The following is a 103,383-nucleotide window of genomic DNA, read 5'->3' as shown; positions in this document are numbered from 1 at the left end:
CACCCGCCTTTCAACCCACCCCCAACGGGCGGTGACGGGCCGGAGGGGGTGGTGTTGCAGGACGTAAAGCGCAGCAGTCCTGCAACACCACCCCCTCCGGCCCGTCACCGCACCCAACAGCCCCGCGCAGCGGCACCGCCCGCCGCAGGCGCAACGGCGGAAAACCCCACAACGTGGGACCAGGCCCGCGCCGCAGGCGCAAAAGCGAAACCACCACGGCGGGAAAGCCGACAACGTGGGGCGAGCCCCCGCAACGGCAACGCCCGCCGCAGGCGCAACAGCAACCCGCGGCGGGAAAGCCGCCCACGTACGACGAAGCCCAGCGCAGCGGAACGGCGTCAGCCCAGCCGCTGCACCAGCGCCCGGTACTCGTCCCACAGCTCCTTCGGCGTGTGGTCACCGAAGGTGTTGAGGTGCTCGGGGATCAGCGCCGCCTCCTCGCGCCAGACCTCCTTGTCGACGGTGAGCAGGAACTCCAGGTCCTTCTCGGAGAGTTCCAGGCCCTCGGTGTCCAGCGCGTCCTTGGTGGGCAGCACGCCGATCGGCGTCTCGACGCCCTCGGCCGTGCCCGCCAGCCGCTCGACGATCCACTTGAGCACCCGGCTGTTCTCGCCGAAGCCCGGCCACACGAAGCGGCCCGCGTCGTCCTTGCGGAACCAGTTGACGTAGTAGATCTTCGGCAGCTTCGCCTGGTCCTTGTCGGCCCCGACCTTGATCCAGTGCGCCATGTAGTCGCCCATGTTGTAGCCGCAGAACGGCAGCATGGCGAACGGGTCGCGGCGCAGCTCCCCGACCTTGCCCTCGGCGGCGGCGGTCTTCTCGGACGCCACGTTGGCACCGAGGAACACGCCGTGCTGCCAGCTCAGCGACTCGGTCACCAGCGGCACCGCGCTGGCCCGGCGACCGCCGAACAGGATGGCCGAGATCGGCACGCCCTTGGGGTCCTCCCACTCGGGCGCGATGGTCGGGCACTGGGCGGCGGGCACGGTGAAGCGCGCGTTGGGGTGCGCGGCCGGCACGCCGGAGGCGGGCGTCCAGTCGTTGCCCTTCCAGTCCGTCAGGTGGGCCGGGGTCTCCTCGGTCATGCCCTCCCACCACACGTCACCGTCGTCGGTGAGGGCGACGTTGGTGAAGACGGAGTTGCCCCAGAGGGTCTTCATGGCGTTGGCGTTGGTGTGCTCGCCGGTGCCGGGCGCGACGCCGAAGAAGCCGGCTTCGGGGTTGATCGCGTAGAGCTGGCCGTCCGCGCCGAACCGCATCCAGGCGATGTCGTCGCCGATGGTCTCGACCGTCCAGCCGGGGATCGTCGGCTCCAGCATGGCCAGGTTGGTCTTGCCGCAGGCGCTCGGGAACGCCGCGGCGACGTACTTGGCCTCGCCCTGCGGCGGGGTCAGCTTGAGGACGAGCATGTGCTCGGCCAGCCAGCCCTCGTCGCGGGCCATGACGGAGGCGATCCGCAGCGCGTAGCACTTCTTGCCGAGCAGGGCGTTGCCGCCGTAGCCCGAGCCGTACGACCAGATCTCGCGGGCCTCGGGGAAGTGCGAGATGTACTTGGTGGGGTTGCACGGCCACGGCACGTCCTGCTCGCCCTCGGCGAGCGGGGCGCCGAGGGTGTGCACGGCCTTGACGAAGAAGCCGTCCGTGCCGAGCTCGTCGAGGACCGCCTGGCCCATCCGCGTCATGGTGCGCATCGACACGGCGACGTAGGCGGAGTCGGTGATCTCCACCCCGATGGCGGAGAGCGAGGAGCCGAGCGGGCCCATGCAGAACGGGACGACGTACATCGTCCGGCCCTTCATCGCGCCGCGGAAGACGCCCTTCTCACCTGCGAAGATCTCCCGCATCTCGGCGGGGGCCTTCCAGTGGTTGGTCGGGCCGGCGTCCTCTTCCTTCTCCGAACAGATGAAGGTGCGGTCCTCGACACGCGCGACGTCCGTCGGGTCGGACGCGGCGTAGTACGAGTTGGGGCGCTTGATCGGGTCGAGCTTGCGGAACGTGCCCTTCTCGACGAGCTCCTCGGACAGCCGCTCGTACTCCGCTTCCGAGCCGTCGCACCAGACGACCCGGTCGGGCTGGGTGATCGCCGCTATTTCGTCGACCCAGTCGAGCAGGGCCTGGTGCCGGGTCGGGGTGGGAGCCGCGTTGTCGCGCGCCACGATCGCTCCTAGATGAGGGGTTTTGGCCGGCTTCCTGCTCATAAGGCAAGGAAACCGCTGCTTTTACTTGTCTGCCCCTTGGGGGCTGCGACCCGGATGCTTCGTGACCGCTCATCCGGTGCCGACCGCACTCATTTGATCATCCGACCCTGAATGGGTTCTGTCCAGGGGGCACCGTGGTGACCGTCACCACTTCAGGACGAATCCGTAACTTACGGTTGCGTAGGTAGCATTGCGCCATGACTTCCGCGCCTGACGCCGCCGAAAGCCGCCCCCCTGCCGCGCCGTCCAGGACCGATACCGGCTCCCCGGCCACGACGGCCGACGCCGCGGCCGGGCCGCTCAAGCCGAAGCTGCGGGGCTGGCTGCACGCCGGGATGTTTCCGGCCGTCCTGCTCTCCGGCATCGTGCTGACCGCGCTCGCCGACAGCCCCCGCGGCCGCCTGGCCTGCGCGATCTACACGATCAGCGCGTGCCTGCTGTTCGGCGTCAGCGCCCTTTACCACCGCGGCAATTGGAGCCCCCGGATGGACGGGGTGTTGCGCCGGCTCGACCACGCCAACATCTTCCTGATCATCGCCGGCACCTACACCCCCCTGACGCTGCTCCTGGTGACGGGCACCCGCGGCCAGGTACTGCTCTGGGCGGTCTGGGCGGCCGCACTGGCGGGCATCGCCTTCCGGGTCTTCTGGGTCGGCGCGCCGCGCTGGCTCTACACCCCCTGCTACATCGCCATGGGCTGGGCCGCCGTCTTCTTCCTGCCCGACTTCCTGCGCACCGGCGGCATCGCCGTCCTCGTCCTCGTGGTCGTCGGCGGGCTGCTCTACAGCGCCGGCGGCGTGATCTACGGCATCAAGCGCCCCAACCCGTCACCGCGGTGGTTCGGCTTCCATGAGGTCTTCCACTCCTTCACCCTCGCGGCCTTCGTCGTGCACTACGTGGGCATCTCGCTCGTCGCGTATTCGCACCGCTGAGTCGGAGCGGATCCGGGTGGTCGACCCGTCGCGTCTGCCACCCGGTCTCCTGCCCGGTCTCCCGACCCCCGCAGCGCCCCACCCCGGCCGCGGCCGGGAGGCGGCGGCCACGCGCCACGTCAAGACCGCCAGTCCGGCCAGCACCAGAGCCGTCACCAACAGGCCACCCCCCACCAGGAAGCCGCCCACGCACAGCGCGGCGGCGAGCGCGGCGTACACGTGCATCGCGGGTCGCATCGCGAACCTCCCCGTCCCCTCAGCCGATCGTCACTGACAGTAATCATGCCCGCTTCGCAGCGTGACACACCCCACTGACAATCAGAGCGCCGTCAGGGCACCGTGCATCGGCCACGCAACGGGCGGGGACAATGAGCCGCATGGTCTGCGCACGCGTTTCCGCCGCCGCCCCCGGCACGTCGAAGCCCGGGCTGCGTGAGCGGAAGAAGCTCAAGACCCGGCAGGCGATCCGTCGGGCCGCCTTCCGGCTCTTCGCGGAGCGGGGCTACGACGCGACCCCCGTCGACCGGATCGCCGCGGCCGCGGAGGTCTCCCCCAGCACGGTCCTGCGCTACTTCCCCGCCAAGGAGGACATCGTGCTCACCGACGAGTACGACGCCCTGCTGGCGGCCGGGATCCGCGCCCGCCCGACCGGCGAACCGTTCGTCGAGACCCTGCGGCACGTCACGGTCGGGATCATGCGCGACATCGGCGCGACCGACCGCGGAGAACTCGTCCAGCGCATCCGGCTGATCCGCGACGTGCCGGCCGTGCGGGGCCGCACCGCGGAACTCACCGCCCGACACATCGAGACCGTCAGCGCCGCACTGGCCGAGCGCGCCGGGCGCCCGGCGGACGACCTGGGGATCCGCGTCGTCAGCGCGGCCGGCCTCGCCGCTCTCCAGGAGGCGATGCTGCGCTGGGCCGGGGACCACGAGGCGACGAGCCCGCAGGAGCTCATCCACCGGTCGATGGACGTCCTGGCCCGCGGCCTCACCCTCTGACCGCGCGGCCCTCCGCGCTCGCAGCGCCGTTCCCCGGATCGCCCGGCTCCCCCAGGCGGGCCGCCAGGCGCGAGCGCAACCGGGACAACCGCGCGATGTGGCCGTCCAACTCGGCCAACCGGCGGCGGGCCACCGCCTCGGCGGCCGCGCAGCGCCCGGAGCCCGCGTCCTGCACGAACAGGTCCGGTACGCCCTCCGGCGGCAGGGATTCCAGCAGGTGCGCGAAGGCCCGGACGTCGCCGACGGTCAGCCCCGCCTCGCGCAGTTCGCGGACGGCCCGCAGCCGGCGGACGTCCTCCGCGTCGTACTCCCGGTGCCCCGACGGCATCCGCCGGGCCGTCACCAGCCCCTGTTGCTCGTAGTAGCGCAGCGCCCGCGGCGTCAGCCCCGCTGCCGCCGCCGCGTCCCCGATCCGCATCCGCCTCCCCCTCGTCCCCCGTGGTCGCGCTACGGCCTAGCGCCCGGCCGCCGGTTCCCCGAAGGTCTCGTTCAGGACCCGTTCGACGTCGACCGCCCAGGTGAGCAGGGACTCGTCGGCCCCGGACCGGCCCACCAACTGGAGCCCCAGCGGCAGCCCGTTTGCGGCCCGGCCGGCGGGCAGGCTCAGCGAGGGCAGCCCGGCGTTGCTCCACGGGAGGCACATGATCGCGCTGCCCGTGGTGGTGAGGTCGGCGGCCGCCGGCCCGGTGGCCGCCGGGGCGATCCACAGGTCGATCCCGGCGGCGGCGCCGTCCGCCGCGAGCCGTTCGCGGAAGGCGGTGCGGCGCTCCGCGGCCGCCCGGTAGGCGGCGTCCCCGATCGAGCGCCCCTCCTGGATGGCGGCCGTGGTCTGCTGCCGGTAGAGGTCGGCGTGGCGGGCGAACCGCTCGGTGTGGGCGCGGGCGACCTCGTAGCGGTTCATGGTGAAGAGTTCCGCCACGACCTGCGCGTAGTCGGCCATCACGGGCACCTCGCGGACCTCGTAGCCGGCCGCCGTCAGCAGCTCCCGCTGGGCCGCGAAGGCGGTCAGCGCCTCGGTGTCGGCCCGCTCCAGATAGGGGCCGGCCGGTACGCCCAACACCGGTCGCCGGTCCGGCGCTTCGGCGTCCGCGGTCCGCCAGTCGTCGCAGAGCACCGGCGCCGCCAGCGCGATCCCCGCGAGTTCCGTCGCGTAGCACCCGAGGGTGTCGAAGCTGAGCGCGTTCGGGATCACTCCGTCGAGCGGGATCCGCCCGTAGGTCGGCTTGAACCCGACCACTCCGCAGTAGGCGGCGGGCCGGATCATCGAGCCCACGGTCTGCGTCCCGATGGCCAGCGGGACCATCCCGGCGGCGACCGCCGCGGCCGAGCCGCTGCTCGAACCGCCGGGCGTGTGCGCCGGGTTGTGCGGGTTGCGGGTCGGCCCCGGGGCGGTGACCGCGAACTCCGCGGTCACCGTCTTGCCCGCGATCAGCGCCCCGGCGACCCGCAGCCGGTCCACGACGGCCGCCTGCGGGCCGGTCAGCTCCTCGGGCGGCAGCGCCGAACCCGCCCGGGTGGGCAACCCGTCGACGTGCACGATGTCCTTGACGCCGACCGGGACGCCGTACAGGGCGGGGCGCCCGGCGGGGCCCGGTGGGCCGGCCGAGGCCAGCTCCCGGGCGGCGGTCGACAGCCGGTCGCGGCGCCCTGGTTCGGGCACGAAGGCCCGGATCCGGGGGTCTACGGCGTCGATGCGGTCGCAGGTGCGGCGCGCCGCGTCGAGGGGATCGTCCGCACCGGACCGCAGCGCCGCGGCCTCCTGGACGAGCGAGCGGTACCCGAGCAAGGTCGTCACCCTTGCAGGCTACCTCCGGGACGGGGCGGGCCCCGGTGGGACGACCGCACGGGCCACCTCCGGGGCCGCTTCGCGCAACCGTCCCACCCGGGGACCGCGCCTTACAACTCCACCAGTACGGCGCCCAGATGGCGTCCCGCGATCAGCTCCTGCAGCGCCTGCGGGGCCTGCTCGATGCCGTGGAGGCGGGCGTGCGGGAAGGTGAGGGTGCCCTCGCGCAGCCCCTGCCCGAACAGCCGGTTCCACTCGGGGATCAGGTCCAGGTGGTCGTAGAGCGCGACGCCGCGCAGGGTGATGCTGCGGGCCAGCAGCAACAGGGTGTCGATCGGTGTAAGGACCGCCGCCCCCTCGGCCAGCTGGGTGGAGAGCGCGCCCACCACGGCGATCCGGGCGCCGCGGTTGGCGAGGGCGATCGCGGCCTGGAGCTGCTCGCCGCCCACGTTGTCGAAGACCGCGTCGATGCCCTCCGGGGCGGCCGCCCGCAACTGCTCCTCGATGGGCCCGGCGCCGCGGACGACCACCGCGTCGTAGCCGAACTCCTTGCGCAGCCGGTCGCCCTTCGCCGGCGAGCCGGTGCTGCCGATGACCCGGGCGGCGCCGCGCAGCTTGGCGATCTGCCCGGCCAGCGAACCGACGCCGCCGGCCGCGCCGGTGACGAACACCGTGTCCCCGGGGCGGACTTCGGCACCACGGTCGATGCCCATCAGGGCGGTGGGCCCCTGGGAGAGGTGGCCGGCCGGGTCGGGCAGCAGCCCGGCGTCGAGGCGCTGGACGTCCCCGGCGTCCAACAGGGCGTACTCACGCCAGCCGAGGCGGTGCGTGACCAGGTCACCGGGGTTGAGGTCGGTCCCGGGGGCGGCGACCACCTCGCCGACGGCCGGCCCGTTGAGCGCCTCGCCGACCACGAAGGACGGCATCGGGACGGTGGTGACCTCGTCCATCAGGGTGCGCATCACGGCGGCGACGCTCATCAGGGTGTTGCGTACCAGTACCTGCCCGGCCGTCGGCTCCGGGACGGGGACCTCCACGATCTCGAAGAGGTCGTCGGTGACCGGGCCGGTGGGGCGAGCGACCAGGCGGACTTCGCGGTGCGTGCGGTTCGTCATGCACCGAGGCTAGAACTTGACGCCCGCGTCAAGTTCAATCCGGTCGCTGGTCCTAGGACTTGGGACGGGTACGGGCCCACCGGCCCCCGAGGGAACCGGCGGGGCGGGCCGCCTACGGGCCACCGTCGGCCGACCCGCCGCACCGCCTTAGGGGCGCAGCCGCTCCGCCAGCTCCTCCGGGTCCGTCGTCGGCCGCTCGCAGGTGAAGTGCCGGCACACGTAGGCGGCCGGCTCACCGTCGACCAGGGGGCGCGCCGTCAGCAGCGGCACCTGGGTGGTGTCCTCCCCCGGCGCGCCCAGCGCCACCACCGCCCCGGGGGCAGTACCCAGCAGCGCGGCCCGGTGCAGCGCCCGGGTGGCCGGGGCGTCCGGCGGGCCGACCACCGCGACCTCGCGCGGCCCGTCCAACGCGGCCTCGGCGACCGCCAGCCCCCAGCCGATGAAGCGCGGCGCCCGGCCGCCCAGGGCCGTGACGACGCCCAGGGCGCGCTCGGCGGCCTCCCGGTGCAGCGCGCTGCCGGTCAGCGCCGCGTACGACAGCAGCGCCCCGGCCGCGGCCGTCCACCCGGAGGGCGTGGCGTTGTCGGTCGGGTCCTGGGGGCGGCGGATCAGTCGCTCGGCGTCGGCGGCGGTGTCGTAGAGCGTGCCGTCCGGGGCGGTGAACTGGACCAGCACGGTGTCCAGGAAGAAGCCGGCGAACTCCACCCAGACGCCCTCCCCGGTGACCGACGCCAGCGCGAGGAACCCCTCCGCGACGTCCGCGTAGTCCTCCAGGACACCGGTGTGGGTACCGGCCGTGCCGTCGCGGGAGGTGCGGTGCAGCCGCGCCTGCCAGTCCATGTGGACGCGGACCAACAGGTCGGCGGCGTCGGTGGCGGCCTGCACCAGGTCGGGCCGGTCGAAGAAGGCACCGGTCTCGGCGAGCGCGGCGACGGCCAGCCCGTTCCAGGAGGCGACGACCTTGTCGTCGCGCCCGGGGCGGGGGCGCTCGGCGCGGGCCGCGAGCAGCCGTTCCTTCACCGACGCCACCCGCCCCGCGTCCACCAGGTCACCGGTGTCCGGGAGTTGCAGGACGGAGGCGCCCTCCTCGAAGGTGCCGTCCTCGGTGACGCCGAAGTACGTGGCGGCGAACTCGGCGTCCTTCTCGCCCAGGACGGCGCGCAGCTGCTCCGGCGTCCAGACGTAGTACGCGCCCTCGGTGTGCCGGCCCGTCCCGTCGTCGCTGTCCGCGTCCAGTGCGGAGGCGAAGCCGCCCTGTTCGGTGCGGAGTTCGCGGACCATGAAGTCGGCGGTCTCCAGGGCGATCCGACGGGCCAGGTCGGAGCCGGTGGCGCGCCACAGGTGGGCGTAGGCGCGACACAGCAGGGCGTTGTCGTACAGCATCTTCTCGAAGTGCGGAACGACCCATTCCCGGTCGACGGAGTAGCGGGCGAAGCCGCCGCCGAGCTGGTCGTAGATGCCGCCGCGGGCCATCGCGGCGCAGGTCGCCTCGACCATCTCCAGGGCGCCCGCGGACCCCGTCCGGGCGTGGTGGCGCAGCAGGAACTCCACGACCATGGACGGCGGGAACTTCGGCGCACCGCCGAACCCGCCGTGCACCGCGTCGAATTCACGGGTCAGCCCCATCAGGGCGCCCGCCAGCTCCTCGGGCCGCGGGGGCCGCTGCTCCCCCGCGGGCAGCGACTCGGCCAGCGAACGGCCCGCGAGGTCGGCGACGATCCGGCCGGCCACCTCGCCGACCTCCTCGCGCCTGTCCGTCCACGCCCCGCGGACCCCTTCGACGACCTGCCCGAACGACGGCATGCCGTGGCGCGGCTCGGGCGGGAAGTACGTCCCGAAGTAGAAGGGCTCGGCGTCGGGCGTGAGAAAGACGGTCATCGGCCAACCGCCCTGCCCGGTGGCCGCCTGGACCGCCTCCATGTAGACGGCGTCCACGTCCGGGCGCTCCTCGCGGTCGACCTTGACCGCCACGAAGTGCTCGTTGAGCAGCGCGGCCACGTCCGGGTCCTCGAAGCTCTCGTGCGCCATGACGTGGCACCAGTGGCACGCGGAGTAACCGACCGACAGCAGAACGGGCACATCGCGCCGTTTCGCTTCCTCGAACGCCTCAGGTCCCCACGGCCACCAGTCGACCGGATTGTCGGCATGCTGCAGCAGATAAGGCGAGGTCACACCAGCCAACCGGTTCATATGCCCCAGCCTCTCACAGCGTCTGCCGCGACCGGTGAAACACTGACGAGCCCGCCTCACTTGGCCGAATTGGACTTACGCGCCATGACGTGGTGGGCGGCCCCCTTCCCTTCCGAGCCGGGCAGCCCGGCACCTCGGAACAGTAGGCTGAGCGCAGCAGCGCCGGACCTGCCGAGGCCTCTCGAAGGAGGTACACCATGACCGCCGAGATGGTGGCGCCCGCGTGGATGCATACGCAGATCAGCGCGGAACAGTACGACTCCTGGTCCGAGGAGCAGTGCGCCGGCATCGAGATCGTGGACGGGATGGTCGTCGTGAGCCCGAGCGCCTCCAAGCGCTACAACCGGCCGGCCCGCATCCTGGCCAACGCCCTGGACGCCGCCGCGGGCCCGGACTGGAACGCAGACACGGATTTCGACGTCCGCTTGCAGGACGTTCCCCTCACCAACCGCCGTCCGGACGTCATCGTCTACCGGGCGGAAACCATCGACCTCACTCCCACCCGCCCCGAGCACGTGCTGCTGGTGGTCGAGGTCGTATCGCCCGGTTCGGAGACCACTGACCGGATCGTGAAGGTGGATCAGTACGCCAAGGCCGGTATCCCCTTCTACTGGCGGGTCGAACAGGCCGCCACCGGGGTCCCGCTCGTCTACACCTACGTTCTCGACCCCGCTACCGAGGCGTACAGGGACGGCGAGATGTTCACCGGCTCGATCAAGACTGCTGCACCCTTCTTCGTCGCTGTCGACCTGGGAGCTGTCTGACAGCGCTGGAAGATTCCTCATGACTGAGCACAAGGGAAAGCGCAAATTCCGGGAGCACCTGGAGGCTCTTTTCGCTGCCGCTGGCTCCCCTAAGCCAGCCGCCATCTGCTCTGCGAGCAGGGACCGCCTGGGGCGAAGTTCCCTGTCCGTGCAGCGCATCAGCGATTGGCGAAGCGGGAAGCACACACCGACCAATAAGCTCTTCCGAGAGTTTCTCCGGGCGGTCGACAGCTTGGCTCGGCAGCGAAACATCGCCCTCCCTGTCGCACTGGCCGACCCGGCAGTTTGGGATCGCCTACTGCGCGCGGCGCGAGCAAAGACTCCCAGTCCGGCGCCAGAGGAATCGCGCCAGATCACGGTGGGCGCAGTCCGGATCCCGATCCGCCCTGTGGCTGAGTCTGATCCTCTGGAACTGGGCGTACACCGAACAAGTCGCCTTGAGGGCGCTCCTCCACTACCGACCTATGTGCCACGGGACGCGGACAGCGCAGTCTCGGCTCAGCTGGTGGAAGCCAGGGAGACCGGAGGCCTCGTCTTGTTAGTCGGCGAGTCCACAGCCGGAAAATCTCGGTGCGCCTTCGAGGCTGTACGACGCGAACTGCCCGAACACTGGATCATCGCCCCGCCTGCAGCCAGCGACCTGAGCCCCGTGCTAGCGCATGTATCCCTACCGAGGTCCGGCCGCCGGAGGTGGGTGCTCTGGCTGGACGACCTCGACCGCTTCCTCCTTCCCGGCGGCCTCGATCAAGGCATGTTGTCCGCGATTCTAGAGCAACGGGTTGTGGTCATGGCCACCATGCGTTCTGAGGTGTACGGCAATTACAGTGAGCGCGCATTACGAGGCATGGACGCTGACGTGGCATCCGTGCGCCGCCTTGGATCCCGGGTCCTGAATCTCATCGAGCCCCTCGTACTGGACCGGCAGTGGTCCGAGACGGAAATGGGTAGGCTCCGCGCACACCTGGCAAACCCAAACCCCGACAGCCGTCTGGCTGACGCAGCCCACCACCACGGCGTTCACGGCATCGCGGAATACCTCGCAGCCGGACCGAAGCTGCTCGAGGAATTCCTGACGACTCGACGCCAGCCGAAAGGCCATCCCCGTGGCGCTGCCTTGGTTCAGGCAGCGATTGACCTTGCGCGGGCAGGCATCTCCACCCCTCTGCCCGCCGAGACCCTGCTGGAATTATCCACGTGCTATCTCTGTGCCGGGGATGCCTCACGCCTCCAAGCTGAGAGCCCCGAGCAGGCTCTAGCATGGGCAACCGAGATCCAGTTCGGTGTGGCAGGAATGCTGGTTGCCACGGATACCACCGAGGCTTGGCGGCCATTCGACTACCTCGTGGACGCCGTTGCCAGTGCCGTCGAAGCGACGGCCATCCCCGACGAGGTTTGGGAAGCTGCGGTCACGCACGCGAATGGCGGTAGCGAGCTGCTACCTGTCGGACGGTCTGCCTTCCGCTTCGGTCGACTGGTGCTCTCCGAGCGCTGCTTCTCTCCGCTGGCGGCCCAAGGTAACCACGTCGCTATGCACGACCTTGGGTTCGTACAGCGCGAAAGACGGCCGGAACACACCTGGTCCGCGTGGTACCGGACCGTATCTGAGACAGGAACGCCGTTGCAGGCCCGCGCCCTTGGTGCCCTCCACGAAATTGAAGGGCGATGGGACAAAGCAGCGGCCTGCTACGAGAGGGCCGCCGGTCAAGGAGATGCTCTTGCCATGCGACTCCGGGGCGTGATCGCTCAGCGGCACAGTCAAGACGACGAAGCTCATGAGTGGTACGTCCGCGCCACAGAAGGCGGAGATGCGGTTGCAACCGCATTCTTCAATGAACCAAGAATCTACCGGCCCGAAATGGGACACGAACTGGGTTCGGAAACCTGGGACCCGAATGCCGAATGGGATGAGGAGGACGAAGAGCCGTGGCAGATGACGGCCCGCACATCACGCATCCTCAGCTGCAACCTGGAGATCCTCGCCGATATGGCTCATGAAGAGTTGGACGAACTGGGTGACCAGCCGATCTCCCCGAACAGCTTTGGGATCTTCTTCGCACTCTTGCCGGCCTCCACATGGAACCAGCCACGGCGCTGGCGGCGCAGGGCACTAAGAGCCCTGGATGATCTCAACGAGGACATCACTCTCGGCCACGCTCCCGAACCACGCTGCGCGGCGGAGGAGCTGGCGCTCCACTTTGCTCTAGAGAGCGCTTCGGCAATGACACGCGATCAACCGGATCTCGTGGCTGAGTTCACACAAGGACTCCCCGAACAACAGGGCGACTATGACTGGGGCGTTTGTTCCGATCTGCTTTTCCAAGACCACGATGTACTTTTTCTCTACGACCCGATGATGCAAGGACTGGAGCACCCTGACAACCCGCTCAATCAACATATGGGCATTAGAAATCTGCGGCCAGAAGGATGGTTCGAGGAGTTCGGGAACGTGTCACCTCGCGATCCATCCCGAGGATTCACGCATTGACGTGATTCCGCTAAATCGCGTACAACGTGCCGATCTTTAGTGATGGATCATGATCGGGCGTTACGTCATCATGAGCTAGATGAATCGTTCGATATCAAGTGAGCGTTCTCCCAGCAGCTGCCTCTCGGGGCCTACGGCGCCGGCAACGGTTTGACGACCGGAACGCGCCGAATGGAATCGTCTGAAAGTTCCCACCGGTACGGTTTGGCGGGACGCGCCCAAGCCGTCTGCACACCTGTTTCCGCCAGAAGGCCGAGGACCGCGCCTCCGAGCAGCTGCTTCAGGGGGATCCGGTCCGGCCACATCGACTGACTGGGGTCCGGTGAACTCCACCCTTGTAGACGCTCACCAGCATGCCGCCAGGCATCGAGAGAGGGTCTCCACGGCTTGGCGCTCGGCCGCTTTCCGGAGAATCGACCGCCAGGATGTACCTGGCTTGCGGCGCGCTGGGCCGTTGGCCCTCCTGGGTGTCGCGGGCCGGAACACCAACGACTGCATGCGGTTCACCCGCGGCGATAGAGGCGAGAGGAGCCCTTGGACGCGGCTGGAGCGCCAAGGGCTGCACCCTCCGGAGCCATCTGGACCTGGCTGCGACACCGAGGCATCCCGCGCATGTTCCCGAGCGGGCTGACCAAATCCGCAAGCGGCTCCGGCGCGGCAGCAAAGGCGGCCGTCCGCCCCAGCCTCGACAACGGAACCGACTTTGCGGGCAGCCGCCACTCTCCCTTCGACCCAGATGTGAACACGAGGCGTGACGACAACTCCTGGTAGACGATCCGGACCGGAAGTCCGGACATTGTCGGCCCGACCAGGAACTTTGAGCGCCTTGGCACGCAACGCGCCTCGGAGTTCAGGCACCGCGCAGCCTTGTATGAGGTCAGCGCACCGGGCGGTGCGCCGTCGATCCGAAAGGATTCTCATCGTGACCGTGGCACTGCTGTCTACCGTGATCTGCGCTAGTGCACTCACCCTCCAGCGCGCCATCTACCCCCTGACCCTTCTGGTCGGTTTCTTGTGCGCGCTACGCGGCCTTGGTGCCCCCGAGCGGGTCTTGACCTTCCGTACCTTCGCCCGAGCAGTTGCCGACGTGGGCAGCCACCCCACGCGCAGTTCGACGCGATCACCCCTCCGCTCCCCCACATTGATGAGACGTTGAAGTGACAGGCGCGACGTCAGATGTAGCAGAGCCAAGGAACCTCACCGTCAGGAAAGATCAGTTCACTCGACCGGTCGGCGCCACCACTCTGTGGATTTGAAGCACCCCGTGAACCAGTGCGCTCCCGCGCTGTCTGCTGCCAGAAGATCATGGGTTCGCCGTACTCGTTCTCGAAGGGCTTGACGATGTCGTTCGGAGTGAACATAACGTCCGCCATGTCAGCCCAGCGGCCGACCCCTTGGCGTTCCCAAACCAGCATTCACGGCCATGCGCCCAACGCGCCAACTCTCAGGCATCTTCGGCATCTTGCTCCCACCCCTTTGCTCTGCCGGGGCCAGGCTAGGACAGGCAACAACGCACTAACACTCCCAGGTACGGACAGCGTGTCCAGGCGAGACCACCCCCGGCACGAAGAGGCTTGTGCGGCTGATCTTGGTGAACCTGCGATCACGGTTCCATGCCCACCACTCCATGCTCAGAAAGAAACGGGGTTGACGGGCGGGCAGGTCATCTCATGCCGGCCTGTCACGAGGTGGGGTTACCTCGGTCGCCCGGCTCTAGGATCGCCATAACGCTCGTCCACTTCTCCACGGACCAATCAGGCGAGGCGGCTAACTGCTCCTGCGTCCAGGCGTCGATCTGGGCGTCAAGGTCGTCACTTTCGGCGCTCATGGAATCACTGTATGGCGTCACGCCTGGTAGGCACTTATGGGTTCAGCAAGTGCACTGGCACCAGTGGCACGAGCTGTAGCCGACGCTGAGCAGCACCGGAACGCCGCGCCGTCGGGCCTCCTCGAACGCTTCGGGGGACCACGGCCACCAGTCGACCGGATTGTCGGCGTGTTGGAGCAGGTACGGGGACGTCTCATGGGCCAGGCGGTTCGGCATGGGGCCATCCTCTCCCACGGGGGCCCCGGATTCCGGGAGAGGCAGGAGTTATCCACAGCCCTGCCGGAATCCGCCCGGACACGGAAGACTGTCCGCACGGCGGAGATCACACCGGGCGGGCCGCAGGGGTGCGGGGACGCGCCGGTGGGCAGGGGTGTTCCGTCGACGACCGCTTGACCGCCAGGACACCTGGCGACTGCTGGAGGGGGGACGGGCATGCCGGGCGAACTGGCTGGACTGCGGGACGGCCATCGGAAGGAAGCGGACGGGCTGCTGGCGCGGGCCGTCGAGGAGGAGGTGCGCCGCTCCGGCGGCCGGCTCGACGGGCCGGCGCTGCTCAGCCGGGCGCGGGCGGCGCTGGACGAGCTGGCCGCCCCCGCCGCGGAGGAGTACGCGGCGTACGTCCGCGCGCTGGACGAGGCGGCGGCCGGCCGGCGCCCGCTCGCGGGGCGGCTCTCGCGCAAGGAGCTGGGCACCCCCGTCGTCGCGTCGGCGGTCGCCGCGGTGGCCGCGTTCGGAGTGGACCTGGCGTACGGCACGGGTGGCGGGCCGGCGCTCGGGGCGGGCGCCGCCGCGCTGGTGGCCGGCGCGGCGGCCACGGTCGTGAAGCTGACCGCCGGTCACTTCCCGGCGGCGCACCGCCAGGCCGGGATGCGCGGTCAGCCCGGCGGGCCGGAGCAGCTGCGGCTCCAGTGGTTGACGGCGCTGGAGGTGCGCGGCATCCGCCCGTTCCTGGACCAGCAGCGGATGGTGAGCGCGGCGGCCCGCAGCGGCGGCGGGTCGGCCACCCAGTCGGCGGGGAAGGCGAAGGGCGCGCGGGGGCCGCAGTTGCGCGGCGCGGACCGCAGCGCGGCGGCCCGCCAGCGGTCGGTCCTGGAGCGCTCGTTCGCTCAACTCCCCCGTCCCGACGGCACGTTCGCCGGGCGGCGGGCCGAGCTGGCACAGATCGCCCAGTGGGTGCAGGCCGGCCGGGCGAGCACCGAGACCCGGCCGATCGTGGTGGTACTGCACGGCGATTCCGGGGCGGGGCGGACGGCGCTGGCGGTGCGGGCCGCACACCAGCTGCGCGATCAGTTCCGCGGCGCGTGCCTGGTGGACCTGCGCGGCGACACCCCCGGCGAGGTGCCGCTGCCGACCCGGGACGCGCTGTTGCACCTGCTGAACCGCCTGGGCGCGCCGCGCGAGCAGCTGCTGTTCCGCGAGCGCCCCTCGCAGGAGCAGCACGTCAGGCGGCTCACCGAGCTCTACCACCAGCACCTGTCCGGGCTCCCCACGGTGGTGCTGCTCGACGACGCCTCGGACGCCGAGCAGGTGCGGGCCCTGGTACCGGACCGCTCCGAAAGCCTGGTCCTGGTCACCTCCCGCACGCCGCTGGACCTGCCCGCCGACCTGGCGGCCCGGGTGCACCAACTGCCGGTGGCGGCGCTGGACGCGGCGGGCACCGAGGAGCTGCTGCGCTCGGCGGCCGGTGCACAGCCGACAGACGGCGCGGCCCCGTACGACGCGCGGGCGATCGACCGGATCGCGGAGCTGTGCGCCGGCCTGCCGCTGGCGCTGCGGGTGGTCGGCTCCGCGCTGGGCGACCGCTCCCCCGCCGCGCTGGCCGAGGAGCTGGCGGCGGCCGGCGGGGCGGCACCGGTGGAGCGGGCCCTGGCGCTGCGCTACGCCGACCAGCCGCCGCAGGCCCGGCAGTTGCTGCGTCGGCTGGCCCTGGTGGGCCGGGCGAGCCTGGGGGTGGCCGCCGCGGCGGCGCTGCTGGGCGTCGCGGACGCGGAGGCCAAGCAGCGGCTGACCGCGCTGGCCGGGGCGGGGTTGATCGAGCACGTCCGCGGCGAGCGGTACCGCCTGCACCCCCTGGTGCACCGGTTCGCGCACGCCCGGCTGGCCGAGGAGGAGGAGCCGGCCGAGCGCGCCGCGGCCCAGGAGCGGCTGATCCGCGGCTACGCGGAGCTGGCCGACGCGGTGATCCGCCTCGTCGACGGCAACACCTCCACCCGCGCCGACCGCTTCGGCCCGCACGGGTTCGCGTCCCTGGACGCGGCCCTGCAGTGGTTGGACGACGAGACCAGCTTCATCACCGCCGCCCTGCGCCACGCCGATCAGGAGGTCGACCAGGACACCGTCGCGCACCTGCTGGGTGCGCTGTGCGACTACTGCCTGCTGCGCGGCGACCTCTACCGCCTGGGCGAGCTGAGCGAGCTGACCCGGGCGGCCGGCCAGGGGATGCTGGTCCGCTCGGTGCAGTGGCGCACCGGCGTCGCGGCCCGCCAGCTGGGCGAGCTGGACCGCGCCCGGACGACGCTGTCGTCGGTGGTCGACCTCTACTTCGAGGCGCAGCACCCGGTGGGTGCGGCCCGTGCGCTGCGCGACCTGGGCATCACGCTCCAGCAGCAGGGCAGTCTCACCGAGGCGGCGGCCAAGCTGCGGGAGGCGCTGGACCTCCAGGCCGGCCCCGACGTGCGCGGCGACCGGGCGTGGACGCTGCACGCCCTGGCCGCGGTCGAGCGGGACCGGGCGCGGCTCGCCGAGGCGCTGGAGATGCTGAGCGAGTCGGTGGCGCTCCACGAGGAGAGCGAGAGCCTGCACGGCCAGGCGTGGGCGCACTTCCAGCTCGGCCAGGTCCACCTGCGGCGGGGCGACGTCCCGGCCGCCGAGACCGCCCTGCACGCCGCCCTGGAGCTGTACGGACGCACGCACGACGACCGCGGCACGGCCTGGGCGATGACGCAGCTGGCGCGGGCCCGCCTGGTGGCCGGCGACCCCGGCCCGGCGGTGGACCAGTTGCGCCAGGCACAGCCGCTGCACCGTCAGCACGAGGACGCCCGCGGCGAGGCCTGGACGATGTACTACCTCGGCCAGGCACTGGAGGAGCGCGGCGAGCGCGACGAGGCCCTGCGGCAGCTGGAGCGCTCGCGGAACATGTTCAGTCGGATGCAGGACGGCTACGGCCTGGCCTGCGCCCGGCACCACGCGGGGCGGGTGACCCGGGACCTGCGGGCCGAGCAGACCGGTTCGCTGCGCAACAGCGGCTTCGCCCGGCAGCTGCTCCAGGACGCCCGGAAGGACTTCCAGCGGATCGGGGTGGCGCACGGCGAGGCGTGGTCGGTGCTGGAGCTGGCCGTCATCGATGCCGGCAACGGCCGTACGGCCCAGGCACTGGAGCTGGCCGACGAGGCCGGGCGGCTCTTCGCCGGCTACGGCGACCGCCGCGGGGCGGACTGGGCGCGGTTCCTGCGGTGCACGCTGCTGCCGTTCGCCTCGCCCGGCGGTTCGGTGGTCGGCGCGGCGGTGGCGCAGGAGGAGCTGGCGCAGCTGGTCCGGGAGCGGCACGACGGACGGGACGCCAAGCTGGAGGACTGCGCGCAGACCTTCGGGCTGCTGCTGGAGCGCGGGGTCGAGCCCGAGACGGGGTGGCAGGCGTGGCGACTGGGCATGGTGCCGGACCGGCACGCCCGGGAGATCATGGGCGTGCCGAAGGAGCCGGCCGCCGCCGAGTGACGGTGCCGGCGTGCGCCGCCCGGGGCGGAGCCGGGGCGTCCGGTCGCGGGCACGGCTCGCTGACCTCTTGGATCAGCGAGCCGCCGGGCCGGTCGACCGGCCGCTGCCAGACGGCCGGCGCACGAACCGGCACCGGGTCCACGGACCGGTGGCGCGGTGCGCACGCCCCACGCCGGGCTCGGGGCCCGGCGCCGGGCGGTCAGCTGGTCTTCGGCTTCGCAGCCGCGGCGGTCGCCGGGGCTGCGGGGCCCTGGCCGTCCTCCGCGGGCTCCTCGAAGTCCACCTTGCGCATGTGCTTGTTCATGGACTTCATCAGCAGCCACACGGCGCCGCCGATGACCGCGAAGACGATGAAGCCGAGGACGCCGGGGGTCACCTTGTCCTTGTCGAAACTGTCGGCAAGGGTGACGAAGTGCGTCAGGGCGAGGGTGCTGGTCGCGCTCATCATGGGCTCAATTGTTGCGGATGCCCGCGAAGAGGTCGTCCTCGGGGAGGGAAGTGTCCACGAGCGACTTCGCGAGCTCGTACTCCTCCGTCGGCCAGACCTCGCGCTGGACGTCCATCGGCACCCGGAACCACCCGCCGTCGGGGTCGATCTGGGTGGCGTGGGCGATCAACGCCTTGTCGCGGATCTCGAAGAAGTCGGCGCACGGGATGTAGGTGGTCAGCGTCCGCTCGCGCCGCTCGAACTGCTTCCACCGCTCCAGCCACTCGCCGTAGGGCGACTCCATGCCGCGCTCCAGCAGCGCCTCGTGCAGCGCGATGGTGCGGGGCTTGTTGAAGCCCTGGTTGTAGTAGAGCTTCTGCGGCTGCCAGGGCTCGCCGGCCTCCGGGTACTTCTCCGGGTCGCCGGCCGCCTCGAAGGCCACCATCGTGATCTTGTGGGTCATGATGTGGTCCGGGTGCGGGTAGCCGCCGTTCTCGTCGTAGGTCGTGATGACCTGCGGCTTGAACTCCCGGATCAGCTTGACCAGGCGCCCGGCCGCGACCTCGACGTCCTCGAGGGCGAAGCAGCCCTCGGGCAGCGGCGGCAGCGGGTCGCCCTCGGGGAGCCCGGAGTCGACGTAGCCCAGCCATTCCTGCTTGACGCCCAGGATCTCCCGGGCCTCGTCCATTTCCTTCTTGCGCACCTCGTGGATGTGTTCCTCGATGTACGGGTCGCCCTGGAGTTTGGGGTTGAGGATGGAGCCTCGCTCGCCGCCTGTGCAGGTGGCGACCAGCACGTCCACCCCCTCGGACACGTACTTGGCCATGGTGGCCGCACCCTTGCTCGACTCGTCGTCGGGGTGGGCGTGGACCGCCATCAATCGCAGCTGCTCGGTCAAGACTCGATCCTCAGTGAAAAGCCGGAGAAGATGCCTCCTATAGTGACCGAAGCGAGGGGGCGCTGTATTCCCTGGGGCGGGGACCCCCCGGGGGTCTGTCGGTTCCCGGTCCCCTATCAGGAGGATGGATCATGGCCGCGGTGCGCGAAGGGCTCCCGGACGGACGCTACGGCCGTTCCGCCGACCAGCGCGCGGACCGCAAGCTGAAGGTCATCGGGGCGGTACTCGGCGTGGTACTGCTCGGCGTGGTGGGCTGGCTCGGCGTCTCGTACATCTCCGGGCAGGACCTCAGCGGCCGGATCATCACCTGGGAAGCCGTCTCCGACCACGCGGTCAAGGTCCACCTCGAAGTCGTCAAGGACAAGGACGACACCGGGGTGTGCACGCTGCGTTCGCAGGCCACCGACGGTTCCGAGGTCGGCCGCAAGGACATCACCATCGACCAGCGCGCCGGACAGGTCGACACCGAGGTCACGGTGCGGACGACGAAGCGCGCGACCAACGCCATCCTGGTCGGCTGCACGGGCGCGCCGGCCGGCAACGGCTGACCCCACGACGCCCCGACGGGATCCGTCGGCGCTGACCGACCGCAACGGGCCGGTGACCCGTTCGGCCGACGTCCGCGCGCCGGCCGACCCGCTCTGATCTGCGGCGATGCATTCCTGTGCGACCACTGTGAAATTCCTCTTCCCCCTTTTGTGCCGGAATTGTTAGGCTCGTGGTTTCGCCCACCTGTGAAGGCGCAAACCTTCCTGGTAGGGCGTTTGATTTATCCCCAGTACCGACGAGGAGCACCTGTGACCCAGACCAGCGAGAACGTCACCTGGCTGACCCAGGAGGCGTATGACCAGCTCAAGGCCGAGCTGGAGTACCTGTCTGGTCCCGCACGCGCCGAGATCACCGAGAAGATCCAGGCTGCCCGCGAGGAAGGTGACCTGAAGGAGAACGCCGGGTACCACGCGGCCAAGGAGGAGCAGGGCAAGCAGGAGCTCCGCGTCCGCCAGCTGAAGCAGCTGCTGGAGGCCGCGAAGGTGGGCGAAGCCCCCGCGGCCGACGGCACGGTCGCCCCCGGCATGGTCGTCACCATCGCGTTCGACGGGGACCCGGACGACACGCTGTCGTTCCTCCTGGCCTCGCGGGAGTACGCGAGCAGTGACGTCGAGACCTACTCCCCGCAGTCGCCGCTGGGGTCGGGCGTGAACGGCAAGCGGATCGGCGCCGACGCGGAGTACGAGCTCCCGAACGGCAAGAAGGCGTCGGTGAAGATCCTCGATGCCAAGCCGTACAACGGCTGAGCCGCGCACCACGTCAGACACGACGGAGGCGGCCCGGAGCTGAGTGCTCCGGGCCGCCTTCGCGCGTAGGGTGCGCGCGGCCGGCTCAGGCGGTCGCCGAGCGGTACTTGCGGACCGCCAGGGTGCGGAAGACCACGATGATCAGGACGGACCAGAGCACCGAGGCGAGCACCGGGTGCTCCATCGGCCAGGCCCCGGTCACCGACTGCGGCACGCCCTCGATGCTGTTGCCGAACAGCTGCCGGGCGCCGGCGACGGTGGCGCTGAACGGGTTCCACTCCGCGACGTGTTGGAGGAACGCCGGCATGCCGTTGACCGGGACGAAGGCGTTGGAGATGAACGTCAGCGGGAAGAGCCAGAGCAGTCCGCCGGAGGTGGCCGCCTCGGGGGTGCGGACCGAGAGGCCGATGAGCGCGCCGATCCACGAGAACGCGTAGCCGAGCAGGAGCAGCAGCGCGAAGCCGGCCAGCACGCTCGCCGGGTTCTCGTGGCTGCGCCAACCGATGAGCAGCGCGACCACGGCCAGCACCACCAGGGTCAGCGCGGTCTGCACCAGGTCGGCGAGGGTCCGGCCGGTGAGCACCGCGCCGCGGGACATCGGCAGCGAGCGGAACCGGTCGATCAGCCCCTTGTGCATGTCGTCCGCGATGCCCGCGCCGGCGCCGGCGGTGGCGAAGGTGACGGTCTGGGCGAAGATCCCGGCCATCAGGAACTCGCGGTACGCCTGGGCGTCGCCGGCCCGGGCGCCGGGGACGGCGATGGACCCGCCGAAGACGTAGGTGAACAGCACCACGAACATGATCGGCTGGATCAGCCCGAAGATCACGACCTCGGGGATGCGCAGCATCCGGATCAGGTTGCGTTGGGCCACCACCAGCGCGTCGCGCACGGACCGTACGAGGCCGCCGCGTGGCTGGGGGTGGCGGGTGGCGGCCGTATCGGCCGGCTGGTCGACCGCGCTCATCGCACGCCCTCCTGGGTGGTGGCCGCGCCGGTCCGGTCGCCGTCCGCGGGGGTGTCGCCGCCGTCCTCCGCCGCCTCGGCGGTGTGCCCGGTCAGGGCGATGAAGACGTCGTCGAGGGTCGGGCGGCGCAGTCCGATGTCGTCGATCTCCACGCCGCGGGAGTCCAGTTCGCGGATGACCTCGGCGAGCAGCTTGGCGCCGCCGGTCACCGGGAACGTCAGCCTCCGGGTGTGGGGTTCGACCGCGCCCTCGCCCTTGGCGACCGCGCGCAGGACGCCCTCGGCCACCGGGAGGTGCTCGGGGGCGTGCACCACGACCTCGATCCGTTCGCCGCCGGTGCGCGCCTTGAGTTGGTCGGAGGTGCCGCGGGCGATGACCCGGCCGTGGTCGACGACGCAGATGTCGTGCGCGAGCCGGTCGGCCTCCTCCAGGTACTGGGTGGTGAGCAGCAAGGTGGTGCCGCCGGCGACGAGTTCCTGGATGACGTCCCACAGCGCCTGGCGGTTGCGCGGGTCCAGGCCGGTGGTCGGTTCGTCCATGAACATCACCGGCGGGCTGACGACCAGGGCGGCGGCGAGGTCGAGCCGGCGGCGCATCCCGCCGGAGTAGGTCTTGGCGGTGCGGTCGGCGGCGTCGCCGAGGTTGAAGCGCTCCAGCAGTTCGGCGGCCCGGCGCTTGGCGTCACGTCCGCTCATCTGGTAGAGCCGCCCGACCATCACCAGGTTCTCCCGGCCGGTCAAGTACTCGTCGACGGCGGCGAATTGGCCGGAGAGGCCGATGGCGCGGCGCACCGCGTCGGGGTGTGCGACGACGTCGATGCCGGCCACCCGGGCCGCCCCCCGGTCGGGTCGGAGCAGGGTCGTCAGGACCCTGACGGCGGTGGTCTTGCCGGCTCCGTTCGGGCCGAGCATTCCGAGGACGGTTCCTTCGGGAACGTCGAGGTCGACGCCGTCCAGTGCCCTCACCTCACCGAAGGTCTTCACCAGACCTTCGGCGTAAATGGCGCCTGGCATGTGGGTACCCCCATGGTTTGACTCAGTTCCAGGTCGAATGCGGCAGATAAGCCGAATATTACGTTTTCTGGCGTGCAGCGGCTCTGCTTCCGGCGCCGATGCCCCACGGTTCCGCAGGGGGGCGGGCGCACTACAGGGCGTGCGGGTGACTGACGGGCGCTCGTCCGCGGCGGGCGCCACGACTCGGCGCCCCCGCTCGCGCCGATGGTAGCGTAAACGCGATACATCGCGATACAAGTGCGTAGGGGGTCTGCCGCCGCGGCACGGGGCCGGTCCGCCGGCGGTCCGACGGGGCCGCGGCGGCCGGGCCCGAACGCCGCGGGGCGGTGGCTGCCCGCCACCGCCCCGCCCGTACCCGCGCGCCGCCCCGCGTCAGACCGCGTCAGACCGCGTCAGACCGCGACCACGTCGTACCCGGCCCCGCGCAGCGCCGCGGTGACCTCGGCGCAGTGCTCCGGCCCCTTGGTCTCCAGGTGCAGTTCGACCTCGACCTCGGTGAGCCCGAGCCGGGGGTCGATGCGCACGTGCCCGACGTCGAGGACGTTGGCGTCCACCACCGTCAGGACGCCGAGGAGGTGGGCCAGCGCCCCCGGGCGGTCGGTCAGCCGGACCCGGAAGGACAGGTAGCGGCCGGCGGCGGCCATGCCGTGCCGGAGGATCCGCTGCATCACCAACGGATCGACGTTGCCCCCGGAGAGCACCGCGACCACCGGCCCCTCGAAGGAGTCCGGCGACGACAGCAGCGCCGCCACCGGGCTCGCCCCGGCCGGCTCCACCACCAGCTTCGCCCGCTCCAGGCACAGCAACAGGGCGGCGGACAACTCGTCCTCGGTGACCGTGCGGACCTCGTCCACCAGCTCCCGCACGATGCCGAACGGCACGTCGCCCGGGCGCCCCACCTTGATGCCGTCCGCCATCGTGGCCAGCGGCTCGATCGCCACCGGGCGCCCCACCGCCAGCGACGGCGGGTAGCAGGCCGCGGCCGCCGCCTGCACCCCGACCACCCGCACGTCCGGCCGCAGCGCCTTGACGGCGAGGGCGACGCCCGCGGCGAACCCGCCGCCGCCCACCCCGACGACGACGGTGCGCACCTCCGGGCACTGTTCGAGGATCTCCAGGCCGACCGTGCCCTGGCCCGCGATGATGTCGCGGTGGTCGAAGGGGTGGATGAAGACCGCGCCACTCTGGCGCGCGTACTCCTGGGCGGCGGCGAGCGTCTCGTCCACCACCTGGCCGTGCAGCCGCACCTCGGCGCCGTACTCGCGGGTCGCGGCGACCTTGGGCAGCGGCGCGCCGACCGGCATGAACACCGTCGAGGCCACGCCCAGCAGGGACGCCGCGAGGGCCACCCCCTGGGCGTGGTTGCCGGCACTGGCCGCCACCACGCCGGCGGCCCGCTCCTGCGCCGAGAGGCCGGCGATCCGCACGTACGCGCCGCGGATCTTGAACGAGCCGGTGCGCTGGAGGTTCTCGCACTTGAGGTGGACCGGGGCGCCGACCAGCGCGGACAGGTAGCGGCTGCCCTCCAGCACGGTGGTCCGCGCCACCCCGGACAGCAACTTCTGTGCCGCGCGCACGTCGTCGACCGTGATCCCCGCCGGCTCGACCGGTGCGGTGCTCGCGGGGTCCGCGGACGGCTGCGGCGGATGCGACGTGTCGTCGACCATGCGGCCAGTTTCGCAGTTCGGCCACGAACGGGCCCTTTCCGGCCGGATGGCGGACACCCGCGGATCGGCGGGCCCGCCCGCCAGGGCCGTCAGGGTCGTACGCGGCAGCGCCGGCACGGCTCGCGCCGGCGCCGCGTACGCTGTTTCCCCGTCCGTACCCACCCCGATTAAGCGAGCCCCGGCCATGCCCACCTCTCCGGACATGACGACCCACCCCGACCCCGCTCTCCTCGACGCGCTACAGCACCAAGTGGCCGTCTTCGCCCGGCGCGCCGAACAGAGCCGGCTCGGCGGCGTCGGGCAGGCGCGCAACTCCATGGACCGCGCCGCCTATCTGCTCCTCAACCGCCTGGACCAGGAAGGCCCGATGGGCGTCAAGGCCCTGGCCTGCGGGATGGGGATCGACTCCTCCACGGTCACCCGGCAGGTCGCCCCGCTGGTCGACGCCGGCCTGGTCAGCCGCGCCAGCCACCCGGAGGACGGCCGCGCCGTGGTCCTGGAGCTGTCCGAGCGCGGCCACGCCCGGCTCGACGAGGTCCGGGCGTCGCGGCGGGCCCTGATGGCCATGGTGACCGAGAAGTGGACCGCGGAGGAGCGCGACGCCTTCACCACGCTCCTGACGCGCTTCAACGCCTCGCTCTCCGACATCACCGCCCTCGCACCGGGCGGGCCCACCCCGTCCTGACGGCACCGGTCGGACCACGACCGGCCGCCGGTCCGGGCCGGGGCGCCGTACGGAACGGGGCGCCGTACGGAACGGGGGCTTTGGGCCGGCGCGCGGGCGGTGATGTCGGCGACCCGGCGGGCCGACCGGCCCCGGTGGCCGCGGATTTGCTGCTCGGCGCGCTGGCCAGGACGTACGCCGGCCGGGACGCGCAGCACGGCGCGGACCCCTACGAGCGGGCCCGCCGGGAACCGCCCGCACGCGCCGCCGCCCGCGGTCCTGGCGCTGCCGACTCCGGCCCTGTGGACGGGAGTCGAGCAGCCCTGGCGCCCACCGCCGGCCCGCACCACCCCTGCCGTAGCGGGGCGCAACGGACCGGGGTGGGCCGCGTCGCCTTGGGGCCGGGGCTCAGCCCAGCGCCTGCGTGAGGTCGGCCAGCAGGTCGTCGGCGGACTCGATGCCGACCGAGAGGCGCACGAGGTCGGCGGGGACCTCCAGCGCCGAACCGGCCGTCGAGGCGTGCGTCATCCGCCCCGGGTGCTCGATCAGCGACTCCACGCCGCCCAGCGACTCCCCGAGCGTGAACAGCCGGGCGCGGTTGCAGACCTCCACCGCCGCCTCCTCGCCGCCCGCCACCTGGAACGACACCATGCCGCCGAAGGCCCGCATCTGCTTGGCGGCGACCTCGTGGCCGGGGTGCTCGGCCAGCCCCGGGTAGTAGACCCGGGTCACCTTGTCGTGGGAGACCAGCAGCTCCGCGACGCGCGCCGCGTTGGCGCTGTGCCGGTCCATGCGGACGGCCAGCGTCTTGATGCCGCGCATCACCAGCCAGGCGTCGAACGGCCCGGCGATCGCGCCCATGGCGTTCTGGTGGTAGGCCAGCTCCTCGCCGAGCGCGTCGTCGTTGACGACCAGGGCCCCGCCGACCACGTCCGAGTGGCCGCCCATGTACTTGGTGGTGGAGTAGACCACCACGTCCGCCCCGAGGGCGAGCGGCTGCTGGAGGTAGGGGCTGGCGAAGGTGTTGTCGACCACCAGGCGGGCGCCGGCGTCCCGGGCCACCCCGGCGAGCGCCGCGATGTCGCTGATGCCCAGCATCGGGTTGCTGGGCGTCTCCACCCAGATCACCTTCGTACGGGGGCGCAGCGCGGCCCGTACGGCCTGCGGGTCGGAGGTGTCGGCCACCGACCACTCCACGCCCCACCGCTCGACGACCTTCGCGAACAGGCGGAAGGTGCCGCCGTAGGCGTCGTTGGGGATCACCACGTGGTCGCCCGGGGCGAGCAGGGTGCGCAGCAGGCAGTCCTCGGCGGCGAGGCCGGAGGCGAAGGCGAGGCCGCGCCGGCCGCCGTCGAGGGCGGCGAGGTTCTCCTCCAGGGCGGTGCGGGTCGGATTGGCGCTGCGGCTGTACTCGTAGCCGCCGCGAAGCCCACCGACGCCGTCCTGCTTGTAAGTGGACACCTGGTAGATGGGCGGTACCACCGCGCCGGTCGCCTGGTCGGGCTCCTGACCTGCGTGGATGGCAAGGGTTTCGAAGTGCTGGTGGCGCTCGTCGCGCTGTTCGCTCATGCCTGCCGAGGGTAGTCGGCCACCGGGCCGAACTTTCCGGAACTTTCTGGTTCGCTGGATAGTGGATACATACGAAAGCTCGGGAGATCGCGCGGCGACCGGCGCCGGGGCCGCACAGCGGGTCCGTACGCACGCCGGCGCGCTCCCCCACCACACCGACCGCCACCTTGAGCCCCAGCCCTAGCCCCAGCCCCTCCGACCTGGACACACCACATGGACGTTCTGCTGCTCCTCTTCGCCGCGATCGCGCTCGGCGGTCTGGTCTTCCTGCCCTGGATGCGGCGCCGGAAGGCCGTACAGCACGCCGAGCGGGGCCTGACGGTGGCCGCCGACCCGATGGCCGGCTACGGCTTCGTCCCCCTGGAAGAGCTCGACGTACGGCTGCCCGGCCCCGACGAGGAGCTGGCCGACGCGCTCGCCGAGATGCGCCGCACGCACGACTGGCGGCCGGCCGCCGAACTCCTGCGGTCCACCGGCGACAACTGGGAGCTGCGCTGGCAGCGGGTGCAGACGCTGGCCGGCGCGGCCGCGTTCGAGCTGGCGCAGACGCCGCCGGACCCGGCCGCCCCCGCCGGCGCCCGGGCCGGCGGCATCTGGCTGCGCACCTGGCGCGCCGAGGCCCCCAAGGACCCCGGCGGTGCCCAGACGCACGCCCAGTTCCTGGCCGTCCAGGCGCTGCGCGACCCCGGTTCGCAGGACTTCCGGATGATCCTGGAGGAGGCCCGCACGGTCTGCCGCGAGGCGGCGCTGCTGGCACCGGGCAGCCCGATCCCGTACATCACCGAGCTGGCCGTCGCCCGCGGCCTGGGCGAGCGCGCCGCCGACTACGAAGAGCTCTGGTCCACGGTCCGCCAACGGGCGCCGCACCACATGGGCGCGCACCTGGCGGCGCTCACGTACTGGTCGCAGCAGTGGCAGGGCTCCCGTGAGCAGGCCGAGGCCTTCGCCGGGCGCGCCGCCGCCGGGGCGCCGGCGAAGAGCCTGCTGCCGGCCCTGCCGCTGTTCGCGGTCTACGCGCACCTGCCCGAGGCCAACATGGTCCGCAGCCTCTTCCAGAGCGCCGTCGTCGAACGCGCCATAGAGGGCGCCCACTTCGCCCTCCGGGAGGCCCCCGCCGACCACCCGATGGCGCCGCACGTCCGCCACCTGCTGGTCTGGTTCCTGGTCCGTGCGGAGCGCTACGCCGAAGCGATGGAGCAACTGCGCCTCGTCGACGGCCACGTGGGTGCCGTCCCCTGGTCCTACGGGCGCAGCCCGGCCGCCGAGTACGCCGCGTACCGCGCCCTGGCGATCGCCGGCTGGGAACAGCTCGGCGGCACCTCGGCGGGCTTCCGGGCCCAGGGCTAACCACCCGGCCGTCACGGGCCCCCGGCCCTCCGCTCGCGCCGGGGCAGGGCGGGGGCGCACCGGGCCAGGGGCGCGCCGGGCCAGGAATGCCCGAAGCCCGCGGAACGTTCCCACCGACGGAAGCGACACCCTCCGCGCCACCCGCCCGCCCACGTCCGTGCCCGCCCGTCCCCCGCCGGCCCTCTCCTCTGGAGCACGATCCCGATGCTGTTCTCCCGCTTCAAGAACCATCTCCCCACCGCCGAGGAAGCGCTGAAGGGACGCCCCGAGCCGGACTTCGCCGTCCCCGACCGGCACACCGTCCTGGGCAACCCGCTGCTCGGCCCGTACCCGGAGGGCCTGGAGGTCGCCGACTTCGCGCTGGGCTGCTTCTGGGGCGCCGAGCGCAAGTTCTGGCAGGTCAAGGGCGTGTGGACGACGCTCGCCGGCTACCAGGGCGGTCACACCCCGCACCCCACCTACGAGGAGGCGTGCAGCGGCCACACCGGCCACACCGAGGCCGTCCGCGTCGTCTTCGACCCGGCAGTGGTCCCGTACGCGTCCCTGCTGAAGCTGTTCTGGGAGTCCCACGACCCCACCCAGGGCTTCCGCCAGGGCAACGACGTCGGCACCCAGTACCGCTCCGCGCTCTACACCCACTCCGCCGCCCAACAACAGGCCGCCGAAGCCTCCCGCGACGCCTACCAACAGGTCCTCAACGCCTCCGGCTACGGCGCCATCACCACCGAGATCCTCCCCGCCTCCCCCACCCGCCCCTTCTACCCGGCCGAGGCGTACCACCAGCAGTACCTCGACAAGAACCCCGCCGGGTACTGCGGGATCGGCGGGACGGGGGTGTCGTGCCCGGTGGGGGTGGCCAAGGCGGACGGGTGACGTCGGTGTGTGGGTTTTGGCGGACGTGAGGCCGAGGCCCGTGGAGCGGGTCGCGTCGGGCGCGCCGGTGACGGCACCCCGGCCGGCTCTCAGGCCAAGTAGCCGCCATCGATGTCCAGGACGGCGCCGGTGATGAACGAGGCGGTCGGGCCGGCGAGGAAGGTGATGCCGGCCGCGATTTCTTCGGGGCGGCCGAAGCGGCCCATGGGATTGGCGGCGCGCTGGGCGTCCGCGAAGGCGCCTTGTGGCGGGTTCATGTCGGTGGCCACGCTGCCGGGTTGGACGACGTTGACCGTGATGCCCCGCGGTGCCAGGTCCCGGGCCGCGCCCTTGCTGTAGCCGACGATCGCGGCCTTGGTCGCCGCGTAGTCGGCGACGCCCGGGAAGCCGGCGCGGGCGGCCAGGGTCGAGCCGACGGTGATGATCCGCCCGCCCTCCCCCAGGACGGCGGCGGCGGCCCGGACGGCCGAGGCGACGCCGCCCACGTTGACCGCCAACTGCCGGTCGAACGCCGCGAGGTCGTCCGCGGCGTCGCCATCGTCCACCGCGCCGTTGACCGACACGCCCGCGTTGTTCACCAGGATGTCCAGGCGGCCGAAGTCGGCCGCCACCGAGGCCACCAGATCGGCGACTTGCCGTCGGTCGGCCTGGTCGGCGCGGTAGGCGGCGGCCCGGGCGCCGGCCTTCGTCAGCTCGGCCACGACGGCGTCGGCCCGTGCCGCGGACGCCGTGTAGCTGATCGCCACCGCGGCTCCCTCGGCGGCCAACGCCCGGGCCGCCGCCGCCCCGATCCCCCGCGAACCGCCGGTCACCAGGGCGACCTTGCCCGCCAGCGCCCCGCCCGCCGTCCCGTCCGTGGCCATCTCGACTCCGCTCCTCGGCTTGCGCCGCCCTCGTTTTGGAACGATTGATACAGAACGGTGGAATGGTAGCACAGGTTTTGGATTGGTTGGTTCATAATGGGGGGGTGGGGGTCCGGGGCTGGCCTGTTCGCTTGCGGCGGTGTCAGTCGGGGGTGTCGCCGTCGGGCCGGCCCAGGTAGGCGCGGTCGGCGGCGGCGGTGCCCTGGTGCCAGCCGGCGGCGTCGCGGATGCCGCGGAGGCGGACCGGTGCGGTGTCGGGGAAGAGGGTGCCGGTGGTTTCCTCGACGGCGAGTTCGCGGGCGGCGAGGACCGGGAGGAGCCGGTCCGGGGCGGTGGACTCGGCGGTGGCCGCGGCGGTCGCGGCGGCGGTGGCCGCACTCAGGCGGGTGCGGATGCGGTCCGCGTAGGCCACGAGGAACGTCTGGCGGAAGTCGCGGGTGCGGCGGGAGCGGCCGCGGGCGTGGTGTTCGTCGCCCGCGCGGTTCATCGCCGACGTCGCCTGGAGCAGCAGCGAGGTGTAGAGGAGTTCGGTCGCCTCCAGGTCGGGCGGGAAGCCGACGACGGTGGAGAAGGCCAGTTCGGCGGCCCAGACAGCTTGGCAGCGGTTGGCGGCCGCGACGGCGTCGAGGAGCAGCGCCTTGCCCTGTTCGTAGGGGCCTTCGATGCCGATGCGGAACGCCGCGGGGCCGTCGGCGGGCCCGCTGGCGCCCGGAGCGCGGCCATGGGCGAGGAGCGCCTCGTCGATGCTGTGACGGGCCATCAACTCCTGGGCCTTGGCGGACAGCGCCTCGGCCTCCTCCGGGAAGCCGGTCGCCTCCGCCTTGGCGAGCAGGGCCCGGATCCGGCCGAGGGCGCGGGTGGCGGACGCTCCGCCGGGCCCGCTGCCGCCGGACGACGGCCGGGGCGCGCCGGCCGGGCCGGAAGCGCCGGGCGGGGCCGGCAGCGGGGTGATCCGGGGCAGCCGGGAGAGCAGGCGCAGGGCGGTCAGCACGTCGTACGCGGTCTCGAAGCGGGAGGTGCGGCGCCGGGCCGCGACCGCGTCCAGGTAGCCGGGATCGGCGTCCCACCAGACGCGGGCGTCCAGGTCGGCCAACTGGGCGCGCCAGCGCGGGTCGCGGGCGGCGTCCGACGACCGTGGCCGGCGGGCCTCCGCGGCGGCGACGGCGTCGAGGACCAGGGCCGGCGAGGCGGCGTCGGGAGCCTCCCGCCGGACGATCCGCACCAGGTCGGCGGGGTACCAGCCGCCCGCCCAACAGCGCCGGACGGCCTCCACGGCGGCCGTGACCGCGGCCGCGCTGATCGCTTCCCAGCCGGGCGCCGCGGCGGTCAGCATCGAGGCCCCCGCCTCGACGGCGTCCTCGGCGGCCGCCCCGTCCGCCGCGTAACGGACCCGGCCGAGGACGGTGCCGAGCAGGTCGGCGGCCTGGCGGGCCCGGTCGGCGGAGCGCTGCCGCCCGGCGTCGGCATCGGCCCGGGCGCCCCGGCCCGCCCCGTCACCGCACCCAGGGCGCTGCCCGTCGCGCCTTCCGCCGCCGTTTCTCTCGCGCTCACTCACCCGGCCACTGTACGGACGGTCGGCGGGGCGGCCGCGGGGTGCACGGGGCGCGGACCGGGCGGGCCACCGAGGCGGGCCGCCTGTCCGTCCCCGTCGTGCGCAGATCCGTCCCCTTCGTATGCAGATCCGTCCCCGTCGCGCACAGATCCGTCCCCGTCGCGCGCCGCGGCGGACCGACGCACGGCGCCCGGGACCCCGCGGAGGATGCGGGTTCCCGGGCGCCGGATGTCGGTCACCGCCGTGGGGCGTGGCGTCGGGTCAGCTCGCGCTGCCGGCGACCCACTGGGACCAGGACATGTTCCAGCCGTTGAGGCCGTTGTCCGGCTTGATGGTCTGGTCCGGGGAGTTGACCACCTTGACGACGTCGCCGATCTGCGACTGGTTGAAGAACCACGCGCCGTCGGTGGACGGGTCGCCCGCGCCCTTGACGTCCGGCAGGCCGATGCAGCCGTGGCTGGTGTTGGCCTTGCCGAAGATGCCCTTGCCCCAGTAGTTGCCGTGGATGAAGGTGCCGGAGTTCGACAGCCGCATGGCGTGCGGGACGTCGGGGATGTCGTACTCGCCCTTGCCGTCGTTGTTGGTGAAGCCGACGGTCGAGCCGTCCATGCGGGTCTGCTTGAACTTCTCGGAGATGACCATCTGGCCGTTGTAGGTCGGGTGGTCGTCGCTGCCCGAGGAGATCGGGATGGTCTTGATCGTCCGGCCGTCGCGCACCACGGTCATCAGGTGGGTCTTGGTGTCGACGGTGCTGACCTGGGAGTGGCCGACGGTGAAGTGGACGGTCTTGTTCTGTATGCCCTTCACGCCCGGCGACGCCTCGACGCCGTCCAGGGCGAGCTTCAGGGTGACCTGGGAGTTCGGCTTCCAGTAGTCCTTGGGCCGGAAGTCCAGCCGCTTGTTGCCGAACCAGTGGCCGACGACCTGCTGGTTGCTGCTGGACGCGACCGAGATCGCGGACTGGACGGCCTGGCGGTTCTTGACCGGCTTGTCGAAGTTGATCGACACCGGCATGCCGACGCCGACCGTCGAGCCGTCCTCGGGAGTGAAGTTCCCGAGGAAGCTGTTGGTCGGGGAGACCGTGGTGAAGGTGGAGTTCTCCACGGCGGTGCGGCCCTGGGCGTCCACCCCGTGCGCGGTGATCTTGTAGGTGGTCGCGCGGGACAGCGCCTGCCGAGGCTTCCAGGAGGTGCCGTCGGCGGAGAGGGTGCCCGCGACGGTCTTCTGCTGGGACTGCTGGCCTTGGTGCGCGACGACCGTGGTCAGGGTGACGTCGGTGAGCTTGCCGCCGCTGGCGGTCACCTTGACGCCGTTGAGGCCGGCGTCCGTCGAGCCGTCCCTCGGCGTGATGGTGATCTTCGCCTGCGAGGCGTCCTGCGCTGCCGCCTCGTCCACCTGCTGGGTGCTCTCGTGTTGGGTGTGCCCGGAGCCGTCCTGCCGCCCCGCGTTCGCACCGCCGCCGTGACCGGTGGCGTTGCTGGCACCACACGCAGCGACCGTGAGCACTCCCCCGAGCAGCGCGGCACTGGCTATGAGGCCCTTGCGGCGCTTGCGGTCCGTCATCACACGCTTCTCCATTGCTACCGATGTCGCGAAAAATCCCCGAGCGAGCCGCCGAATGAACGCAGGCATATCTGGACGCAGGCATTCCGGCCGACTCCATTGGAACGCCTTATCCCTTTCATCCGCTTCATTCCTGGCAAAATTGTGGGGAAGGACACGCAATGGCACTAAAACGCCCATCGCCCAAATAATGGCGCAGATCACGCATATGACTGCGCAGTGCCGCCGGCCGTGCGGCGCGCGTGAGGAGGGGTGACGGACGGCGCGCGGGGCGCGACGCGCGGTGCGGTCCACCGGTCGGCGCGGCGCCGGCCCCCGCGGCCCCGCCGGCGCCGCGATCGAGCGGTGGACGCGCCCCCCGTGCGACACGTCGACCCCCGTGCGACGAGGCGTCGCACGGGGGTCGCGGTGGGTGGCCGGCGGGGGCGCGGCGGCGGGGTGGGGCGGCGGATCCGCGGTCAGCCCTCCTCGTCCGTGTCGTCCGCGAGGTCCCACTCGGCGGCGTCCCACTCGGCGTCCGGGTCGTAGTCGGTCATCTCCTCGCTGCTCCAGGACGCCTGGGCGAGTTCGGTGCCGGGGACCTCGTTGACCAGGTCGAAGGGGTCGATGAGGTGGGCCAGCGCCTCCGCTGGATCGTCTCTGACCGTCTCCAGGGACTGCCTGCGCTCGTCGTCGGGGAGCGCGGGATCGGCGTTGATCCGGCCGACGGCGGCGCCGGTCAGCTCGGCGGCGTCGGTGACCTCCATGACCAGTTCGACGTGAAGCCGTACAAAGCGTGATGTCTCGCCATTGCTCATGAACGGAGGGTAAGCACCAGCGGGTCCCGACTACCGCACGACCCGCGGCGGTCACTAACATCTGCGATCAACGGCCAATTCGCCGAACCCACAAGGGGGATTGCTTTCGTGACCGCACGACGACCGCTGCTGACCGCTGCAGCCGCGGGATCGCTGCTGTTCGCCCTGTGGTTCGTGCCGTCCGCGAATGCGATCGTGGGGGACGGCGGAGCCCCGCATTCCGACCTTCGGACGGATTCCGCACCGGCAGTTCCGGGGCGCGCGAAGGTTGCGGACGCGGCGGGCACCGAGCGTCACACCGGCGAGCGGTCCGTGAAGGAGAGCGCCGGCGAGCGGCAGTCCGGCAGTGGTTCCACCACGACCCGGCCGGGCGGCGCGCCGGCCGAGAGTGCCGGCCCGGCCCGCTACCTCGCCGACACCGGCAGCCCGAACACCGCGCCGTACGCGGTCGGCGGTGCGGCCTGCCTGGCGCTCGGCGCCGCCCTGGTCGGCTACTCCGTGCACCGCACCCGCGACGAATCCGCCTGAGCCCGGGGGCGTTCCGTCACCGGCCGGACCGGGGCGGGCGCGGACGGGCGCCGGCAGCCCCGGTGCGGGCCGCCGGCGCGGATTGACGTCGCGTCAGGCCAGTTCGCCGGTGACCGACTCCGCCGCCGTCACCAGCTCGCCGTCCCGGACGAAGGCGTACGCCGCCTCCAGGTCCGGCGCCAGGAAACGGTCCTCGCCCGGGCCCTGGACGCCCGCGGCGCGCAGGGCGTCCAGCACCGCGCGGGTCGCCGGGGCGGGCGTCAGCCCCTCGCGCAGCTCGACGGCGCGGGTCGCGGCGTAGAGCTCGACGGCGATGACCCGGGTGAGGTTGTCCACCGCGGTGCGCAGCTTGCGCGCCGCCGACCACCCCATCGAGACGTGGTCCTCCTGCATGGCGGAGGACGGGATGGAGTCCACCGACGCCGGGGCGGCCAGCCGCTTCAACTCGCTGACCAGCGCGGCCTGGGTGTACTGGGCGATCATCAGGCCCGAGTCGACGCCCGGGTCCCCGGCGAGGAAGGCGGGCAGCCCGTGCGAGCGGTTCTTGTCCAGGAGGCGGTCGGTGCGGCGCTCGGCGATCGAGGCCAGGTCGGCCGCGGCGATGGCCAGGAAGTCCAGGACGTAGGCGACCGGTGCGCCGTGGAAGTTGCCGTTGGACTCCACCCGGCCGTCGGACAGCACGACGGGGTTGTCGACGGCGGCGGCCAGCTCCCGGTCGGCGACCAGGCGGGCGTGCGCGAGGGTGTCCCGGCCGGCGCCGGCGACCTGCGGGGCGCAGCGGATGGAGTAGGCGTCCTGCACGCGCGGGGCGTCGTCCTGGTGGTGGCCGGTGAGGTCGGAACCGTCCAGGAACGCCAGCATGTTGGCGGCCGAGGCGGCCTGGCCCGGGTGCGGCCGGATGGCGTGCAGCTCGGGCGCGAGGACCTTGTCGGTGCCGAGCAGCGCCTCCATGGAGAGCGCGGCGGTGACATCCGCCGAGGTGAACAGCCGGGCCAGGTCGGCGCAGGCCATCACCAGCATGCCGAGCATGCCGTCGGTGCCGTTGAGGAGCGCCAGCCCCTCCTTCTCGCGCAGTTCGACGGGCTCGATGCCGTGCGCGGCCAGCAGCTCGCCGGACGGTCGGACGACGCCGTCCGGGCCCGCCGCCTCGCCCTCGCCCATCAGCGTCAGCGCGCAGTGCGAGAGCGGGGCCAGGTCGCCGGAGCAGCCGAGCGAGCCGTACTCGTGGACGACCGGGGTGATGCCGGCGTTCAGGAGCGCGGCCATGGTCTCGACGACCACCGGGCGGACGCCGGTGTGCCCCGAGGCGAGGGTCTTCAGCCGCAGGAACATCAGGGCGCGGACCACCTCGCGCTCGACGGCCGGCCCCATGCCGGCCGCGTGCGAGCGCACGATGTTGCGCTGGAGCTGGGCGCGCAGCTCGGGGCTGATGTGGCGTACGGCGAGGGCGCCGAAGCCGGTGGAGACGCCGTAGACCGGGTCCGGCTTGGCGGCGAGCTCGTCGATGAAGGCGCGGGAGGTGGCGACGGCGGAGCGGGCCTCCTCGGACAGCTCGATCCGGGCCGCGCCGCGGGCCACCGCGATGACGTCCTGTGCGGTGGTGCCGGACGTCCCCAGCACCACAGTGTGCATATCCATATTCAGGCACCCTAGAGACTGAATCGCCGGATGTCACCACCGGATTTCGGGATCACCCCTTACCGATCATCGCCCGACACCACCGCCGCCTCTCGCCCGGGTCGCCCGCACCCCGCGCCCCGCCTCCCCGCTCACCTGCGGAACCTCCGCCGCTCCGGCCCCGGCGACGGCTCGGGCGCGTCCGCCAGCCGCACGACCGGATCGTCCGCGCCGCCGTGCCGCCCGGCCACCACGGGACCGCCGGACCTGGCCGCCTTGGCGCGGTACTGGGCCGCGTCCGCCAGCCGGAACAGCCGCCGGGCGCTCGGCACCGCGCCGATCGGATCGCCGGTCGAGGCGACCCCCACGGCCACCCCCTCGCCGAGCTCCAACTCCGCGGCCCGGCCGCACAGCTCGCCGGCCACCTTGACCACCTCGTCGGAGTCCGGGCCGACCGCCAACAGGCAGAACTCGTCCCCGCCCAGCCGCGCCGCGAGGGTCCCCGGCACCATCGCGCCGCACAGCGACAGCACCGAGCCGAAGCGCTCCAGCAACCGGTCGCCGACCGCGTGCCCCCGCGAGTCGTTCACCTGCTTCAGCCCGTTCAGATCGCACACCACCAGGCTGACCACCACCCCGTCGGCGCGGTGCTGCTCCAACGCCTCGTCCAGCCGCATGTCCACCGCCCGGCGGTTGGCCAGACCGGTCAACGCATCGGTGAACGCCAGCCGGCGGGCCTCCGCCAGCCGCTCGGTCTGGGCGATCCCCGCGGCCGTGACCGCGGCCAGCACGGTCGCGAAATCGGCGTCCGCCCGCCCGAACACCGGCTCCCCCGGCCGCCGCGCCACGTACAACTCGCCCCAGGCCCGACCGTGCAGCACCAGCGGCGCCACCACGCAGCAGCCCCGGCCCCGCCGGCGCAGCGCGGCCATCCGCCCCGGACTGCCGGGCGGCACCAGCGAACCGTCGTCGGCGTCGCCGCCGCCCGGCTCCCCCGCGGCCACCTCCACCCAGGCGCTCGGCTCCCCGCCGCCGGCCCACTGCTCGTGCAGGAATCCGACGATCTCCGCGAACGCGTGCACCGGATACGTCTCGTCCTCCGGGAACTCCCGCTCCCCCGGGGCGAGTTCGCCGACGTTGACCAGCACCCGCAGCCGTCCCCGCTCGCGCTCCCACTTGCAGATCGCCGCGAAGGAGCCGCCCAGCGCCTGCCGTGCCCGCTGGGCCGCGGCCCGGGCGGAGTCGCGCAGTGCCGGCGCGGCGGCCATCGCCTGCGCCAGCTCCACCACGGCCCGCAGCCTCGCGTCACCCTCGCCCGTCACCGGATCCTCACATTCCGTAGCCGTGCGCACGCTCTGTATTACAGCGTAGGAATGATTGACCCGAACCGCCCCTTCCGCTGGTCAACGACCCTCGGAAGGGGCGGACCAGGCGGTCACTCCCCCGGCCAGTCGGGGTCCCGCTTCTCGTTGAAGGCCGCGACGCCCTCGGCCCGGTCCCCGGAGAACGCCACGCTCCGCCACGCACCGTCCTCCAGGTCCAGTCCGGCCCGCAGGTCCAGTCCCTGCCCGAGCCGCAGGGCGCGCTTGGCCGCGCGCAGTCCGACCGGCGAATTGCGGGCGATCGCGGCGGCCAGCGCCAGCGCCTCCGCCCGGTCCTGCCCGTCCGCCACGACCCGGTCCACCAGGCCCAGCTCGCCCGCCTCCGCCGCCGGCACCCGACGCGCGGTGAACACCAACTCGGCGGCGCGCGCCGCCCCCACCCGGCGCGGCAGCAGCTGCGTCCCGCCCCCGCCGGGGATGACGCCCACCGACACCTCCGGCAGGCCGACCACCGCGGTCCCGTCCGCGACGATCAGATCGCAGGCCAGCGCCAACTCGTAGCCACCGCCGAGCGCGAACCCGTGCACCGCGGCCACGGTCGGCACCGGCAGCTCCAACACCCCGGTGTACGCGGCCCGGGTGCGCGGGCGTTGCCGCATCAGGTCCGCGTCCGTGAAGGAGTTGCGCTCCTTGAGGTCGGCGCCCACGCAGAACGCCCGCTCATGGGTGGAGGTGAGCACCACGGCCCGCACCGACCGGTCGGCGGCGAGCGCGGCGCACGCCTCCGTCAGTGCGTCGGCCATCGCCGTCGACACGGCGTTCATCGCCTTCGGCCGGTCCAGGACCAACTCCGCCACGAAGCCGTGGCGCGCCACGCCCACCCATTCCTGTGCACCGAACCGCTGCATGCCGCCCTCCCGATCACCGGTTAACGCTCGTTGACCTGACGACGAGGATCATGTCAGCTCACGGCCGGTTCCGGCAGGGCCGCCGCCCTTAGGGCGCTTCGGTCACCCGCGCCGGGTCAGCATCCACGGCTCGACGACGCCGAGCCCGCGGACCGGCCGCTGCCACATCGGCTGCAAGGCGAAGCGGTACGGGGGCGGCGGGCTGCCGGTGCCCTCCTGGGCCGCCTTCTCCGCGGCCGCGGCGTCCGCCTCGGAGACCGGGGCGTCGCCGGTGCGCCCCAGCTCCACCGCGAACGCCTCGTCCACCAGCACGGTGTCCTTCGGCGCTATCGAGGTCAGCCGGCTCGCCAGATTGACGGTCGTGCCGAAGACGTCGCCCATCCTGGTCGTGACCGTGCCGAACGCGATGCCCACCCGCAGCTCGGGCATCGTCTCGTCGTGGCCCATGGTCTCGATGAGGCGCAGCCCGATCTCGGCGGCGACGCCCGCGTCGTCCGCCGCGAAGAGCACTTCGTCGCCCAGGGTCTTGATGAGCCGGCCCCCGTGCGCGGCGACCAGATCGGCGGCGGTGGTCTCGAACGCCTCGACCAGCTCGCCCAGTTCCTCCTCCTCCAGCCGCCGCGTCAGTCGGGTGAACCCGACCAGGTCGGCGAAGCCGACGGACAGCCGCCGGTCCACCATCTCCGCGTCGTCCTGCGCCTGGACCACCCGCCCGGTGGCCGCGGCCAGCTGCCGCCGCCACACGTAGACCAGGAACTCCTCCAGCTCCGGGAGCAGCAGCTCGACCAGCGGGTAGGTGATCTCGGTACGGGTCAGGCCGGAGTCCTGGGGCTCGGTCAGCCCCTCCAGGAAGGAGTCGATCTGCCAGTCGGCGAGGCGGGCCGTGGTCTGGCCGGTGGACCGGGCGACCTGCACCGCCATCGCCTCGCTCAGCAGCCCCGCCTCGACGAGGCCGGCGAGCCGCCGCAGGGCCAGCACGTCGGCCTCGGTGAGGGCCTTGACCTGGCCGATGTCCGCGAAGCCCATGGCCCGCCAGAAGCGGGCGGCGAGGTCCATCGAGACGCCGGCGCTGCGGGCCGCCTGGAACGGCGTGTAGCGGCGCTCGGCGCCGAGGATGAGCTGTTCGAGCTTGACGGCGATGTTGTTCTCGCCGTTGTTCCCGCCGTTCTCGCCGTCGTCGCCGTTCTCGCCGTCGTCGCCGTTCCCGCCGTCTTCGCCGTTCTCGTCGCCGTTGCCGACGGGGGCCGCTTCGGGGCCGTCCTCGCTCCGTGCGGGGTCGCCCGCGGGGTCGCCCGCCGACGCCTCACCCACCGCCTCGCCCTCGGCGTCCGCGCCGCGCGGGGTGGCCCCCGACTCGTCGGCGGTCACCGACCGCTCCCTGTCCGTTCCCTGCGCACGGCCCTTCCGATCTCGCTGCTCGCCCATGATCCGCTCCCTGCCGACGGACCGCCCCAACGATACGGCAGGTGTGCTCTGCCTCACGTCGTCGCGGCGTCGGGGTCGTGGACCTGCGTCCGGCCGGTGGGGCCGGGTCGCGGTGCGGGTGGCCTCGCCCGTCGTCCGGCGCGCGGGGGCCGCGGGGGCCGGGCCCGACGGCGCGGCACCGCACCGGCGGGCCCCGTCGGCGGGCCGTCCCCTTGCTACGCGTAGCCGTCCCCCGTCGACGGGCGGAGGTGGACGATGTCGCCGGCGCCCACGGGCTGTTGGACGCCGTCGGCGGTGGCGAGCACCAGGCGGCCGTCGGCGTCGAGCGCGACCGCTTCGCCCTCGACGGACCGCCCGCCCGGGAGTTCCGCCCGTACGTGCCGGCCCAGCGTGGCGCAGCCCGCCACGTACGCGGCCTGGAGGTCGCAGGCGCCCGGGTCGCCGTCGGCCGCCTGCCACTCGCCGTACCAGTGCTCCAGCGAGCGGAGCACCGCCCGCAGCAGGGGGTCCCGGTCGGTGTGGGGGGCGCCGGCGAGGGCGAGGGAGCCGGCGGTGGCGACGGGGAGTTCCTCGGCGGTGAGGGAGACGTTGAGGCCGATGCCGATGACGACGCCGTCGCCGGCGCGTTCGGCGAGGATGCCGCCCGTCTTGCGCTCCGCGCCGTCCACCGTGACCAGCAGGTCGTTGGGCCACTTGAGTGCGGTGTCGACGCCGGCGGTGCGGGCGATCGCGGTGGCCGTGGCCACGCCGGCGAGGAGCGGCAGCCAGCCCCAGCGGGCGGGCGGCACGGTCGGCGTGAGGTAGACGGAGACGAAGAGGCCGGAGCGGGGCGGCGCCGACCAGCGGCGGTCCAGGCGCCCGCGGGCCGCCGACTGCTCCTCGGCGACGAGGACGGTGCCCTCGCGCAGGTCGCCGGCGGCCGCACGCTCGGCGAGGTCGGTGTTGGTGGAGCCGGTGGCGGGAACGACGTCCAGCGCGGACCAGAGCGCGTCGGGTCGGACGAGGGCCCGACCCAGTGCGGTGGCGTTCAGCGGCGGGCGGCTCAGATCACTCCAGCGACCGGCGTCTTTGTCCCGGTTTTCCGGTGGTTGAGGCGTCATGGTCCCAGCCTAGGTGTGGTCAACGACGCAGTGCCGCAGAGCAGTCCCGCCGATACGCTACGAATCGGTAGCCACACCCGTACCTCCCCCCGTACGAGTGCCAGTCCAGGACGAGCAGGAGCCGCATCCCGATGTCCGAACCGGAAGCAAACATCCACACCACCGCGGGCAAATTGGCGGATCTGCAACGGCGGGTCGAGGAAGCCACTCACGCCGGCTCCGCCCGTGCGGTGGAAAAGCAGCACGCCAAAGGGAAGTTGACGGCGCGTGAGCGCATCGATCTCCTTCTGGACGAGGGCTCGTTCGTCGAGCTCGACGAGTTCGCCCGGCACCGGTCGACGAATTTCGGGATCGAGCAGAACCGGCCGTACGGCGATGGCGTCGTCACCGGCTACGGCACGGTCGACGGCCGTCCGGTGTGCGTGTATTCGCAGGACTTCACGATCTTCGGCGGATCGCTCGGCGAGGTCTACGGCGAGAAGATCGTCAAGGTGATGGACTTCGCGCTGAAGAACGGCTGCCCGGTCATCGGGATCAATGACGGCGGCGGTGCCCGCATTCAGGAGGGCGTGGCCGCCCTCGGACTGTTCGCGGAGATTTTCCGCCGCAATGTGCACGCGTCGGGCGTGGTGCCGCAGATTTCCCTGATCGTGGGTCCGTGTGCGGGTGGCGCGGTGTATTCGCCGGCCATCACGGATTTCACGGTGATGGTGGACCAGACCTCGCACATGTTCATCACCGGGCCGGACGTCATCAAGACGGTGACGGGGGAGGACGTCGGCTTCGAGGAGCTGGGCGGGGCCCGTACGCACAACACCACCTCGGGCGTGGCGCACCACATGGCGGGCGACGAGAAGGACGCCATCGAGTACGTCAAGGGGCTGCTGTCGTACCTGCCGTCCAACAACCTCTCGGACCCGCCGGCCTTCCCGGAGGAGGCGGACCTGGCGGTCTCCGAGGCGGACCGCGAGCTGGACACGCTGATCCCGGACTCGGCGAACCAGCCGTACGACATGCACACGGCGATCGAGCACGTGCTGGACGACGGCGAATTCCTGGAGACCCAGGCGCTGTTCGCGCCGAACATCCTCACCGGTTTCGGGCGGGTCGAGGGCCATGCGGTCGGCGTGGTGGCCAACCAGCCGATGCAGTTCGCGGGGTGCCTGGACATCAACGCGAGCGAGAAGGCCGCGCGGTTCGTGCGCACCTGCGACGCGTTCAACGTCCCGGTGCTGACGTTCGTGGACGTCCCGGGCTTCCTGCCGGGGACGGACCAGGAGTACGACGGGATCATCCGGCGCGGCGCCAAGCTGATCTACGCCTATGCGGAGGCGACGGTCCCGCTGATCACGGTGATCACGCGGAAGGCGTTCGGCGGCGCGTACGACGTCATGGGCTCCAAGCACCTGGGCGCGGACCTGAACCTCGCCTGGCCGACCGCGCAGATCGCGGTGATGGGCGCGCAGGGCGCGGTGAACATCCTGCACCGCCGCACGCTGGCCGCGATCGAGGACCCGGCCCGGCAGGACGCCCGGCGCCAGGAGCTGATCCAGGAGTACGAGGACGCCCTGCTGAATCCTTACGTCGCGGCCGAGCGGGGCTACGTCGACGCGGTGATCATGCCCTCCGAGACCCGGCGGCACATCGTCCGCGGGTTGCGCACGCTGCGCAACAAGCGCGAGGCACTGCCGCCGAAGAAGCACGGCAACATCCCGCTGTAGTCCCCGCCCGAGGAGGTCGGTTGACGATGATCAAGGTCGTACGGGGCAATCCCACGCCCGAGGAGTTGGCCGCCGCACTGGCGGTGGTGCAGGCCCGCGCGGCGGCGGTGGCCGCCGGTGGCGCCGCCGAGGAGGGCGGGGCGCGCAGCGAGTGGTCGGATCCGGCGGCGACGGTGCCGGCCCGGTCCCACCTGCCCCATCCGGGACCGCGGGCCTGGCGGACCAGCTTCTGGCCGCGATGACCTGGCCGAACGCGGTCGGTGCAGGCTGCACTGACTAGTCCTTCGCGGTACGGCGCCTGAGTACGCGTACTCAGGCGCCGTCGTCGTGGGGGGCGGGAGGATCGAGGTCATGCTGTGGTCCGATCCGCCCGACGAACCGCCCGAGGAGCTGCGCGAAGTGCAGCAGAAGCTCCGTCGGATGGGCTACGTGCTGGCCACGGCGATCATGGTGGGGACGCTGGTGCTCCTGGTGCGGTGACGGCACCCGTGGACCGCCCCGTTCCGCGGACCGGGCCGCAGGCGGCAAGCGGCAAGCGCACCGAACACCCCACTGGCCACAACAGCCTCATCGCCCCCTGCAACCGCAGAGCTCGAAAATGCATCTTTCTCTCTCGACAGTGCAATTCGGGCATGCGGCCGCGTGGTGACCTGCTGGCCGCCACCCGGGCCGGAGGGGAGACCATGAACAGGCCGCTCAGACACATAGCCGTCTTCTGCGGGGCGTTGGTGCTGGCCCTGCTGGTCCGGGCGACCTGGGTGCAGTTCGTACAGGCCGACCGGCTCGCCAACGACGACAACAACCGGCGGGTCAAGATCGAGGCGTACTCGTACCCGCTCGGCAACATCATCGTGAACGGCAAGCCCATCACCGGGTCGACCCAGACCAGCGGCGACTTCAAGTACAAGCGCACCTACACCGACGGCGCGATGTACGCCCCGGTCACCGGCTACGCCCGGCAGGCCGCGGGCGAGACCATGCTGGAGGGCGTCTACCGCAAGGTGCTCAACGGCAAGGACGACCGGCTGTTCTTCAACCGGGCGCGGGGCATGCTGACCGGCGAGAAGCCGCGCGGCGGCGACGTCCTGACGACCATCAGCGAGAAGGCGCAGAAGGCCGCGTACAAGGGGCTGACCGACCTGCACGCCAACGGCGCGGTGGTCGCCCTCGACCCGCGGTCCGGCAAGATCCTGGCGATGGCCAGCACGCCGTCGTACGACCCGTCGACCTTCGCGGGGCTGTCGGACGCGGAGGGCAAGAAGTACCTCGCGCTCGAAGCCGACAAGGGCAAGCCGATGAACAACCGGGCGCTGCGCGAGATCTACCCGCCGGGGTCCACCTTCAAGGTGCTCACCGCGGCCGCGGCGCTGGAGCACGGCACGGTCGGCGACATCAACGCCTCCTCCGGCGCCCCGGCCCCGTACACGCTCCCGCAGACCCGCACCCAGGTCGGCAACGACGTCGCGGGGGCGCCGTGCGACAAGGCGTCGCTGAAGACCGGCATGCAGTGGTCCTGCAACAACGTCTTCCTGGACGCCGCGCACAAGCTCGGCACGGACAAGATGCGCGAGACCGCGGAGAAATTCGGCTTCAACGCCGAGCAGTTCATTCCGGTGCGTTCCGCGGTGAGCGGTTATCCGAGCAAGCTGGACCAGCCGCAGACCGCACTGACCGGCATGGGGCAGGGCAGCGTGACCAGCACGCCGTTGCAGATGGCGATGGTCGCCGCCGGAATCGCCAACAACGGCAAGGTGATGAAGCCGTACCTGGTCGAGGAGCTGCGCGGTCCGGACCTTTCCACGATCGAGAAGTTCGACCCGGCGCCGCTGAATCCGAAGGAGCCGCAGGCGGTTTCCCAGGACACCGCACAGAAGGTGCAGGAAATGATGGAGTACACCGTTTCGGACGGCACCGCCTCGAAGGCGAAGATCGACGGCGTGACGGTCGGCGGCAAGACCGGCACGGCCCAGCACGGTGCGAATGTGAACGACGAGCGGCCGTACGCCTGGTTCGTCTCCTACGCGAAGCTGCCCGACGGGAGTTCGCCGGTGGCGGTGGCGGTCTTCGTCGACCCGAAGGACATGGACATCCCGCGTTCGGAGATCGCCGGCGGAAAGCTGGGCGGGCCGATCGCGAAGTCGGTGATGCAGGCCGTGCTGAACCAGTAGGCAATTCCGGGACGCGGAATGCGGCGGGCCGGGCGGCCGGGACATAGGGGGAAATGCTCTCCCTTGAGCACCGGGGCCCGGCCCGTTTCCTGTGGGCTTCCTGTGCTGCCGGCTGTGCGTTTCCTGTGACCGTCGGCGATGTTTATGGAGGATTTACCGTAGCCGCCCCTACCGTCGCCTAATGGCCACCATTAAAAAGCTTCCGGGACGGCGGTCGGTGCGCCGGCTCGTCGTCGCGGCCACCGGTCTCGGTGTCCTCGCCACCGGCGCCGTCGGCTGCTCCGCGCGCCCCGCCCCAGACGCCGCGGGCAGCGGGTCGCGCAGCGCCGCCCGGGCCGCCGCCACCGCCCCCGTCCCCCGGTCGATGGGACTGCGGGACGCCCCCAACGCCCGCGACCTGGGCGGCTACCGGACCGCCGACGGCCACGAGGTCCGCCACGGCGTCGTCTACCGCGCCGACGCGCTGAACCACCTCACCCCCGCCGAGCAGCGCACCCTCACCGAGGACGGCGTCACCGAAGACCTCGACTTCCGCTCGCCGGCCGAGGTGGCGACCGCCCGGGACGCGCTGCCGACCGGGGTCCACCGCACCGCCCTGCCCGTCTACGACCCCAAGGCCGACCTGTCCCGCACCATGGCCACGCTCCTCGCGGGCGGCCCGGCGGCGCAGCAGCGGGCGCTCGGCGCCGGCAAGGCGGTGCAGATGATGGACGCGTACTACGCCTGGCTGGTGAGCGACCCGGCGGCCGGCAAGGCGTTCGGGGCGGCGGCCCGGGCGATCGCCGACGGCCGGACGCCGGTGCTCTACCACTGCACCCAGGGCAAGGACCGCACCGGCTGGATGAGCGCCGTCCTGCTGACCGCCGCGGGCGTGCCGCGGACCACCGTCGACCAGGACTACCTGGCGTCCAACCACTACCTCCAGGCCGCCAACGACCGTCAGGTGGCGCAGCTCCAGGCGGCCGGCAAGCTCAAGGACCCGGCGCTGCTGGAGCCGGTGCTGGGGGTGCGGGAGAGCTATCTGGACGCGGCGTTCAACGAGGTCAAGGCCAAGTACGGCTCGTTCGACGGCTATCTGGGCAAGGGGCTCGGACTGGACCGGGCCACCGAACGCAAGCTGCGGCAACGCCTGATCGCCGCCTGAGGAGGGCAAGCGCCGATGTCCCCGAAGCTGCATGCCCTGGTGATGGCCGCGCTGAGCGCGGTGCTGATCCTCGTCGCCCTGCTGGCGTGGCGGCCGCTCGTCCGCCACCGCGGTTGGCCGCGCGTCCCCACCCTGCTGTTCCTCGTGACCTACGGCCTGTGCGTCGGGATCACCCTCCCCGACCAGCTCGCACCGGGCGTCCTGGGGCGGCTGCACGCGTGCGTCGTGGAGGGCGGGGCGGGGGCGCGCACGCTGGGTGCGGGCGCCGGGCACCAACTGGTCAACGTCCTGCTGTGGATCCCGCCGGCGCTCTGCGGGGTGCTGGCGACCCGGCGGGCCCTGCTGGTACCGCTCGGCATCTCCGCCACCTGGGCCGCCGTCGAACTCCTCCAGACCCTCGACCCGGTGCGCGACTGCCAGCCCGCCGACTGGGCGCACAACACCCTGGGGGCCGCACTGGGCGCCCTCGTGGGGTGGCTGGTGCTGCGGGCCGGGCGGCGCCGGGCCCCGGCGCTCTGAGCGCCGCCGGCTCCGTACGATGGCGGGCATGACCGAAGCTGCCCGCCCCCGCCGTCTCGTCCTCGCCTCCCAGTCCCCGGCCCGGCTCGGCCTGCTCCGACAGGCCGGGTTGGCGCCCGAGGTCGTGGTCAGCGGGGTCGACGAGGACGCGCTGACCGCCGCCACCCCCGAGGAGCTGGCCCGGGTGCTGGCCGAGGCGAAGGCCGCCGCGGTCGCGGCCCGGCCGGCGGCCGCCGGTGCGCTGGTCGTCGGCTGCGACTCGGTGCTGGAGCTGGACGGGCGGGCGCTGGGCAAGCCCGCGGACGCCGAGGACGCCACGGCCCGCTGGAAGTCCATGCGCGGCCGGTCCGGGGTCCTGCGCACCGGCCACTGCGTGATCGACACCGCGACCGGCCGGCAGGTCTCGGCCACCGCGTCCACCACGGTCCGCTTCGGCGAGCCCAGCGACGCCGAGGTCGCCGCGTACGTGGCCAGCGGTGAACCGCTGTACGTGGCGGGCGCGTTCACCCTCGACGGCCGCTCGGCGCCGTTCATCGACGGGATCGACGGCGACCCGGGCAACGTCATCGGCCTGTCGCTCCCGCTGTTCCGCCGCCTGCTGGCCGACCTGGGCGTCGCGATCACCGACCTGTGGACCTGAGCGGTCCGGATCCCGTCCACGACGGGCGTTTTCCGGCCAGCCGGTGAGGGGGACGCGTCGCCGGGGAACCGATGGTTCCCGAAGCGACCGACACCGCGAGGAGCGTTCCCCATGCCCAAGATCCTGATCATCGCCGGCGACGCCAGCGAGGACCTGGAGTTCTTCTACCCGTACCAGCGGCTGCTGGAGGAGGGGTACGAGGTCCACGTCGCGGCGCCGTCGCGCAAGAAGCTGCGGTTCGTCACGCACGACTTCGTCGAGGGCTACGACACCTACACCGAGTCGGCCGGCCACTCCTGGCCGGCCGACCTGGCGCTGTCCGAGGTCGACCCGGCCGCCTACGCGGCGCTGGTCCTCCCGGGCGGCCGGGCCCCCGAATACCTGCGGCACGACCCGCACTTCGGGCCGGTGGTGCGGCACTTCTTCGACGCGGACAAGCCGGTCGCGCACCTGTGCCACGCGGCCCTGGCCCTGGCCCCGCTGGGCGTGCTGAAGGGCCGCCGCACCTCGGCCTACCCGGCCTGCTCGCCGGAGGTGGAGCTGGGCGGCGGGGTCTTCGTGGACGGCGCGGCGGTGGTGGACGGCAAGGTCGTCTCGGCCCGCGCCTGGCCGGACCAGCCGGAGTGGATGCGGGCGTTCGTCGGCATCCTGCGCGCGCACGCGCCGGCGGACGGGCCCGCCGGGAGCTGACGGGCGGGCCGGTCCGGGGCGGCGCCCCGGGGGACGCGCCTGCCCCGGCCGGGCGTCAGGCGGGTGCGCCGCCCGCGGCCGGGTCCTCGACCGGTGCCGCCTGCGGGCGCGCCTCGCCGTAGGCCACCAGCGTCAGCACGAGCAGCGCCAGCACCACCATCGCGGCGGCGAACGCCGGCCAGCCGAGCAGTCCGACGGCGAGCGCCCCGAGGACGCCGTGCACCACCGCGCAGCAGATCAGCGCGATGCGCGCCAGGCGCCCGGGGCCGCGGTCCACGAGCGCGCCGCGCAGCAGCACCGCGGCGCAGCCGAGCAGGAAGAGGGCGAAGACCGCGCCGCCGGCCCAGGCGCCGGCGGACATGGCGCCCGGCCGCAGGCCGGCCAGGGACATCTGCTGCCGGTCGACCACGATGCTCAGGATCCAGTTGAGCAGCAGCATCCCGGCCGCTTCGAGGATCAGGACCACTGCCGCCGCCAGGGCCACCGGTCTGCGGGCCGCCACCACCACGCCCACCCCACTTCCACCGTCATGCGCCCTCGCCGCGCTGTCCGCGCCGCCGTGCGCCGTCGTCACGAGCCGTTACCAGGAGTACAGAAGGCATCACGCACGCTACTAATGGGTAACACTCACGGCAAGGGGTCTGCACCACCGCGCACGCCCTCCTTCCGCATGCCCCCACCCGGCGCGCTCACCCGAAAACTTTCACTCGCCCATTCGTAGGGACTCCACAAAGAATTGACGGTTCGCCGGGAGTCCGCAGTTCGAGACCTAGACCACACCGCGCCATGGACCAGCGCCCCGGAATCCGGCTCTACCCTGGGATTCCAACGGACTTTGCTCCCTCACCACCGCCGCGTGCACGCTCCGTGTGGGCAAGCTCACCCCAAAGAACGGGTCGGCACGCGGTGTCGCCAGTCCCTAAACTCGCTGCGTTCAGTGTGTTGCGGCGTAGCGCCCAGGAAGGACCCATCGTGCGCAAGGTGCTCATCGCCAACCGTGGCGAAATCGCTGTCCGCGTTGCCCGTGCATGCCGGGACGCCGGAATCGGGAGCGTAGCCGTCTACGCCGACCCGGACCGGGACGCCCTGCACGTGCGTGCCGCGGACGAGGCATTTGCCTTGGGCGGTGACACCCCTGCCACCAGCTACCTCGACTTCGCCAAGGTCCTCCAGGCCGCCGCCGATTCCGGTGCGGACGCGATCCACCCCGGCTACGGCTTCCTCTCCGAGAACGCCGAGTTCGCGCAGGCGGTGCTCGACGCCGGCCTGACCTGGATCGGCCCGCCGCCGCACGCCATCCGCGACCTCGGTGACAAGGTCGCCGCCCGGCACATCGCCCAGCGCGCCGGCGCCCCGCTGGTCGCCGGCACCTCGGACCCGGTCTCCGGTGCCGACGAGGTCGTCGCCTTCGCCAAGGAGCACGGGCTGCCCATCGCCATCAAGGCGGCGTTCGGCGGCGGCGGCCGCGGCCTGAAGGTCGCCCGCACCCTCGAAGAGATCCCCGAGCTCTACGAATCCGCGGTCCGCGAGGCGGTCGCCGCGTTCGGCCGCGGCGAGTGCTTCGTCGAGCGCTACCTCGACCGCCCGCGGCACGTCGAGACCCAGTGCCTGGCCGACAAGCACGGCAACGTGGTCGTCGTCTCCACCCGCGACTGCTCGCTCCAGCGCCGCCACCAGAAACTCGTCGAGGAGGCCCCCGCGCCGTTCCTGAGCGACGAGCAGAACGCCGAGCTGTACCGCGCCTCCAAGGCCATCCTCAAGGAGGCCGGCTACGAGGGCGCCGGCACCTGCGAGTTCCTCGTCGGCCAGGACGGCACCATCTCCTTCCTGGAGGTCAACACCCGCCTCCAGGTGGAGCACCCGGTCACCGAGGAGGTCACCGGACTGGACCTGGTCCGCGAGATGTTCCGGATCGCCGACGGCGAGGAGCTGGGCTACGACGACCCGGCGCTGCGCGGCCACTCCTTCGAGTTCCGGATCAACGGCGAGGACCCGGGCCGCAACTTCCTGCCCGCGCCCGGCACCGTCACCCGGTTCGACGCGCCGTCGGGCCCGGGCGTCCGCATGGACGCCGGCGTCGAGGCCGGCTCGGTCATCGGCCCCGCCTGGGACTCCCTGCTCGCCAAGCTGATCGTCACCGGCGCCACCCGCGAGCAGGCCCTCCAGCGGGCCGCCCGGGCGCTGAACGAGTTCCACGTGGACGGCATGGCCACCGCCCTCACCTTCCACCGCGTGGTCGTCAAGGACCCGGCGTTCGCCCCCGAACTCACCGGTTCCGCCGGGCCGTTCACGGTCCACACCCGCTGGATCGAGACCGAGTTCGTCAACGAGATCCCGCCGTTCGCCGCGCCCGGTGCGGAGGAGGCCGAGGCCGACACCCGCGAGACGGTGGTGGTCGAGGTCGGCGGCAAGCGGCTGGAGGTCTCGCTGCCGGCGTCGCTCGGCATGCCGCTGGCCCGCGCCGCGGTCGCCGGGGGCGCCAAGCCCAAGCGCAAGGCCACCAAGAAGAGCGGCAGCGCCGCCTCCGGTGACACCCTGGCCTCCCCGATGCAGGGCACCATCGTCAAGGTCGCCGTCGAGGAGGGCCAGCAGGTCGCCGAGGGCGAACTGGTCATCGTCCTGGAGGCGATGAAGATGGAGCAGCCGATCAACGCGCACCGCGCGGGCACCGTCAAGGGCCTGGCCGCCGAGGTGGGCTCGGCCCTCACCTCCGGCGCCGTGATCTGCGAGATCAAGGACTGAGCGGTCCCCGCACCGGCACAGGGGCGGGCTCCCGGTACCTCGGTACCAGGAGCCCGCCCCGCGCCGTTGTCGCCACCGTTGTCGCCGGCGCGGACGACGGCGGCTACGACTTCCCCACGACCTCCTCCGGGAAGACCAGCGTCCGGCTCATCCACTGGAGCGCGGCGGGCAGTTCGCGGCGCCAGGTGGCGAAGTTGTGGCTGCCGTGGTCGAGCACGATCGAGTCCGCCTTCATGGGCGGGCGGACCGCGGCCAGGAACGCCCGCGCCGCCGGGTAGTTCTTCTCCCCGCTGCGGCTGGTGCCGATCAGCACGTTGACGTCGGGCGACGGCAGGTGCGCCAGCCGCCACATCAGGTCGTGCTCCTCGCGGCGCTTGCCGCGGTCCTTGCCGTCGCCGAAGAGGTTGCCGGTGGTGGGGTCGTTGGAGACCTTGTAGTCGGGCGAGAGGGCGGCCGCCGCGGTGTAGGTGCCGGGGTGGCGCATGGCGAGCTGGAGGGCGCAGCTTCCCCCGGAGGAGTAGCCGAGCAGGCCCCAGGCGCCCGGGTCGTGCCCCACCCGGTAGTGCGACTTCAGGGCCTCGGGGACGTCCTGGGCGAAGAACGTCTCGGCCTGCGGGCCACCGGGGACGTCGACGCACTGGGTGTCCCGCGGCGGCGCGATGGTGGGGCGCAGCATCACGATGACGGTCGGCTGGAGCGTGCCGTCGCGGACCAGCTTCGCCGCGGTCTCCGGCATCCGCAGGTGCTGGCCCAGCAGGAATATCCCGCCCGGGTAGCCGCTGAGCGCGACGACGACCGGGAAGCGCTGGCGGGCGTACTGCTTCTGGAAGTACTGCGGCGGCAGGTAGACGTACGCCGGGTCCACCACCCGGGTCCGCTTGCCCACGATCCGGACCGTCTCGACCTTGCCGTTCTTCTCCGGCGGGCCCTTGGGCAGCCCGTGCACCTTGTCCAGCCCCTCGGGGCCGGAGGGCTGCACCAGGCCCTTGGTCGGGTCGCCGGCGGGCCCCGCGGCGCCCTCGTCGCCCCACTTGCCGACCGCGGCGGGGGCCCCGTCGTACAGGCCGAGCAGTTCGTGCCAGGAGGCGTAGAACTGGAAGTTGGTGTTCACCACCAGGCCGAGTGCGGCCACGACCGCCAACTGGGTCGCGGCGATCGCCCCGAGCCGCCCGAGCACCGCCCGCGGCCCGCGCCCGGCGAACCGCGGCCAGAGCCAGACGGTGAGCCCCACACAGGCCACGGAAAGGGCGATCATGGCGTACAACAGTGGCCGGCTGGTCAGTCCCATCGATGTTCCCCAGACTTCCTGGACGGCCCCCGGACGTCCCCGGAAGCCCTCTTTGCGCCTGGTTTGATGGCCCTTGGCAGGGTGACGTTGCCGCCTTCGCGAGGAGTTCGCCGGTCCGACGGACCCGGTACGCCGGAACATCACCGGCCGGCCGCCGGCCGTCCACGTGCGGCGTCGGCATCCGGCCGCGGGTCCTGGCCGACCGGGCCGGCCGGGCCGGCGACGATCCCGCCGGCCCCCGCCCACCGCGCCGGGACACCCGTCCGGCGGGCAATGGCATCCTGGAGCCACCGGCCGCAACCGGCCGGTGTGAGGAAGGACGGCGATGGCGACCGACACGGCAGGGCAGCGGCGGGTGGAGCGGGCCGCGGCGCACGCGGCCGGGGGGACGTCCGCGGTGCGTCCCATGCGGGCCGACGCCCGGCGGAACTACGAGCGGCTGCTGACCGAGGCGCGCACGGCGTTCACCGAGCACGGCACGGACACCTCGTTGGAGGACATCGCGCGCCGGGCCGGCGTCGGCATCGGCACGCTGTACCGGCACTTCCCCAACCGCACCGCCCTGATGGGCGCGGTCTTCCAGGGCGAGGTGCACGCCCTGGTCGGCTACGCGCGGGAGTTGGCCGACGCGCCGCAGCCATGCACCGCGCTGGTCGACTGGCTGCGCGCGCTGATCACGCACGCCAGCACCTACCGGGGCCTGTCCCGGGCGATGATGACCGCGTCGGCGGACGAGAGTTCGGGCATGGCGCGGTGCAGCGTGCCGCTGGGCGAGGCGGGCGCCGCGCTGCTGAGCCGGGCCCAGCAGGCCGGTGCGGTGCGCCGGGACGTCGTCATCGGCGACCTGCTCCAGCTCACCAACGGCATCGCGCTGGCCGCCGAGGAGTCCCCGGACGATCCGGAGCTGGCCGACCGGCTGCTGACGCTGACCCTACGCGGGCTGAAGGCGGGCGGCACGGGCCGGGAGGCCGGGGCGTAGCCCGCCGCCCGGCGGATCCGGGCGGGCCCCGGCGTCCCGGGCCGGACTCTCCGGCCCGCCCGACGCCCGCCGTCCCGCCGCGGCTCAGCGCCGTCGGGGCGCCAGATCCGCCACCCGGCCGTCCCCGAGCGCGCCCGCCGAGCGCAGCTGTGGCGCCCCGGGCGCGCCGCCCGGGTGGCTGCGCCGCTGGCCCGGCAGCGGCACGTCCCGCCGCGGGCCCCGGCGCTCCGGCGGGGCGGGCTCCATGCCCGGCTGGGCGGGTGCCTGGCCGGGGAGCGAGTTGCTGGCGACGGCGATCTGGACGCCCTGGTCGGCCAGTGCCTGCAATTCGGTGGCGGCCCGGTCGTCGTGGGCCGGCGGCTCGTCCGTCACCAGGCGGGTGATGACGTCCGTCGGCACGGTCTGGAACATGGTGTCGGAGCCGAGCTTGGTGTGGTCGGCGAGCACCACCACCTCCCCCGCCGCCTGCACGAGCGCCCGGTCGACGCTGGCGGAGAGCATGTTGGAGGTGGACAGGCCGCGCTCGGCGGTCAGGCCGCTGCCCGACAGGAAGGCGCGGGAGACCCGCAGTCCCTGGAGCGACTGCTCGGCACCGCTGCCGACCAGCGCGTAGTTGGAACCGCGCAGGGTTCCGCCGGTCATCACCACCTCGACGCGGTTGGCGTGGGCCAGTGCCTGGGCGACGAGCAGGGAGTTGGTGACGACGGTCAGGCCGGGGACCCGGGCGAGCCGGCGGGCCAGCTCCTGGGTGGTGGTCCCGGCGCCGACGACGATGGCCTCGCCCTCCTCGACGAAACCGGCGGCGAGGTCGGCGATCGCCGTCTTCTCCGCGGTGGCGAGGTGGGACTTCTGCGGGAAGCCGGACTCGCGGGTGAAACCTCCTGGTAGGACCGCCCCGCCGTGCCGGCGGTCGAGCAGTCCCTCTGCCTCCAGCGCCCGCACGTCGCGCCGTACGGTCACTTCGGAGGTCTGGACGACGCGGGCGAGCTCCCGGAGCGACACCGCTCCGTTAGCACGCACCATTTCTAGGATCAATTGGCGACGTTCTGCAGCGAACACGAAACTGACAGTAACGCCAACGACCGTCTGTTTTCAGCAGGTTGCACCAATTAACGGAAGTTGTTCACACGGCATCACTTCACGTGGTAAGCGGCATGCACATGCCCCGATCGCCGTCACCGTGCGTGCACAAATCCGCCCGCTGCCTGGTCAGTTGCACTCTTCGAGGAGAGGGTGACGCCCCATGGGGAGAGGCGTCCGGTCCCGACCGTGCAGGACCGTTTCACCCCAAGTGCCCATCGTGGGCACAAATATTCCATGGGCCCGCTTGCGGGGCGGGCGGTCAGTCGCCGGCCGCCTTGCGGGTGTGCAGCTGGCGGGCGACCTCGGCGATCGAGCCGGACAGCGACGGGTAGACGGTGAAGGCGCTGGCGATCTGCTCGACCGTCAGGTTGTTGTCGACCGCGATCGAGATCGGGTGGATCAGCTCGCTGGCCCGCGGCGAGACCACCACGCCGCCGACGACGATGCCGGTGCCGGGGCGGCAGAACAGCTTCACGAAGCCGTCGCGGATGCCCTGCATCTTGGCGCGCGGGTTGCGCAGCAGCGGGAGCTTGACCGCCCGGGCGTCGATCACGCCGTTGTCGACGTCGGCCTGGGAGTAGCCGACGGTGGCGATCTCGGGGTCGGTGAAGACGTTCGCGGAGACCGTCTTGAGGTTGAGCGGGGTGACCGCGTCGCCCAGGAAGTGGTACATCGCGATGCGGCCCTGCATGGCGGCGACCGACGCCAGCGCGAACACGCCGGTGCAGTCGCCGGCCGCGTAGACGCCGGGGGCGGTGGTGCGGGAGACCTTGTCGGTCCAGATGTGGCCGGAGTCCTTCAGCCGGACGCCGGCGCCCTCCAGGCCGATCCCCTCGGTGTTGGGGATGGAGCCGACCGCCATCAGGCAGTGCGTGCCGGAGATGGTGCGGCCGTCGGCGAGGGTGACCTCGACCCGGTCGCCCACCCGCTTGGCGGACTGCGCCCGCGAGCGCGCCATGACGTTCATCCCGCGGCGCCGGAAGACGTCCTCCAGCACGGCGGCGGCGTCCGGGTCCTCGCCCGGCAGCACCCGGTCGCGGGAGGAGACGAGGGTGACCCGGGAACCGAGCGCCTGGTAGGCACCGGCGAACTCGGCGCCGGTGACGCCGGAGCCGACCACGATGAGTTCCTCGGGCAGCTCGGTGAGGTCGTAGACCTGCGTCCAGTTCAAGATCCGCTCACCGTCCGGCTCGGCGTCCGGGATCTCGCGCGGGTGGGCGCCGGTGGCGACCAGTACGGCGTCGGCGATCAGGGCCTCGGTCGAGCCGTCGGCGGTGGTCACGGTGACCTTGCGGGAACCGTCCGGCGCCTGGCCCGGCTCCAGCCGGCCGCGGCCGCGCATCACCCGGCCGCCGGCACGGGTGACCGACGCGGTGATGTCGTGGGACTGGGCCAGCGCCAGCCGCTTGACCCGTCGGTTGACCTTGCCGAGGTCGACGCCGACCACCCGGGCGGGGCGCTCGCTGTAAGGGGTGTCGTCCTCGACGATGATGCCGAGTTCCTCGTAGGAGGAGTCGAAGGTCGTCATCACCTCGGCGGTGGCGATGAGGGTCTTCGACGGGACGCAGTCGGTCAACACCGACGCGCCGCCCAGACCGTCGCAATCGACGACGGTCACCTCCGCGCCGAGCGAAGCCCCCACCAGGGCAGCTTCGTATCCGCCGGGTCCACCACCGATGATCACGATCCGAGTCACGTACTCCATTCTCCCGCACGCCCGGCGACGGCTCTCCCCCGGGGGCGCGGATGGGGCCGGGTGGGCGCCGGGCCCGTGCTCTCGCCAGCCTGTTGTACGAATCTCCGGTACCACGAGCCCAACGGGGAACCTCCCGTACCCTCGGAAGCATGTCGCTCTACGCCGCGTACGCCGGCAACCTCGACGCGCGGCTGATGTCCCGCCGCGCACCGCACTCCCCGCTGCGCGGCACCGGCTGGTTGAACGGCTGGCGGCTCACCTTCGGCGGCGAGCAGATGGGATGGGAGGGCGCCCTGGCGACCGTCGTCGAGGACCCGGGCTCCCAGCTCTTCGTCGCGCTCTACGACATCGCCCCCATGGACGAGGAGTCCATGGACCGCTGGGAGGGCGTCGGCCTGGAGATCTACCGGCGGATGCGGGTGCGGGTGCACACCCTCGAAGGCGACGAGACCGCCTGGATCTACGTCCTCAACGGCTACGAGGGCGGTCTGCCCTCGGCCCGCTACCTGGGCGAGATCGCCGACGCGGCCGAATCGGCCGGCGCGCCGCACGACTACGTCATGGAGATCCGCAAGCGCCCCTGCTGACCGGTTCGCTCCCGCCCGGCCCGCCGCCGCGCCCCCGGCAATTCTTTGGCAGAAGCCACAAACCGACGCCCACAGGCCCGTGGGCAGCGACATCTACGCGCGTAGGGGATTACCGGCTACCCTCGTCCGCGTGAACGCATCTGTTACCCCCGACATCGACCCGAAGGGGGCCGCGGACGCCGCGGCCGCCCGCCTGCGCGAACTCACCGGTGCCGAGAGCCACGACGTGGCCCTGGTCATGGGCTCCGGCTGGGCCCCGGCCGCCGAGGCCCTGGGCGCGCCCGAGCACGAGTTCCCCGTCACCGAGCTGCCCGGCTTCCCGGCGCCGGCCGTCGCCGGCCACGGCGGCAAGATCCGCTCGTACCGGATCGGCGCGAAGCGCGCCCTGGTCTTCCTGGGCCGCACCCACTACTACGAGGGCCGCGGCGTCGCCTCGGTCTCGCACGGCGTGCGCACCGCCGTCGCCGCCGGCTGCAAGACCGTGGTCCTCACCAACGGCTGCGGCGGCCTGCGCGACGGCATGCGCCCCGGCCAGCCGGTGCTCATCAGCGACCACCTCAACCTCACCGCCACCTCCCCCATCGCCGGCGCCAACTTCGTCGACCTGACCGACCTGTACTCGCCGCGGCTGCGCGCGCTGTGCAAGGAGGTCGACGCGACCCTGGAGGAGGGCGTCTACGCCCAGCTCCCCGGCCCGCACTACGAGACCCCGGCCGAGATCCGGATGCTCCGCACCATGGGCGCCGACCTGGTCGGCATGTCCACCGTCCTGGAGGCGATCGCCGCCCGCGAGGCCGGCGCCGAGGTGCTGGGCCTCTCGCTGGTGACCAACCTCGCCGCCGGCATGACGGGCGAGCCGCTGAACCACGAGGAGGTGCTCCAGGCGGGCCGCGACTCCGCGATCGCGATGGGCACGCTGCTCGGCCAGGTCCTCAGCAAGATCTAGCCGGTACCGGCGCGCGGGCCGACCCAGGCCCGTCCCGGGCGGCAGGACCCCGCTGCCGGCGCGCACGGCGGACGGGACCGCGGACCCCACCGCGCCCCGCCGCCCGGCCGCCCGGCCGCGCGTCCCGTTAGGCATCCCCCACATCGCATCCACAGGCAGGAGCATCACGTGGCTACCGTTCCCGCGGAGCTGATCGGCCGGGCCCAGGCGTGGCTGGCCGAGGACCCCGACCCGGAGACCCGGGATGAGCTGGCCAAGCTCATCGAGTCGGACCAGCACGAGGAGCTGGCGGCGCGGTTCGCCGGCACCCTCCAGTTCGGCACCGCCGGTCTGCGCGGCGAGCTGGGCGCCGGCCCGATGCGGATGAACCGCGCGGTGGTCATCCGGGCCGCGGCCGGCCTCGCCGCGTACCTGAAGGACAGCGGGCAGGGGGACGGGCTGGTGGTCGTCGGCTACGACGCCCGCTACAAGAGCGCCGACTTCGCGCGGGACACCGCCGCGGTCATGGTCGGTGCCGGCCTGCGCGCCGCGGTCCTGCCCCGCCCGCTGCCGACGCCCGTCCTGGCCTTCGCCATCCGGCACCTGGGCGCGGTGGCCGGCATCGAGGTGACCGCCAGCCACAACCCGCCGCGGGACAACGGCTACAAGGTCTACCTGGGTGACGGCTCGCAGATCGTGCCGCCCGCGGACGGCCGGATCGCCGACCGGATCGCCGCGGTGCCGTCGCTGGCCGACGTGCCCCGCCCCGAGTCGGGCTGGGACGTCCTGGACGACGCGGTCCTGGCCGCCTACCTGGAGCGCACCGACGCGGTGCTGACCCCTGGTTCCGCGCGGGACGTGGGCGTCGTCTACACGCCGATGCACGGCGTCGGCCGGGACACCCTCGTCGCCGCCTTCGCGCGGGCCGGCTTCCCGGCCCCGACGGTCGTCGCCGAACAGGCCGAGCCGGACCCGGACTTCCCGACGGTGGCCTTCCCCAACCCGGAGGAGCCGGGCGCGATGGACCTCGCGTTCGCCACCGCCCGGGCCCAGGCCCCCGGCAGCGTCGACATCGTGATCGCCAACGACCCCGACGCGGACCGCTGCGCCGTCGCCGTCCCCGCCCCCGGCACCCCCGAGGGCTGGCGGATGCTCCGCGGCGACGAGGTCGGCGCGCTGCTCGCCGCGCACCTCGTCCGCAAGGGCGCCGCCGGGACGTTCACCACGACGATCGTCTCCTCGCAGCTGATGTCCCGCATCGCGGCCGGCGCCACGCTCCCCTACGAGGAGACGCTGACCGGCTTCAAGTGGCTGGCCCGGGTCGACGGCCTGCGCTACGCCTACGAGGAGGCGCTGGGCTACTGCGTCGACCCCGAGGGCGTCCGCGACAAGGACGGCGTCACCGCCGCCCTGCTGATCACCGAACTGGCCGCCGAGCTGAAGCGGGCCGGCCGCGGCCTGGCCGACCTCCTCGACGACCTGGCCGTGGACTTCGGCCTGCACGCCACCGACCAGCTCTCGGTGCGGGTCGAGGACCTGTCGCTGATCGCCGACGCGATGCGCCGGCTGCGCGCCGAGCCGCCGACGGCCCTGGCGGGCCTGGCGATCACCCGCGCCGACGACCTGAACGAGGGCAGCGCCGCCCTCCCGCCGACCGACGGCCTGCGCTACTACCTCGCGGGCGCCCCGGCCGACGGCATCGAGGCGGCCCGCGTCGTCGTCCGCCCCAGCGGCACCGAGCCCAAGCTCAAGTGCTACCTGGAGGTCGTGGTGCCGGTGGCCGACCGCAACGGCCTGCCCGACGCCCGGACCAAGGCGACGGCGACCCTGGCATCGATCAAGCGGGACCTGTCGGTGGCGGCGGGGATCTGACGTTCCACCGCACGGACGCACGACGTCAAAGGCCAGGCTCGGGGAGCCTGGCCTTTGACGTCGCGGGACGGGTGCGGCGCCCCAGAGTCTGTTCTTGCGCTCTTCATGAAGCGGTCAGTGCGCCCCCCGCAACAGCCGCCACGAACGCGGACCACGCGGGGCGCGACACTCGCGCTGCGGGGAGGTGGGTGTTCTTGGAGTCGCGTACGGCGATTCCGGTGGCACCGGGGATGTCGGCGACTTCAACGCAGTTGCCGTTGCCCGCCGTGTAGGAACTCTTACGCCATACGGCCCCGGCTAGGTCGATGCCGCATTGGTCGGCGGGGGTACTCATGTCAAACCAGCTCTTCCTCGATACGTTCGACCAACTCGACGCTATCGTCCTCCGAGAGCGAAGCGGCCGACAAGTTGCGGAAGAGCCGGTTCATGCGCCGCAGCGTGAGTGGATCGTCCCTGAAGTTCGTGGTGTTGTCCGCGGACTCGGTGAACGCCACCTCTGCCTCGCCGCCCAGTTGCATGCCGAAGAGCGTGAACGCCCCTGTGATGGCTGCTTTCTCACCCGCCTCGAAGGGCATGACCCGCAGTGTCACGTGGTCGAGCCCGGCCATCTGCACCAGGTGCCGCAGTTGCCCCCGCATGACCGCTGCACCACCGACCCTCAGGCGCAGCGCCGCCTCGGTCACCACCGCTTCGAAGATCACGGGTACGTCCTCGCGGAGCCTCTGCTGGCGACGCATCCGCACCTCCACAAGCCCCTCTACCTGATCCGGGCCGAGCGCCGTGAAACTCACGCCCGTGACGGCATGCGCATATTCGGGAGTCTGCAACGGGCCAGGAATGAGCAGCGGCTGGTACTCACAGCAGCGGGCCGCCTCGGACTCGTACGCCAGGAACTCGGCGTAGTTGGCGGAGATCACATCCGCGTACGCCTGCCACCACGGCGGGATGCGCTGCAAACCCAGGACCATGAGTTCGGCGAGCTCCGCACGCTTCTCCTCGTCGACGTCATAGAGCTCCATAAAGGCTTCGAAGTCCTTGCGACTACAAGCTCTTTGCGCCAGCTCGATGCGGCTGATCTTGGAGTTGTGGCAGTTGCAGTGTGCGCCGACGTCTTTCGCAGTCATGCCAAGCCCATCACGCAACTTCCGTAGCTCGTCACCCAACTTGCGACGTGCGGCCAGCGGACTCCCGCTGCTGACAACGGCCATGACTCCTCCACCTCCGTCGACTCCCCGCCGCGCCGAGAGTATCTCCCCGCAAAACATCACACGTAGCGATTGATTGGCAATTTGCCAATCAATCGCTTGACTCCGCGATCGCGCACCCCACACCATGGATCCGGTCACAGGTTGTTGTGTCTCGACTGCGTAGCGTTCGTCGAGGCGTGACGCCCATCCGCCAGGCAGGAGTGCCCAACGCTCACGGGCAGAGGAGGACGACATGGCACGTGCCGACGACGCCCCGACCCGCCGACGCGGTACGGCCGTTCGGCACGACGAAGGCCGTGCTACTGGGCATCCGGCGGGGGCAGGGCGGGCCCCGTGGTTCCCCACGACCTGCTGGTGCGGGCGACGCCAACTCCGAATCTGAGCCGGCTCCTGCCCCTGCAACTGCCGCGACACCGCTTCCGAAGAACCCCAGGAAGCGCGGCACCCGTAAGCGCCTTGGCGGCCGAGGCACCGGCCGCCAAGGCATTCACCAGCTAGATAGGAGCTGATGACATGCGCGACCTTATCGCGGGCCTGTTGGGCTGGTTAAGCCCCGGATTCCCATATCCCCAGCCTCTCTGCGAACCACTACTGCGGCTACTTCTACCTGCCCATGGGAACCACCGGGCCACCGGCGCCTCGGCCACCACTCCGCGCATGGAGCTGCCCAGGTCTCCGGACCCGAAGAAGACCGCGGACACTCCTCGACTACGGCTGCTGCACGCCACCGACACCCACCTCGTCCGTCCCTACGTCCTCACGCCGGAGGAGCAGCGGGAGCACCGCTCACAACCGGTGCGGCGACGGGCCCTGTGGCTGGCCTCGCACGGCATTGACGCGGGGCCCTGCTGGATCCACGAAGTGATGGTGACGGCATGACGAACCCTGTGCACGGCACCCGGTTACTGCCATGGACCAGCCCGGAAGGGAAGCCGTGCTACCTCCTCGGTGGGACCGGCACCGGATACGTCTCGCGTCTCGCCGACCGGGTCGAGGCGGAGCAGATGACCTCTGCCGCCGACCTCATCGAGGACGCCGGTGACATCCTCACCGCCCGCTCGTGGACGCCGGGCGAAATCCATTTGCTGGCCGTCGAGTTGACCGCCCAGCTGACCAAGGTCCACCGGTTGTCGCTCAGCCGGGGCGCCCGCTTGCTCCAGTTGGAGAGCGCTCTCGACGAGGACGCTGTACTTGATGCAGGCCGTACCGATGGCGACGAGCCGCAGTCCGCCACAAGCGGCACAGCATGAGGGTGCACCACCACTTCGCCGGACGGACGCTGTCGTCCGCGGAGAAAGCGGCAGCGCAGTGCGCCGGTGCGCGTATGGCGAGGTAGCTCAAGGTGGGGCCGCCGGGCTGCGGTTCGGCGGTTCCACCTCACGTTCTCCCGCCCGGGAGCTTTCCCGGGCGCCCAAGGACCCTGCTCCAGGGCGTGCTGTCGCTCGTGTGTCATATCAAGTGTGCGTCCATGCGCCCCTTGACGGGCCACCCAGGCAGGAGGAATGTCGCGCAATCGGGCGCACGTTCATCGAGAGAGGAAGAAGCCATGCGGCTACGTTTCCTGGGAATCATCCCGAACACGCCTGACACCGACTCGCCGACGATCTGGCTGGACGAGGACACCGGTGACGTGCTGATCCAGTCTTACAAGGCCACGGAGGAGGAAGTGAAGGCGTGCCAGGAGATCGGCTCGATTCCCGGCCACTCCACGGACGTGCCGAATCACGAGACGATCGTTCGCCTACCGAAAGTCATGCTTCAGTACATTCCGCACGCGGAGGACAGTGTCAGTGACCAACCCCGTTCTTGACGGTCTGGCTCGTGCCCGGCACACCGCTGTGCATTTGGAGATGCGCGACGCATACCAGCCCGACGACCCCGAGTTCCTTGCATGGCAGCGCGGAAAGCGCCTTGACCCTGCCGCTGACCGGTCGTCGTGGTGGCGCCCATTCTTGGACGTGGTGGCAGAGACGACCGCACGCGGAGTCGTCATGCGACGCGCACGAATCGTGTCGGAGCCGGTGACGGAGTACATCACGTACGAGTACGACGTGACGTTTCCCAACGTGGCGGCCGGGGAGTTGATTCGCTGGCTACCACGGCGGAAGGCAGCCGACATTCCGCTGCCGGGTACTGACCTCTGGATGTTCGACGGGGAAGCGGTGTTGTTCACCTACTTCTCCGGGGTCGGCGAGGTGGTCGACCGGGAGTGGCGAACGGAACCCGACGTCCTGAAGCTGGTCGGTTCGGCCTTCGAAGCGGTGTGGGAACGTGCGACGCCGCACGAGGAGTACGAGCCGGTCTGACGCACGGTGACCACCTCCGGATCGTCGAGCGTTCGACGGGCTCGGCGTATCCTGGCCGACCGCCTGCGGGAACTGGTCAAGGAAGCCGGGATGAACGGCAAAACCCTTGCCTCGGAATGCGGCTGGCATCCGTCCAAAGTCTCGCGGATCTCGACGGCGAAGAGCACTCCGTCAGAAGAGGACATTCGTGCCTGGTGCCGGGCATGCGGCGCGGCGGACCAGACGGAGGACCTGGTTGCTTCGCTCCACGCCGTTGAAGGCATGTGGATCGAGTGGCACCGCATGGAGCGGACGGGTCTCAAACGCGCCCAGGAGGAACGACTGCCGCTTTTCGAGCGCACCCGTTGGTTCCGCTCGTACTCGTCGTGGCTGGTGCCCGGCCTCGTCCAAACGTACGGCTACACGGAAGACGTGCTGCGTGCGGTCCAACGAAGACGGGTGGTGATCGACGACGTTGCCGACGCGGTGGCCGTCCGCATGGAGCGCCAACGGGTCCTGTACGAAGGGAAACGGCGCTTTGCCTTCCTGATCGAGGAATCCGTCTTGAGCAACGGCCTCGGTAACTCCGACACCCATTGCGGGCAGCTGGAACACTTACTGACGGTAGGGGCCCTGCCGAACGTGAGCGTGGGAATCATCCCGGCCCGAATCGGCCGGACGCGCATGCCGGTGGAAGGCTTCTGGATTTTCGACCAGGCTCAGGTCAACGTCGAGTTGGTCTCCGGCTATCTCACGCTCACCCAGCCCAGCGAGGTGGCCATGTATGCCACCACTTTCACGGAATTGGCCGAACTGGCCGTCTACGGCACCACGGCGCGCCGGCTGATCGCATCGGCGATGGATGCGTCGAGGTGATTCCCTGCAATCGCGCGCAATCGACTGGGAGTTGAGCATCCGCCCTGCCTAGCGTTGTCGTCATCGGAGCAACAACGCGAGTCGAACCGCGGAGATGTCCCGGTCCGTCCCGCGGGGAGTGTCCCGGGCGCTCCCCTGAAGGATGCCGTGCGGGTTCCGCCCCCGCGGTGAGGGAAACCGGTCCCGCCCTTTTGTGAGCAGCAGGAGGGCGGGACCTCCACGAGTCAGCCGCCCACAGGCCGTACACCACAGCCCTCTACCTGGGACGTTCACGAGGAGGAGACGCCAGCGATGACAACCACCCCTGCCTCGTGGGGACTTGACCGCATGCAGTCGTTCCCGTCCACCACCGTCATGCCGTGCACCCGCATCGTTCTGGATCCGCGGACACAGACGGCCCGGTGGCTGGCCGAGGACGGCAGCGCGCTCCCGGTCATGGACAAGCACAAGGCCAGTGAGACGTCGAAGGAGACCAGCACCGCGACCAGTCTGGACGGCAACCGGGACGAGGGCCACGACCAGTCAGCCGACAGCGACTGATGCCCAGTTCCAGGGCGACCGCCACGGCCACCCCCGTCCTCGTCGTGACACGGCTCGATGACGCCACGGCCGACCTCGTCATCAACGAGCTGCACCAACGCGAGGTCCCCGTGGTCCGCCTCGATCCCGGGGACTTCCCCGACGGGCTCCGACTGACCGCGTTCCTCGACGGCCACAGCCTGACAGGCGTGGCGCTGACCGCGACGCGAACCGCGGACCTGGCCGGCATCCGCTCGGTCTACTGGCGGCGCCCCACCGCCTACGTCACCGGTCCGGGACAAGTCGAGCAGTGGTGCGCCGACCAGGCGCGGTACGGGCTCGGCGGCGTACTGGCGGCACTGCCCGGGGCGCACTACGTCAACCATCCGTGGCGGAATCGGGACGCCGAGCACAAACCCGTCCAGCTCGCCGTCGCCGCTCGGTGCGGACTGCGCATCCCACCGACCCTGATCACCAACGACCTGGATGAGGCCCGCCGATTCGCCGAGCAGCACCGTCCGGTGCTCTACAAACCGCTGTGGAACAGTCCTTACGTCGGCCCGGACAACCGACCGTTGACGATATGGGTGGACGACGTGCCCCCCGACTCCCTCGACGCCGGTGTCTCGCGGACCGCCCACCTCTTCCAGCAGCGCGTCGACAAGGCCGCCGACGTCCGGCTCACGGTCGTCGGGCAGCGGCTCTTCGCCGTCCGCGTCGACTCACCCGGCCTCGACTGGCGACGCACCTACGACCACAACAGCTACACGCTCATCAACACCCCCGCCGACGTCGCCCATGCCGTACGCGCCTACCTGGACACCTTCGACCTGGTCTACGGCGCCTTCGACTTCGGAATCGACCACACGGGGCAATGGTGGATGTACGAGTGCAACCCCAACGGCCAATGGGCATGGTTCCCCGGCCACATCACCGCCCCGATCACCGACGCCCTCGCCGACCAACTCCAGCATTCGGGAGAGCCTCGTGAACGCTGACACCACCCCCGTCTCTCTGCGCCGAGCCCTCGCCGACACCCTCGCCGCCAAGGGCCTGCTCACCGAACCCGCGTGGCGCACCGCGGTCGAATCCGTTCCGCGCCACCACTTCCTCGGCACCTCGGTGTTCCGTCCGCAGGGGACGGCGTGGGAGCCGGTCCACCGCGCTCGGACCGACGATGCCGCCTGGCTGCGCCTCGCCTACTCCGACGAGACCCTGGTGACCCAGGTCGACGGCATCGCAGCCGCCGACGCAACCAGCCCGGTGACAGGACGGCCCACCTCCTCCTCCACCCTCCCCTCCCTCGTCCTCCGCATGGCCGAGCTGTCCGGCGTCAGCGCGGGGGACCGGGTGCTGTGGGTAGGCACCGGCACCGGTTACTCCACCGCACTCGTCTCCCACGTCGTCGGCGCCGAGAACGTCACTTCGATCGAATACGACCCTCAACTGGCGCAGTCGGCCGCCGATCGCCTGCACCACGCCGGTTACCACCCGCACCTCGTCACCGGCGACGGACTGCAGGGTCACAGTGCCAACGCGGAGTACGACGCGCTGGTGGCCACCTGCGCCGTACGGTCCGTCCCCGTCTCCTGGATGCGGCAGGTCCGCGACGGCGGCACCCTCACCATCACGCTGAGCGGTTGGATGCTCGCATCCGGACTCATCCGCCTCACCCTCGGCGATGACGGCAGCGCCACCGGCCGCTTCGCCGGTGACCGGATCAGCTTCATGCTCGCCCGTCCCCACGAACGGCCGCCCCGCCCGACCTTCTTCCGCCGCTGCGGCACCAAGCGCCGCGCCCGCGTGGACCCGGGACTGCTCGACGACTGGACGGCGCAGTTCGTCGCCCAGCTCGCTGCCCCTTCCGCAGAACTCATGACCATGGACGACGGGGTGATCCTCGTGGACACCGCCACCGGATCGCAGGCATGGACCGAACGGAGGGGAAGCAGCTGGGACGTGCACCAGCACGGGCCGCTCAGCATCTGGAACCAGGTCGAGGAGTCCCTGATCAGGTGGCAGGAGGCCGGCGCGCCCGATCAATCGGCCTTCGGCATGACCGTGGCTCCGGACCTCGTCCAAACCGTCTGGATCAATGATCCCGACGGGCCGTCCTGGCAACTGCCGGCGTGAGAGCGATGCGGCGTCGGTCGGGGCCGGTCTCTGGCGGGCCGCCGCCCCCACTCCCCCTACAGCACCCCCATCACCACCAACCCCACCGCCCCCAGCACGCTCGGCCCGAGGACCGCGTACGACCAGCGGACCTCGGGTTCGCCCTGGGCGGTTTCCCGGTGGGTCGCGCGGTCCTTGATCTCGTGGAGTTCGGCGAGGGTCTGGTCGGCCATCGCCTTCGGGACGGGACCGGCGTCGGCGTTGAGGCCGAAGCGGGGGCGGCCGGTGCCGCGCGCGGCCTGGCGGGCGACCTTCTTGCGCTGGCGGAGGGAGACCGGAACGGCCCACAGCTGGTACTTGGCGCCGGCGCCGGTGAAGACCTCGGCGGAGAACGTCGCGCGCAGGTCCTCGACGGCCGCCCAGGGCAGCGTGATGGTGCGGAACGGGTTGCGCACCAGCAGCCGGTCCTCGTTCGCCCGGACCAGCGGCCGCAGCGAGAAGGCGGCGACCAGCGGCACCCCGAAGAGCAGCGCGAAGAGCGCGGTGAGCTTGGTGGCGGGGGTGCCGCGCAGCAGTGCGTCGGCGCCGAGCCAGAGGCCGAGCGCGATGAGCAGTGCGCCGCCGACCAGGGCCGCCGGCGAGCGGTAGCTGCGTTCCGCGTACTGCTGCGGAGGCGAGGTGGACCGTTCCGGGCTCGTCATGCCGCCGATTCTGCCTGACCGTCCGGATGCCGGACATTGCGTTACGGCATCAATGCGGACGCCGTGCGCATCCGGCCGTTCTGGGGCGGTTCCGGCCGGGGGCTGGCATGTCGCTACGCGCGTAGATATGCTCCCCTCGTGACCATGCCCACTGCCATTTCGGAAGTACCCGCATCCGGCAACGAGGCCGCGGGGCGCCTGGCGTCGATGGCGGACGTGACCGCCTCGAACGGAGCGCTGCGCCGCTTCCTGCACGGACTCCCCGGCGTCGACGCGGTAGGGCTCCAGGCCCGCGCCGCCACGCTCGGCACCCGCTCGATCAAGACCACGGCGAAGGCGTACGCCATCGACCTGGCCATCTCGATGATCGACCTGACGACGCTCGAAGGCGCGGACACTCCCGGCAAGGTCCGGGCACTGTGCGCCAAGGGCGTCCACCCCGACCCCACCGACCGCACCGCCCCCAAGGTCGCCGCGATCTGCGTCTACCCGGACATGGTCGGCGTGGCCAAGGAGGCGCTGGGCGACTCCGGCGTCCACGTCGCCTCCGTCGCCACCGCCTTCCCCGCGGGCCGGGCCGCGCTGCCGGTGAAGCTGGCCGACACCCGGGACGCGGTGGCCGCCGGCGCCGACGAGATCGACATGGTGATCGACCGGGGCGCCTTCCTCTCCGGCCGCTACCTGGAGGTCTTCGAGGAGATCAAGGCCGTGAAGGAGGCGTGCGCCCGGCCCGACGGCTCGGCCGCCCACCTGAAGGTGATCTTCGAGACCGGCGAGCTCCAGACGTACGACAACGTCCGGCGGGTCTCCTGGCTGGCGATGCTGGCCGGCGCGGACTTCATCAAGACCTCGACGGGCAAGGTGGCGGTGAACGCCACGCCGCCGGTCACGCTGTTGATGCTGGAGGCGGTGCGCGACTTCGCCGCGGCGACCGGCGTGCAGGTCGGCGTGAAGCCGGCCGGCGGCATCCGGACGACCAAGGACGCGGTCAAGTACCTGGTGATGGTCAACGAGACGCTGGGCGACGCGTGGCTGAGTGCCGACTGGTTCCGCTTCGGTGCCTCCAGCCTCCTCAACGACCTGCTGATGCAGCGCCAGAAGCTCAGCACCGGCCGCTACTCCGGCCCCGACTACGTCACGGTGGACTGACCATGACCTTTGACTACGCACCGGCGCCCGAGTCGCGCGCCGTGGTGGACCTCGCGTCCTCCTACGGGCTGTTCATCGACGGCGAGTTCACCGAGGGCGCGGGCGGCGGCCTGCGCAAGACCGTCTCGCCCGCCACCGAAGAGGTGCTGGCCGAGTACACCCAGGGCACCGCCGACGACGTCGACCGCGCCGTCAGGGCGGCCCGTGCGGCGTTCGAGAAGTGGTCGGCGCTGCCGGGCGCCGAGCGCGCCAAGTACCTCTTCCGGATCGCCCGGATCATCCAGGAGCGCTCGCGCGAGCTGGCCGTCCTGGAGACGCTGGACAACGGCAAGCCGATCCGCGAGTCCCGGGACGCCGATCTGCCGCTGGTGGCAGCGCACTTCTTCTACTACGCGGGCTGGGCGGACAAGCTCGACCACGCGGGCCTCGGCCCGAACCCGCGCCCGCTGGGCGTGGCCGGCCAGGTCATCCCCTGGAACTTCCCGCTCCTCATGCTGGCCTGGAAGATCGCCCCGGCGCTGGCCTGCGGCAACACCGTCGTCCTGAAGCCCGCCGAGACCACTCCGCTGTCCGCGCTGTTCTTCGCGGACATCTGCCGGCAGGCCGGGCTGCCCAAGGGCGTCGTCAACATCGTCACCGGTGACGGCTCGACCGGCGCGGCGCTGGTGGGCCACCCCGGCATCGACAAGGTCGCGTTCACCGGCTCCACCGAGGTGGGCAAGGCGATCGCCCGCACGGTCGCCGGCACGGACAAGAAGCTCACCCTCGAACTGGGCGGCAAGGCGGCCAACATCGTCTTCGACGACGCTCCGATCGACCAGGCCGTCGAGGGGATCGTCAACGGGATCTTCTTCAACCAGGGGCACGTGTGCTGCGCGGGGTCCCGGCTGCTGGTCCAGGAGTCGATCCAGGACGAGCTGCTGGACGCGCTCAAGCGGCGGATGGCCACCCTCCGGGTCGGCGACCCGCTGGACAAGAACACCGACGTCGGCGCGATCAACTCCGCCGAGCAGCTGGCCCGGATCACCGAGCTGGCCGACGCGGGCGAGGCCGAGGGCGCCGAGCGCTGGTCCCCGGCGTGCGAACTGCCCGGCGCCGGCTACTGGTTCGCGCCGACGCTGTTCACCGGCGTCACCCAGGCCCACCGGATCGCCCGCGAGGAGGTCTTCGGCCCGGTGCTGTCCGTGCTGACCTTCCGCACGCCGGAGGAGGCGGTGGCCAAGGCCAACAACACGCCGTACGGGCTGTCGGCGGGCATCTGGACCGAGAAGGGCTCGCGCATGCTGTGGATGGCGAGCAAGCTGCGGGCCGGCGTCATCTGGTCCAACACGTTCAACAAGTTCGACCCGACCTCGCCGTTCGGCGGCTACAAGGAGTCGGGCTTCGGCCGCGAGGGCGGCCGGCACGGTCTGGAGGCGTACCTCAATGTCTGAGCGGTTGGCTGTCTTCAAGACCTACAAGCTGTACGTCGGGGGCAAGTTCCCCCGGTCCGAGAGCGGGCGGGTGTACGAGGTGACCGACGCAAAGGGCAGCTGGCTGGCCAACGCCCCGCTGGCCTCCCGCAAGGACGCGCGGGACGCGGTGGTCGCCGCCCGCAAGGCGTTCGGCGGCTGGTCGGGCGCGACGGCGTACAACCGGGGCCAGATCCTCTACCGCGTCGCGGAGATGCTGGAGGGCCGCCGGGACCAGTTCGTCGCCGAGGTGGCGGACGCCGAGGGGCTGTCGAAGGCCAAGGCCGCGGCGCAGGTGGACGCGGCGGTCGACCGCTGGGTCTGGTACGCGGGCTGGTCCGACAAGGTCGCCCAGATCGCCGGTTCGACGAACCCGGTGGCGGGCCCGTACTTCAACCTCTCCACCCCGGAGCCGACCGGCGTGGTGGCCGTGGTGGCGCCGCAGGAGTCGTCGTTCCTGGGGCTGGTCTCGGTGCTCGCCCCGGTGATCGTCACGGGCAACACCGCCGTGGTCGTGGCCGCCGAGCGGGCCCCGCTGCCGGCGCTGTCGCTGGCCGAGGTGCTGGCCACCTCCGACCTGCCGGGCGGGGTCGTCAACCTCCTCTCGGGCCGGACCGCGGAACTGTCCGCTCCGCTCGCCGCCCACCAGGACGTCAACGCCCTGGACCTGGCCGGCGCCGACGCCGAACTGGCGGCGGAGCTTGAGACCGCCGCGGCGGACAACCTCAAGCGGGTGCTGCGCCCGCGGGCCGCGGACTGGTCCGCCGACCCGGGCACCGACCGGCTGCTGGCCTTCCTGGAGACCAAGACGGTGTGGCACCCGATGGGCGTCTGATCCACCTCCGTGCCGGCTCCGCCCGGGGCCGGCACGGACGACGACGAACGGCGCGGGACCCGGCCCCCTGGTGGGCCGGGTCCCGCGCCGTCGCGTTGCGGGAGGGGCGGTCGGTCAGCCGGGCAGCAGCCGCATCGCGGTGCCGGTCACCGGCAGGTCCCGCAGCGAACCGCCCTTGGTCACCGGGTCCGTCAGCTGGGTGGTGCTCACCGGCTTGAAGTCCGCGACCTGGGTGCCGAGGCCGTTCGCCAGCGGATCGACGCCGGTGTTGGCCATCGGGTCCAGCTTGAGGTCCTTGACGGGGCCGAGGCCACGGCCGGTGGAGCCCGTCACCGAACGCGTCAGGGCCTGTCCCACCAACCCGTCGTCCGCGGTCCGTTGCGGGGCCGTGTCGCCGGCCGCGGGGGCGGCCGCGCCCGCCACCGCCGCGCCGCCCGTGAGCGCGACGCCGGCCGCGGAGACCACCAGACCGGCGCGCAACAGGCCGCGGGGGACGCGGCTGGGCTTGGGACGTGCGTGGGAGGGCATGTGAGCCACCTGCCTGTGGATCGAAAGCGGAGCGGAATTGCGGTGGTGCCACCGGTCGCGCGGACGACTCGTGAACCCTCCGCGTAATCGGTTGACTGCGAAGCGTAGTTGAGGGGTGCCCGGGCGTTCCACCTCGCGCGCCAGGGGTACCCCCCACGGCGCAATGCCCGACAATGAGTGCCCGTGAACTCCCATTCGCCCGCCCGGCCGCGCGCCCACGTCCTCCTGCTGACCGGCCCCTCCGGCTCCGGGAAGACCTCCCTGGCCGCCCTGTCCGGCCTGCCCGTCCTCAACCTCGACGACTTCTACAAGGAGTGCACCGACCCCTCGCTCCCACAGTTGCCGGACGGCGGCGGCGCGGACTGGGACTCGCCGCTCTCCTGGGACGCCGACGCCGCGGTCGCGGCCATCGAGGAACTGTGCCGCGCGGGCCGGACCGCGGTCCCGGTGTACGACATCGCGTCCAGCTCCCGGACCGGCACCACGGGCCTGGCCCTGGACGGGGCGCCGCTGTTCGTCGCGGAGGGGATCTTCGCCGCCGACGTCATCGACCGGTGCCGGACGGCGGGGCTGCTGGCCGACGCGCTGTGCCTGCGCGGGCGGCCCGCCACCACCTTCCGGCGGCGGCTGGCCCGGGACCTGCGCGAGGGCCGCAAGCCCGCGGTGTACCTGGTGCGGCGGGGGCTGCGGCTGCTGCGCAGCGAGCGGACGATCGTGGCCCGGCACGCCGCGCTGGGCGCCCATCCGTGCGCCAAGCCGGAGGCGCTGACCCGGATAGCGGCGGCGCGGAAGGCCGCGCCGTCCGGTGCGAACGGGGTCGAAGGCGCGGGCGACGATCCGGCGCGGACCACGGCCCGGCGCTGACGCGCGGGCCGCCGTGGGCCGGCCGGAGCCGGCTCCCGGCACGCACGAAGGAGCGGGTTCGGACGCACCCCCCGGCCGCCCGAACCCGCTCGTTTCCCCCGTGTCCCCCGTTGTTCCCCCGTGTCCCCCCTCGGGTTCTCCCCCCGGATCCCCCTCGGGCCCTACCCCCCGTCCTCAGGCGACCAGTGCGCCGAAGGACTCCTGCTCGTCACGGCCGAAGCTGAGGACCTCGTCCTCGCGCAGCCGGCGCAGCGAGCGCCAGATGCTGGACTTCACCGTGCCGACACTGATGTTGAGGATGTCCGCGATCTCCGGGTCCGTGCGGCCCTCGTAGTAGCGCAGCACCAGCATGGTGCGCTGCGTCTCGGGCAGCCGGGCCAGCGCCTGCCACAGGACGGCGCGCAGCTCGGTGCCGCGCATGGCGTCCGCGTCGGCGGCGGTCTCGGGCAGTTCCTCGGTCGGGTACTCGTTGAGCCTGCGTCGGCGCCAGGCGCTGATGTGCAGGTTCGTCATGGTGCGGCGCAGGTAGCCGCCGAGCGCCGCCTTGTCGCTGATCCGGTCCCAGGCCCGGTAGGTCGAGAACAGTGCGCTCTGCAGCAGGTCCTCGGCCTCGAAACGGTCACCGGTCAGGTGGTAGGCGGTGGCGTACAGGGAGGCGCGGCGCTCCTGGACGTAGGCGGTGAAGGCCGCTTCGGCCTCGGCCGCGTCCGCCGCGGTGCGCCGGTCCCCCGTCCCCCCGTACCGCGCTCCCCCGTCGGCGCTTCGCGGGCCGTCGTCGCCCCCGTTGGTCCGCTGCGCCACCACCGTCGCGTCGATGGCCACCATGTACGGCGGCCGTTGACGCCCCGTGCTGCGGGCGCACCCCCGCCCTCCCCCGAGCCCTCGGCTTCGCTCGGGCGCGGTGGTGCCCCCCTCGGCACCGGACTTCTCACGCCCGATGTCGTGGAGGCGCGTGACGACCGCGCCGGACGTCGTGCCGTGCAGGGTGTTCTTCATCGCGCTGCCCCCCGTCGATCGAGCCAGTTGGTTCGGTGTGTCCCGGTCGGGATCCCCCCTCTGCGGAGTTGATCTCTCCCGGCTGACCCAAAGCCTGCCAACCCAGTTTCATCGCGTTGTCCGCCGTCTGTCACAGGCGTGTCACAGGGCCGGTGGGGGTGCGGCGTGGCTCCGTCACGACGGGCGGTCGGGCCCGGTGGGCGGCGCCGGGCCGCCACCGGTCGATCTACCGGCGCCCCATGCGCCAGAATGGCGAGCGTGCCTTTCCTGTTGCTGATCGAGGACGACGACGCCATCCGCACGGCCCTCGAACTCTCGCTGTCCCGCCAGGGTCACCGCGTGATGACCGCGGCGACGGGCGAGGACGGCCTGAAGTTGCTGCGCGAGCAGCGCCCTGACCTGATCGTGCTGGACGTGATGCTGCCGGGCATCGACGGCTTCGAGGTCTGCCGGCGGATCCGGCGGACGGACCAACTGCCGATCATCCTGCTCACCGCGCGCAACGATGACATCGACGTGGTCGTGGGGCTGGAGTCCGGCGCCGACGACTACGTGGTCAAGCCCGTGCAGGGCCGGGTGCTGGACGCCCGGATCCGCGCGGTGCTGCGGCGCGGGGAGCGGGAGTCCAGCGATTCGGCGACGTTCGGCTCGTTGGTGATCGACCGGTCGGCGATGACCGTCACCAAGAACGGCCAGGACCTGCAACTGACCCCGACCGAGCTGCGCTTGCTGCTGGAGCTGAGCCGTCGCCCCGGGCAGGCACTGTCCCGGCAGCAGCTGCTGCGGCTGGTGTGGGAGCACGACTACCTGGGTGACTCCCGGCTGGTGGACGCCTGTGTGCAGCGGCTGCGCGCGAAGGTGGAGGACGTCCCGTCCTCGCCGACGCTGATCCGCACCGTCCGCGGCGTCGGCTACCGGCTGGACGCGCCGCAGTGACGACGGCCACCCCGCACGACGGCGGGGCCGGGGAGGGGGCGCACGAGGCCGGGGACGGCGACGCGCCGGGCGGCCGGCTGGTGCGGCTGCTGCGCCGGGTCGCGGGCCTGCTGCGGCTGACGAGCCTGCGGTTGCGGCTGGTGGTGGTGTTCGCCCTGGTGGCGCTGACCGCGGCGGTGTCGGCGTCCGGCATCGCGTACTGGCTCAACCGCAACACGGTCCTGGACCGGACGCAGAACGCCGCCCTCCAGGACTTCCGCAAGTCGTTGGAGGACAACACCCGCTCGCTGCCGCTGCGCCCGCGCTGCTCCGAACTCCAGGACACCGCGCGCCAGATGGCGGCCGGCCCGCAGAACTACGCGGTGCTGCTGATCGGGGTGGACCGCGAGGGCAAGGCGTGCGCGGCCACCACCGACAAGGACCTGCTGACGCTGGAGAACGTCCCGCAGGCGCTGCGCAACGCCGTCGACCAGGTCCGTCCGGTCGACGAGAACAACCAGGCCCCGCACCACCTGTACTGGCAGCGCAAGGAGGTCGGGGACGTCCCGTACCTGGTCGCCGGGGCGAAGGTGATCGGCGGCGGACCGACCGGCTACATGATGAAGTCGCTGGCCACCGAGCGGCAGGACCTGTCGTCGCTGGGCTGGTCGCTGGGGATCGCCACCGCGCTGGCGCTGGTCGGCTCGGCGCTGCTGGCGCAGGCCGCCGCGACGACCGTGCTGCGGCCGGTGCAGCGGCTCGGCCACGCGGCCCGGCAGCTGGGCGAGGGGCGGTTGGACACCCGGCTGCGGGTGACCGGCACCGACGAGCTGGCCGACCTGTCACGGACCTTCAACCGCACCGCGGAGCGGCTCCAGCAGCGGGTCGAGGAGCTGAGCGGCCGGGAGGCGGCCTCCCGGCGGTTCGTCGCCGACATGTCGCACGAGCTGCGGACGCCGCTGACCGCGATCACCGCGGTCACCGAGGTGCTGGAGGAGGAGGCCGACTCCTTCGACCCGATGATCGCGCCGGCCGTGCAGCTGGTGGTCAGCGAGACCCGGCGGCTGAACGACCTCGTGGAGAACCTCATGGAGGTCACCCGCTTCGACGCGGGGACCGCGCGGCTGGTGCTGGACGCCGTCGACGTCGCCGACCAGGTCACCGCCTGCATCGACGCCCGGGCCTGGCTGGACGCGGTGGAGCTGGACGCGGACCGCGGCACGGTGGCCCGTTTGGACCCGCGGCGGCTGGACGTGATCCTGGCGAACCTGATCGGCAACGCCCTCAAGCACGGCGGTTCGCCGGTGCGGGTGTCGGTCCGCACGGAGCCGGCCGAGCCCGCGGCGGCCGAGTCGGCGGCGGGCGGTGCCCAGCCGGCGGACGGCCCGGCGGCGGAGCCCCGGCCCGCCGCCGACGCCGCCCCGTTCGAGCAGGGCGGGGAGATCCCCGGCGGGCAGTTGGTGATCCGGGTGCGGGACCACGGTCCGGGCATCCCGGAGGAGGTGCTGCCGCACGTCTTCGACCGCTTCTACAAGGCGAGCGCGTCCCGGCCGCGGTCCGAGGGCAGCGGTCTGGGCCTGTCGATCGCCCAGGAGAACGCGCACATCCACGGCGGCGGGATCAGCGCCGCCAACCACCCCGAGGGCGGCGCGGTGTTCACCCTGCGGCTGCCGATGGACGCCTCCCGGCTGGCCGACGACGCGTCGGCGGCCGGCGGCGAGCGGCCGGCCGGCGGGGGCGCGGAGGGCGGCCGGTGATCCGGCGCGGGCGGCGGGCTGCGGTACGGCGCGTCGTGCCGGCGGCGGTGCTGGCGCTGGCCGCCGCGGGCTGCGGGATCCGCGGCACGTCGGTCCCGGTCGACGCGGGCGGCGCCCCGTCCCGGGTGAGCTGCCACGCGCCGGGCACGGGTGCGGTCACGGCGGCGGGCGCGGAGCGGGTCGCGGTGTATTTGGTGTGCGGGTCGGCGCTGGTCCCGGTGGAGCGGCAGGTGGCCCGGCCGCAGGCCGCGCCGGGGGCGGCGGTGCGGCTGCCGGTGGCCCGGGTGCTGCTGGCCGAGTTGCAGAAGCCGCCGGCGCCGGACGAGACCCGGGCCGGGTTCAGCACCGCGATGCCCGGCACGCTGCGGGTGGACGGGCCGCGCGCCGGCGACGCCCCCGAGGCGCTGCGGCTGTCGGCCGAGCCGGACGACCTGCCGTCGTTCGCGTTGGCCCAGTTGGTGTGCACCTACGGCCGCAGCGCCGCGCTGGGGCGTAGCGGCGGCGCGCTGTTGGGCGGCCCGGGGTCGGCGGCGGCGCACCGCTACGACTGCTCGCCGGACGTGCAGGCCAACCCGGACGCCGCGCAGCACGCGGGTTGGGGCGACCCGCAGTCCGAGGAGAGCTGAGCGGTACCGTCCAAGACGGGCACAACGGGGCGGAACCGCGCCCCCCGGTACCGGCGTCCTGGCCTGTGTGCAGCGTCATGGCCCCGGCAACACCGTCGCCCCCCGTTTGCGCGCCACCGGGTTTCTCCTCCTTGTGGCGCATCTGTTGATCGTCGGCTGGCTGATGTTGCGTCCCCGTACGGTGCCGTGGGTGCCGGCGGCGAACCTCCAGCCGCTGGCGTCGATCCACGCCGAGCTGGCGCGGGGTGGCTGGGAGGCGGTGTGGCACCTCGGCGCGCCGGTGCTGCTGCTGGCGCCCCTCGGGGTGCTGCTGCCGTTGGTCGGCGGCCGACTGAACGTTTCGCCTTGGGGCTCGATGGCGCACACGGTCTTCGCCGGCGCCATGATCTCGTTGACGATCGAGCTGCTGCAGACCTCGGTGCCGGGTCAGGTGCCGGACGTGGACACGGTGCTCCTGAACGCGCTCGGGGTGGCGCTGGCGCACCTGGTGGTCGTCCCGGGGGCCCGGTCCCGGCTCCGCCGGCGGGACGAGCGGGGTCGGGGTGCGACCCCGAGAATCTCCAGGGTCGGTCTGGCCCCGCAGGCTGACGTCTTCTCCGGCGGCCGGACCTACTTTTGAGGCATCGGGGCAACCGCCCCGGATCGTCGAGAAGGAGTATCCCGTCATGGCCGCCGCACTGGTCCGACCCGCCAACAACCGCATGATCGCCGGTGTCTGCGCCGGCCTCGCCCGCCGCTTCGGGACGTCCCCGGCGACGATGCGGGTGATCTTCCTGCTCTCCTGCCTGCTGCCCGGTCCGCAGTTCGTGGCGTACCTCGCCCTGTGGGTGCTCCTCCCCTCGGAGGACTCCGCGCGCGACGCCGCGGCCTGGTGACCGCCCGCGCCCCGGACACGACGGCGCCCCGGTCCGCACGGGATACCGCGTACGGACCGGGGCGTCCAGGGGCCGTCCCCTAGGGGACGGCGGAGCCGGTTCAGCCGCCGAGGGGGAGGTTCTTGGTGACCGTGCCGGCGGGGATGCCGCCGAGCAGCTGGTTGCCCTTGGAGGTGACGGGAGCCTTGACGTCGCTGCCGCCGCCCTTGGCCGCTCCGGAGAGCGTGCTGGTGGCGTCCTTCACCGGCAGGCTGTGCAGCACGCGGTTGGTGTCGATCGAGTTGCCCGCCGGGGCGGCGTGGGCCGCGCCTGCGGCGGTGGCGGCGATGGCGGCGCCGAGCGCGACGGCACCGAGAGTCTTGACCGTTCCCTGCTTCATTGCTTTACGTCCTCGTGATGGGGGCTTGACCGGCTAGGAAACCTAGTAAGGCGGCCGGCGCCCCTGCAAACACCTCAGGCGAGCGGAAAAACGGCCGGTGGACAATCCACCGGCCGTTGCGCTAGACGCCTTTTCGGGCGCTCACTCTGCGTCAGAACCGCTGCTGGGGGCGGTGGTTGCGGCCGACTGACGGAAGAGCCATTCCGAGCGCAATTCCGCGTATCCGGGCTTGATGACGTCATTGATCATGGCCAGACGTTCATCGAAAGGAAGGAAAGCAGACTTCATACCATTGACCGTGAACCACTGGAGGTCGTCGAGCGTGTAGCGGAACGTCTTCACCAGGTGCTCGAATTCCCGGGTCATGCTCGTGTCGCTCATGAGCCGGTTGTCGGTGTTGACCGTGCAGCGGAACTGCAGTCGGCGCAGCAGCCCGATGGGGTGCTCCGCGTAGGAACTGGCGGCGCCGGTCTGGAGGTTGGAGGTCGGGCACAGCTCCAGCGGGATGCGCTTGTCGCGGACGTAGGAGGCGAGCCGGCCCAGGGTGACCGAGCCGTCGTCGGCGACCTCGATGTCGTCGATGATGCGGACGCCGTGGCCGAGCCGGTCGGCGCCGCACCACTGGAGCGCCTGCCAGATGGACGGCAGGCCGAACGCCTCGCCGGCGTGGATGGTGAAGTGGTTGTTCTCCCGCTTGAGGTACTCGAAGGCGTCGAGGTGGCGGGTGGGCGGGAAGCCGGCCTCGGCGCCCGCGATGTCGAAGCCGACCACGCCCAGGTCGCGGTGGCGGTTGGCGAGTTCGGCGATCTCCAGCGCCCGGGCCGCGTGCCGCATCGCGGTCAACAGGGCGCCGACCCGGATCCGGTGGCCGCGCTCGCGGGCCCGCCGTTCGCCCTCCCGGAAACCGTCGTTGACGATCCGGACGACCTCTTCGAGGCCGAGCCCGCCCTCCAGGTGCTGTTCGGGCGCGTAGCGGACCTCGGCGTAGACGACGCCGTCCGCCGCCAGGTCCTCGGCGCACTCCGCGGCGACCCGGAACAGCCCCTCCCGGGTCTGCATGACGGCGCAGGTGTGCGCGAAGGTCTCCAGGTAGCGCTCCAACGAGCCGGAGTCGGCGGCCTCGCGGAACCAGGTCCCCAACCGGTCGGGATCGGTCTCGGGGAGTCCGGCGTAGCCGATCTCGCGGGCCAGCTCGACGACGGTGGCGGGGCGCAGTCCGCCGTCGAGGTGGTCGTGGAGCAGCACCTTGGGTGCGCGACGGATCTGTTCGGCGGTCGGGAGGTTGCTGAGCTCGCTCGTCATTTCGGCACTGTAGACCCTACGCGCGTAGATATCGCCGAACGATACGTAACAGTGACCCGTCCGCAGGGTGGACAGGGCTGCTCGTTCTGCCATCGTTCTCGTCATGTCTCAGCAAGCACTGCCGGTGCGCGAGGCCCGGCTGGGAAAACCACTGGGAGCGGGTGGCACGGACCGGACGGTCAACGCCGTCGCCCTCCTGTTGCCCGGGTGCGGGCCGACCGGGCTGCGCCGGCCGTCGCCGGTACCCGCCCTGTCCGTGCGCCCGTTGGCCACCCGGCTGGCCCGGGCCGGCCGGGCCGAGGGACTCACCGCCCACGTGGTGCACTACCGCTGCCGCGGCTGGAACGGTTCCGCCGCGCACCCGGCGCGGGACGCCACCTGGGCGCTGGACGAGGTGGTCCGGCGCTACGGCGACGTCCCCGTAGCCCTGGTCGGCACCGGCATGGGCGCCCGCGCGGCCCTGCACGCCGCCGGCCACCCGGCCGTGCACGCCGTCCTGGGCCTCGCCCCGTGGCTGGCCGACCCGCGCCAGTACGGCACCGACCCCGACCCGGTGAAGCAGTTGATCGGACGCCAGGTGCTGCTGGTGCACGGCACCAACGACGAACGCGTCGACCCCGACCTCTCCTACCGCTACGCCCAGCGCGCCAAGAAGATCAACCGCGACACCTGCCGCTTCGAGGTGCACTCCGACGGCCACTCCCTGCACCAGCACCGCTTCGAGGTGCACGCCCTCGCCACCGACTTCCTCCTCGGCGCCCTCTTCACCCGCGCCTACGCCCGCCCCGTCAAGGACGCCCTGGCCGCTCCCCCGCCCCTGGGCCTCCGCATGCCGCTGGCATCGGGCTTCGGGACGTCCCTGCGGCACTGACCGGACGGTCGACTCCGGTGCGGGGTGGGGGTGTCGGGGCGCCGGTGTCGGGGTGCCGCTCACGGCAACAGCGCGCCCCGGCGGCTCAGGAGGAACTTCTTGAAGGCGGTCACCGGGGGCGTGTCGACGCGGCCGTCGAGCCAGGCGACGCCGATCTCGCGGACCGCGCGGGGGGCGGTGACGGTCAGTTCGGCGACGCCGGGGCGGGGGACGGCGGGGGGCGGGAGGAGGGCGACGCCCAGGCCGGCGGCGACCAGGCCGCGGAGGGTTTCCGCCTCCTCGCCCTCGAAGGCGATGCGCGGGGTGAAGCCGGCCTCGGTGCACAGGGCGTCGGTGATCCGGCGGAGGCCGTAGCCCGGTTCGAGGGTGACGAAGAGTTCGCCGGCCGCCTCGGCGAGGCGGATGCGCTTGCGGCCGGCCAGCCGGTGGTCGTCCGGGACGACCAGGCGGAGCTTCTGCTCGTCGAGGCGGCGCGCCACCAGGTCCGGGTAGTCGGGGACCGGGGAGGTCAGGCAGAGGTCGAGGTCGCCGGCGCGGAGGCGTTCGATCATCGCTTCGCCGTAGTTCTGGACGAGTTGGAAGCGGATGCCGGGGTGGTCGGCGCGGAAGCCGCGGAGCAGGCCGGGGACGGTCTCGGAGCCGAGGGTGTGCAGGAAGCCGAAGGCGACCTTGCCGGCGGCCGGGTCGGCGTCGGCGCGTACCTCGTCGGTGGCCCGTTCCAGGTCGGTCAGGGCGCGTTCGGCGGCGGTGCGGAAGGCGCGGCCGGCCGGGGTGAGGGAGAGCGTGCGGCCGTGCCGGGCGAAGAGGGCGACGCCGAGGTCCTGCTCCAGCCGCACCAGGGCGCGGCTGAGGGTCGGCTGGGGCATGCCGAGTTCGTGGGCGGCGCGGGTGACGTGCTCGTGCCGGGCGACGGCGGCGAACTGGGCGAGCCGCGGGGCGAGGGTCAGCGCCCAGGAGTCGGGGCCCAGCTCGGCGGCCTCGGGGGCGGTCGGCGCGGCCGCCGAGCGGAGGCGTTCCGGAATGTCTTTTCTGTTGCGGCCTTGCAACAGAGGCGGCGGTGAGCTGCGATCATGTTCCACGGCATCGATTATGGCGTTTTGATGCATTGGACGCATGAGGTGGCGTCCTTCTACCTTCGGAGCATGCCTCCCGCTGATACCGGGGCGTCCGTCACCGACCGTGCGGCCGCCTCTCCCCCGTCCTCCACGGACCCCTCTTCCCCTTCCGCCGCGGTGACCGACCCCGAGTCGGACAAGCTGCGGCCGGGCGGCCCCGGCTACCGCCGGATGAGCTTCGCCCTCTTCGCCGCCGGAGTGGCCACCTTCGCCCTCCTGTACTCCACGCAGGCCCTGCTGCCGGCCATCTCCGCGGACCTCCACGTCGCGCCGGACCAGGCGAGTTGGACCGTCTCCGCGGCCACCTTCGGGCTGGCCCTCGGGGTGATCCCGCTCAGCGCGCTCTCCGAGCGGTTCGGGCGCCGCACCCTGATGACGGCCTCCCTCACCGTCGCCGCGGTGCTCGCGCTGCTGGTGCCGTTCGCCCCCTCCCTCGGCACCCTGATCGCGCTGCGCGCCGTGCAGGGCGTCGCGCTGGCCGGGCTGCCCGCGTCGGCGATGGCGTTCCTGGCGGAGGAGGTGCGCGCGAAGGCGCTGGTGGCGGCGATCGGCCTGTTCGTGGCCGGCAACAGCATCGGCGGGATGTCCGGACGGATCGTCACCGGCTGGGTCGCCCAGGCGTGGGGCTGGCGGGCGGCGCTCGGCGCGGTGGGCGTGCTGGCCGTGGTGTGTGCGGTGGCGTTCCGGCTGCTGGTGCCGCGGGCCCGGCACTTCGCGGCGCGTTCGGTGGGCCCGCGGGCGCTGGCCCGTACGCTCGGCGGTCACCTCGCCGATCCGTTGCTGCGCCGCCTCTACGCCATCGGCGGACTGTTCATGACGGTCTTCGGGGCGGTCTACACGGTGATCGGCTACCGCCTGGTCGCCGAGCCGTTCAACCTCCCCCAGGGCATCGTCGGTTCGATCTTCGTGATCTACCTGGTCGGTACGGTCTCGTCGGCCGCGGCCGGCAAGCTGGTCGGCCGGATGGGCCGGCGCGGCGCGCTCTACCTGGCCGTGGGCACCACCACGGCGGGCCTGCTGCTGACCCTGATCACCTCGGTGGGCGCGGTGCTGGCGGGGCTGGTCCTGATCACCGCGGGGTTCTTCGCGGGCCACGCGGTGGCCTCGTCGTCGGTCAGCCGCACCGCCAAGACCGCCCGGGCCCAGGCGTCCGCCCTGTACCAGTGCGCGTACTACATCGGCAGCAGCCTGGGCGGTGCGCTCGGCGCCGCCGCCTTCCACGCCGCCGGCTGGTCGGGCACCGTCCTGCTCGGCCTGGCCGCGATGGTCGGCGCCGCCGGCATCACCCTCTACGCCACCCGGCAGGCGGTGGCCGAACGGCGGCTGCTGAGCCTGGGCAAGGCCGCGTAACACCCCACGGCGCGAAGGGCCCGCCCCACCACCTGTCCTGGTGGGGCGGGCCCTTCGTCGTCGTCGCGCCCCGGGCGCGCGGGACCGGCGCCGGTCCGCCGGCCCCGTGCGCCCGCAGCGCGAAGCCGCGGGGGAACCGCAGGTCAGGCGATGCGCTCCAGTACGACGGGGCGGGCGGTGAACTCCGCGTCGGCCGGGCCGACGCTCACCCCGCCGTCCAGGGCTTCGAGCGCGTAGCCGAACTTCTCCGGGGTGTCGGTGTGCAGGGTCAGCAGCGGCTGGCCCGCGGTGACCCGGTCGCCGGGCTTGGCGTGCAGCTCGATGCCCGCGCCGGCCTGCACCGGGTCCTCCTTGCGGGCCCGGCCGGCGCCCAGGCGCCAGGCGGCGAGGCCGACGGCGTAGGCGTCGAGGGTGGTGAGGGTGCCGGTGGCGGCGGCGGTGACGGTGTGCTGCTCGCGGGCCACCGGGAGCGCGGCGTCCGGGTCGCCGCCCTGGGCCGCGATCATGCGGCGCCAGTGGTCCATGGCGGAGCCGTCGGCCAGCGCCTTGGCCGGGTCGGCGTCCTTGAGGCCGGCCGCGTCGAGCATCTCGCGGGCCAGCGCGAGGGTGAGGTCGACGACGTCGGACGGGCCGCCGCCGGCCAGCACCTCGACCGACTCGCGGACTTCGAGGGCGTTGCCGGCGGTGCGGCCGAGCGGGGTGGCCATGTCGGTGAGCAGGGCGACCGTCCTGACGCCGTGGTCGGTGCCCAACCCGACCATGGTGGAGGCGAGTTCGCGGGCGTCGTCGAGGTGCTTCATGAAGGCGCCGGAGCCGACCTTGACGTCCAGGACGAGGGAGCCGGTGCCCTCGGCGATCTTCTTGGACATGATGGAGGAGGCGATCAGCGGGATCGACTCGACGGTGCCGGTGACGTCGCGGAGGGCGTAGAGCTTCTTGTCGGCGGGGGCGAGGCCGTCGCCGGCGGCGCAGATGACCGAGCCGACGGTGCGCAGGACGTCCAGCATCTCGTCGTTGCTCAGGGCGGCGCGCCAGCCGGGGATGGCTTCGAGCTTGTCGAGGGTGCCGCCGGTGTGGCCCAGGCCGCGGCCGGAGAGCTGCGGGACGGCGGCGCCGCAGGCGGCGACCAGGGGGGCGAGCGGGAGGGTGATCTTGTCGCCGACGCCGCCGGTGGAGTGCTTGTCGGCGGTGGGGCGGGGAAGCGAGGAGAAGTCCATCCGCTCACCGGAGGCGATCATGGCGGCGGTCCAGCGGGCGATCTCCCGGCGGTTCATGCCGTTGAGGAAGACGGCCATGGCGAGGGACGACATCTGTTCGTGGGCGACCTCGCCGCGGGTGTACGCGTCGATGACCCAGTCGATCTGTTCCGGGGTCAGTTCACCGCGGTCGCGCTTGGTGCGGATGACGGAGATGGCGTCCATGGACGGGTTCCTTTCGAACGGGTAGCTCCCGTTCTACACGCATAGACGCCGCGGTCGCCAGGGCGGACGGCGGGTGGCGACACCCGCCGTCCACGGGCCCCTTCGGCCGTCAGCGCGTCAGGTGTTCCGGACCGAACGCGTCCGGCAGCAGCGCGGCCAGCGGACGGATCCCGGCCGCGGTGTCCACCAACAGCTCCGGGCCGCCGTGCTCGTGCAGCAACTGGCGGCAGCGGCCGCACGGCACGAGCAGCTCGCCCTTGCCGTCGACGCAGGTGAACGCGGTGAGCCGGCCCCCACCGCTTGCGAACAGGGCCGAGACCAGGCCGCATTCGGCGCACAGTCCCAGGCCGTAGGAGGCGTTCTCGACGTTGCAGCCGGTGACCGTGCGGCCGTCGTCCACCAGGGCGGCGGCGCCGACCGGATAGCCGGAATACGGGGCGTAGGCCCGGGACATCGCGTCCCGGGCCTGCGTCCGCAGTGCGGGCCAGTCGATGGTGACCGGCACGTCGTGCGTCATGCGGGGTGTCTTCCTTCGTCTCTCGCGTCGAGCGGGGTGCGTCGGTGCTCGGCGCGTCAGTGGCCCTGGCCCCGCCGGTACGGCTTGCCGATCGCCTTCGGGGCCCGCAGCCGCTGCGAGAAGAGCGCCAGGACCAGCAGCGTAGCGAGGTAGGGGCTGGCCTCGACCAGTTCGAGCGGGACGCTGTCGGAGAGCGCGTACCAGACCACCAGAACGGCGGCGGCCACCGCGGCGACCGCGGCCTGGGCACGCTTGGCGGCCCGCAGCCGGACCAGCGCCAGGCCCGCGAGCAGCGCGGCCAGCCCCAGCAGCAGGGCGTGCACGGTCGGGCCGCCGCTGCGCAGCTGCATGGCGTCCATGAAGCCGAACAGGCCCGCGCCGAGGGCGACGCCGCCCGGCCGCCAGTTGCCGAAGATCATCGTGGCCAGGCCGATGTAGCCGCGGCCGCCGGTCTGGCCGTCCTGGTAGAAGTGCACGCTGATCGCCAGGAAGGCGCCGCCGAGGCCGGCCAGCGCGCCGGACACCAGGACCGCCGCGTACTTGTACGCGTAGACGTTGACGCCCAGGGTCTCGGCGGAGAGCGGGGCCTCGCCGCAGGACCGCAGCCGCAGGCCGAACGAGGAGCGCCACAGCAGGAAGAAGGTGCCGACGAAGAGCCCGACGGTCAGCAGGGTCAGCCAGGAGACGCCGGTGACCGCGCCGCCGAGCACCCCGGCGAGGTCGGAGACCAGGAACCAGTGGTGGCCCTCGATGCCGTTCAGCCAGTCCGCGAGGCCGGGGACGGTGAAGGTCGGCATGTCGGACATCGGCGGCGACTGCTTGTCGTTGCCGCCGGCCGCCATCGCGGCGCTGCCCTCCTGGCCGAACCAGAGGGTGGCGAGGTACTGGGTGGCGCCCAGCGCCAGGATGTTGATGGCGACGCCGGAGACGATGTGGTCGACGCCGAAGGTGACGGTGGCGACGGCGTGCACCAGGCCGCCGAGCGCGCCGCCGAGGATGCCGGCCGCCGCCGCGGCCCAGGGGCCGTGCTGCCAGCCGACCCAGCCGGCGGCGAACGAGCCGAGCATCATCATGCCTTCGAGGCCGATGTTGATCACGCCGGAGCGCTCGGACCACAGGCCGCCCAGACCGGCCAGGCCGATCGGCACCGCGGCGCTGAGCGCGGCCCCGAACTGGCCGCCGGAGGTGAGGTCGGTGGCGCCGCTGACGGCCCGCAGGGCGGAGACCGCGACCAGCGCACCGGCGATGATCAGCAGGATCCAGGGGTACGTCAGCTTGCGCCGGCCGCCGGTGGCGGGGGCCGCGGGCCGTACCGCGGACTTGAGTTCGCTACTCACGCCGTCACCTCCGGCTTGTCACTGTTGTCGGCGCTGCCGTCGCCGGTCCGGGCGAGCGCGGCCAGCTCCTCGCCGACCTTGCGCTGCTGGAGGCGCAGCCCGTAGCGGCGGACGACCTCGTAGGCGATGACCACGCAGAGCACGATCACGCCCTGGATGACGCCCACGATCTCCTGGGCGTAGCCCTCGAACTCCAGCCGGGAGCCGGTGCGGTCGAGGAACGCCCAGAGCAGCGCGCCGAACGCCATGCCGGCGGGGTGGTTGCGGCCGAGCAGCGCGATGGCGATGCCGGTGAAGCCGATGCCGGCGGGGAAGTCGGTGCCGTACTGGAACGACTCGCCGAGCAGGGTCGGCATCCCGACCAGGCCGGCCGCGGCGCCCGACAGCAGCATGCTGATGACGACCATCCGCTTGACGCTGACGCCGCTGGCCTCGGCGGCCGGCTCGGAGGCGCCCACCGCCCGCAGGTCGAAGCCGAAGCGGGTGCGGTTGATCAGGAACCAGTACACGGCCCCGGCCAGCACCGCGACCACCACGAAGCCCTCGACCGGCTTGGGGTGGGTGGGGAAGGAGAAGAAGTGGCTGGACTCCGGCAGGAACTTGGTGTGCAGGAGGTTGCCGTCCTTGACGGCGAGCCGGCCGTCCTGGAGGAAGTAGCCGATCACCGAGGCCGCGATGGAGTTCAGCATGATCGTGGTGATCACTTCGCTGACCCCGCGGGTGGTCTTCAGCAGGCCCGCGATGCCGGACCAGACTGCGCCCACCAGCATCGCGATGACGATGAGCAGGATGATCTGGAGGGCGCCGGGCAGCGCGACGGCGCCGCCGACCGCGGCCGCGGCGAAGGCGGCCAGCCGGTACTGTCCGTCGACCCCGATGTTGAAGAGGTTCATCCGGAAGCCGACGGCCACCGCGAGCGCCGAAAGGTAGTACGGCACCGCCTTGTTGACGATCCAGACCTGGCTGTCGCTGTAGTGGCCGTAGTCGGCCATGATCCCGTAGGCGCGGAACGGGTTCTCGCCGGACGCCAGGAAGACCAGCGAGCTGATCACTATCGCGGCGACGATGGCCAGCACCGGTGCGGCGATGCCCAGCAGGACCTTGTCCCGGGCGGCGCTGCGGGCGACGGCGTCAACGGCCGCGTTCTTCTTGGCCGTTGGGGTGGGGGTGGACGTGCTCACTGCGCGTCACCCCCGCGGGCGGCGGTGTCGGCCGAGTCGTCCGACGCGCTGAGGTGGCCGCTGGCGGCACCGGTCATGGCGGAGCCCAACTCCTCCGGGGTGATCACGGCGGGGTCGGCGTCCGCGACCAACCGGCCCCGGTACATCACCCGCAGGGTGTCGGACAGGCCGATCAGCTCGTCCAGGTCGGCAGAGATCAGCAGGACCGCCAGGCCCTCCCGGCGCGCGGCGCGGATCTGCTCCCAGATCTGGGCCTGCGCGCCGACGTCGACCCCGCGGGTGGGGTGGGCGGCGATCAGGAGCTTGGGGTGGTGGCTCATCTCGCGGCCGACGATCAGCTTCTGCTGGTTGCCGCCGGAGAGCGAGGCCGCGGTGACCTCGATGCCGGGGGTGCGCACGTCGTACTCGGCGACGATCCGCTCGGTGTCCTTGCGGGCCCCGGCCAGGTCGAGGAGCCGGCCCTTGCTGTTGGGGCGCTCGGTGACGTGGCCGAGGATGCGGTTCTCCCACAGCGGGGCGTCCAGCAGCAGGCCGTGCCGGTGGCGGTCCTCGGGGATGTAGCCGATGCCGCCCTCGCGCCGGGCGCGGGTGGAGGAGCGCGACAGGTCGGTGCCGTCCAGGGTGATCGTCCCGCCGTCCGGCGTGCGGATGCCCATGACGGCCTCGACCAGCTCGGCCTGCCCGTTGCCCTCGACGCCGGCGACGCCCAGCACCTCGCCCTTGCGGATGGTGAACGAGATGCCGTCCAGCACCGTGCGGACCTCGCCGCCGGCGTCGGTGGCGGACAGCCGCACGTCCTGGACGCGCAGCATCTCCTCGTCGGTGACGGTGGATTCGCGGGTCTCGGGGGACGGCAGTTCGCTGCCGACCATGAGTTCCGCGAGCTGCTTGGGGGTGGTCTCGGCCGGTTCGACGGAGGCCACGGTCGTGCCGCGCCGGATGACGGTGATGTCGTCGGCGACCGAGAGCACCTCGCCCAGCTTGTGCGAGATGAAGATGACGGTCAGGCCCTCGGACTTGAGCTCGCGCAGGTTGTCGAAGAGCGCGTCGACCTCCTGCGGGACGAGGACCGCGGTCGGCTCGTCGAGGATCAGCGTCCGGGCGCCCCGGTAGAGCACCTTGAGGATCTCCACCCGCTGCCGGTCGGCGACGCCCAGGTCCTCGACGAGCACGTCGGGCCGGACGTTCAGCCCGTAGGCGTCGGAGATCTCCCGTATCTTCGCGCGGGCGCCGGCGCCGATGCCGTGCAGCTTCTCCGCGCCGAGGACGGTGTTCTCCAGGACGCTGAGGTTGTCGGCGAGCATGAAGTGCTGGTGCACCATGCCGATGCCGCGGGCGATGGCGTCGCCCGGGGAGTGCAGGGCGACCTGTTCGCCGTCGAGCGCGATGGTGCCCTCGTCCGGCTTCTGCATGCCGTAGAGGATCTTCATCAGGGTGGACTTGCCGGCACCGTTCTCGCCGCACAGGGCGTGGACGGTGCCGCGGCGGACCGTGAGGTGGATGTCGTGGTTGGCCACGACGCCGGGGAACCTCTTGGTGATCCCGCGGAGTTCTACAGCAGGGGCGTCCTGACCGGGCGGGCTGCTGCTGGTGGGCGCTGCGTTGATGGCGCACTCCCCTCAGGGGCGAAGGAGCGGAAGGAGCGGACGGGGTGGGACGGAGCGGGGAAACGGTGCCGGCGGCGCTCGCGCGGGCCTGCCGGGCGCGGCCCCGGGAGGCTACGACTTCGGCGTCTCCTTGACCTTCACCTGACCCTCGATGATCTTCTTCCGGGCCGCGTCGACCTGCGGCTGGACGTCCGTGATGAAGCCGCCCGAGGTGGCCAGCGAGACGCCGCCGTGCTTCAGGTCGTAGGTGTGGATGCCGGTCAGCGGCTTGTGCTGCTCGCAGCTCTTGATGAGGTCGAAGACCGCCACGTCCACGTTCTTCACCACGGAGGTCAGGATGTGGTCCTTGTAGCGGGCCAGTCCCGGCTGCCGGTACTGGTCGGAGTCCACCCCGATCGCCCAGGCGCCCTTGACCTTGCTGACCGCCTCGATGGAGCCGGCGCCGGACTGGCCGGCGGCCGAGTAGATGATGTCGATGCCGCTGTCGAGCATGCCCTGGGCCTTCGCCTTGGCGGCGGCCGGGTCGTTGAACCCCTTGTCGTTGTTGGGGTACAGGTACTGCGAGACGACCTTGGCCTTCGGGTCGGTGTCGCGCACGCCCTGCTCGAAGCCGGCCTGGAACTTCTGGATCAGCGCGTTGTTCACGCCGCCGATGAAGCCCACCTTGTGGGTCTTGCTCTTCAGCGCGGCCGCGACCCCGGCGAGGTACGACCCCTCGTGCTCGGCGAACACCATCGCGTCGACGTTCTTGCCGGTGGGCACCGCGTCGACGACGCCGAAGGTGGTGCCCGGGAAGTCCTTGGCGACGTTCTGCACAGACTGGCTGTAGGCGAAGCCGACCCCGATCACGGGGTTGTAGCCGGCCTCGGCGAACGACGTCAGCCGCTGCTCGCGGTCCGCCTCGGTCTCGCCGTTCTTCGCGGTGAGCATCTTGACCTTGACGCCCAGCTGCTTGCGGGCGTTCTCCGTACCGCGGGCGGCCGCCTCGTTGAACGAGTGGTCGTCCCGACCGCCGATGTCGAAGGCCAGCCCGACACCCGCGTGTTTCGCGCGGTTGGCCTCGGCGAAACTCTGGCCGCAGGCGGTGGCGGTGAGCCCGAGACACGCGGTGGCGGTGGCCGCGGCGACAACCCTGATGACCCGACGCACGGGGCCTTCCCTTCGCTGTAAGCGCCCCCAGTGGCGCTGGCTTGTCGGGAGATTAACGCGCGTAGACCTGGCGCAAAACCCTCCACTGCGTTGCCGTTACCGATTCGTCTCTCAGGGCGCGCCCCCGAAACACGGCGGGCGACCGACGAAGGGCCGGCCGCCCGGGGTGCTGGGGTGTGGCGGGAAATGTACGGTCAGTGGGCGGCTATGCCGTCGCCCTTGATCGCCCCGACCAACGCCGACCAGGCCGCCGCCGGGAGGAGAAGGGCGGGACCGTGCGGGTTCTTGCTGTCGCGGACGGGGACCAGGCCGGGGATGCCGTCGACGACCTCCAGGCAGTCGCCGCCCTGCATGTTGCTGTAGGTGCTCTTGCGCCAGGCGACGGGAACGAGGTCCGCGACCTCGACGCAGTCGCCACCGTTCACGTTGCTGTAAGTGCTCTTGCGCCAGGCGAGGCCACTCAGGTCGATGCTGGTACGCATTGCTCATACCTTTCCATCAGGTTCCGGATCAACGACGCGGAGTCCCGGGGAGGTAGCGCGTACGCCCGAAGGGAATCGTAGGTCGCCCTGCGCTGTGCCACATCCGCCCGGACTTCCAGCAGATCCCCGGACATCCGGCCTTCCTCGTAGGCTACTTGTCGACCGTCCGCAAGCGTCAGGAGCTTCAGCGGCCCTTCCATCAAGGCGTATCCGCCGTGCGCGAAAGGCAGGATCTGGATCATGGTGTGCGGGGTGTCGACCAGCGCCAGCAGCGTACTCAGCTGCCCGTGCATGACCTGGTGGCCGCCGACGGGACGGTGCAGGATCGCCTCGTCCAAGATCGCCGAGTAACGCGGCGGCTCAGCAGACCACAACCTGTCCTGACGACTGAGGCGGGCCTGCACACGTTCTTCGACCAGTTCGGGGGTCACGCCCGGAGCGCAGCTGAAGAAGGCTTGGGCGTATGCCTTGGTCTGCAACAGCCCCGGGACGACGTTGGTGGCGAAGTCTTCGATGACGTCGGCCCCGCTCTCGAAGTCCATGTACCGACGGAACTGGTCGGGATGAATCTCCTTCCTGGCCAACTGGTACAGGCCATGGAAGTGCTCACCCGTCCCAAAGGCCGCATCGAGCGCCGCCGGTAGTTCCGGTGGCGGCATCAGTTCCGCCGTTTCGACGCGGGCCAGGTTGCTCTTGCTGGAGTTGACGATGTCGGCCAGCTGGACCAGCGACAGTTTCGCCACTTCACGATGGCGGCGCTGTTCCGAGCCGAAGTAGTGGCGGGCGGAGACGTACGGGGTCAGGATCTTCGGCGCGTACTTCATGGCGCCACCCTGCCGCGGAGCAACTGGTCCCGAACAGCAGGCAATCAGTTCGAACGCTCCCCGACAGGGGCTCGGCTCAGAGCAGCGCCGCCGCCGTGAACAGTTCGACGCCGACGGTGATCGCGTGCTCGTCGACGTCGAAGTCACCGCGGTGCAGGTCGAGGCTGCTCAGTTCGCCGGGCGGGCGGACGCCGAGGCGGGCCATGGCGCCGGGGACGCGTTCGAGGTACCAGGAGAAGTCCTCGCCGCCGAGGGACTGCTCGGTGTCCTCGACGGAGGCGGTGCCGCGCCGGGCGGCCATCGCGTCGTGCAGGAGCTGGACGCTGTCCGCCTCGTTGACGACCGGGGGGACGCCGCGGACGTAGTCGATCTGGGACTTGGCGCCGTGCAGGGTGGCGACCTCGTCGATCGCGGCGTGGACCAGGTCCGGCGCCTGCCGCCAGGCGTGCAGGTCCAGGCAGCGGACGGTGCCGGAGAGCGCGGCGCGCTGCGGGATGACGTTGCAGGCGTGGCCGGACTCCAGGCGGCCCCAGGTGACGGCGAGGCCGGCCCTGGCGTCGACCCGGCGGGCGATCAGCGCCGGCACGTCGACCGCGACCCGGGCCGCGGCGGTGACCATGTCGGTGGTCAGGTGCGGGCGGGCGGTGTGGCCGCCGGGCCCTTCGAGGGTGACTTCCAGCCGGTCGCAGGCCGAGGTGATCGGGCCGATGCGCAGGCCGATCCGGCCGGCGTCGACCCGGGGGTCGCAGTGCACCGCGAGGATCTGCCCGACGCCGTCGAGCACCCCGCACTCGACGGCCTCGGCGGCGCCGCCGGGCAGGACCTCCTCGGCGGGCTGGAAGAGCAGCCGCACCGGGCGGGGCAGGCGGCCCTGCCGGGCCAGGTCGGCGAGGACCAGGCCGGCACCGAGCACCACGGTGGTGTGCACGTCGTGGCCGCAGGCGTGGGCGCGGCCGGGGACCGTCGAGGCGTAGTCGACCGTCTTGGTGTCGGGGATGGGGAGGGCGTCGATGTCCGCGCGCAGGGCGAGCGCCCCACGAGCCGGGGTGCCCGCACTGCCCGGGGTGCCGTCGACCGTACCGATGTCACAGACGAGGCCGGTGCCGGTGGCCAGGACGCGGGGGCGCAGTCCGGCCCGCTCCAGGCGGTCCTTGAGCGCCGCGGTGGTCCGGAACTCCTGGTTGCCGAGCTCGGGGTGCATGTGCAAGTCCCGGCGGAACGCGAGGAGTTCGGCGCGTAGTGCCTCGGGGAGCGTGCCGGGCAGGGCGGGGGCGTGCGGGTCGTCGGCGGGGTGGGACATCAGTTGGTTCACCCGTTGAAGGTTACGGGTCCGATCGGGGCAACTGGCCCTCGATCAACAAAAGTTCAGCCCCTCAGGGGAAGAAATTTTAGGCAGCTGGGTGCATGGACGGAATTTGACGAGGGTATGAAGCAGGGTTTTATCGCTCCCTGTCAGGTTCTGCTCTCAGGTTCGATCGCCGTGTTCGGCGACGGCGTTCGGTGGGGGCGTGCGGTCGTCGGGGTCGGTCGCGGTGCGGCGTCTTCGCGGGCGCGTTTCGGGGTCGGCGACGGGCAGGCGCCGCACGTCCCGGGCGGTGCCGGTGACGTCGTCGAGGAAGCCCTGGGCGCGGGGCGAGGCGTGCGCGGTGAGCCAGGCGGGGTCGATGTCGCAGACCGCGACCTGCACTCCGGTGCCCTGCAGGGCCAGCGGCAGGGTGTGGACGACGGTGGACGGGAAGCTGAGGACCAGCCGGCCGACCGGGCCGCGGCGGGCGATCAGTTCCAGCGGGAGGTCGGGGCGGACCACTTCCAGGCCGGTCTCGGTGGCCAGCCGGTGGAGCTTGCCGGTGCTTTCCCGGCGGTGCGCGAAGTAGCGGGTGGCGCCGTGCGCGCGGGCCAGGCGGGCGACCGCGGCCAGGTAGCGGTCGGTGTCGACGACGCCGGTCTCGACGAGCGAGGTGCCGACGATGTCGGCGGTCCGGGTCAGGCGGGGCGGGCCGAAGCGGCCGCGGGTCCAGGCGAAGTCGTTGGCGGTGACCGCCATGCCCTCGGGCACCTCGACGGGCATGGAGCTGAAGAGGGCGACGGTGCGGCGGCGCCGGGCGCCCTCGGGGTCGGGGGTGAGGCGGCGGCGGGCGGTGGCGGCGAACGGTGCGAAGAGCAGGTCGCGGGGGCCGCGCCCGGAGCCGTGCCGGTGCCAGCGCACCAGCCGTTCGCCGCGGGCGAGTTGGCCGATGAACTCCATGGTGGCGGTGCCGTCGTCGACCACCACCAGGTCGCGGGCGCGGGTCAGGCCGAGGAGCAGTTGGACGTAGCGGGAGAACGGGTCGCCGAGGACGACCCGGCGGGCCCGGCGGAGCAGGGGGGTGAGGCCGCCGATGGTGCGCAGCGGGGCGGTGGGGCCGCCGCGGGCCTCCTCCCAGCGCAGGGCGTGGCCCTCGTCGCGGGCGAGTTCGGCCATCCGGCGCAGCTGGCCGCGGGTCATCGGGTCGTGCGGGGAGAGCACGACGACGGTGAGCGCGGCGGCGCGGGCGGCGTGCGCCCATTCGAGGACGTTCAGCAGCTGCACCGGGCTCTCGACGAAGGCGAGGGTGCCGGTGTCCGCGGGGGCGGGGGCGGGGGTCATGTCGTCACCGTTGGGGTCGGTCCGGTGGCGCTGCCGGGGCACCCCGAGGAGGCGGCGGGCGGGAGTCCCCGCCGCCTCCTGGGGCGGGACCTCGGCGCTGGTGGCGCGGGTCCCGTCGGGTGAGTCCACGTCGCGAACTCCGCTCGGCCGGTCAGACGGCGGCCGGCGCGCGGTCGGCCGCGGCGTCCGCGTCCTGCGCGGCCTCGGACTCGGCGACCACGCCGGGGACCCGGCGCAGCTTCTTCATCGGGCCGAGCTCGCTCTCGTAGACCTTCTTGACGCCGTCGCCGAGGGACTCCTCGATGGTGCGGATGTCGCGGACCAGGCGGGTCAGGCCCTGCGGCTCGACGGAGGCGGCCTGGTCGGAGCCCCACATGGCGCGGTCGAGGGTGATGTGCCGCTCGACGAAGGTGGCGCCGAGGGCGACCGCGGCGAGGGTGGTCTGCAGGCCGGTCTCGTGGCCGCTGTAGCCGATCGGGACGTTGGGGTACTCGGCCTGGAGGGTGTGGATCATGCGGAGGTTGAGCTCTTCGGCCTTGGCCGGGTAGGTGCTGGTGGCGTGGCAGAGGACGATGTTCTCGCTGCCCAGGACCTCGACGGCGTGCCGGATCTGCTTGGGGGTGGACATGCCGGTGGAGAGGATGACGGCGCGGCCGGTGGCGCGCAGGGCGCGCAGCAGCTCGTCGTCGGTGAGCGAGGCGGAGGCGACCTTGTAGCAGGGGACGTCGAACTTCTCCAGGAAGGCGACGGACTCGACGTCCCACGGGGAGGCGAACCACGCGATGCCGCGCTTCGTGCAGTACTCGTCGATGGCGCGGTAGCCGTCCTCGTCGAACTCCACGCGGTGGCGGTAGTCGATGTACGTCATCCGGCCCCAGGGGGTGTCGCGCTCGATGTCCCACTGGTCGCGCGGGGTGCAGACCTCGGGGGTCCGCTTCTGGAACTTGACCGCGTCGCAGCCGGCGTCCGCGGCGGCGTCGATCAGCGCGAAGGCGTTCTCCAGGTCGCCGTTGTGGTTGATGCCGATCTCGCCGGTGACGTAGACGGGGCGGCCGGGGCCGACCGGGCGGTCGCCGAGGGAGCGGAGGCGGGAGTTGCTGCTCATGGGAGGTTCCTTCGTTCTGTTCGAGGGTGGTGGATCGGGGGGGACGGGTCGGGAAAGGGCGGGCCGGCGGTCTGTAACGGCGTTACAGGGCTGGGCGGGAGCTACAGGGAAGGGCCCAGCAGCCAGCCGGCGATCTCGCGGACGGCGCCGCTGCCGCCGGGGGTGGCGGTGACCGCGCGGGCCGCGCCGCGGACCACGTCGTGGGCGGAGGCGACCGCCACCGGCCAGCCGACGAGGTCGAAGCAGGGCAGGTCGTTGACGTCGTTGCCGACGTAGAGCACCCGGTCCGGGGTGACGCCGGCCTCCTCGCACCACTGCTTGAGGGCGACGTCCTTGCGGTCGATGCCGTGCAGGACGGGCACCTTGAGCTTGCGGGCCCGGGCGGCGACCACCGGGTTCTGTTCGGTGGACAGGATCAGCAGGTCCAGCCCGGCGCGCCGCAGCGCGGCGATCCCCAGGCCGTCGCCGCGGTGCACGGCGACGGTCTCCCGGCCGTCGGCGTCGACCAGGACGCGGTCGTCGGTCTGGGTGCCGTCGAAGTCGAGGACGACGGCGTCGACGTCCGCGCGGGTCGGCAGGGCGCCGGGGCGGGGGGTGTCGAGGAGCGGGGCGAGGGCGCGGGCCCGGGCCAGGTCGTGCGGGTCGTCGATCTCCAGCACCCGGGCCGGGTCGGTGCGGACCAGTTCGGTGCGGCCGAAGAAGCGGTGGCCGCTGGCGCGGAAGCCGGCGGCGTCCATGGCGTAGGCGGCACCGGTCTCCAGCAGGTCCTGCGGACGGTCCTGGCGGCGCGGCCGGAAGGACTTGTCGTGGTTGACGCCGTGGCCGCCGTCGGCGGTGGCGCCCTCCCCGGCGACGCCGGCAACCCCGGCGACCCCGCCGACCGCGGCATCGGCGTCGCGCCAGACGAAGCCGTGGAAGGGGGCGACGGTCAGGGCGCTGTCGGCGCCGTCCTCGACCACCGCGGCGGCCACCGCGTCGATGTCCTCGCTGGTGAGGAACGGGCTGGTGCACTGGACGAGGAGCACCGCGTCGACCGGGCGGCCCTGCTCGGCCTCGTAGCTGTCCATGGCGTGCCGGACCGCGGCCTCGCTGGTGGCGGTGTCGCCGGCGATCTCGCCGGGCCGGGCTATGACCACCGCGCCGGCGCCGCGGGCGGCGGCGGCGATCCCGGCGTCGTCGGTGGAGACCACCACGTCGGTGACGAGCCGGGCGGCGCGGCACTCGCGGATCGCACGGGCCACCAGGGGGACGCCGCCGACGGCGGCGAGGTTCTTGGCGGGGACGCCCTTGGAGCCGCCGCGGGCGGGGATGACGGCCACAACGGTGGGGGGCATGGGGCTCTCCTTGGTCGGGCGGGGACCGGTCGCGGGTGCTGGTCGTGCGCGGGTGCCGGGGTGGCTCACAGCTGCCCCCAGCGGCGGATGGCCGGGGCGACGCGCTGGACGCCGTGCCGGTAGGCGCCCCGGGCGGCCTCGCGCACCGTTTCGCGGGCCAACTTCCGTAGCCCGCGGGCCTCTTGGGGTTCCTCGGCGTGCCCGGCGAGCGGTGCGCCCTGGGGGTCGAGGCCGTAGCGGGCGAGGATGCCGGGCAGGTAGCCGGGGGCGGTGCGGGGCGTGTAGTAGGGGGTGAGCGGCGGCAGTTCGTCGGCGGCGGCCAGGGCGGTGACCCGGTCGCGGGCGGCGGCGAAGGCCCCCTCGTACGCCCCGTCGGCGGCGACGCCCTGGCCGGCCAGCCACGCGGGGTCGGGCTTCGGGCGGTGGCCGGCGTCGAGTTCGTCCCAGGAGGCCAGGCAGCCGGAGCCGAGGAAGTGGTGGTTGCCGAGCGCCTCGCGGATGCCGAGGTCGGTGAGGACGGCGGTGGGGATGCCGCGGTGCAGCGACTCCAGGGCGGCGGTGGAGCTGACCGTGACCAGCAGGTCGGTGCGGTCCAGGACCTCGCCCATGTTCCCGTACACCAGGCGGCAGTTGGCGGGCAGGCCGCCGGGCAGCTTGGTGGCGAGCTTCTGGTAGGGCAGTTCCTCGATGTGGGTGGTGTGCTCGCCGGGTTTGCTGCGGAGCTTGATCAGCACCTCCCGGTCCGGGTGCCGGCGGGCGTGCTCGACCGCCCTGCGCAGCAGGTGGGTGCGCGCCTCGCGGTGCTCCGGTACGGAGGGCTGGGCGGCGAACACCACGGTGTACGGCCGGCCGCCCGGTGCGGCGGGCCCGGCCGGCGGCTCCTCGTAGGGGGCGCCGCCGAGGAAGGGCAGCGCGCACTGCACGACGCCGTCGTCCGGGGCGCCGACGCCGCGGTAGACCGCGCGGAACCGGTCCGCGTCGTGGCGGGAGTTGGCGAGCACCACGTCCGCGCCGTGCCGCAGCAACAGGCCGTCCGCGAGCTTCTCGTAGACCACGCCGACGTAACCGGTGACGACGACGGGGCGGCGCCCTTCGGCGCGCCAGGCGTGCCCCAGTCCGTGCAGCATCGCCTGGACGGCACCGCCGACGCAGGCCAGCACCAGCACGTCGCAGCGGGTGCGGTCCACGGCGCGGACGAAGTCGACGCCCCGGATCTCCTGCAACGAGTCCGCGCGGGCGCCGACCTCGCCGAGTTGGCGGACGGTGGGGGTGGCGCGGCCGCGGAGCAGGTAGCCGTCGAGCCGGGCGTCCGGTTGGAGTCGGCGGGCGGTCAGGGCGCCCCACTTCCACCGGGTGTCCGAGTCGGCGAGCACCGCGACCCGCGGTGCGGAATGGGTACGTGATGGCACGTCGAAGACGCTAGGAAGGCGCGACGGTTGGCGGGCCAACTGAGGAGCAACAACGGGTTAACAGCCGACCGACGAATGTCGAACCCGCCCGGATACCGCCCGGTCACCGGCCTGGTTAACCATCCCGCCATTCTTCGTTCACCGCCAAGTACGCGGCACGTCAAGACGAATGCCGGGCACCACCCCTAACGTCACGTGGGTGGTTAAGCTCTCCGTCATCGTGCCGTTCTACAACGTGCAGACATACGCGCCCGATACTCTGAAAAGCCTGGCGGCGAACTCTCGCGAGGATTTCGAATTCCTCCTCGTCGACGACTGTTCACGCGACGAGACGCCGGAGATCCTCGCGCGCGCCGCGGCGGACCTGCCGGGTGCCCGGGTGCTGCGGCACGAGAAGAACGGAGGTCTGGCCACCGCCCGCAACACCGGACTGGACGCGGCCCGCGGCGAGTACCTCACCTTCCTCGACGGGGACGACTGGCTGGCTCCCGGCTACTTCCCCGAACTCCTCTCCGTCATAGAGGAGTTGGGATGTGACTTCGTCCGGACCGACCACGTCCAGTGCACCGCCCGGGCGCGCACCGTGCACCGGGTCCCGCACGGCCGGCGGGGGGTGGTGATGGATCCGCGGAGCGTGATCCTGCCCGCCGACCGCTCCACCTCGGTGGACTACGCCTACGCCTGGGCCGGCATCTACCACCGGCGGCTGCTCGACGACGGGTTGCTGCACTTCACCGACGGGTTGCGCACCGCCGAGGACCGGCCGTGGATCTGGCGCCTGCACCGCGAGGCGAAATCCATGGCGGTGACCGGTCTGTTGGGGGTCTTCTACCGACGCGGCGTGGCGTCCTCGCTGACCCAGATCGGCGATGTGCGGCAATTGGACTTCATTCGCGCCTTCGATCAGGTGATCGAGGAAACGGCCGGGGACCCCGAGGCGCATCTGTTGTTGCCGAAGGCGGTCCGCACGTATTGCGCGATCATTTCCCACCATCTCGGCTCGATCGAACGGTTCGAGCCGCCGGTCGCCCGCAAATTGCGGGCGATGAGCGCCGCGGCCATGAAACGCATGCCGCAGGACGTACTGAAGGAAGCCCTGGATTCCATGGATGTACACCGCGCCTCCCGGCTGCGGCGGTTGCGTCGCCGCCCCTCCCCGGCGGAGGTCGCCGCCTGATGCCCGACCAGCCCCGCACCCAGATCTTCCTGGCCTCCACCCTCTACGGCGCGGCGACGCTGGCCGCGGCCCTGGACGCCGGCCTGTTCGCACCGGCCGACCGCCGCCTGCTGCTGATCAGCAACAACGCGACGACCCCGGAGACCACCCCGGCGCTGGACGCCATGCCCGGCTTCGCGCGGCTGCGCGGCCGCTTCGACCGGGTGCTGTCGTGGAACGAGACGATCCGCCCGTTCCACCCCGGCGGCTGGTCGCCGCGCGCCGACGACGTACCGCTGTGGGAGCGCCAGCTGCGACTGCTGTGGGAACTGGGCGACGACCAGGTCGAGTTGGTCGTGGAGTCGATCCAGGTCAATCCGGCGCTGGCGCTGGCGCAGCTCTTCCCCGACGCGCCCGTCCACGTCTACGCCGACGGGCTGATGAGCTACGGCCCCACCCGCAACAAGCTCGACCCGCTGGTCGGCACCCGCATCGAGCGGCTGCTCCACCTGGACCTGGTGCCGGGCCTGAAGCCGCTGCTGCTCACCGAGTTCGGGGTCGAGCCGGTGCTGGTGCCGTCCGTCGCGTTCACCAAGGTGCTCGGTGACCTCGCCGACGACGGCACGGCCGCGGACGACCTGGCCGGGGTGCCGGAGGGCGCGGCGCTGCTGCTCGGCCAGTACCTCTCCGCGCTCGCCATCCTCACCCCGCAGGAGGAAGAGGAGCTGCACGTGGCGATGGTGCGCGGGGCGGTCGCGCGGGGCCACCGCGAGATCGTCTTCAAGCCGCACCCGTCGGCGCCGGCCCGCTGGTCGCGGCTGCTGGAGCGGGAGGCCGAACGACTTGAGGTCGCGCTCACGGTGCTGGACCGGCCGGTGCTCGCCGAGGTCCTCTACCAGCGGACCCGGCCGGCGCTGGTGGTCGGTTGCTTCTCCACCGCGCTGCTGACCGCGGCCGTCTTCTACGACCTGCCGGTGGCCCGGACCGGCACCGGGCTGCTGCTGGAGCGGTTGACGCCGTACCAGAACAGCAACCGGATGCCGGTGACGCTGGTGGACGCGCTGGTGCCGGACCTCGCCGACCGCGGCGAACGGCCGCGCGCCGCCGCCGCGCCCGAGGACGTCGGCCCGCTGGTCACCGCCGTCGGCTACGCGATGCAGCACCAGATCTACCCGCACCTGCGGCCGGCCGCCGAACGCTACCTGGCGGCCCACCTCAGCCCGCGCACCCGGCGCTACTTCAAGCGTCGCCGGCTCACCGCGCTGGCGCTGCCCGGCGCGCTCCCGTCCCAGCTGTCCTTCCTCCCGCGCAACGCCACCGTCCGCCGGGTGGCGCGCCGGGCCCGGGCCGTGCAGCGCCGACTGAAGAAGCGGACCGCCGCCTGATGACCACCACCACCTCACCGGCGGCCGGGGCGCCCCGCACGGCACCGGAGGGCACCGCGCCCGGCCGGCCGGGCGCCGGTCCGGCCGCCGCCCGGGACACCGCGATACGGGGCCGCGGCCCACGCGGCGGCGCCGCCCGGCTGCGGGCCCTGGACGGACTGCGGCTGCTCGCCGCCCTGATGGTCGCCGCGTACCACTACGGCGGCCGGGGCGGTGACGTCTCCCGGGCCTGGGGAGACTCCCCGGCCCACCAGTTCCCCGCCCTCTCCGGCGCGTTCGCGTACGGCTGCCTGGGCGTCCAGATCTTCTTCGTGATCAGTGGCTTCGTCATCTGCCTCAGCGGCTGGGGCCGGACCCTGCGCTCGTTCGTCGCCTCCCGGGTCAGCCGCCTGTACCCCGCCTACTGGGTGGCGATCCTGCTGGTCACCGCGGTCTTCGCGCTCCCCTGGGTCGCGTTCAAGGCGCTCTCGCCCAGCGAGGTGCTGACCAACCTCACCATGCTCCAGTACCCGTTGGGCGTGCACCGCGTCCTCGGCGTGTGCTGGACGCTCTGGGCGGAGATGCGGTTCTATGTCCTCTTCGCGCTGTGCGTGGTGCTGCCGGGCGCCACCCGCGGGCGGGTCGTCCTCTTCTGCGCCGGCTGGACGCTGGCCGCCGCCCTGGCCCAGTCCTCCCACGACCCGTTCCTCAACACCGTCCTGATGCCCCAGTACGCCCCGTTCTTCATCGGTGGCGTGGGCCTGTACCTGCTGCACCGGTTCGGCCGGCGGGATCCGGTCGCCTGGACGATCGTGCTGGTCAGCTGGCTGATCGGGCAGCACTACGCGGTCGCCGGCCTGTGGCACGCGCCGTCCGCGCACGCCTTCTCCTACCGCTCGACGACCGTGATCATCGCCATCGTGACCTTCGGCTTCGCCGCGGTCGCCGCCGTCGCCCTGGGCGCCCTGCGCTGGGCGAACTGGCGCTGGCTGACCGTCGCCGGGGCGCTGACCTACCCCTTCTACCTCGTCCACGAGCACCTGGGCTGGGTCGTCATAGGCGTGCTGCACCGCGACCTCGGACTGCCCTCGTACGCCACGTTCCTGCTGACCGTCGGTCTGATGCTGCTGCTGGCGTGGGTGCTGCACCGGTGGGTCGAACGCCCGCTGACCCCGCGACTGCGCGGCGCGATCGATCCGCGGCGTTAGGGCGCTTCACCTGCGGCGCGGGCCCGACCCGCCCCTCTCGACATCCGTCACGTCACCCGCCCCGCACCCCCGTCAACGCCCGTGCTCCCGCACGTAGTTGACCTCGATCCCGGCGACGATGATGCGGATCCCGGCCTCGAACGCCTCCCCCAGGTCCGCGAAGAGCGCCCGCCCGGCCCGTGCGGCGAGCGGGTACTCCGCGCCCAGCCGGCGCTCCCGCTCGTCGAGGTCGTAGGACGGGTCTCGGACCTCCCGGTGCGCGGGGTCGGGGTGCACCGACTGCTCCTCGATGACCAGCCCGACCGTGTAGTTGTACGCGGTCCACCAGGCGCGGGCCGCCTCGGACAGGGTGAAGCCGGCCGCGGTGAAGTGGCTGAGGAAGAGTTCCAGCGGGACGGCGAAGCTGTCGTCCGTCATCCGCGTACCGGCGACGACCTTGCCCCCGTCACGGTAGGTGAGCAGTTCGCGGCGGAGCACGGCGCAGGTGTTCAGGAGCATCTCCTGCCAGGACGGCCACCGGCTGCTCGGCCCGGGCCCGCCCCCCGGCAGCGTCGACCGGAAGAGCCGCCGGAAGATCTCGGTCGCCATCTCGTCCAGCAGTTCCTGCTTGTTCTTGAAGTGCCAGTAGAGCGCCGGTGCCTGGACGTCGAGTTCCTTGGCGATCCGCCGGAGGGTCAGGCCGTCGAGCCCGCCCTCGTTGAGCAGCCGCAGGGCGGTCTCCACCACCAATTTTCGGTCAATGCGCGAAGCCATGTTGACAACTTAACACCGTTAAGGGCAGCCTCGAAAGCATGGCACTTAACAACGTTAAGGAAACCCTCGTCCACTCCACCGAGGGCACCTTCGAGGGCACCGCCGGGGACGCCACCGCGCCGCCCGTCGACGTCCTGGTCTCCGGCGCCGGCCCGACCGGCCTCGCGCTCGGCATCGACCTCGCCCGCCGGGGCGTGACCACCCTGATCGTCGAGCGGCAGGACACCCTCTCCCTCGGCGCCCGCGGCTCCGGCATCCAGCCGCGCACCCAGGAGGTCTACGACGACCTCGGCGTGCTCCCCGCCGCGCACGCCGCCAGCGGCCTCTACCCGCCGATGGCGCTGTGGGAGGACGGCCGGATCGTCCGCACCCACGAGATGGTGGAGCGGGTCGCCCCCACCCCGTCGATGCCCTACGCCGATATGCGGATGCTCCCCCAGTGGCGCAACGTCCGCCTGCTCCACGACCGCCTGCTCGACCTCGGCGGCAGCGTCCAACTGGGCACCGCACTCACCGACTTCACCCAGGACGACGACGGCGTGACGGCCCGCCTGACCGGGCCCGACGCCAGCGTGCGCACCGTGCGGGCCCGCTACCTGGTCGCCTGCGACGGCGGCGGCAGCACCGTCCGCAAGCAGCTCGGCGTCCGGATGACCGGGCCGCAGCTCGCCCAGGGACACGCCGTCCTCGCCGACGTCCGCCTCGACGGCCTCGACCGCGACCACTGGCACCGCTGGGCGCTGGCGAGCGGCGGCTTCGTCGGCCTCCTCCCGATGGCCGGCACCGACGACTTCCAACTGATCGCCGCCGCGGCCGTCGAACCGGACACCTCCCACGAGGCGGTCCGCGACCTGATCGCCACGCACACCCACCTCACCCGCGACCAGGTCCGCGAGGTGCTGTGGACGTCGCTCTACCGCCCCAAGGCCGGCATGGTCGACGCCTACCGCCACGGCCGGGTGTTCCTGGCCGGCGACGCCGCGCACATCCACTCCCCGGCCGGCGGCCAGGGCCTGAACACCAGCGTCCAGGACGCCTACAACCTCGGCTGGAAGCTCGACCACGTGCTCCGGCACGGCGCCCCGGACGCCCTCCTCGACACCTACGAGACCGAGCGCCGCCCGATAGCCGCCGACATCCTCGCCACCAGCACCCGGCTGCACCGCTCCGGCAGTCTCCGCCGCGGCCGCGAACTGCACCAGATCGGCATCGGCTACCCGGACAGCCCGCTCACCCGCGAGCTGCGCACCGACCTGGCCGAGGGCGCCCGCACCGCCGGCGACCGCGCCCCCGACGCCCCCTGCACCACCCCCGACGGCACCCCCACCCGCCTCTTCGACGCCTTCCGCGGCCCGCACTTCACCGTGCTCGCCCTCGACGCCCCCGACCTGGACACCGCCGCCCTCACCGAGGCCGCCGGCTCCACCCCCCTCCACCTCCTCCGCGTCGGCGGCCTCACCCCCGACCTCCTCGACCCCGACGGCCACCTCCGCGCGGCCTACGGCACCACCCCCACCGTCTTCCTGATCCGCCCCGACGGCTACGTCGCGGTGGCGGCCCCGCCGGAAAAGGCCACGACGGCACTCGCGGAAGCCCTCCGAACCCACTTCGGCGCAACCCCCATCCCGGCCTGAAACGAGCCGGGCCCCCCACAACACCGCCCCGGGACCCGCCCCCACCCCCTCACGGGCGAGGACGGGCCCCGGTCTGCCTCACCGCACGGACGAACCCGCGCGGCTCCCTTCAGGGGGCGCCCGGGACGCTCCCCTCTGGACGCAACCGAGTCGGCGTCGGGAGGGCTCCGGATCAGGACCCGATCAACTGGCGGACGGCGTCGCTCACCTCGGGCAGCTCGCCGGGGAAGGCCCACTGATGGGCGTCGTGCTCGGTCAGGACGATCGGCTCGGTCTTCGCCACGGTGACCGCGAAGTTGAACTGCCTGGTGGTGCCGCCGCGACTGTTGGGGTAGTCGAAGTGGCCGATGTAGCCGCTCACCGTCTCGATGGTCAGGCCGGTCTCCTCGGCGGTCTCGCGGTGCAGGGCTTCGAGGACGGTCTCCCCGTCCTCGACCTTGCCGGAGGGGATCTCCCACATACCGCCCATGAAGTCCTCGGGGTTGCGCCGCACGAGCAGGACCCGGTCGGCATCGGTGACGACCGCGCCGGCCACGAAGCCCGTGACGCCATCCGCTCGGGCGTCGTCCACCAAGCGGGCCAGGAACTCGGGAGAGGTGACGGTCACAGCAACTCCTTATGGTGCTCGCTCACTTTGACGACCGCGCGAACGTACTGCTCGGCCAGCGCGAGATCCCGCTCACGATGCCAGACCGGCAGCTTGATCGCGCGCCGGTGAAGGTGAAGGGGCCCGGAGAACAGCGCCCCCCACAACACCGACCCGGGACCCGCCCCCTCCTCCTCACGGGCGAGGGGGCCGGGTCCCGGTCTTCCTCACCGCGCGGACGAACCCCGCGCGGCACCCTTCAGGGGAGCGCCCGGGACGCTCCCCGCAGGACGGACCGGCGCCTCGAACCGAGCCCATCGGCTCGCACGGGGCACGCGCCACCCCTACTCGGGGCCGCTCCGGTCGGGGAAGCCCTCCGCGGGCGCGGAACCACCGCCCGCATCGTCCGCACCGCCTTCGCCGTCTTCCTCTTCGTCGTCCCCGTCCGGCCCGCCCTCCCACCGGACCAACCGGGCACCGCGACTCTCCGAAACCCGGTGCACCCTGGCCAAGTGAG

Annotated in this window: 96 protein-coding genes and 1 pseudogene (1 of these 97 only partly in view); 47 read left to right on the top strand and 50 right to left on the bottom strand. The window is 72.2% G+C overall.

Annotation, left to right across the window (positions count from 1 at the left end; translation table 11 throughout):
* Nucleotides 1-338 precede the first annotated feature (338 nt).
* Nucleotides 339-2,156 (bottom strand): phosphoenolpyruvate carboxykinase (GTP), encoded by a 1,818-nt coding sequence (locus ABD385_RS18450; RefSeq protein ID WP_344577088.1) that lies wholly within the window; start codon nucleotides 2,154-2,156, stop codon nucleotides 339-341.
* Between the two features lie 239 nt (nucleotides 2,157-2,395).
* On the opposite strand from ABD385_RS18450, the gene trhA reads away from it, so the two are divergent.
* Together trhA and ABD385_RS18440 are read left to right on the top strand one after the other, a co-directional pair.
* Entirely contained in the window at nucleotides 2,396-3,130 is a 735-nt protein-coding gene (gene trhA, locus ABD385_RS18445) for a PAQR family membrane homeostasis protein TrhA (protein WP_344577086.1), read from the top strand.
* Between the two features lie 377 nt (nucleotides 3,131-3,507).
* A complete protein-coding gene (locus ABD385_RS18440; protein WP_344577084.1) occupies nucleotides 3,508-4,131 on the top strand; it encodes a TetR/AcrR family transcriptional regulator in 624 nt (207 codons plus the stop codon).
* Here ABD385_RS18440 and ABD385_RS18435 read toward each other — a convergent pair.
* The 4 genes from ABD385_RS18435 to ABD385_RS18420 form a co-directional block, all read right to left on the bottom strand.
* Nucleotides 4,121-4,549 (bottom strand): MerR family transcriptional regulator, encoded by a 429-nt coding sequence (locus tag ABD385_RS18435; protein ID WP_344577082.1) that lies wholly within the window; start codon nucleotides 4,547-4,549, stop codon nucleotides 4,121-4,123. The genes ABD385_RS18440 and ABD385_RS18435 overlap by 11 nt on opposite strands.
* Nucleotides 4,550-4,585: 36 nt before the next feature.
* On the bottom strand, nucleotides 4,586-5,926 hold the full coding sequence (locus ABD385_RS18430) for an amidase (protein ID WP_344577081.1): 1,341 nt from the start codon (nucleotides 5,924-5,926) through the stop codon (nucleotides 4,586-4,588).
* Between the two features lie 101 nt (nucleotides 5,927-6,027).
* Nucleotides 6,028-7,032 carry an MDR family NADP-dependent oxidoreductase gene (locus ABD385_RS18425; protein ID WP_344577079.1) on the bottom strand — a complete coding sequence of 335 codons (1,005 nt, stop codon included), beginning with the start codon at nucleotides 7,030-7,032 and terminating at the stop codon, nucleotides 6,028-6,030.
* A 147-nt stretch (nucleotides 7,033-7,179) separates the two neighbouring features.
* Nucleotides 7,180-9,222, bottom strand: coding sequence for a thioredoxin domain-containing protein (locus ABD385_RS18420; protein WP_344577077.1), 2,043 nt, complete (start codon nucleotides 9,220-9,222; stop codon nucleotides 7,180-7,182).
* Between the two features lie 197 nt (nucleotides 9,223-9,419).
* On the opposite strand from ABD385_RS18420, the gene ABD385_RS18415 reads away from it, so the two are divergent.
* Nucleotides 9,420-9,986 (top strand): Uma2 family endonuclease, encoded by a 567-nt coding sequence (locus tag ABD385_RS18415; RefSeq protein ID WP_344577075.1) that lies wholly within the window; start codon nucleotides 9,420-9,422, stop codon nucleotides 9,984-9,986.
* Nucleotides 9,987-10,680: 694 nt separating this feature from the next.
* Nucleotides 10,681-12,471 carry an SEL1-like repeat protein gene (locus tag ABD385_RS18410; RefSeq protein WP_344577073.1) on the top strand — a complete coding sequence of 597 codons (1,791 nt, stop codon included), beginning with the start codon at nucleotides 10,681-10,683 and terminating at the stop codon, nucleotides 12,469-12,471.
* Between the two features lie 1,681 nt (nucleotides 12,472-14,152).
* Here ABD385_RS18410 and ABD385_RS18405 read toward each other — a convergent pair.
* Both ABD385_RS18405 and ABD385_RS18400 read right to left on the bottom strand, forming a co-directional pair.
* Entirely contained in the window at nucleotides 14,153-14,299 is a 147-nt protein-coding gene (locus ABD385_RS18405; protein WP_344577072.1) for a hypothetical protein, read from the bottom strand.
* 57 nt (nucleotides 14,300-14,356) lie between these two features.
* Nucleotides 14,357-14,515 (bottom strand): annotated as a pseudogene (locus ABD385_RS18400) (DUF255 domain-containing protein); the annotation flags it as partial.
* Between the two features lie 216 nt (nucleotides 14,516-14,731).
* On the opposite strand from ABD385_RS18400, the gene ABD385_RS18395 reads away from it, so the two are divergent.
* Nucleotides 14,732-18,013: a tetratricopeptide repeat protein gene (locus tag ABD385_RS18395; protein WP_344577069.1), complete on the top strand. Its 3,282-nt coding sequence runs from the start codon at nucleotides 14,732-14,734 to the stop codon at nucleotides 18,011-18,013.
* Between the two features lie 199 nt (nucleotides 18,014-18,212).
* On the opposite strand, the gene ABD385_RS18390 is transcribed toward ABD385_RS18395, so the two are convergent.
* Nucleotides 18,213-18,461, bottom strand: coding sequence for an RAMP4 family protein (locus ABD385_RS18390; RefSeq protein ID WP_344577067.1), 249 nt, complete (start codon nucleotides 18,459-18,461; stop codon nucleotides 18,213-18,215).
* A gap of 4 nt (nucleotides 18,462-18,465) precedes the next feature.
* Nucleotides 18,466-19,338, bottom strand: coding sequence for a mycothiol conjugate amidase Mca (gene mca / locus ABD385_RS18385; protein ID WP_344577066.1), 873 nt, complete (start codon nucleotides 19,336-19,338; stop codon nucleotides 18,466-18,468).
* A 131-nt stretch (nucleotides 19,339-19,469) separates the two neighbouring features.
* Here mca and ABD385_RS18380 point away from each other — a divergent pair, with 131 nt between their 5' ends.
* Together ABD385_RS18380 and greA are read left to right on the top strand one after the other, a co-directional pair.
* Nucleotides 19,470-19,886: a DUF4307 domain-containing protein gene (locus tag ABD385_RS18380; RefSeq protein ID WP_344577064.1), complete on the top strand. Its 417-nt coding sequence runs from the start codon at nucleotides 19,470-19,472 to the stop codon at nucleotides 19,884-19,886.
* 249 nt (nucleotides 19,887-20,135) lie between these two features.
* Nucleotides 20,136-20,633: a transcription elongation factor GreA gene (gene greA, locus ABD385_RS18375; RefSeq protein ID WP_344577063.1), complete on the top strand. Its 498-nt coding sequence runs from the start codon at nucleotides 20,136-20,138 to the stop codon at nucleotides 20,631-20,633.
* 85 nt (nucleotides 20,634-20,718) lie between these two features.
* On the opposite strand, the gene ABD385_RS18370 is transcribed toward greA, so the two are convergent.
* The 3 genes from ABD385_RS18370 to ilvA form a co-directional block, all read right to left on the bottom strand.
* Nucleotides 20,719-21,597 (bottom strand): ABC transporter permease, encoded by an 879-nt coding sequence (locus tag ABD385_RS18370; protein WP_344577062.1) that lies wholly within the window; start codon nucleotides 21,595-21,597, stop codon nucleotides 20,719-20,721.
* The gene (locus ABD385_RS18365; RefSeq protein WP_344577061.1) at nucleotides 21,594-22,610 is read right to left on the bottom strand and encodes an ATP-binding cassette domain-containing protein; all 1,017 of its coding nucleotides are present in this window, start codon (nucleotides 22,608-22,610) and stop codon (nucleotides 21,594-21,596) included. Before ABD385_RS18365 ends, ABD385_RS18370 begins: the two co-directional genes overlap by 4 nt.
* 392 nt (nucleotides 22,611-23,002) lie before the next feature.
* Nucleotides 23,003-24,277, bottom strand: coding sequence for a threonine ammonia-lyase (gene ilvA, locus ABD385_RS18360; RefSeq protein WP_344577060.1), 1,275 nt, complete (start codon nucleotides 24,275-24,277; stop codon nucleotides 23,003-23,005).
* Between the two features lie 184 nt (nucleotides 24,278-24,461).
* Between ilvA and ABD385_RS18355 the strand changes: the two genes are divergently transcribed.
* A complete protein-coding gene (locus ABD385_RS18355; RefSeq protein ID WP_344577058.1) occupies nucleotides 24,462-24,962 on the top strand; it encodes a MarR family winged helix-turn-helix transcriptional regulator in 501 nt (166 codons plus the stop codon).
* Nucleotides 24,963-25,349: 387 nt separating this feature from the next.
* On the opposite strand, the gene ABD385_RS18350 is transcribed toward ABD385_RS18355, so the two are convergent.
* On the bottom strand, nucleotides 25,350-26,510 hold the full coding sequence (locus tag ABD385_RS18350) for a cystathionine gamma-synthase (RefSeq protein ID WP_344577057.1): 1,161 nt from the start codon (nucleotides 26,508-26,510) through the stop codon (nucleotides 25,350-25,352).
* Nucleotides 26,511-26,723: 213 nt separating this feature from the next.
* On the opposite strand from ABD385_RS18350, the gene ABD385_RS18345 reads away from it, so the two are divergent.
* Together ABD385_RS18345 and msrA are read left to right on the top strand one after the other, a co-directional pair.
* Nucleotides 26,724-27,857, top strand: coding sequence for a hypothetical protein (locus tag ABD385_RS18345; protein WP_344577055.1), 1,134 nt, complete (start codon nucleotides 26,724-26,726; stop codon nucleotides 27,855-27,857).
* 204 nt (nucleotides 27,858-28,061) lie between these two features.
* Entirely contained in the window at nucleotides 28,062-28,730 is a 669-nt protein-coding gene (gene msrA, locus ABD385_RS18340) for a peptide-methionine (S)-S-oxide reductase MsrA (RefSeq protein WP_344577053.1), read from the top strand.
* Nucleotides 28,731-28,819: 89 nt separating this feature from the next.
* Here msrA and ABD385_RS18335 read toward each other — a convergent pair whose 3' ends face one another.
* From ABD385_RS18335 to ABD385_RS18320, 4 genes are all read right to left on the bottom strand, one after another.
* Nucleotides 28,820-29,593 carry an SDR family oxidoreductase gene (locus tag ABD385_RS18335; protein WP_344577051.1) on the bottom strand — a complete coding sequence of 258 codons (774 nt, stop codon included), beginning with the start codon at nucleotides 29,591-29,593 and terminating at the stop codon, nucleotides 28,820-28,822.
* A 142-nt stretch (nucleotides 29,594-29,735) separates the two neighbouring features.
* Nucleotides 29,736-31,148 carry a DUF2786 domain-containing protein gene (locus ABD385_RS18330; RefSeq protein WP_344577049.1) on the bottom strand — a complete coding sequence of 471 codons (1,413 nt, stop codon included), beginning with the start codon at nucleotides 31,146-31,148 and terminating at the stop codon, nucleotides 29,736-29,738.
* A 258-nt stretch (nucleotides 31,149-31,406) separates the two neighbouring features.
* Nucleotides 31,407-32,708: a L,D-transpeptidase gene (locus ABD385_RS18325; RefSeq protein ID WP_344577047.1), complete on the bottom strand. Its 1,302-nt coding sequence runs from the start codon at nucleotides 32,706-32,708 to the stop codon at nucleotides 31,407-31,409.
* A 458-nt stretch (nucleotides 32,709-33,166) separates the two neighbouring features.
* The gene (locus ABD385_RS18320; protein WP_344577045.1) at nucleotides 33,167-33,505 is read right to left on the bottom strand and encodes a hypothetical protein; all 339 of its coding nucleotides are present in this window, start codon (nucleotides 33,503-33,505) and stop codon (nucleotides 33,167-33,169) included.
* A gap of 108 nt (nucleotides 33,506-33,613) precedes the next feature.
* Here ABD385_RS18320 and ABD385_RS18315 point away from each other — a divergent pair, with 108 nt between their 5' ends.
* Complete coding sequence (locus ABD385_RS18315; RefSeq protein ID WP_344577044.1) at nucleotides 33,614-34,033, top strand: hypothetical protein; 420 nt, start codon at nucleotides 33,614-33,616, stop codon at nucleotides 34,031-34,033.
* A 93-nt stretch (nucleotides 34,034-34,126) separates the two neighbouring features.
* On the opposite strand, the gene hutH is transcribed toward ABD385_RS18315, so the two are convergent.
* From hutH to ABD385_RS18290, 5 genes are all read right to left on the bottom strand, one after another.
* Entirely contained in the window at nucleotides 34,127-35,671 is a 1,545-nt protein-coding gene (hutH, locus tag ABD385_RS18310) for a histidine ammonia-lyase (protein ID WP_344577042.1), read from the bottom strand.
* Between the two features lie 131 nt (nucleotides 35,672-35,802).
* The gene (locus ABD385_RS18305; RefSeq protein WP_425585429.1) at nucleotides 35,803-36,918 is read right to left on the bottom strand and encodes a GGDEF domain-containing protein; all 1,116 of its coding nucleotides are present in this window, start codon (nucleotides 36,916-36,918) and stop codon (nucleotides 35,803-35,805) included.
* A gap of 167 nt (nucleotides 36,919-37,085) precedes the next feature.
* Nucleotides 37,086-37,880: an enoyl-CoA hydratase/isomerase family protein gene (locus ABD385_RS18300; RefSeq protein ID WP_344577039.1), complete on the bottom strand. Its 795-nt coding sequence runs from the start codon at nucleotides 37,878-37,880 to the stop codon at nucleotides 37,086-37,088.
* Nucleotides 37,881-37,982: 102 nt separating this feature from the next.
* Nucleotides 37,983-39,248 carry an adenylate/guanylate cyclase domain-containing protein gene (locus ABD385_RS18295; RefSeq protein WP_344577038.1) on the bottom strand — a complete coding sequence of 422 codons (1,266 nt, stop codon included), beginning with the start codon at nucleotides 39,246-39,248 and terminating at the stop codon, nucleotides 37,983-37,985.
* A gap of 272 nt (nucleotides 39,249-39,520) precedes the next feature.
* Nucleotides 39,521-40,405, bottom strand: coding sequence for a biotin--[acetyl-CoA-carboxylase] ligase (locus ABD385_RS18290; RefSeq protein WP_344577037.1), 885 nt, complete (start codon nucleotides 40,403-40,405; stop codon nucleotides 39,521-39,523).
* A 131-nt stretch (nucleotides 40,406-40,536) separates the two neighbouring features.
* On the opposite strand from ABD385_RS18290, the gene ABD385_RS18285 reads away from it, so the two are divergent.
* The 8 genes from ABD385_RS18285 (at nucleotide 40,537) to ABD385_RS18250 (ending at nucleotide 47,287) form a co-directional block, all read left to right on the top strand.
* Nucleotides 40,537-42,126 (top strand): acyl-CoA carboxylase subunit beta, encoded by a 1,590-nt coding sequence (locus ABD385_RS18285; RefSeq protein ID WP_344577036.1) that lies wholly within the window; start codon nucleotides 40,537-40,539, stop codon nucleotides 42,124-42,126.
* Between the two features lie 26 nt (nucleotides 42,127-42,152).
* Complete coding sequence (locus ABD385_RS18280) at nucleotides 42,153-42,368, top strand: acyl-CoA carboxylase epsilon subunit (protein WP_344577122.1); 216 nt, start codon at nucleotides 42,153-42,155, stop codon at nucleotides 42,366-42,368.
* Nucleotides 42,369-42,477: 109 nt separating this feature from the next.
* Complete coding sequence (gene mmpB, locus ABD385_RS18275; RefSeq protein ID WP_344577035.1) at nucleotides 42,478-42,606, top strand: morphogenic membrane protein MmpB; 129 nt, start codon at nucleotides 42,478-42,480, stop codon at nucleotides 42,604-42,606.
* Nucleotides 42,607-42,809: 203 nt separating this feature from the next.
* A complete protein-coding gene (locus ABD385_RS18270; RefSeq protein WP_344577121.1) occupies nucleotides 42,810-44,294 on the top strand; it encodes a peptidoglycan D,D-transpeptidase FtsI family protein in 1,485 nt (494 codons plus the stop codon).
* Nucleotides 44,295-44,475: 181 nt separating this feature from the next.
* On the top strand, nucleotides 44,476-45,438 hold the full coding sequence (locus tag ABD385_RS18265) for a tyrosine-protein phosphatase (protein ID WP_344577034.1): 963 nt from the start codon (nucleotides 44,476-44,478) through the stop codon (nucleotides 45,436-45,438).
* Between the two features lie 15 nt (nucleotides 45,439-45,453).
* Nucleotides 45,454-45,957, top strand: a complete 504-nt coding sequence (locus ABD385_RS18260; RefSeq protein WP_344577033.1) for a VanZ family protein — start codon at nucleotides 45,454-45,456, stop codon at nucleotides 45,955-45,957.
* A 28-nt stretch (nucleotides 45,958-45,985) separates the two neighbouring features.
* Nucleotides 45,986-46,597, top strand: coding sequence for a Maf family protein (locus tag ABD385_RS18255; protein ID WP_344577031.1), 612 nt, complete (start codon nucleotides 45,986-45,988; stop codon nucleotides 46,595-46,597).
* Nucleotides 46,598-46,708: 111 nt separating this feature from the next.
* Entirely contained in the window at nucleotides 46,709-47,287 is a 579-nt protein-coding gene (locus ABD385_RS18250) for a DJ-1/PfpI family protein (protein WP_344577030.1), read from the top strand.
* Nucleotides 47,288-47,342: 55 nt separating this feature from the next.
* Here the strand turns inward: ABD385_RS18250 and ABD385_RS18245 are convergent, their stop codons facing one another.
* Entirely contained in the window at nucleotides 47,343-47,801 is a 459-nt protein-coding gene (locus tag ABD385_RS18245) for a hypothetical protein (RefSeq protein WP_344577120.1), read from the bottom strand.
* A gap of 458 nt (nucleotides 47,802-48,259) precedes the next feature.
* On the opposite strand from ABD385_RS18245, the gene ABD385_RS18240 reads away from it, so the two are divergent.
* On the top strand, nucleotides 48,260-50,029 hold the full coding sequence (locus ABD385_RS18240; RefSeq protein WP_344577028.1) for an acetyl/propionyl/methylcrotonyl-CoA carboxylase subunit alpha: 1,770 nt from the start codon (nucleotides 48,260-48,262) through the stop codon (nucleotides 50,027-50,029).
* Nucleotides 50,030-50,132: 103 nt separating this feature from the next.
* Here the strand turns inward: ABD385_RS18240 and ABD385_RS18235 are convergent, their stop codons facing one another.
* Entirely contained in the window at nucleotides 50,133-51,317 is a 1,185-nt protein-coding gene (locus tag ABD385_RS18235) for an alpha/beta hydrolase (RefSeq protein WP_344577026.1), read from the bottom strand.
* A 406-nt stretch (nucleotides 51,318-51,723) separates the two neighbouring features.
* Between ABD385_RS18235 and ABD385_RS18230 the strand changes: the two genes are divergently transcribed.
* Nucleotides 51,724-52,296: a TetR/AcrR family transcriptional regulator gene (locus ABD385_RS18230; RefSeq protein ID WP_174505004.1), complete on the top strand. Its 573-nt coding sequence runs from the start codon at nucleotides 51,724-51,726 to the stop codon at nucleotides 52,294-52,296.
* Between the two features lie 84 nt (nucleotides 52,297-52,380).
* Here the strand turns inward: ABD385_RS18230 and ABD385_RS18225 are convergent, their stop codons facing one another.
* Both ABD385_RS18225 and ABD385_RS18220 read right to left on the bottom strand, forming a co-directional pair.
* Nucleotides 52,381-53,355, bottom strand: coding sequence for a DeoR/GlpR family DNA-binding transcription regulator (locus ABD385_RS18225; protein ID WP_344577022.1), 975 nt, complete (start codon nucleotides 53,353-53,355; stop codon nucleotides 52,381-52,383).
* Nucleotides 53,356-53,638: 283 nt separating this feature from the next.
* Nucleotides 53,639-55,084: an NAD(P)H-quinone dehydrogenase gene (locus ABD385_RS18220; protein ID WP_344577020.1), complete on the bottom strand. Its 1,446-nt coding sequence runs from the start codon at nucleotides 55,082-55,084 to the stop codon at nucleotides 53,639-53,641.
* Nucleotides 55,085-55,224: 140 nt separating this feature from the next.
* On the opposite strand from ABD385_RS18220, the gene ABD385_RS18215 reads away from it, so the two are divergent.
* From ABD385_RS18215 to ABD385_RS18205, 3 genes are all read left to right on the top strand, one after another.
* On the top strand, nucleotides 55,225-55,662 hold the full coding sequence (locus tag ABD385_RS18215; RefSeq protein ID WP_344577018.1) for a gamma-glutamylcyclotransferase family protein: 438 nt from the start codon (nucleotides 55,225-55,227) through the stop codon (nucleotides 55,660-55,662).
* A gap of 130 nt (nucleotides 55,663-55,792) precedes the next feature.
* On the top strand, nucleotides 55,793-56,608 hold the full coding sequence (locus ABD385_RS18210) for a purine-nucleoside phosphorylase (protein WP_344577016.1): 816 nt from the start codon (nucleotides 55,793-55,795) through the stop codon (nucleotides 56,606-56,608).
* A 168-nt stretch (nucleotides 56,609-56,776) separates the two neighbouring features.
* The gene (locus tag ABD385_RS18205; RefSeq protein ID WP_344577014.1) at nucleotides 56,777-58,459 is read left to right on the top strand and encodes a phospho-sugar mutase; all 1,683 of its coding nucleotides are present in this window, start codon (nucleotides 56,777-56,779) and stop codon (nucleotides 58,457-58,459) included.
* Nucleotides 58,460-58,562: 103 nt separating this feature from the next.
* Here ABD385_RS18205 and ABD385_RS18200 read toward each other — a convergent pair whose 3' ends face one another.
* Nucleotides 58,563-58,793, bottom strand: a complete 231-nt coding sequence (locus ABD385_RS18200) for a DUF397 domain-containing protein (RefSeq protein WP_344577012.1) — start codon at nucleotides 58,791-58,793, stop codon at nucleotides 58,563-58,565.
* 1 nt (nucleotide 58,794) lies between these two features.
* The gene (locus ABD385_RS18195; RefSeq protein WP_344577010.1) at nucleotides 58,795-59,667 is read right to left on the bottom strand and encodes a helix-turn-helix domain-containing protein; all 873 of its coding nucleotides are present in this window, start codon (nucleotides 59,665-59,667) and stop codon (nucleotides 58,795-58,797) included.
* A gap of 657 nt (nucleotides 59,668-60,324) precedes the next feature.
* Between ABD385_RS18195 and ABD385_RS18190 the strand changes: the two genes are divergently transcribed.
* The 8 genes from ABD385_RS18190 (at nucleotide 60,325) to tgmC (ending at nucleotide 65,480) form a co-directional block, all read left to right on the top strand.
* Entirely contained in the window at nucleotides 60,325-60,546 is a 222-nt protein-coding gene (locus ABD385_RS18190) for a hypothetical protein (RefSeq protein ID WP_344577008.1), read from the top strand.
* On the top strand, nucleotides 60,543-60,917 hold the full coding sequence (locus ABD385_RS18185; protein WP_344577006.1) for a hypothetical protein: 375 nt from the start codon (nucleotides 60,543-60,545) through the stop codon (nucleotides 60,915-60,917). The genes ABD385_RS18190 and ABD385_RS18185 overlap by 4 nt, the downstream gene beginning before the upstream one ends.
* Before the next feature lie 296 nt (nucleotides 60,918-61,213).
* Nucleotides 61,214-61,477 (top strand): hypothetical protein, encoded by a 264-nt coding sequence (locus tag ABD385_RS18180; protein WP_344577004.1) that lies wholly within the window; start codon nucleotides 61,214-61,216, stop codon nucleotides 61,475-61,477.
* Nucleotides 61,458-61,973, top strand: coding sequence for a DUF6879 family protein (locus ABD385_RS18175; protein WP_344577003.1), 516 nt, complete (start codon nucleotides 61,458-61,460; stop codon nucleotides 61,971-61,973). The genes ABD385_RS18180 and ABD385_RS18175 overlap by 20 nt, the downstream gene beginning before the upstream one ends.
* A 6-nt stretch (nucleotides 61,974-61,979) precedes the next feature.
* Nucleotides 61,980-62,828 carry a helix-turn-helix domain-containing protein gene (locus ABD385_RS18170; protein WP_344577001.1) on the top strand — a complete coding sequence of 283 codons (849 nt, stop codon included), beginning with the start codon at nucleotides 61,980-61,982 and terminating at the stop codon, nucleotides 62,826-62,828.
* A gap of 291 nt (nucleotides 62,829-63,119) precedes the next feature.
* Nucleotides 63,120-63,368 (top strand): putative ATP-grasp-modified RiPP, encoded by a 249-nt coding sequence (tgmA, locus tag ABD385_RS18165; RefSeq protein WP_344577000.1) that lies wholly within the window; start codon nucleotides 63,120-63,122, stop codon nucleotides 63,366-63,368.
* Nucleotides 63,368-64,345 (top strand): ATP-grasp ribosomal peptide maturase, encoded by a 978-nt coding sequence (gene tgmB, locus ABD385_RS18160; protein WP_344576999.1) that lies wholly within the window; start codon nucleotides 63,368-63,370, stop codon nucleotides 64,343-64,345. The genes tgmA and tgmB overlap by 1 nt, the downstream gene beginning before the upstream one ends.
* Nucleotides 64,335-65,480: an ATP-grasp peptide maturase system methyltransferase gene (gene tgmC / locus ABD385_RS18155; protein WP_344576997.1), complete on the top strand. Its 1,146-nt coding sequence runs from the start codon at nucleotides 64,335-64,337 to the stop codon at nucleotides 65,478-65,480. Before tgmB ends, tgmC begins: the two co-directional genes overlap by 11 nt.
* Before the next feature lie 56 nt (nucleotides 65,481-65,536).
* Here tgmC and ABD385_RS18150 read toward each other — a convergent pair whose 3' ends face one another.
* Nucleotides 65,537-66,160: a PH domain-containing protein gene (locus ABD385_RS18150; protein WP_344576995.1), complete on the bottom strand. Its 624-nt coding sequence runs from the start codon at nucleotides 66,158-66,160 to the stop codon at nucleotides 65,537-65,539.
* A 144-nt stretch (nucleotides 66,161-66,304) separates the two neighbouring features.
* On the opposite strand from ABD385_RS18150, the gene deoC reads away from it, so the two are divergent.
* From deoC to ABD385_RS18135, 3 genes are read left to right on the top strand one after another with little or no spacing between them, the layout of a single operon-like run.
* A complete protein-coding gene (deoC, locus tag ABD385_RS18145) occupies nucleotides 66,305-67,309 on the top strand; it encodes a deoxyribose-phosphate aldolase (RefSeq protein ID WP_344577118.1) in 1,005 nt (334 codons plus the stop codon).
* Nucleotides 67,310-67,311: 2 nt separating this feature from the next.
* Nucleotides 67,312-68,742 carry an aldehyde dehydrogenase family protein gene (locus ABD385_RS18140; protein WP_344576993.1) on the top strand — a complete coding sequence of 477 codons (1,431 nt, stop codon included), beginning with the start codon at nucleotides 67,312-67,314 and terminating at the stop codon, nucleotides 68,740-68,742.
* Nucleotides 68,735-69,595: an aldehyde dehydrogenase family protein gene (locus tag ABD385_RS18135; RefSeq protein ID WP_344576992.1), complete on the top strand. Its 861-nt coding sequence runs from the start codon at nucleotides 68,735-68,737 to the stop codon at nucleotides 69,593-69,595. Before ABD385_RS18140 ends, ABD385_RS18135 begins: the two co-directional genes overlap by 8 nt.
* A 114-nt stretch (nucleotides 69,596-69,709) precedes the next feature.
* On the opposite strand, the gene ABD385_RS18130 is transcribed toward ABD385_RS18135, so the two are convergent.
* A complete protein-coding gene (locus ABD385_RS18130; protein ID WP_344576990.1) occupies nucleotides 69,710-70,123 on the bottom strand; it encodes a hypothetical protein in 414 nt (137 codons plus the stop codon).
* Between the two features lie 183 nt (nucleotides 70,124-70,306).
* On the opposite strand from ABD385_RS18130, the gene ABD385_RS18125 reads away from it, so the two are divergent.
* Nucleotides 70,307-70,987, top strand: a complete 681-nt coding sequence (locus ABD385_RS18125; protein WP_344576988.1) for a uridine kinase family protein — start codon at nucleotides 70,307-70,309, stop codon at nucleotides 70,985-70,987.
* A gap of 174 nt (nucleotides 70,988-71,161) precedes the next feature.
* On the opposite strand, the gene ABD385_RS18120 is transcribed toward ABD385_RS18125, so the two are convergent.
* A complete protein-coding gene (locus ABD385_RS18120; protein WP_344576986.1) occupies nucleotides 71,162-71,983 on the bottom strand; it encodes a SigE family RNA polymerase sigma factor in 822 nt (273 codons plus the stop codon).
* Between the two features lie 258 nt (nucleotides 71,984-72,241).
* Between ABD385_RS18120 and afsQ1 the strand changes: the two genes are divergently transcribed.
* The 5 genes from afsQ1 (at nucleotide 72,242) to ABD385_RS18095 (ending at nucleotide 76,156) form a co-directional block, all read left to right on the top strand.
* Nucleotides 72,242-72,919 carry a two-component system response regulator AfsQ1 gene (gene afsQ1 / locus ABD385_RS18115; protein WP_344576984.1) on the top strand — a complete coding sequence of 226 codons (678 nt, stop codon included), beginning with the start codon at nucleotides 72,242-72,244 and terminating at the stop codon, nucleotides 72,917-72,919.
* Nucleotides 72,916-74,655, top strand: coding sequence for an ATP-binding protein (locus ABD385_RS18110; protein ID WP_425585427.1), 1,740 nt, complete (start codon nucleotides 72,916-72,918; stop codon nucleotides 74,653-74,655). Before afsQ1 ends, ABD385_RS18110 begins: the two co-directional genes overlap by 4 nt.
* Complete coding sequence (locus ABD385_RS18105) at nucleotides 74,652-75,281, top strand: hypothetical protein (RefSeq protein ID WP_344576982.1); 630 nt, start codon at nucleotides 74,652-74,654, stop codon at nucleotides 75,279-75,281. Before ABD385_RS18110 ends, ABD385_RS18105 begins: the two co-directional genes overlap by 4 nt.
* Nucleotides 75,282-75,414: 133 nt before the next feature.
* Nucleotides 75,415-75,900 (top strand): VanZ family protein, encoded by a 486-nt coding sequence (locus ABD385_RS18100; RefSeq protein WP_344576980.1) that lies wholly within the window; start codon nucleotides 75,415-75,417, stop codon nucleotides 75,898-75,900.
* A 46-nt stretch (nucleotides 75,901-75,946) separates the two neighbouring features.
* Entirely contained in the window at nucleotides 75,947-76,156 is a 210-nt protein-coding gene (locus ABD385_RS18095; protein ID WP_344576978.1) for a PspC domain-containing protein, read from the top strand.
* A 100-nt stretch (nucleotides 76,157-76,256) separates the two neighbouring features.
* Here ABD385_RS18095 and ABD385_RS18090 read toward each other — a convergent pair whose 3' ends face one another.
* On the bottom strand, nucleotides 76,257-76,535 hold the full coding sequence (locus ABD385_RS18090; RefSeq protein ID WP_344576977.1) for a hypothetical protein: 279 nt from the start codon (nucleotides 76,533-76,535) through the stop codon (nucleotides 76,257-76,259).
* Nucleotides 76,536-76,676: 141 nt separating this feature from the next.
* Nucleotides 76,677-77,837 carry an adenosine deaminase gene (locus ABD385_RS18085; protein WP_344576975.1) on the bottom strand — a complete coding sequence of 387 codons (1,161 nt, stop codon included), beginning with the start codon at nucleotides 77,835-77,837 and terminating at the stop codon, nucleotides 76,677-76,679.
* Between the two features lie 103 nt (nucleotides 77,838-77,940).
* On the opposite strand from ABD385_RS18085, the gene ABD385_RS18080 reads away from it, so the two are divergent.
* A complete protein-coding gene (locus tag ABD385_RS18080; RefSeq protein WP_344576973.1) occupies nucleotides 77,941-78,708 on the top strand; it encodes an alpha/beta fold hydrolase in 768 nt (255 codons plus the stop codon).
* Between the two features lie 59 nt (nucleotides 78,709-78,767).
* On the opposite strand, the gene ABD385_RS18075 is transcribed toward ABD385_RS18080, so the two are convergent.
* A complete protein-coding gene (locus ABD385_RS18075; protein ID WP_425585428.1) occupies nucleotides 78,768-79,730 on the bottom strand; it encodes a LysR family transcriptional regulator in 963 nt (320 codons plus the stop codon).
* A 120-nt stretch (nucleotides 79,731-79,850) separates the two neighbouring features.
* Between ABD385_RS18075 and ABD385_RS18070 the strand changes: the two genes are divergently transcribed.
* Nucleotides 79,851-81,173, top strand: a complete 1,323-nt coding sequence (locus ABD385_RS18070; RefSeq protein ID WP_344576971.1) for an MFS transporter — start codon at nucleotides 79,851-79,853, stop codon at nucleotides 81,171-81,173.
* 143 nt (nucleotides 81,174-81,316) lie between these two features.
* Here the strand turns inward: ABD385_RS18070 and ABD385_RS18065 are convergent, their stop codons facing one another.
* The 13 genes from ABD385_RS18065 to ABD385_RS18005 all read right to left on the bottom strand — a co-directional run bounded on the left by ABD385_RS18065 (nucleotide 81,317) and on the right by ABD385_RS18005 (nucleotide 96,165).
* Nucleotides 81,317-82,594 (bottom strand): thymidine phosphorylase, encoded by a 1,278-nt coding sequence (locus tag ABD385_RS18065; protein ID WP_344576969.1) that lies wholly within the window; start codon nucleotides 82,592-82,594, stop codon nucleotides 81,317-81,319.
* A 109-nt stretch (nucleotides 82,595-82,703) separates the two neighbouring features.
* Nucleotides 82,704-83,111 (bottom strand): cytidine deaminase, encoded by a 408-nt coding sequence (locus ABD385_RS18060; protein WP_344576967.1) that lies wholly within the window; start codon nucleotides 83,109-83,111, stop codon nucleotides 82,704-82,706.
* Between the two features lie 56 nt (nucleotides 83,112-83,167).
* The gene (locus ABD385_RS18055; protein WP_344576965.1) at nucleotides 83,168-84,448 is read right to left on the bottom strand and encodes an ABC transporter permease; all 1,281 of its coding nucleotides are present in this window, start codon (nucleotides 84,446-84,448) and stop codon (nucleotides 83,168-83,170) included.
* Nucleotides 84,445-85,629 carry an ABC transporter permease gene (locus ABD385_RS18050; RefSeq protein WP_344576963.1) on the bottom strand — a complete coding sequence of 395 codons (1,185 nt, stop codon included), beginning with the start codon at nucleotides 85,627-85,629 and terminating at the stop codon, nucleotides 84,445-84,447. The genes ABD385_RS18055 and ABD385_RS18050 overlap by 4 nt, the downstream gene beginning before the upstream one ends.
* Nucleotides 85,626-87,146: an ABC transporter ATP-binding protein gene (locus ABD385_RS18045; RefSeq protein WP_344576961.1), complete on the bottom strand. Its 1,521-nt coding sequence runs from the start codon at nucleotides 87,144-87,146 to the stop codon at nucleotides 85,626-85,628. Before ABD385_RS18045 ends, ABD385_RS18050 begins: the two co-directional genes overlap by 4 nt.
* Before the next feature lie 201 nt (nucleotides 87,147-87,347).
* A complete protein-coding gene (locus tag ABD385_RS18040; RefSeq protein WP_344576959.1) occupies nucleotides 87,348-88,385 on the bottom strand; it encodes a BMP family lipoprotein in 1,038 nt (345 codons plus the stop codon).
* A gap of 194 nt (nucleotides 88,386-88,579) precedes the next feature.
* A complete protein-coding gene (locus tag ABD385_RS18035) occupies nucleotides 88,580-88,867 on the bottom strand; it encodes a DUF397 domain-containing protein (protein ID WP_344576957.1) in 288 nt (95 codons plus the stop codon).
* Nucleotides 88,846-89,691 carry a helix-turn-helix domain-containing protein gene (locus ABD385_RS18030; RefSeq protein WP_344576955.1) on the bottom strand — a complete coding sequence of 282 codons (846 nt, stop codon included), beginning with the start codon at nucleotides 89,689-89,691 and terminating at the stop codon, nucleotides 88,846-88,848. Before ABD385_RS18030 ends, ABD385_RS18035 begins: the two co-directional genes overlap by 22 nt.
* 76 nt (nucleotides 89,692-89,767) lie before the next feature.
* Nucleotides 89,768-90,991, bottom strand: a complete 1,224-nt coding sequence (locus ABD385_RS18025; protein WP_344577112.1) for an amidohydrolase — start codon at nucleotides 90,989-90,991, stop codon at nucleotides 89,768-89,770.
* A 165-nt stretch (nucleotides 90,992-91,156) separates the two neighbouring features.
* Nucleotides 91,157-92,317, bottom strand: a complete 1,161-nt coding sequence (locus tag ABD385_RS18020; protein WP_344577110.1) for a hypothetical protein — start codon at nucleotides 92,315-92,317, stop codon at nucleotides 91,157-91,159.
* A gap of 151 nt (nucleotides 92,318-92,468) precedes the next feature.
* Nucleotides 92,469-93,422, bottom strand: coding sequence for an N-acetylneuraminate synthase family protein (locus tag ABD385_RS18015; protein ID WP_344576953.1), 954 nt, complete (start codon nucleotides 93,420-93,422; stop codon nucleotides 92,469-92,471).
* A 101-nt stretch (nucleotides 93,423-93,523) separates the two neighbouring features.
* Nucleotides 93,524-94,756, bottom strand: a complete 1,233-nt coding sequence (locus tag ABD385_RS18010; protein ID WP_344576952.1) for a cytidylyltransferase domain-containing protein — start codon at nucleotides 94,754-94,756, stop codon at nucleotides 93,524-93,526.
* A gap of 65 nt (nucleotides 94,757-94,821) precedes the next feature.
* Nucleotides 94,822-96,165: a DUF6716 putative glycosyltransferase gene (locus ABD385_RS18005; RefSeq protein ID WP_425585426.1), complete on the bottom strand. Its 1,344-nt coding sequence runs from the start codon at nucleotides 96,163-96,165 to the stop codon at nucleotides 94,822-94,824.
* Between the two features lie 199 nt (nucleotides 96,166-96,364).
* On the opposite strand from ABD385_RS18005, the gene ABD385_RS18000 reads away from it, so the two are divergent.
* From ABD385_RS18000 to ABD385_RS17990, 3 genes are read left to right on the top strand one after another with little or no spacing between them, the layout of a single operon-like run.
* A complete protein-coding gene (locus tag ABD385_RS18000) occupies nucleotides 96,365-97,342 on the top strand; it encodes a glycosyltransferase family 2 protein (RefSeq protein ID WP_344577107.1) in 978 nt (325 codons plus the stop codon).
* Nucleotides 97,342-98,706: a polysialyltransferase family glycosyltransferase gene (locus ABD385_RS17995; protein WP_344576950.1), complete on the top strand. Its 1,365-nt coding sequence runs from the start codon at nucleotides 97,342-97,344 to the stop codon at nucleotides 98,704-98,706. The genes ABD385_RS18000 and ABD385_RS17995 overlap by 1 nt, the downstream gene beginning before the upstream one ends.
* Nucleotides 98,706-99,893, top strand: a complete 1,188-nt coding sequence (locus tag ABD385_RS17990) for an acyltransferase family protein (RefSeq protein WP_344576949.1) — start codon at nucleotides 98,706-98,708, stop codon at nucleotides 99,891-99,893. Before ABD385_RS17995 ends, ABD385_RS17990 begins: the two co-directional genes overlap by 1 nt.
* A gap of 72 nt (nucleotides 99,894-99,965) precedes the next feature.
* Here ABD385_RS17990 and ABD385_RS17985 read toward each other — a convergent pair whose 3' ends face one another.
* Nucleotides 99,966-100,646: a TetR/AcrR family transcriptional regulator C-terminal domain-containing protein gene (locus ABD385_RS17985; protein ID WP_344576947.1), complete on the bottom strand. Its 681-nt coding sequence runs from the start codon at nucleotides 100,644-100,646 to the stop codon at nucleotides 99,966-99,968.
* A 38-nt stretch (nucleotides 100,647-100,684) separates the two neighbouring features.
* On the opposite strand from ABD385_RS17985, the gene ABD385_RS17980 reads away from it, so the two are divergent.
* Nucleotides 100,685-102,280, top strand: a complete 1,596-nt coding sequence (locus ABD385_RS17980) for an FAD-dependent monooxygenase (RefSeq protein WP_344576946.1) — start codon at nucleotides 100,685-100,687, stop codon at nucleotides 102,278-102,280.
* 172 nt (nucleotides 102,281-102,452) lie between these two features.
* Here the strand turns inward: ABD385_RS17980 and ABD385_RS17975 are convergent, their stop codons facing one another.
* Together ABD385_RS17975 and ABD385_RS17970 are read right to left on the bottom strand one after the other, a co-directional pair.
* Nucleotides 102,453-102,887 (bottom strand): NUDIX domain-containing protein, encoded by a 435-nt coding sequence (locus ABD385_RS17975; protein WP_344576944.1) that lies wholly within the window; start codon nucleotides 102,885-102,887, stop codon nucleotides 102,453-102,455.
* A gap of 323 nt (nucleotides 102,888-103,210) precedes the next feature.
* Nucleotides 103,211-103,383 carry the final stretch of a hypothetical protein gene (locus tag ABD385_RS17970; RefSeq protein ID WP_344576942.1) on the bottom strand. The gene runs 217 nt beyond the window's last position, so only the last 173 of its 390 coding nucleotides appear in the window; the start codon falls outside the window, past its right edge; it ends in the stop codon at nucleotides 103,211-103,213.

The organism is Streptomyces lunalinharesii (genome assembly GCF_039532155.1).
Classification (GTDB): Bacteria; Actinomycetota; Actinomycetes; order Streptomycetales; family Streptomycetaceae; genus Streptomyces; species Streptomyces lunalinharesii.
The sequence above is the reverse complement of the archived record's forward strand: the minus strand, read 5'-3'. Positions and strand labels throughout refer to the sequence as shown.

Coding starts and splice junctions, on each gene's coding strand:
- ABD385_RS18150 (WP_344576995.1), bottom strand. CDS start 66,160: ATGACGAGCCCGGAACGGTCCACCTCGCCTCCGCAGCAGTACGCGGAA.
- ABD385_RS18215 (WP_344577018.1), top strand. CDS start 55,225: ATGTCGCTCTACGCCGCGTACGCCGGCAACCTCGACGCGCGGCTGATG.
- ABD385_RS18220 (WP_344577020.1), bottom strand. CDS start 55,084: ATGGAGTACGTGACTCGGATCGTGATCATCGGTGGTGGACCCGGCGGA.
- ABD385_RS18085 (WP_344576975.1), bottom strand. CDS start 77,837: ATGACGAGCGAGCTCAGCAACCTCCCGACCGCCGAACAGATCCGTCGC.
- ABD385_RS18300 (WP_344577039.1), bottom strand. CDS start 37,880: ATGCAGCGGTTCGGTGCACAGGAATGGGTGGGCGTGGCGCGCCACGGC.
- ABD385_RS18365 (WP_344577061.1), bottom strand. CDS start 22,610: ATGCCAGGCGCCATTTACGCCGAAGGTCTGGTGAAGACCTTCGGTGAG.
- ABD385_RS18130 (WP_344576990.1), bottom strand. CDS start 70,123: ATGCCCTCCCACGCACGTCCCAAGCCCAGCCGCGTCCCCCGCGGCCTG.
- mmpB (WP_344577035.1), top strand. CDS start 42,478: ATGCTGTGGTCCGATCCGCCCGACGAACCGCCCGAGGAGCTGCGCGAA.
- msrA (WP_344577053.1), top strand. CDS start 28,062: ATGCTGTTCTCCCGCTTCAAGAACCATCTCCCCACCGCCGAGGAAGCG.
- deoC (WP_344577118.1), top strand. CDS start 66,305: ATGCCCACTGCCATTTCGGAAGTACCCGCATCCGGCAACGAGGCCGCG.
- ABD385_RS18255 (WP_344577031.1), top strand. CDS start 45,986: ATGACCGAAGCTGCCCGCCCCCGCCGTCTCGTCCTCGCCTCCCAGTCC.
- ABD385_RS18280 (WP_344577122.1), top strand. CDS start 42,153: ATGATCAAGGTCGTACGGGGCAATCCCACGCCCGAGGAGTTGGCCGCC.
- hutH (WP_344577042.1), bottom strand. CDS start 35,671: ATGGATATGCACACTGTGGTGCTGGGGACGTCCGGCACCACCGCACAG.
- ilvA (WP_344577060.1), bottom strand. CDS start 24,277: ATGGTCGACGACACGTCGCATCCGCCGCAGCCGTCCGCGGACCCCGCG.
- ABD385_RS17985 (WP_344576947.1), bottom strand. CDS start 100,646: ATGGCTTCGCGCATTGACCGAAAATTGGTGGTGGAGACCGCCCTGCGG.
- ABD385_RS18180 (WP_344577004.1), top strand. CDS start 61,214: ATGCGGCTACGTTTCCTGGGAATCATCCCGAACACGCCTGACACCGAC.
- ABD385_RS18350 (WP_344577057.1), bottom strand. CDS start 26,510: ATGAGCGAACAGCGCGACGAGCGCCACCAGCACTTCGAAACCCTTGCC.
- ABD385_RS18415 (WP_344577075.1), top strand. CDS start 9,420: ATGACCGCCGAGATGGTGGCGCCCGCGTGGATGCATACGCAGATCAGC.
- ABD385_RS18080 (WP_344576973.1), top strand. CDS start 77,941: ATGTCTCAGCAAGCACTGCCGGTGCGCGAGGCCCGGCTGGGAAAACCA.
- ABD385_RS18250 (WP_344577030.1), top strand. CDS start 46,709: ATGCCCAAGATCCTGATCATCGCCGGCGACGCCAGCGAGGACCTGGAG.
- ABD385_RS18265 (WP_344577034.1), top strand. CDS start 44,476: ATGGCCACCATTAAAAAGCTTCCGGGACGGCGGTCGGTGCGCCGGCTC.
- ABD385_RS18190 (WP_344577008.1), top strand. CDS start 60,325: ATGGAGCTGCCCAGGTCTCCGGACCCGAAGAAGACCGCGGACACTCCT.
- ABD385_RS18010 (WP_344576952.1), bottom strand. CDS start 94,756: ATGCCCCCCACCGTTGTGGCCGTCATCCCCGCCCGCGGCGGCTCCAAG.
- ABD385_RS18270 (WP_344577121.1), top strand. CDS start 42,810: ATGAACAGGCCGCTCAGACACATAGCCGTCTTCTGCGGGGCGTTGGTG.
- ABD385_RS18325 (WP_344577047.1), bottom strand. CDS start 32,708: ATGACGGACCGCAAGCGCCGCAAGGGCCTCATAGCCAGTGCCGCGCTG.
- ABD385_RS18135 (WP_344576992.1), top strand. CDS start 68,735: ATGTCTGAGCGGTTGGCTGTCTTCAAGACCTACAAGCTGTACGTCGGG.
- ABD385_RS18380 (WP_344577064.1), top strand. CDS start 19,470: ATGGCCGCGGTGCGCGAAGGGCTCCCGGACGGACGCTACGGCCGTTCC.
- ABD385_RS18370 (WP_344577062.1), bottom strand. CDS start 21,597: ATGAGCGCGGTCGACCAGCCGGCCGATACGGCCGCCACCCGCCACCCC.
- ABD385_RS18090 (WP_344576977.1), bottom strand. CDS start 76,535: ATGAAGCAGGGAACGGTCAAGACTCTCGGTGCCGTCGCGCTCGGCGCC.
- ABD385_RS18435 (WP_344577082.1), bottom strand. CDS start 4,549: ATGCGGATCGGGGACGCGGCGGCGGCAGCGGGGCTGACGCCGCGGGCG.
- ABD385_RS18305 (WP_425585429.1), bottom strand. CDS start 36,918: ATGGCCGCCGCGCCGGCACTGCGCGACTCCGCCCGGGCCGCGGCCCAG.
- ABD385_RS18440 (WP_344577084.1), top strand. CDS start 3,508: ATGGTCTGCGCACGCGTTTCCGCCGCCGCCCCCGGCACGTCGAAGCCC.
- ABD385_RS18320 (WP_344577045.1), bottom strand. CDS start 33,505: ATGAGCAATGGCGAGACATCACGCTTTGTACGGCTTCACGTCGAACTG.
- tgmB (WP_344576999.1), top strand. CDS start 63,368: ATGCCCAGTTCCAGGGCGACCGCCACGGCCACCCCCGTCCTCGTCGTG.
- ABD385_RS18290 (WP_344577037.1), bottom strand. CDS start 40,405: ATGACGCCTCAACCACCGGAAAACCGGGACAAAGACGCCGGTCGCTGG.
- ABD385_RS18405 (WP_344577072.1), bottom strand. CDS start 14,299: ATGAGCGCCGAAAGTGACGACCTTGACGCCCAGATCGACGCCTGGACG.
- ABD385_RS18035 (WP_344576957.1), bottom strand. CDS start 88,867: ATGCGTACCAGCATCGACCTGAGTGGCCTCGCCTGGCGCAAGAGCACT.
- ABD385_RS18285 (WP_344577036.1), top strand. CDS start 40,537: ATGTCCGAACCGGAAGCAAACATCCACACCACCGCGGGCAAATTGGCG.
- ABD385_RS18425 (WP_344577079.1), bottom strand. CDS start 7,032: ATGACGAACCGCACGCACCGCGAAGTCCGCCTGGTCGCTCGCCCCACC.
- ABD385_RS17990 (WP_344576949.1), top strand. CDS start 98,706: ATGACCACCACCACCTCACCGGCGGCCGGGGCGCCCCGCACGGCACCG.
- ABD385_RS18355 (WP_344577058.1), top strand. CDS start 24,462: ATGCCCACCTCTCCGGACATGACGACCCACCCCGACCCCGCTCTCCTC.
- ABD385_RS18390 (WP_344577067.1), bottom strand. CDS start 18,461: ATGATGAGCGCGACCAGCACCCTCGCCCTGACGCACTTCGTCACCCTT.
- ABD385_RS18230 (WP_174505004.1), top strand. CDS start 51,724: ATGCGGGCCGACGCCCGGCGGAACTACGAGCGGCTGCTGACCGAGGCG.
- trhA (WP_344577086.1), top strand. CDS start 2,396: ATGACTTCCGCGCCTGACGCCGCCGAAAGCCGCCCCCCTGCCGCGCCG.
- ABD385_RS18200 (WP_344577012.1), bottom strand. CDS start 58,793: ATGAGTACCCCCGCCGACCAATGCGGCATCGACCTAGCCGGGGCCGTA.
- ABD385_RS18140 (WP_344576993.1), top strand. CDS start 67,312: ATGACCTTTGACTACGCACCGGCGCCCGAGTCGCGCGCCGTGGTGGAC.
- ABD385_RS18345 (WP_344577055.1), top strand. CDS start 26,724: ATGGACGTTCTGCTGCTCCTCTTCGCCGCGATCGCGCTCGGCGGTCTG.
- ABD385_RS18060 (WP_344576967.1), bottom strand. CDS start 83,111: ATGACGCACGACGTGCCGGTCACCATCGACTGGCCCGCACTGCGGACG.
- ABD385_RS18420 (WP_344577077.1), bottom strand. CDS start 9,222: ATGAACCGGTTGGCTGGTGTGACCTCGCCTTATCTGCTGCAGCATGCC.
- ABD385_RS18335 (WP_344577051.1), bottom strand. CDS start 29,593: ATGGCCACGGACGGGACGGCGGGCGGGGCGCTGGCGGGCAAGGTCGCC.
- ABD385_RS18235 (WP_344577026.1), bottom strand. CDS start 51,317: ATGGGACTGACCAGCCGGCCACTGTTGTACGCCATGATCGCCCTTTCC.
- ABD385_RS18065 (WP_344576969.1), bottom strand. CDS start 82,594: ATGGACGCCATCTCCGTCATCCGCACCAAGCGCGACCGCGGTGAACTG.
- ABD385_RS18025 (WP_344577112.1), bottom strand. CDS start 90,991: ATGTCCCACCCCGCCGACGACCCGCACGCCCCCGCCCTGCCCGGCACG.
- ABD385_RS18015 (WP_344576953.1), bottom strand. CDS start 93,422: ATGAGCAGCAACTCCCGCCTCCGCTCCCTCGGCGACCGCCCGGTCGGC.
- ABD385_RS18030 (WP_344576955.1), bottom strand. CDS start 89,691: ATGAAGTACGCGCCGAAGATCCTGACCCCGTACGTCTCCGCCCGCCAC.
- ABD385_RS18260 (WP_344577033.1), top strand. CDS start 45,454: ATGTCCCCGAAGCTGCATGCCCTGGTGATGGCCGCGCTGAGCGCGGTG.
- ABD385_RS17980 (WP_344576946.1), top strand. CDS start 100,685: ATGGCACTTAACAACGTTAAGGAAACCCTCGTCCACTCCACCGAGGGC.
- ABD385_RS18070 (WP_344576971.1), top strand. CDS start 79,851: ATGCCTCCCGCTGATACCGGGGCGTCCGTCACCGACCGTGCGGCCGCC.
- ABD385_RS18185 (WP_344577006.1), top strand. CDS start 60,543: ATGACGAACCCTGTGCACGGCACCCGGTTACTGCCATGGACCAGCCCG.
- ABD385_RS18095 (WP_344576978.1), top strand. CDS start 75,947: ATGGCCGCCGCACTGGTCCGACCCGCCAACAACCGCATGATCGCCGGT.
- ABD385_RS17995 (WP_344576950.1), top strand. CDS start 97,342: ATGCCCGACCAGCCCCGCACCCAGATCTTCCTGGCCTCCACCCTCTAC.
- tgmA (WP_344577000.1), top strand. CDS start 63,120: ATGACAACCACCCCTGCCTCGTGGGGACTTGACCGCATGCAGTCGTTC.
- ABD385_RS18395 (WP_344577069.1), top strand. CDS start 14,732: ATGCCGGGCGAACTGGCTGGACTGCGGGACGGCCATCGGAAGGAAGCG.
- ABD385_RS18120 (WP_344576986.1), bottom strand. CDS start 71,983: ATGAAGAACACCCTGCACGGCACGACGTCCGGCGCGGTCGTCACGCGC.
- ABD385_RS18020 (WP_344577110.1), bottom strand. CDS start 92,317: ATGACCCCCGCCCCCGCCCCCGCGGACACCGGCACCCTCGCCTTCGTC.
- ABD385_RS18195 (WP_344577010.1), bottom strand. CDS start 59,667: ATGGCCGTTGTCAGCAGCGGGAGTCCGCTGGCCGCACGTCGCAAGTTG.